This is a genomic window from Pseudomonas sp. TMW22080 (genome assembly GCF_022496745.1).
In the GTDB taxonomy this organism is placed as follows: Bacteria; Pseudomonadota; Gammaproteobacteria; order Pseudomonadales; family Pseudomonadaceae; genus Aquipseudomonas; species Aquipseudomonas bubulae.
On sequence record NZ_SCFF01000006.1, the window covers coordinates 226,277 to 335,092 of the forward strand.

127 protein-coding genes, 2 tRNA genes and 4 pseudogenes (2 of these 133 only partly in view) are annotated in these 108,816 nt (G+C 56.0%); 82 read left to right on the plus strand and 51 right to left on the minus strand.

What is annotated here, in order from left to right; genetic code table 11:
- The 3 genes from EQV96_RS20700 to EQV96_RS20710 all read left to right on the plus strand — a co-directional run.
- Positions 1-221, plus strand: partial view of a hypothetical protein gene (locus EQV96_RS20700; protein ID WP_095019517.1) — the 3' portion only. It extends 127 nt beyond the left edge of the window; the window shows 221 of its 348 coding nt (coding positions 128-348); its start codon lies beyond the left edge, outside the window; it ends in the stop codon at positions 219-221.
- Positions 222-941: 720 nt separating this feature from the next.
- Positions 942-2,543, plus strand: coding sequence for an ABC transporter substrate-binding protein (locus EQV96_RS20705; RefSeq protein WP_138738228.1), 1,602 nt, complete (start codon positions 942-944; stop codon positions 2,541-2,543).
- A 277-nt stretch (positions 2,544-2,820) separates the two neighbouring features.
- Positions 2,821-3,180 (plus strand): hypothetical protein, encoded by a 360-nt coding sequence (locus EQV96_RS20710; protein WP_095019516.1) that lies wholly within the window; start codon positions 2,821-2,823, stop codon positions 3,178-3,180.
- Positions 3,181-3,332: 152 nt separating this feature from the next.
- Here EQV96_RS20710 and EQV96_RS20715 read toward each other — a convergent pair whose 3' ends face one another.
- Positions 3,333-3,725, minus strand: a complete 393-nt coding sequence (locus EQV96_RS20715; protein WP_095025816.1) for a cupin domain-containing protein — start codon at positions 3,723-3,725, stop codon at positions 3,333-3,335.
- Positions 3,726-4,347: 622 nt separating this feature from the next.
- Between EQV96_RS20715 and EQV96_RS20720 the strand changes: the two genes are divergently transcribed.
- Positions 4,348-5,436 carry a hypothetical protein gene (locus EQV96_RS20720; RefSeq protein WP_095002014.1) on the plus strand — a complete coding sequence of 363 codons (1,089 nt, stop codon included), beginning with the start codon at positions 4,348-4,350 and terminating at the stop codon, positions 5,434-5,436.
- Positions 5,437-5,475: 39 nt separating this feature from the next.
- Here EQV96_RS20720 and EQV96_RS20725 read toward each other — a convergent pair whose 3' ends face one another.
- Entirely contained in the window at positions 5,476-6,039 is a 564-nt protein-coding gene (locus EQV96_RS20725; RefSeq protein ID WP_095024353.1) for a cysteine hydrolase family protein, read from the minus strand.
- A gap of 66 nt (positions 6,040-6,105) precedes the next feature.
- Positions 6,106-6,363 (minus strand): hypothetical protein, encoded by a 258-nt coding sequence (locus EQV96_RS20730; protein ID WP_095002012.1) that lies wholly within the window; start codon positions 6,361-6,363, stop codon positions 6,106-6,108.
- A 171-nt stretch (positions 6,364-6,534) separates the two neighbouring features.
- Between EQV96_RS20730 and EQV96_RS20735 the strand changes: the two genes are divergently transcribed.
- On the plus strand, positions 6,535-7,245 hold the full coding sequence (locus EQV96_RS20735; protein ID WP_095002098.1) for a response regulator: 711 nt from the start codon (positions 6,535-6,537) through the stop codon (positions 7,243-7,245).
- Positions 7,242-8,597: an ATP-binding protein gene (locus EQV96_RS20740; RefSeq protein ID WP_095027264.1), complete on the plus strand. Its 1,356-nt coding sequence runs from the start codon at positions 7,242-7,244 to the stop codon at positions 8,595-8,597. Before EQV96_RS20735 ends, EQV96_RS20740 begins: the two co-directional genes overlap by 4 nt.
- 55 nt (positions 8,598-8,652) lie before the next feature.
- Here the strand turns inward: EQV96_RS20740 and EQV96_RS20745 are convergent, their stop codons facing one another.
- Positions 8,653-9,990 carry an MFS transporter gene (locus tag EQV96_RS20745; RefSeq protein WP_095032575.1) on the minus strand — a complete coding sequence of 446 codons (1,338 nt, stop codon included), beginning with the start codon at positions 9,988-9,990 and terminating at the stop codon, positions 8,653-8,655.
- 125 nt (positions 9,991-10,115) lie between these two features.
- On the minus strand, positions 10,116-11,012 hold the full coding sequence (locus EQV96_RS20750) for a DMT family transporter (protein ID WP_240882315.1): 897 nt from the start codon (positions 11,010-11,012) through the stop codon (positions 10,116-10,118).
- Between the two features lie 98 nt (positions 11,013-11,110).
- Here EQV96_RS20750 and EQV96_RS20755 point away from each other — a divergent pair, with 98 nt between their 5' ends.
- Positions 11,111-12,442 carry a PLP-dependent aminotransferase family protein gene (locus EQV96_RS20755; protein WP_240882316.1) on the plus strand — a complete coding sequence of 444 codons (1,332 nt, stop codon included), beginning with the start codon at positions 11,111-11,113 and terminating at the stop codon, positions 12,440-12,442.
- A gap of 12 nt (positions 12,443-12,454) precedes the next feature.
- Here the strand turns inward: EQV96_RS20755 and EQV96_RS20760 are convergent, their stop codons facing one another.
- Complete coding sequence (locus tag EQV96_RS20760) at positions 12,455-12,892, minus strand: Lrp/AsnC family transcriptional regulator (RefSeq protein WP_095002007.1); 438 nt, start codon at positions 12,890-12,892, stop codon at positions 12,455-12,457.
- Positions 12,893-13,022: 130 nt separating this feature from the next.
- Here EQV96_RS20760 and EQV96_RS20765 point away from each other — a divergent pair, with 130 nt between their 5' ends.
- Positions 13,023-13,919: a DMT family transporter gene (locus EQV96_RS20765; RefSeq protein ID WP_095002006.1), complete on the plus strand. Its 897-nt coding sequence runs from the start codon at positions 13,023-13,025 to the stop codon at positions 13,917-13,919.
- A gap of 63 nt (positions 13,920-13,982) precedes the next feature.
- Here the strand turns inward: EQV96_RS20765 and EQV96_RS20770 are convergent, their stop codons facing one another.
- Positions 13,983-14,474, minus strand: a complete 492-nt coding sequence (locus EQV96_RS20770; RefSeq protein WP_095002005.1) for a hypothetical protein — start codon at positions 14,472-14,474, stop codon at positions 13,983-13,985.
- Between the two features lie 241 nt (positions 14,475-14,715).
- On the opposite strand from EQV96_RS20770, the gene EQV96_RS20775 reads away from it, so the two are divergent.
- The 5 genes from EQV96_RS20775 to EQV96_RS20795 are packed head-to-tail and all read left to right on the plus strand — an operon-like array spanning position 14,716 to position 19,438.
- Positions 14,716-16,296 carry an ABC transporter substrate-binding protein gene (locus EQV96_RS20775; RefSeq protein WP_240882317.1) on the plus strand — a complete coding sequence of 527 codons (1,581 nt, stop codon included), beginning with the start codon at positions 14,716-14,718 and terminating at the stop codon, positions 16,294-16,296.
- A complete protein-coding gene (locus tag EQV96_RS20780) occupies positions 16,293-17,264 on the plus strand; it encodes an ABC transporter permease (protein WP_232527677.1) in 972 nt (323 codons plus the stop codon). The genes EQV96_RS20775 and EQV96_RS20780 overlap by 4 nt, the downstream gene beginning before the upstream one ends.
- Positions 17,261-18,067, plus strand: coding sequence for an ABC transporter permease (locus EQV96_RS20785; protein ID WP_095002003.1), 807 nt, complete (start codon positions 17,261-17,263; stop codon positions 18,065-18,067). Before EQV96_RS20780 ends, EQV96_RS20785 begins: the two co-directional genes overlap by 4 nt.
- The gene (locus EQV96_RS20790; protein ID WP_095002002.1) at positions 18,067-18,858 is read left to right on the plus strand and encodes an ATP-binding cassette domain-containing protein; all 792 of its coding nucleotides are present in this window, start codon (positions 18,067-18,069) and stop codon (positions 18,856-18,858) included. Before EQV96_RS20785 ends, EQV96_RS20790 begins: the two co-directional genes overlap by 1 nt.
- Positions 18,851-19,438 (plus strand): ATP-binding cassette domain-containing protein, encoded by a 588-nt coding sequence (locus EQV96_RS20795; protein ID WP_095002001.1) that lies wholly within the window; start codon positions 18,851-18,853, stop codon positions 19,436-19,438. Before EQV96_RS20790 ends, EQV96_RS20795 begins: the two co-directional genes overlap by 8 nt.
- Positions 19,439-19,452: 14 nt before the next feature.
- Here the strand turns inward: EQV96_RS20795 and EQV96_RS20800 are convergent, their stop codons facing one another.
- The 7 genes from EQV96_RS20800 to EQV96_RS20830 form a co-directional block, all read right to left on the minus strand.
- Entirely contained in the window at positions 19,453-19,788 is a 336-nt protein-coding gene (locus EQV96_RS20800; protein WP_095002000.1) for a DUF6388 family protein, read from the minus strand.
- Positions 19,751-20,014 (minus strand): helix-turn-helix transcriptional regulator, encoded by a 264-nt coding sequence (locus EQV96_RS20805; RefSeq protein WP_095020774.1) that lies wholly within the window; start codon positions 20,012-20,014, stop codon positions 19,751-19,753. The genes EQV96_RS20800 and EQV96_RS20805 overlap by 38 nt, the downstream gene beginning before the upstream one ends.
- A gap of 142 nt (positions 20,015-20,156) precedes the next feature.
- Positions 20,157-21,542 carry a uracil-xanthine permease family protein gene (locus EQV96_RS20810; protein WP_133144986.1) on the minus strand — a complete coding sequence of 462 codons (1,386 nt, stop codon included), beginning with the start codon at positions 21,540-21,542 and terminating at the stop codon, positions 20,157-20,159.
- Positions 21,543-21,725: 183 nt separating this feature from the next.
- On the minus strand, positions 21,726-23,114 hold the full coding sequence (gene lpdA, locus EQV96_RS20815) for a dihydrolipoyl dehydrogenase (RefSeq protein ID WP_240882318.1): 1,389 nt from the start codon (positions 23,112-23,114) through the stop codon (positions 21,726-21,728).
- A gap of 2 nt (positions 23,115-23,116) precedes the next feature.
- On the minus strand, positions 23,117-24,397 hold the full coding sequence (locus EQV96_RS20820; protein WP_138738237.1) for a dihydrolipoamide acetyltransferase family protein: 1,281 nt from the start codon (positions 24,395-24,397) through the stop codon (positions 23,117-23,119).
- Positions 24,398-25,453: an alpha-ketoacid dehydrogenase subunit beta gene (locus tag EQV96_RS20825; RefSeq protein WP_240882319.1), complete on the minus strand. Its 1,056-nt coding sequence runs from the start codon at positions 25,451-25,453 to the stop codon at positions 24,398-24,400. It abuts the gene before it with no gap.
- 4 nt (positions 25,454-25,457) lie between these two features.
- The gene (locus EQV96_RS20830) at positions 25,458-26,690 is read right to left on the minus strand and encodes a 3-methyl-2-oxobutanoate dehydrogenase (2-methylpropanoyl-transferring) subunit alpha (protein ID WP_095018567.1); all 1,233 of its coding nucleotides are present in this window, start codon (positions 26,688-26,690) and stop codon (positions 25,458-25,460) included.
- Between the two features lie 205 nt (positions 26,691-26,895).
- Between EQV96_RS20830 and bkdR the strand changes: the two genes are divergently transcribed.
- Positions 26,896-27,384 carry a Bkd operon transcriptional regulator BkdR gene (gene bkdR / locus EQV96_RS20835; protein WP_016781430.1) on the plus strand — a complete coding sequence of 163 codons (489 nt, stop codon included), beginning with the start codon at positions 26,896-26,898 and terminating at the stop codon, positions 27,382-27,384.
- A gap of 1 nt (position 27,385) precedes the next feature.
- Here bkdR and EQV96_RS20840 read toward each other — a convergent pair whose 3' ends face one another.
- Positions 27,386-27,931: a histidine phosphatase family protein gene (locus EQV96_RS20840; RefSeq protein WP_240882320.1), complete on the minus strand. Its 546-nt coding sequence runs from the start codon at positions 27,929-27,931 to the stop codon at positions 27,386-27,388.
- 109 nt (positions 27,932-28,040) lie between these two features.
- Between EQV96_RS20840 and copC the strand changes: the two genes are divergently transcribed.
- On the plus strand, positions 28,041-28,415 hold the full coding sequence (gene copC, locus EQV96_RS20845) for a copper homeostasis periplasmic binding protein CopC (protein WP_095001993.1): 375 nt from the start codon (positions 28,041-28,043) through the stop codon (positions 28,413-28,415).
- Between the two features lie 4 nt (positions 28,416-28,419).
- Positions 28,420-29,268, plus strand: a complete 849-nt coding sequence (gene copD, locus EQV96_RS20850) for a copper homeostasis membrane protein CopD (RefSeq protein ID WP_095018569.1) — start codon at positions 28,420-28,422, stop codon at positions 29,266-29,268.
- A gap of 102 nt (positions 29,269-29,370) precedes the next feature.
- Here the strand turns inward: copD and lpxO are convergent, their stop codons facing one another.
- From lpxO to EQV96_RS20890, 8 genes are all read right to left on the minus strand, one after another.
- Positions 29,371-30,270, minus strand: coding sequence for a lipid A hydroxylase LpxO (gene lpxO, locus EQV96_RS20855; RefSeq protein ID WP_095001991.1), 900 nt, complete (start codon positions 30,268-30,270; stop codon positions 29,371-29,373).
- A 234-nt stretch (positions 30,271-30,504) separates the two neighbouring features.
- Positions 30,505-31,434, minus strand: coding sequence for a PfkB family carbohydrate kinase (locus EQV96_RS20860; protein ID WP_095018570.1), 930 nt, complete (start codon positions 31,432-31,434; stop codon positions 30,505-30,507).
- Positions 31,427-32,890 (minus strand): cytosine permease, encoded by a 1,464-nt coding sequence (locus EQV96_RS20865; protein WP_095001989.1) that lies wholly within the window; start codon positions 32,888-32,890, stop codon positions 31,427-31,429. Before EQV96_RS20865 ends, EQV96_RS20860 begins: the two co-directional genes overlap by 8 nt.
- Positions 32,891-32,988: 98 nt before the next feature.
- Positions 32,989-33,993, minus strand: coding sequence for an ADP-ribosylglycohydrolase family protein (locus tag EQV96_RS20870; RefSeq protein ID WP_095001988.1), 1,005 nt, complete (start codon positions 33,991-33,993; stop codon positions 32,989-32,991).
- Positions 33,990-34,703: a GntR family transcriptional regulator gene (locus tag EQV96_RS20875; protein ID WP_095018572.1), complete on the minus strand. Its 714-nt coding sequence runs from the start codon at positions 34,701-34,703 to the stop codon at positions 33,990-33,992. The genes EQV96_RS20870 and EQV96_RS20875 overlap by 4 nt, the downstream gene beginning before the upstream one ends.
- A gap of 156 nt (positions 34,704-34,859) precedes the next feature.
- A complete protein-coding gene (locus tag EQV96_RS20880) occupies positions 34,860-35,549 on the minus strand; it encodes an endonuclease I family protein (protein ID WP_095020767.1) in 690 nt (229 codons plus the stop codon).
- A 4-nt stretch (positions 35,550-35,553) separates the two neighbouring features.
- Positions 35,554-35,805 (minus strand): DUF1654 domain-containing protein, encoded by a 252-nt coding sequence (locus EQV96_RS20885; RefSeq protein ID WP_095001985.1) that lies wholly within the window; start codon positions 35,803-35,805, stop codon positions 35,554-35,556.
- Positions 35,806-35,978: 173 nt separating this feature from the next.
- Positions 35,979-37,058, minus strand: coding sequence for an asparaginase (locus EQV96_RS20890; RefSeq protein ID WP_095001984.1), 1,080 nt, complete (start codon positions 37,056-37,058; stop codon positions 35,979-35,981).
- Positions 37,059-37,496: 438 nt separating this feature from the next.
- On the opposite strand from EQV96_RS20890, the gene EQV96_RS20895 reads away from it, so the two are divergent.
- The 7 genes from EQV96_RS20895 to EQV96_RS20925 are packed head-to-tail and all read left to right on the plus strand — an operon-like array spanning position 37,497 to position 44,456.
- Positions 37,497-38,450, plus strand: a complete 954-nt coding sequence (locus EQV96_RS20895; RefSeq protein ID WP_095001983.1) for a sugar ABC transporter substrate-binding protein — start codon at positions 37,497-37,499, stop codon at positions 38,448-38,450.
- A gap of 55 nt (positions 38,451-38,505) precedes the next feature.
- Positions 38,506-40,062, plus strand: a complete 1,557-nt coding sequence (locus EQV96_RS20900) for a sugar ABC transporter ATP-binding protein (protein WP_095018574.1) — start codon at positions 38,506-38,508, stop codon at positions 40,060-40,062.
- A complete protein-coding gene (locus EQV96_RS20905) occupies positions 40,059-41,036 on the plus strand; it encodes an ABC transporter permease (protein WP_095001981.1) in 978 nt (325 codons plus the stop codon). The genes EQV96_RS20900 and EQV96_RS20905 overlap by 4 nt, the downstream gene beginning before the upstream one ends.
- Positions 41,037-41,039: 3 nt before the next feature.
- A complete protein-coding gene (locus EQV96_RS20910; RefSeq protein WP_095023609.1) occupies positions 41,040-42,074 on the plus strand; it encodes a LacI family DNA-binding transcriptional regulator in 1,035 nt (344 codons plus the stop codon).
- 10 nt (positions 42,075-42,084) lie between these two features.
- Positions 42,085-43,005, plus strand: coding sequence for a ribokinase (rbsK, locus tag EQV96_RS20915; RefSeq protein WP_095018576.1), 921 nt, complete (start codon positions 42,085-42,087; stop codon positions 43,003-43,005).
- Positions 43,002-43,406, plus strand: a complete 405-nt coding sequence (rbsD, locus tag EQV96_RS20920) for a D-ribose pyranase (RefSeq protein ID WP_095001978.1) — start codon at positions 43,002-43,004, stop codon at positions 43,404-43,406. The genes rbsK and rbsD overlap by 4 nt, the downstream gene beginning before the upstream one ends.
- 21 nt (positions 43,407-43,427) lie before the next feature.
- Entirely contained in the window at positions 43,428-44,456 is a 1,029-nt protein-coding gene (locus EQV96_RS20925; protein WP_095023610.1) for a nucleoside hydrolase, read from the plus strand.
- A 17-nt stretch (positions 44,457-44,473) separates the two neighbouring features.
- Here EQV96_RS20925 and EQV96_RS20930 read toward each other — a convergent pair whose 3' ends face one another.
- The gene (locus EQV96_RS20930; RefSeq protein ID WP_095001976.1) at positions 44,474-44,674 is read right to left on the minus strand and encodes a hypothetical protein; all 201 of its coding nucleotides are present in this window, start codon (positions 44,672-44,674) and stop codon (positions 44,474-44,476) included.
- Positions 44,675-44,832: 158 nt separating this feature from the next.
- Between EQV96_RS20930 and EQV96_RS20935 the strand changes: the two genes are divergently transcribed.
- Complete coding sequence (locus tag EQV96_RS20935) at positions 44,833-45,138, plus strand: hypothetical protein (RefSeq protein WP_095001975.1); 306 nt, start codon at positions 44,833-44,835, stop codon at positions 45,136-45,138.
- A 159-nt stretch (positions 45,139-45,297) separates the two neighbouring features.
- Entirely contained in the window at positions 45,298-45,606 is a 309-nt protein-coding gene (locus tag EQV96_RS20940; protein ID WP_095001974.1) for an I78 family peptidase inhibitor, read from the plus strand.
- 70 nt (positions 45,607-45,676) lie between these two features.
- Here EQV96_RS20940 and EQV96_RS20945 read toward each other — a convergent pair whose 3' ends face one another.
- Both EQV96_RS20945 and EQV96_RS20950 read right to left on the minus strand, forming a co-directional pair.
- The gene (locus EQV96_RS20945) at positions 45,677-45,889 is read right to left on the minus strand and encodes a cold-shock protein (RefSeq protein ID WP_003179963.1); all 213 of its coding nucleotides are present in this window, start codon (positions 45,887-45,889) and stop codon (positions 45,677-45,679) included.
- 294 nt (positions 45,890-46,183) lie between these two features.
- On the minus strand, positions 46,184-46,486 hold the full coding sequence (locus tag EQV96_RS20950) for a hypothetical protein (protein ID WP_095001973.1): 303 nt from the start codon (positions 46,484-46,486) through the stop codon (positions 46,184-46,186).
- A 362-nt stretch (positions 46,487-46,848) separates the two neighbouring features.
- On the opposite strand from EQV96_RS20950, the gene thrS reads away from it, so the two are divergent.
- The 9 genes from thrS (at position 46,849) to EQV96_RS20995 (ending at position 54,293) form a co-directional block, all read left to right on the plus strand.
- Positions 46,849-48,771: a threonine--tRNA ligase gene (gene thrS / locus EQV96_RS20955; RefSeq protein ID WP_095001972.1), complete on the plus strand. Its 1,923-nt coding sequence runs from the start codon at positions 46,849-46,851 to the stop codon at positions 48,769-48,771.
- Positions 48,771-49,322: a translation initiation factor IF-3 gene (infC, locus tag EQV96_RS20960; RefSeq protein ID WP_169916631.1), complete on the plus strand. Its 552-nt coding sequence runs from the start codon at positions 48,771-48,773 to the stop codon at positions 49,320-49,322. The genes thrS and infC overlap by 1 nt, the downstream gene beginning before the upstream one ends.
- A 60-nt stretch (positions 49,323-49,382) precedes the next feature.
- Positions 49,383-49,577, plus strand: a complete 195-nt coding sequence (gene rpmI / locus EQV96_RS20965; protein ID WP_002553160.1) for a 50S ribosomal protein L35 — start codon at positions 49,383-49,385, stop codon at positions 49,575-49,577.
- Positions 49,578-49,606: 29 nt separating this feature from the next.
- A complete protein-coding gene (rplT, locus tag EQV96_RS20970) occupies positions 49,607-49,963 on the plus strand; it encodes a 50S ribosomal protein L20 (protein WP_003442184.1) in 357 nt (118 codons plus the stop codon).
- Positions 49,964-50,072: 109 nt separating this feature from the next.
- Positions 50,073-51,089, plus strand: coding sequence for a phenylalanine--tRNA ligase subunit alpha (pheS, locus tag EQV96_RS20975; RefSeq protein WP_095001971.1), 1,017 nt, complete (start codon positions 50,073-50,075; stop codon positions 51,087-51,089).
- A 26-nt stretch (positions 51,090-51,115) separates the two neighbouring features.
- Positions 51,116-53,494: a phenylalanine--tRNA ligase subunit beta gene (gene pheT, locus EQV96_RS20980; protein WP_095001970.1), complete on the plus strand. Its 2,379-nt coding sequence runs from the start codon at positions 51,116-51,118 to the stop codon at positions 53,492-53,494.
- 3 nt (positions 53,495-53,497) lie between these two features.
- Positions 53,498-53,800 (plus strand): integration host factor subunit alpha, encoded by a 303-nt coding sequence (gene ihfA / locus EQV96_RS20985; protein ID WP_002553164.1) that lies wholly within the window; start codon positions 53,498-53,500, stop codon positions 53,798-53,800.
- Entirely contained in the window at positions 53,781-54,137 is a 357-nt protein-coding gene (locus EQV96_RS20990) for a MerR family transcriptional regulator (RefSeq protein WP_095001969.1), read from the plus strand. Before ihfA ends, EQV96_RS20990 begins: the two co-directional genes overlap by 20 nt.
- A 79-nt stretch (positions 54,138-54,216) precedes the next feature.
- A tRNA-Pro gene (locus tag EQV96_RS20995) sits at positions 54,217-54,293 on the plus strand.
- A gap of 79 nt (positions 54,294-54,372) precedes the next feature.
- Here EQV96_RS20995 and EQV96_RS21000 read toward each other — a convergent pair.
- The 6 genes from EQV96_RS21000 to EQV96_RS21025 form a co-directional block, all read right to left on the minus strand.
- The gene (locus tag EQV96_RS21000) at positions 54,373-55,536 is read right to left on the minus strand and encodes a tyrosine-type recombinase/integrase (protein WP_240882398.1); all 1,164 of its coding nucleotides are present in this window, start codon (positions 55,534-55,536) and stop codon (positions 54,373-54,375) included.
- Positions 55,422-55,826, minus strand: coding sequence for a hypothetical protein (locus EQV96_RS23305; RefSeq protein ID WP_235428604.1), 405 nt, complete (start codon positions 55,824-55,826; stop codon positions 55,422-55,424). The genes EQV96_RS21000 and EQV96_RS23305 overlap by 115 nt, the downstream gene beginning before the upstream one ends.
- 40 nt (positions 55,827-55,866) lie before the next feature.
- Positions 55,867-56,343 carry a hypothetical protein gene (locus EQV96_RS21010; protein ID WP_240882321.1) on the minus strand — a complete coding sequence of 159 codons (477 nt, stop codon included), beginning with the start codon at positions 56,341-56,343 and terminating at the stop codon, positions 55,867-55,869.
- 89 nt (positions 56,344-56,432) lie between these two features.
- The gene (locus tag EQV96_RS21015; protein ID WP_240882322.1) at positions 56,433-57,359 is read right to left on the minus strand and encodes a phosphohydrolase; all 927 of its coding nucleotides are present in this window, start codon (positions 57,357-57,359) and stop codon (positions 56,433-56,435) included.
- A gap of 74 nt (positions 57,360-57,433) precedes the next feature.
- Positions 57,434-57,940 (minus strand): hypothetical protein, encoded by a 507-nt coding sequence (locus tag EQV96_RS21020; RefSeq protein WP_240882323.1) that lies wholly within the window; start codon positions 57,938-57,940, stop codon positions 57,434-57,436.
- Between the two features lie 166 nt (positions 57,941-58,106).
- The gene (locus EQV96_RS21025) at positions 58,107-58,295 is read right to left on the minus strand and encodes a hypothetical protein (protein ID WP_240882324.1); all 189 of its coding nucleotides are present in this window, start codon (positions 58,293-58,295) and stop codon (positions 58,107-58,109) included.
- Between the two features lie 145 nt (positions 58,296-58,440).
- Between EQV96_RS21025 and EQV96_RS21030 the strand changes: the two genes are divergently transcribed.
- The gene (locus tag EQV96_RS21030) at positions 58,441-59,082 is read left to right on the plus strand and encodes a hypothetical protein (protein ID WP_240882325.1); all 642 of its coding nucleotides are present in this window, start codon (positions 58,441-58,443) and stop codon (positions 59,080-59,082) included.
- Between the two features lie 48 nt (positions 59,083-59,130).
- Here EQV96_RS21030 and EQV96_RS21035 read toward each other — a convergent pair whose 3' ends face one another.
- Positions 59,131-59,898, minus strand: coding sequence for a hypothetical protein (locus EQV96_RS21035; RefSeq protein ID WP_346769639.1), 768 nt, complete (start codon positions 59,896-59,898; stop codon positions 59,131-59,133).
- Positions 59,899-59,978: 80 nt separating this feature from the next.
- On the opposite strand from EQV96_RS21035, the gene EQV96_RS21040 reads away from it, so the two are divergent.
- On the plus strand, positions 59,979-60,641 hold the full coding sequence (locus EQV96_RS21040) for a hypothetical protein (protein WP_240882327.1): 663 nt from the start codon (positions 59,979-59,981) through the stop codon (positions 60,639-60,641).
- Positions 60,642-60,720: 79 nt separating this feature from the next.
- Here EQV96_RS21040 and EQV96_RS21045 read toward each other — a convergent pair whose 3' ends face one another.
- From EQV96_RS21045 to EQV96_RS21075, 7 genes are all read right to left on the minus strand, one after another.
- Positions 60,721-61,041 (minus strand): hypothetical protein, encoded by a 321-nt coding sequence (locus EQV96_RS21045; RefSeq protein WP_240882328.1) that lies wholly within the window; start codon positions 61,039-61,041, stop codon positions 60,721-60,723.
- A gap of 510 nt (positions 61,042-61,551) precedes the next feature.
- A complete protein-coding gene (locus EQV96_RS21050) occupies positions 61,552-61,875 on the minus strand; it encodes a hypothetical protein (RefSeq protein WP_240882329.1) in 324 nt (107 codons plus the stop codon).
- An 81-nt stretch (positions 61,876-61,956) separates the two neighbouring features.
- Entirely contained in the window at positions 61,957-62,304 is a 348-nt protein-coding gene (locus EQV96_RS21055; RefSeq protein ID WP_240882330.1) for a hypothetical protein, read from the minus strand.
- Between the two features lie 457 nt (positions 62,305-62,761).
- Positions 62,762-63,145: a LuxR C-terminal-related transcriptional regulator gene (locus EQV96_RS21060; RefSeq protein ID WP_240882331.1), complete on the minus strand. Its 384-nt coding sequence runs from the start codon at positions 63,143-63,145 to the stop codon at positions 62,762-62,764.
- A 315-nt stretch (positions 63,146-63,460) separates the two neighbouring features.
- On the minus strand, positions 63,461-64,132 hold the full coding sequence (locus EQV96_RS21065) for a BRCT domain-containing protein (protein ID WP_240882332.1): 672 nt from the start codon (positions 64,130-64,132) through the stop codon (positions 63,461-63,463).
- Positions 64,086-64,559 carry a hypothetical protein gene (locus EQV96_RS21070; protein WP_240882333.1) on the minus strand — a complete coding sequence of 158 codons (474 nt, stop codon included), beginning with the start codon at positions 64,557-64,559 and terminating at the stop codon, positions 64,086-64,088. The genes EQV96_RS21065 and EQV96_RS21070 overlap by 47 nt, the downstream gene beginning before the upstream one ends.
- Before the next feature lie 26 nt (positions 64,560-64,585).
- Complete coding sequence (locus EQV96_RS21075; protein WP_240882334.1) at positions 64,586-65,356, minus strand: S24 family peptidase; 771 nt, start codon at positions 65,354-65,356, stop codon at positions 64,586-64,588.
- Between the two features lie 83 nt (positions 65,357-65,439).
- Here EQV96_RS21075 and EQV96_RS21080 point away from each other — a divergent pair, with 83 nt between their 5' ends.
- The 33 genes from EQV96_RS21080 (at position 65,440) to EQV96_RS21240 (ending at position 92,448) form a co-directional block, all read left to right on the plus strand.
- Positions 65,440-65,685 carry a Cro/CI family transcriptional regulator gene (locus EQV96_RS21080; RefSeq protein WP_240882335.1) on the plus strand — a complete coding sequence of 82 codons (246 nt, stop codon included), beginning with the start codon at positions 65,440-65,442 and terminating at the stop codon, positions 65,683-65,685.
- A gap of 363 nt (positions 65,686-66,048) precedes the next feature.
- Entirely contained in the window at positions 66,049-66,759 is a 711-nt protein-coding gene (locus EQV96_RS21085; protein WP_240882336.1) for a helix-turn-helix domain-containing protein, read from the plus strand.
- Positions 66,752-68,122 (plus strand): replicative DNA helicase, encoded by a 1,371-nt coding sequence (gene dnaB, locus EQV96_RS21090; protein WP_240882337.1) that lies wholly within the window; start codon positions 66,752-66,754, stop codon positions 68,120-68,122. The genes EQV96_RS21085 and dnaB overlap by 8 nt, the downstream gene beginning before the upstream one ends.
- Positions 68,122-68,340 (plus strand): DUF3310 domain-containing protein, encoded by a 219-nt coding sequence (locus EQV96_RS21095; RefSeq protein WP_240882338.1) that lies wholly within the window; start codon positions 68,122-68,124, stop codon positions 68,338-68,340. The genes dnaB and EQV96_RS21095 overlap by 1 nt, the downstream gene beginning before the upstream one ends.
- A complete protein-coding gene (locus tag EQV96_RS21100; RefSeq protein ID WP_240882339.1) occupies positions 68,337-69,662 on the plus strand; it encodes a site-specific integrase in 1,326 nt (441 codons plus the stop codon). Before EQV96_RS21095 ends, EQV96_RS21100 begins: the two co-directional genes overlap by 4 nt.
- A 2-nt stretch (positions 69,663-69,664) precedes the next feature.
- A complete protein-coding gene (locus EQV96_RS21105) occupies positions 69,665-69,880 on the plus strand; it encodes a hypothetical protein (protein WP_095023624.1) in 216 nt (71 codons plus the stop codon).
- A complete protein-coding gene (locus EQV96_RS21110) occupies positions 69,880-70,443 on the plus strand; it encodes a hypothetical protein (RefSeq protein WP_240882340.1) in 564 nt (187 codons plus the stop codon). The genes EQV96_RS21105 and EQV96_RS21110 overlap by 1 nt, the downstream gene beginning before the upstream one ends.
- Before the next feature lie 152 nt (positions 70,444-70,595).
- Positions 70,596-70,925 (plus strand): phage holin, lambda family, encoded by a 330-nt coding sequence (locus EQV96_RS21115; protein WP_203009081.1) that lies wholly within the window; start codon positions 70,596-70,598, stop codon positions 70,923-70,925.
- Between the two features lie 60 nt (positions 70,926-70,985).
- Positions 70,986-71,276 carry a hypothetical protein gene (locus tag EQV96_RS21120; RefSeq protein ID WP_240882341.1) on the plus strand — a complete coding sequence of 97 codons (291 nt, stop codon included), beginning with the start codon at positions 70,986-70,988 and terminating at the stop codon, positions 71,274-71,276.
- Positions 71,273-71,461 (plus strand): hypothetical protein, encoded by a 189-nt coding sequence (locus EQV96_RS21125; RefSeq protein WP_240882342.1) that lies wholly within the window; start codon positions 71,273-71,275, stop codon positions 71,459-71,461. The genes EQV96_RS21120 and EQV96_RS21125 overlap by 4 nt, the downstream gene beginning before the upstream one ends.
- Positions 71,462-71,475: 14 nt before the next feature.
- Positions 71,476-71,859, plus strand: coding sequence for an HNH endonuclease signature motif containing protein (locus EQV96_RS21130; RefSeq protein ID WP_240882399.1), 384 nt, complete (start codon positions 71,476-71,478; stop codon positions 71,857-71,859).
- 255 nt (positions 71,860-72,114) lie between these two features.
- Entirely contained in the window at positions 72,115-72,468 is a 354-nt protein-coding gene (locus EQV96_RS21135) for a hypothetical protein (protein ID WP_240882343.1), read from the plus strand.
- Positions 72,468-74,171, plus strand: coding sequence for a terminase TerL endonuclease subunit (locus tag EQV96_RS21140; protein ID WP_240882344.1), 1,704 nt, complete (start codon positions 72,468-72,470; stop codon positions 74,169-74,171). The genes EQV96_RS21135 and EQV96_RS21140 overlap by 1 nt, the downstream gene beginning before the upstream one ends.
- Entirely contained in the window at positions 74,171-75,442 is a 1,272-nt protein-coding gene (locus EQV96_RS21145; protein ID WP_240882345.1) for a phage portal protein, read from the plus strand. Before EQV96_RS21140 ends, EQV96_RS21145 begins: the two co-directional genes overlap by 1 nt.
- Positions 75,443-75,460: 18 nt before the next feature.
- Positions 75,461-76,123 carry an HK97 family phage prohead protease gene (locus EQV96_RS21150; protein WP_240882346.1) on the plus strand — a complete coding sequence of 221 codons (663 nt, stop codon included), beginning with the start codon at positions 75,461-75,463 and terminating at the stop codon, positions 76,121-76,123.
- 3 nt (positions 76,124-76,126) lie between these two features.
- Positions 76,127-77,290 carry a phage major capsid protein gene (locus EQV96_RS21155; RefSeq protein ID WP_240882347.1) on the plus strand — a complete coding sequence of 388 codons (1,164 nt, stop codon included), beginning with the start codon at positions 76,127-76,129 and terminating at the stop codon, positions 77,288-77,290.
- Between the two features lie 35 nt (positions 77,291-77,325).
- Positions 77,326-77,517 (plus strand): hypothetical protein, encoded by a 192-nt coding sequence (locus EQV96_RS21160; protein ID WP_240882348.1) that lies wholly within the window; start codon positions 77,326-77,328, stop codon positions 77,515-77,517.
- Positions 77,514-77,846, plus strand: a complete 333-nt coding sequence (locus tag EQV96_RS21165) for a head-tail connector protein (protein WP_240882349.1) — start codon at positions 77,514-77,516, stop codon at positions 77,844-77,846. The genes EQV96_RS21160 and EQV96_RS21165 overlap by 4 nt, the downstream gene beginning before the upstream one ends.
- On the plus strand, positions 77,843-78,175 hold the full coding sequence (locus tag EQV96_RS21170) for a phage head closure protein (protein ID WP_240882350.1): 333 nt from the start codon (positions 77,843-77,845) through the stop codon (positions 78,173-78,175). The genes EQV96_RS21165 and EQV96_RS21170 overlap by 4 nt, the downstream gene beginning before the upstream one ends.
- A complete protein-coding gene (locus EQV96_RS21175; protein ID WP_240882351.1) occupies positions 78,168-78,653 on the plus strand; it encodes an HK97-gp10 family putative phage morphogenesis protein in 486 nt (161 codons plus the stop codon). Before EQV96_RS21170 ends, EQV96_RS21175 begins: the two co-directional genes overlap by 8 nt.
- Entirely contained in the window at positions 78,650-79,018 is a 369-nt protein-coding gene (locus EQV96_RS21180) for a DUF3168 domain-containing protein (RefSeq protein ID WP_240882352.1), read from the plus strand. The genes EQV96_RS21175 and EQV96_RS21180 overlap by 4 nt, the downstream gene beginning before the upstream one ends.
- Positions 79,019-79,080: 62 nt before the next feature.
- Positions 79,081-79,581 (plus strand): phage tail tube protein, encoded by a 501-nt coding sequence (locus EQV96_RS21185; RefSeq protein ID WP_240882353.1) that lies wholly within the window; start codon positions 79,081-79,083, stop codon positions 79,579-79,581.
- Positions 79,582-79,590: 9 nt separating this feature from the next.
- On the plus strand, positions 79,591-79,995 hold the full coding sequence (locus EQV96_RS21190) for a phage tail assembly chaperone family protein, TAC (protein WP_240882354.1): 405 nt from the start codon (positions 79,591-79,593) through the stop codon (positions 79,993-79,995).
- Positions 79,996-80,287: 292 nt separating this feature from the next.
- Positions 80,288-81,088 (plus strand): DUF6694 family lipoprotein, encoded by an 801-nt coding sequence (locus tag EQV96_RS21195; RefSeq protein WP_240882355.1) that lies wholly within the window; start codon positions 80,288-80,290, stop codon positions 81,086-81,088.
- A 54-nt stretch (positions 81,089-81,142) separates the two neighbouring features.
- On the plus strand, positions 81,143-83,617 hold the full coding sequence (locus EQV96_RS21200; protein ID WP_240882356.1) for a phage tail tape measure C-terminal domain-containing protein: 2,475 nt from the start codon (positions 81,143-81,145) through the stop codon (positions 83,615-83,617).
- A 10-nt stretch (positions 83,618-83,627) separates the two neighbouring features.
- On the plus strand, positions 83,628-84,107 hold the full coding sequence (locus EQV96_RS21205; RefSeq protein WP_240882357.1) for a DUF1833 family protein: 480 nt from the start codon (positions 83,628-83,630) through the stop codon (positions 84,105-84,107).
- Between the two features lie 2 nt (positions 84,108-84,109).
- Positions 84,110-84,544 (plus strand): hypothetical protein, encoded by a 435-nt coding sequence (locus tag EQV96_RS21210; protein WP_240882358.1) that lies wholly within the window; start codon positions 84,110-84,112, stop codon positions 84,542-84,544.
- On the plus strand, positions 84,483-87,539 hold the full coding sequence (locus tag EQV96_RS21215; protein WP_240882359.1) for a host specificity factor TipJ family phage tail protein: 3,057 nt from the start codon (positions 84,483-84,485) through the stop codon (positions 87,537-87,539). The genes EQV96_RS21210 and EQV96_RS21215 overlap by 62 nt, the downstream gene beginning before the upstream one ends.
- A gap of 17 nt (positions 87,540-87,556) precedes the next feature.
- Entirely contained in the window at positions 87,557-88,018 is a 462-nt protein-coding gene (locus tag EQV96_RS21220; RefSeq protein WP_240882360.1) for a hypothetical protein, read from the plus strand.
- Positions 88,019-88,136: 118 nt separating this feature from the next.
- Positions 88,137-90,521 carry a hypothetical protein gene (locus EQV96_RS21225; RefSeq protein ID WP_240882361.1) on the plus strand — a complete coding sequence of 795 codons (2,385 nt, stop codon included), beginning with the start codon at positions 88,137-88,139 and terminating at the stop codon, positions 90,519-90,521.
- Positions 90,522-90,524: 3 nt separating this feature from the next.
- Complete coding sequence (locus tag EQV96_RS21230; RefSeq protein ID WP_240882362.1) at positions 90,525-91,352, plus strand: hypothetical protein; 828 nt, start codon at positions 90,525-90,527, stop codon at positions 91,350-91,352.
- A 71-nt stretch (positions 91,353-91,423) separates the two neighbouring features.
- Complete coding sequence (locus tag EQV96_RS21235) at positions 91,424-91,957, plus strand: glycoside hydrolase family 19 protein (protein WP_240882363.1); 534 nt, start codon at positions 91,424-91,426, stop codon at positions 91,955-91,957.
- The gene (locus EQV96_RS21240) at positions 91,954-92,448 is read left to right on the plus strand and encodes a lysis protein (protein WP_240882364.1); all 495 of its coding nucleotides are present in this window, start codon (positions 91,954-91,956) and stop codon (positions 92,446-92,448) included. The genes EQV96_RS21235 and EQV96_RS21240 overlap by 4 nt, the downstream gene beginning before the upstream one ends.
- An 80-nt stretch (positions 92,449-92,528) precedes the next feature.
- On the opposite strand, the gene EQV96_RS21245 is transcribed toward EQV96_RS21240, so the two are convergent.
- The 3 genes from EQV96_RS21245 to EQV96_RS21255 form a co-directional block, all read right to left on the minus strand.
- Positions 92,529-92,675 (minus strand): hypothetical protein, encoded by a 147-nt coding sequence (locus EQV96_RS21245; protein WP_153382245.1) that lies wholly within the window; start codon positions 92,673-92,675, stop codon positions 92,529-92,531.
- Positions 92,676-93,506: 831 nt separating this feature from the next.
- Positions 93,507-93,998, minus strand: a complete 492-nt coding sequence (locus tag EQV96_RS21250; RefSeq protein WP_240882365.1) for an ImmA/IrrE family metallo-endopeptidase — start codon at positions 93,996-93,998, stop codon at positions 93,507-93,509.
- A complete protein-coding gene (locus tag EQV96_RS21255) occupies positions 93,973-94,362 on the minus strand; it encodes a helix-turn-helix transcriptional regulator (RefSeq protein WP_153382249.1) in 390 nt (129 codons plus the stop codon). Before EQV96_RS21255 ends, EQV96_RS21250 begins: the two co-directional genes overlap by 26 nt.
- A gap of 183 nt (positions 94,363-94,545) precedes the next feature.
- On the opposite strand from EQV96_RS21255, the gene EQV96_RS21260 reads away from it, so the two are divergent.
- Both EQV96_RS21260 and EQV96_RS21265 read left to right on the plus strand, forming a co-directional pair.
- Positions 94,546-94,836, plus strand: coding sequence for a hypothetical protein (locus EQV96_RS21260; protein ID WP_240882366.1), 291 nt, complete (start codon positions 94,546-94,548; stop codon positions 94,834-94,836).
- Positions 94,837-94,915: 79 nt separating this feature from the next.
- Positions 94,916-95,030: transfer RNA gene (locus EQV96_RS21265), tRNA-Pro, on the plus strand.
- 81 nt (positions 95,031-95,111) lie between these two features.
- On the opposite strand, the pseudogene EQV96_RS21270 reads toward EQV96_RS21265, so the two are convergent.
- Both EQV96_RS21270 and EQV96_RS21275 read right to left on the minus strand, forming a co-directional pair.
- Positions 95,112-96,249, minus strand: a pseudogene (locus EQV96_RS21270) (tyrosine-type recombinase/integrase).
- Positions 96,150-96,485, minus strand: coding sequence for a hypothetical protein (locus EQV96_RS21275; protein ID WP_240882400.1), 336 nt, complete (start codon positions 96,483-96,485; stop codon positions 96,150-96,152). The pseudogene EQV96_RS21270 and the gene EQV96_RS21275 overlap by 100 nt, the downstream one beginning before the upstream one ends.
- A gap of 117 nt (positions 96,486-96,602) precedes the next feature.
- On the opposite strand from EQV96_RS21275, the pseudogene EQV96_RS21280 reads away from it, so the two are divergent.
- Positions 96,603-97,765 (plus strand): annotated as a pseudogene (locus tag EQV96_RS21280) (IS3 family transposase).
- Between the two features lie 72 nt (positions 97,766-97,837).
- On the opposite strand, the gene EQV96_RS21285 reads toward EQV96_RS21280, so the two are convergent.
- From EQV96_RS21285 to EQV96_RS21300, 4 genes and pseudogenes are all read right to left on the minus strand, one after another.
- On the minus strand, positions 97,838-99,217 hold the full coding sequence (locus tag EQV96_RS21285) for a hypothetical protein (RefSeq protein ID WP_240882367.1): 1,380 nt from the start codon (positions 99,215-99,217) through the stop codon (positions 97,838-97,840).
- Positions 99,218-99,773: 556 nt separating this feature from the next.
- Positions 99,774-100,328 (minus strand): GNAT family N-acetyltransferase, encoded by a 555-nt coding sequence (locus tag EQV96_RS21290; protein ID WP_218723190.1) that lies wholly within the window; start codon positions 100,326-100,328, stop codon positions 99,774-99,776.
- Complete coding sequence (locus EQV96_RS21295) at positions 100,285-100,614, minus strand: DUF1778 domain-containing protein (protein WP_218723188.1); 330 nt, start codon at positions 100,612-100,614, stop codon at positions 100,285-100,287. The genes EQV96_RS21290 and EQV96_RS21295 overlap by 44 nt, the downstream gene beginning before the upstream one ends.
- A gap of 721 nt (positions 100,615-101,335) precedes the next feature.
- Positions 101,336-102,034: pseudogene (locus tag EQV96_RS21300) on the minus strand (tyrosine-type recombinase/integrase); the annotation flags it as partial.
- Between the two features lie 192 nt (positions 102,035-102,226).
- Between EQV96_RS21300 and ykgO the strand changes: the two are divergent.
- Positions 102,227-102,382, plus strand: a complete 156-nt coding sequence (gene ykgO / locus EQV96_RS21305; RefSeq protein ID WP_095002911.1) for a type B 50S ribosomal protein L36 — start codon at positions 102,227-102,229, stop codon at positions 102,380-102,382.
- A gap of 2 nt (positions 102,383-102,384) precedes the next feature.
- Here ykgO and EQV96_RS21310 read toward each other — a convergent pair whose 3' ends face one another.
- Both EQV96_RS21310 and EQV96_RS21315 read right to left on the minus strand, forming a co-directional pair.
- Positions 102,385-102,834 carry a hypothetical protein gene (locus EQV96_RS21310; RefSeq protein WP_169916547.1) on the minus strand — a complete coding sequence of 150 codons (450 nt, stop codon included), beginning with the start codon at positions 102,832-102,834 and terminating at the stop codon, positions 102,385-102,387.
- Complete coding sequence (locus EQV96_RS21315; RefSeq protein ID WP_240882368.1) at positions 102,831-103,025, minus strand: hypothetical protein; 195 nt, start codon at positions 103,023-103,025, stop codon at positions 102,831-102,833. Before EQV96_RS21315 ends, EQV96_RS21310 begins: the two co-directional genes overlap by 4 nt.
- 228 nt (positions 103,026-103,253) lie before the next feature.
- Between EQV96_RS21315 and EQV96_RS21320 the strand changes: the two genes are divergently transcribed.
- The 9 genes and pseudogenes from EQV96_RS21320 to EQV96_RS21360 form a co-directional block, all read left to right on the plus strand.
- Positions 103,254-103,790, plus strand: a complete 537-nt coding sequence (locus EQV96_RS21320) for a hypothetical protein (protein WP_095002910.1) — start codon at positions 103,254-103,256, stop codon at positions 103,788-103,790.
- Positions 103,791-104,235: 445 nt separating this feature from the next.
- Positions 104,236-104,385 carry a hypothetical protein gene (locus EQV96_RS21325; protein ID WP_179291759.1) on the plus strand — a complete coding sequence of 50 codons (150 nt, stop codon included), beginning with the start codon at positions 104,236-104,238 and terminating at the stop codon, positions 104,383-104,385.
- 89 nt (positions 104,386-104,474) lie between these two features.
- Entirely contained in the window at positions 104,475-104,729 is a 255-nt protein-coding gene (locus tag EQV96_RS21330; protein ID WP_095002908.1) for an antitoxin, read from the plus strand.
- Positions 104,726-105,040 carry a type II toxin-antitoxin system RelE/ParE family toxin gene (locus tag EQV96_RS21335; protein ID WP_095002907.1) on the plus strand — a complete coding sequence of 105 codons (315 nt, stop codon included), beginning with the start codon at positions 104,726-104,728 and terminating at the stop codon, positions 105,038-105,040. Before EQV96_RS21330 ends, EQV96_RS21335 begins: the two co-directional genes overlap by 4 nt.
- 169 nt (positions 105,041-105,209) lie before the next feature.
- Positions 105,210-105,416, plus strand: a complete 207-nt coding sequence (locus tag EQV96_RS21340; protein ID WP_138738271.1) for a hypothetical protein — start codon at positions 105,210-105,212, stop codon at positions 105,414-105,416.
- A 111-nt stretch (positions 105,417-105,527) separates the two neighbouring features.
- Positions 105,528-105,836: pseudogene (locus EQV96_RS21345) on the plus strand (lysis protein); the annotation flags it as partial.
- 226 nt (positions 105,837-106,062) lie between these two features.
- On the plus strand, positions 106,063-106,434 hold the full coding sequence (locus EQV96_RS21350; RefSeq protein WP_095020760.1) for a nucleotide pyrophosphohydrolase: 372 nt from the start codon (positions 106,063-106,065) through the stop codon (positions 106,432-106,434).
- A gap of 3 nt (positions 106,435-106,437) precedes the next feature.
- Entirely contained in the window at positions 106,438-107,433 is a 996-nt protein-coding gene (locus tag EQV96_RS21355) for an HNH endonuclease (RefSeq protein WP_218831411.1), read from the plus strand.
- Between the two features lie 4 nt (positions 107,434-107,437).
- Positions 107,438-108,816, plus strand: partial view of a DNA/RNA helicase domain-containing protein gene (locus EQV96_RS21360; RefSeq protein ID WP_170943750.1) — the 5' portion only. Its footprint extends 439 nt past the window's final position; only the first 1,379 of its 1,818 coding nucleotides appear in the window; it begins with the start codon at positions 107,438-107,440; the stop codon falls past the right edge of the window.

Consider the following 108,816-nt stretch of genomic DNA (forward strand, 5'->3'; position numbering starts at 1 on the left):
GTAACTACGACAGCGGCAATGGGATCAGCGTAATGTTAACTTCGACCGGAACGCGCTGGTGGGCAGTTCATGGGGAGCGCAATCTGAATGATCCCACAGGTTATGCACTGCTTAATATGCTGTCCCTGTCGAAGCTGACAGGCCAGCAAGTGTCTCTTCTGGATGAATCCGGCGGCGGATGTAATTACTTTACGGGTGTGGTCTTGACAAATATGTATTAAGTTTCGATGGGTCACTATTCAAGTGGGTGCGGCACACTTGCAGAATAAAGGTGTTTGTTGTCTGCACTTTGCCGCGCCCGCTGTTAATTGTGTCCTGTACGATTTGCGATACAGAACACTCAGCGCCATCGCTAAGCAGTGGCCTGTGCGGCGTCTGTTTAAAGTATGCAGGGGGATACAAGGGCTGGTATTGGCATGTTCAGGTCTAAGCGGTCATGAGGGTGTGCAGCCCGATGGTGGATTATTCAGAGGAATTCCTACGCTTGAAAGTGCACGACTGAAACAGTTCGAGGGGTTTATTTATTACAAGTCACCCGCCTCGCCGGCGGTGTGATTTAGGGTGTCCATAGAGCCCGACTTGACCAAGCGCATGCTCAACCAATGATCAGCCTGATCGCGCTGAAAGCCTGTGGCAAGGAAGCATCAGGCACGAAATAAAATAAGGGGCCGAAAGCCGGGTGCGCCAACTTCCCGCCCACTCAAGGCTCCTGCGCTGTACATACAGCGAAATGAGCCTGGCCGCTGTCTTTTCGGGGCTGGAGGTGTCCAGGGCGCTGAGGCGACTCTATCGCCCTTGATTTCGAAGTTCTGCAGGCGTGTATGCCGTCCGTTTTCCAATAATTCAGGTTTCCGCTATCTGATGTTCGGCAACGACGTTAATCTCGGTGGGTGCCGGTTTCGTTTAGGCGCTTATTTATGTCTGCAACTTCAAGGGTCTCCATGGATAGAATCGCCTTCAAACCGCTCCTTCTCGTCGCCGGCCTCCTGGCGTTCATGCCAATGGCCCACGCCGCCAGCACGCTGGTTTACTGCTCCGAAGCCAGCCCCGCCGGCTTTGACCCCAGCCAGTACACCAGCGGTACCGATTTTGATGCCTCCGCCGAAACCGTATTCAACCGCCTGATCCAGTTCAAACGGGGTAGTACTGAAGTCGAACCTGGCCTGGCCACCCGCTGGGATGTCTCCAATGACGGCCTGACCTACACCTTCCACCTGCGCGATGGCGTCAAGTTCCATACCACCGATTTCTTCACCCCGACCCGGAATTTCAACGCGGATGACGTGTTGTTTACTTTCGATCGCCTGCTGGATGCCCAGAGTCCGTTCCGCAAGGCTTACCCGTCCGAATCGCCCTATTTCACCGATATGGGCTTGAACACCACGATCAAGAGCGTCGACAAGCTCGACGACCGAACCGTGCGTTTCAACCTCAATAACGTTGATGCCGCCTTTGTGCAAAACCTGGCCATGAGCTTCGCCTCGGTGCAGTCCGCCGAATACGGAGCCCAACTGCTCAAGCAGGGCAAGGCTGAAGAGATCAATCAGAAACCGGTGGGCACCGGGCCGTTTGTGTTCAAGCGCTATCAGAAGGACTCGCAGATTCGTTACGTCGGCAACAAACAGTACTGGAAGCCCGAGGATGTGAAACTCGACAACCTGGTTTTTGCCATCACCCCTGACGCGGCGTCGCGCCTGCAGAAACTCAAAGCCGGGGAGTGCCAGGTCAGCGGTTACCCGCGACCGGCGGATATCGAAGTGATGAAGCAGGATCCCAACTTGCGAGTGCTGCAGCAAGCCGGGTTCAACCTGGGGTTTCTGGCTTACAACGTGACACATCCGCCGCTGGACCAACTCAAGGTGCGTCAGGCCCTGGACATGGCCATCGACAAGCCGGCAATCATCAAGGCCGTGTACCAGAGCGCAGGGCAATTGGCGCAGAACGCCTTGCCACCTGCGCAGTGGTCTTATGACCCGACAATCAAGGATGCCACCTACGACCCGGTCAAGGCCCGGCAGCTTTTAAAAGAAGCTGGGGTTGCACCAGGGACCACTATCAACCTGTGGGCGATGACCGTTCAACGCGCCTCCAACCCGAACGCGCGTATGTCGGCACAAATCATCCAGCAGGATTGGGCAAAGGTCGGCATCAAGGCCAATATCGTTAGCTACGAGTGGGGCGAGTACATCAAGCGCGCCAAGAACGGCGAGCACGACGTGATGATTTACGGCTGGACGGGCGACAACGGCGACCCGGATAACTGGCTCGGCGTGCTCTACAGCTGCGCGGCGGTCAAGGGCAGCAACTACGCCAAATGGTGCAACCCAGACTATGACAAGCTGGTGCAGCAAGCCAAACTCAGCAGCGACCGCGAACAACGCATCAAGTTGTATCAAGAGGCGCAGAAGATCCTCAAGGAGCAAGTTCCGATTACACCCATTGCGAACTCGACGGTTTTCCAGCCCCTGCGCAAGGAAGTGACTGATTTCAAAATCAGCCCCTTTGGGCTGACACCGTTCTACGGGGTGAGCCTGGATAAGTAACAGCAAGCCCCAACTGAGTGCACCAGAAGCCCGGGATGGTTTTTGGTGCGCTCGCGGCACCGAAATAACCTCGCTATAGACGTGAATAGGCCAAAGTCTTATGCAAGGTATGCACTGAAATAATGCGTTTGCTGCCGAATTTGAATATGCCGAACTTACAGGCGCTTCTTTAATAGAGGCCAAGGCGCATGTTGGTTTGCTATGCGTACAAAGTTTGCAAGGTTCTGTGGATAACCCCCGCCTTCAGGGTGACGAGCTGTCCCATCGAAACGTCATTATGGATGCGGCTGTTGTGTGTGAGCGGCTCTGGATGCAGTTTGGAACCTGGTTGAACCATGAGCGAAGCCTTTATTTATGTGCGTTGACTTTTAACCGGTTCGGGCAGTGGCAGAGTGCTCTGGATAGTGCTGGCAAGGCACTGGTCATTATCGAATCGAACGGGGTGGAGGAGGTGGACAGGGCATTCTTGCTGCTTCAAGTGTCTAAAGCTTGCCAAGGGCTGGGCAATAGGGGAAGCGCTGATGAGGCACTCCATGCTGCAGACCGGATTGCTCAGGGTTTCGATTCGCAACTGAGTCGTTGGTTTTTGGATGTGCGTTCCAAGTTAAAGGTCGCGGACTTTGTACCTGCTGATTGAAACGGATTAAACATCAGGGGGGTCATCAATGAGAGTACGGATCCATTGTAATGTCTTCAGTGACCATGCCAAAAGAAGCAGTATATCCTCCCCCTGATTTACCTCATGTTAGCCATGCAAGATGCTGCCCGGTGTGATGCGCAGTCGCTGGATCAGGGTGCAGGGACAGAAAAGCTCTTGCCTTTTTCCACTACCCAGGTGGCAAGAACGGTAGCGCCCTGTGGGCCCGCTTTGCTGATGTGGGGTTCGTGCGCCAGGTGTTGAAAACTGTCACCGGCCTTTATTCGCTTTTCAGGCTGCCCATCCATTGTAATGATGACCTCGCCTTCAAGCACATAGGCGACTTCTGGTCCTGTATGTATGTGGCGAGCCTTGACTTCGTTCGGGGCGAGTACTGCTTTTTGCAAGCCCATTTGATAGTGGGTATCAGGCATGTCGATTCGTTGCAACACGTCAGACTTTGCGGGTGTTGGCATGTCTGCGATGGCAGCTCCCGCCCAGAGGACGGCACTCAACATAAATATGGCTGGGGGCGTGCCTTTCATTATTTGATTTCCGGTTTATGACGCTTGATTGGCTGTGCGAGTCAGACGTTTTTAGGTGTTCATGTTTTAAGTTTTCTGCGTAAAAACAATAGATTTTTGGGCTCGCTAAAGTATGTAGTTTTTTTCTGTTACTTGCGTGGTTCATTTCTTTTCATATTTGTGCGAAATTTAATGTGTGTCATGTTTGTTTAGTGTGTCGTTATTATGTTGTTCGTTCATTCCATCATTTTCTTGTGGTCATTGGCTGTTCCCGGGGCTGTACGCGGGGGCGTGCAAAAATGCGCAGAGGCCAGCACAGAAATAAGCTAAGTGACTGATTTATAAAAACAAGCATGTATCTAAATGTTTCTGATGGTTTTGCGGTCAATAATGCCGCTTGCGAGATAATTGATAGGGTAAAACCTCTCCAGCATGACGTTTTAGCTGAATTTTGTTGTGTATATGGTGAAATTACCTGCGCAACACTTCCTATACTGCCCGCGGTGTCTACGTACCTGTACAGTTCAGCCAATCACGATGAGTGATCGAACTGCTATGGCGATAGCCACCCTGCGTAAATGAGGTGGTGTCCGCGTCGTCTTGTTTCCTGCACCTAATAAGTCTAAGAATGAGAAAAAGTGTAATGAATAAACAGTCGATCCAGATTGCGCTTGCGTACATGTCCGTAGTTATCGGTGGTGGCTTTGCCTCCGGGCAGGAGGTGCTGCAGTTTTTCACCGGCTATGGGCTTATCGGTATCCTGGGCACCCTGGTAAGCGGTTTGATGTTTGCCTTCCTCGGTATGCAGATCGCCCGCATGAGTTCGAAGATGCAGGCCAACTCGCACAAGGAAGTACTCTACGCTCTGTTCGGCGCACGTCTGGGCTGGGTCGTCGATGTGGTGCTGTCATTCTTCCTCTATGGGGTTGGTGTGGTGATGCTGGCCGGTAGCGGTTCGATTTTTGCCCAGCAGTACGATCTGCCCCCATTGTTTGGCGGTGTATTGATGACCGTGCTGGTGATCGCCACGCTGTGCATGAACGTCAAGCGCATCATTGATCTGATCAGCGCAGTCATGCCTTTTCTGCTGGCGATGGTGCTAATCATCACGACCTACTCGATTTTCAGCTACAACGCTCCAATCGAGACCCTGGATGCTGTGGCGCGTGAAAACAACGAGACGGTCACTGGCAACTGGTTTGTCGGCGCCTTGCTCTACGCTTCGTTCAATATCGCGGTAGGTTTCCCGATGCTGGCAGTGATCGGTGGCATGACCAAACAACCCAAGGCGGCCGCTCTCGGCGGTGTGCTCGGCGGGCTTGGTTTGGGCGCCCTGATCCTGTTGTTGAACATCGGCCTGTTTGCCAACATCAACCAGCTGCAGGGTATTGAAATGCCGTCCCTGGCACTGGCCGGACGCATCTCGCCACTACTCTCGGTGGTGATGTCCATCGCACTGGTGTGCATGGTCTACAGCACTGCGGTTGGGATGTTCTTTGCCTTCAGTGCACGCTTTGCCAAGCCGGAATCGGGCCGTTTCAAGTTGTTTAGTGCAGTGACCGTTTGTGTCGGCCTGGCTTTGAGCCTGGGTGGTTTCAGCAAGTTGGTGGGCACCGTGTATCCGCTGCTGGGCTACGTAGGCTTTGCGCTGATCCTCGCCATTTGCTTCAGCTGGCTGCGCAGTCGCTCGCTGGCCAAGGCGGAAAAAACCGCGCTGGACGCGGTCTCCTGACCCCGGCTGCCGCCGAACGCATGTTCGGCGGCTTCCTTCCTAGCCCTGCTGTTCAAGTATCTGGTTGACGTCCCGGACCCTGGCGTAATCCATTGCCATGCTGGCAAGCGACAGTGCATGTACATCCTCGGCAGGCCACAGGCGTCCATTCAGGTCTATCTGATCGAATGTATAGCAGGCATCCGATCCCACAATCACATCGAACCCCAGGCAACCTGCTGAGCGAACCGTGCTCTCTACGGAATTATTGGTGATCACGCCGACGATGACCAACTGCTCAATCCCGCGCGTGCGCAACCAGCGTTCCAGGCCTGTGTTGGTAAATGCATCGGGTACGTTCTTTTCAACCACGTGCTCACTATCGAGCGGGGCCAGCCCCTCCTGAAACTCGCAGCCAGGCTGGCCGGGCCAGAATACCGAGGCAGGCGATCGGGATATATGCCGGACATGGACTACCGGACGCTGTACATGCCGCCAGGTTTCCAGCAGGAGCTGTACGTTGAGCTCGGTGTGCGGGTTGTTTCTGCGACCAAGCCCGGGAAGGCTTATCCCTTTTTGCATATCGATGATGATCAGTGCCGCATCGGATTTGATCAGGGGCATGGCCGTTCCTCTGGCTGGGGATAGGGAGCACCATGCTAAGTCTATTGCGCCGGGGTCACCAGATGGCTACAGGTCTTTATCCTGGCTCAGGGTTTGCGGTTCGCCGTGGCTGATCATCCATTTCAGCAAAGCCCTCACCGGCACTGTATGGGTGCTCTCGACCCACTGAACACCTTCATGGCTGTAATGCTCGATATAGCGGCTGAGTACCAGCGTGTCGCGATCGCTCGACAGGCGCAGGCTTGTTTCGCGACAGTGCAGGGCGGCGTTGGCACGCTTTACCAGTCGCTGTTCCAGGATCATGGCCGGGTTTTCGCAAGGCATGGGTACACGCGTTCTTGGCAGGAAAGAGGTCTGATCCTCGCATTCGCGGTTTGCCTGGATATGTCTGCTTTTTTGCCTGGCCGCAACTTTGTTACCAAGTTGAAATATATGACGCAGCGGGACGAATAGTTTTAGATGGAAGCCTTTACATACCTTAAGTGGAATGCGCCGGTGAGCAGCCTTTTGATCGTGGACGATGACCTGGAGGTCCTCGCGCTTCTGAAGAAGTTTTTTGTACAACACGGATATTCGGTGGAGGTGGCCACCGATGGCACGTCACTGTGGGCGGCGATGGCGCTGCAACCACCGGACCTGATCATTCTCGACTTGATGCTGCCTGGCGAAAACGGCCTGATGCTGTGTCAGCGTTTGCGTCAGCAATACCCCACGCCGGTCATCATGCTGACGGCCATGGGCGAGCTGAGTGATCGGGTCGTCGGTCTTGAAATGGGCGCCGATGATTATCTGAGCAAACCTTTTGATGCCCGGGAACTGTTGGCCAGGGTGCGTGCCGTGTTGCGCCGGGCAGGGCAGGGCCAGCCCTCGGTCGGGCAGGTGCCGCGGCCACTGATGAAGTTTGCGGGCTGGCAACTGGACCTGACCCGCCGCGAACTTCGTTCCCCGGATCAGGTGATGATTCCCTTGTCTGCCGGAGAGTTCGATTTGTTGTTGGTGTTTGTCGAACATCCCCAGCGCATTCTGACTCGCGAACTGTTGCTGGATCTGGCTCGTGGCGCTGGCCATGACGCGTTCGATCGCAGCATCGACGTACAGGTCAGCCGTTTGCGGCGCAAGCTGGAGTTCGACAGCAAAGGGGTCGAGATGATTCGCACCGTGCGCAATGTCGGTTACCTGTTCACGCCCGGGGTGACCTGTCAGTGACGGGCTGGATTTCAGGCTGGCGCCTGCGCTCACGCAACACCATCGCACGCTGGATTGCCTTGACCACCATTGTCGCGATGCTTACGGCGCTGGCATTCAATGCGCTGTTTACTCAGTTGGCGGGTGTTTGGGCTTACCCGCCGCTGAGTGAAATCGGGCTGCTGGAAAAGATTTCCCTGACGACCAAGCTGATCGAAGCTTCGCCGGCGCCACAGCGCCAACGTCTGGCTGCGGCAGCCACTGACAGCGCCCTGAGCATCAGTTGGCATGCCAGCCGTGCCGGCCTGGATTTGCCGCAGGTGGCCGAAGCGGCCAGTCGCACGGCCACGCCGCTGGCGCAGCGGCTGTTCAATAGCCCAGAGCGACGCCTCGAAGCCTATCAGCCCGACGACTGGCCACAGCACAACGGGCATTACGCCCTGCTGGTGCAACTGGAGGATGGCTCATGGCTTATGTTCAGCATCGCATCGCGCAGCTGGGGCCTGGGCCAATGGCAGCGCAATCTGATTTTGATCCTGCTGGTGTTGTTGTCCACGGTGCTTGTGGCGCTGATCGCCACTCGCCATCTGGCCAGGCCTTTGCAGCAGTTCGCCGAGGGCGCCCGGCGTTTTGGTGTCGATTTTCGTGCGCCGCCCATTGAGCCGGTTGGCCCTCGGGAGATCCGACAGGCCATTCTTGCGTTCAACGCCATGCAGGCGCAGTTGCAACACTTCATAAAAGACCGTACCCAGATGCTCGCGGCCATTTCCCATGACTTGCGCACCCCGCTGACACGCATGCGACTGCGCGGTGAGTTTATTGACGACCCGGACCAACAACAGCGTCTGTTTCGCGATGTAGACGAGATGCAGGCCATGATCAACTCCAGCCTGGAGTTCTTTCGCGACGATGCCCGGCTCGAGCAGGCCACGCAATTTGACCTGGCAGGGTTGTTGCAAACCCTGATTGATGACTACCGCGACCAGTCCATTGACATTGCCTTCAACGGTCCTGAGCACCTGGTGTATTTGGGCCGGCCGCTTGGCCTGAAACGGGTGATGACCAACCTGCTGGATAACGCTATCAAGTACGCAGGCGAGCCGGCCATCGAGCTGAGTCGGGACGATGAGCAGGTCACTGTTTTCGTTCTTGACCGGGGGCCGGGCATTCCTGTCCAAAGTCATGAGCAGGTGTTTGTGCCTTTTTATCGGCTTGAAGAATCGCGCAACAAAAGCACCGGCGGGGTGGGGCTCGGACTGTCGGCAGCCAGAGCGATTGTGCTGGAACACGGCGGTTCGCTAACCCTGAGCAACCGCACGGGTGGCGGGTTGGCGGTGAGGGTTGTGTTGCCGGTGCTCAAGGGGGCTGGGTGAATGATCTTCTGCAGAGAGTGCCGGGCAGCCCCGGCACTCTCAGCCTCTTGGCCCCTCAGACCGCAGCGACGGCTTGCGCCGCATTTTCGGGTGTCGCCACATCATGCAAGGAAATCCGTGAGGTCTCAGGCAATGCCAGGCCGCCAGCCAGGGCGAGCAGTGCAACGGCCATCAGATAAAACGCGGGCGACATATTGCTACCGGTGGTGCTGATCAGCCATGTCGCCACCAGCGGTGCGGTGCCGCCAAAAAGGGTGTACGCCATGTTGTAGGTGATGGCCGAAGCGGTATAGCGAGTGCGGGTCGGAAACGTCTCCGAGAGCAAAGCTGCGGTCACCACGCCACACAACACCGCGCCAATTGCCAGCAGCATGACACCGACGATGGACGCTGCGAACCCGCCCGAGCTGGCCATCAGGAACGACGGATACACCGCGACCATCAGTAGAACGCACGCGGTCACCACGGTCGCCCGCCGCCCGACCCGGTCCGAATACAGCCCGGCCAGCGGGCAGATGGCGGCGGCGAAGAGCAGGGCGATCAGCGACACCAGCAAAGCGGTTGCCCGGCTCAAGCCGCCCGCGACCTGCAAGTAGGTCGCGAAGTAAGTGGTGAACATGTAGAAGGACAGTGCCGTCAGCGACACAAAGGCTCCCAGGCAGCAGATCGCTGCGCCATGGTTGCGCAAGGTGTCCTTGAGTGGGGAGTGGGCGACCGCATGCTCCTCCTTCACGGCCTGGAAGGCCGGGGTTTCATCCAGCTTCCAGCGCAAATAAAGCCCTACCAGGCCCAGTGGCGCAGCAATCAGGAACGGCAGGCGCCAGCCCCAACTGCCCATGCTTTCAGCGGATAACGAAGCCTCAAGGGCGTAGGCCACTACGGCCGCAGCGGCAAAAGCGGAAAATGTCGAAACCGGCACAAAGCTGCCGTACCAGGCTCTTTTATCGCTGGGGGCGTGCTCCATCAAATAGGCACAGGCCCCGGCGTATTCACCGCCTGCAGAAAAGCCCTGGGCGCAACGAATCAGGGTGAGCAGGATCGGCGCCATAACCCCGATTGCAGCATAAGTGGGCAATATACCGATCAAGGTAGTGGCCCCGGCCATCAGCAAAATGGTCATGGCAAGGGTACGCTTGCGGCCTATCCTGTCCCCCAGCATGCCGAAAAAAATCCCGCCAAGGGGGCGAAAGGCAAAGGCCACCGCAAACACAGCAAAGGTCTTGAGCAATGCGGCACTGGCATCGCCACTGGGGAAAAACTGCTGAGCGATGGTGGTGGCCAGAAAACCGTAGACGGCGAAGTCGAACCATTCGACGAAATTACCGATGGCGGCGGCGACAATCACTTTTCTCAGCGTTTCAGGGCTGACCTGCTCTATGGATACGCTTGTCATGCTGCACCTCGACCTGTCCTCAGTAAGCAATGATTATCGAGGCAGCGGCTGAAACGATTCGCTCCAAAAGTGTCATCGGCATAGTCAGTACCGACTTCTCAGAGGTCAAGCACGGGGGCTACAGGCTACCGGGCGAACTTTTTGGCCCCGGCAACGCACAGGATCACCGCCGCTGTAACACCAAACATGCCCATGCTTACAGTCTCGTGCAGCAAGGTGGCAGCCAGTGCCAGGCCAAAAAATGGTTGCAGCAGCTGCAACTGCCCAACGGCGGCAATCCCGCCCTGGGCCAGCCCCCGGTACCAGAATACAAAGCCTATCAGCATGCTGAAGATCGAGATGTAAGCCAGGCCGAGCCAGGCAGGTGCGCTAATACCTTTGAACGAAGCGGGGGCCCACAACCATGCCAGCGGAGCCATCAATGGCAGTGACAGCACCAGTGCCCATGAAATGACCTGCCAGCCGCCCAGCGTACGCGACAACCTGGCCCCTTCGGCATAGCCAAGACCACAGATCAGTACTGCCAGGAGCATCAGGATGTCACCCTCGGGCGCTGCGCTCAGGCCCTGCGCCAGGGCATAGGCCACGACGCACGCGCTGCCCAGGATCGAGAACAGCCAGAACGCCGGCCGTGGCCGTTCACCCCCGCGCACCACGGCGAAGGCTGCGGTAGACAGCGGCAGCAGGCCAAGGAAGACAATGGTGTGGGCCGATGTCACATGCTGCAAAGCCAGCGCGGTCAGCAGCGGAAACCCCACCACCACCCCGGTTGCCACCAGCAGCAGGGGCACCAGCTGGCTGCGCTGCGGCCGCCGGGCCTTGAACAACCCGAGCATGGCCAGGGCCAGTACCCCGGCAATAGTGGCACGGGCCAGGGTGAGGAACACGGGATCGAACTCCAGCACCGCCACCTTGGTTGCGGGCAATGAGGCGCTGAAAATGACCACGCCGATAAAGCCGTTGATCCAGCCGCTGAGGTTTTTTTCGGTGGTGGGGTGTTGCAGGTGGGAAGTACGTTCCATCGAGTCTCAGGCTCCAGGCTAATCGCGGGATTGCATTCAATGCATCCTAGGGCTGATGATTAATGACAATCAAAAAATTGTCATGGATACAAAGCCCGATGCCCCGTTCCCGCTACAAGTCGCTGGTTGACGGCTTTGCTGCCGATATCCGCTCAGGCCGTCTGTCGCCGGGTACGCGTTTGCCTACCCATCGCCAGCTCGCAGCCAGCGAAGGGCTGGCGCTGGTCACGGCCAGTCGCGTGTATGCCGAGCTTGAGGCCATGGGGCTGGTCAGTGGCGAAACCGGGCGTGGCACTTTTGTCCGGGAAACCTCGCTACCACCAGGCCACGGTATAGACCAGCCCGACGTGATCGCGGGGATGCTGGATCTCAATTACAACTATCCCTCCTTGCCGGGCCAGGCCGAACTGTTGCGTACTGCGCTGCGGCAGTTGGCGTTGTCTGGCGATCTGGAATCGTTGTTGCGCTACCAGCCCCATGGCGGGCGCCTGCATGAGCGCGCCTCGGTCGCGAGGCACCTGGGCAGGAGCGGGTTGAATGTGCCCGCCGAACAGGTGTTGATCGTCAACGGCGCACAACACGGGTTGAGCGTGGTGCTGATGGCACTGCTCCAGCCTGGTGACGTGATCGCGGTGGACGCCTTGACCTACCCGGGTTTCAAGGCACTGGCGCTGGCCCTGCACCTTGAATTGCTGCCCATCCCGAGCACGGAAAGCGGGCCGGATCTGGATGCCCTCGCCAGTCTGTGTCGCCGTCGCTCTGTGCGTGCTGTCTACAGCATGCCGACGTTGCACAATCCGTTGGGGTGGGTGATGAGCCTGGAGCAGCGCCAACACTTGGTCGCGATCGCCCGGGCACATGATCTGCATATCATCGAAGATGCGGCCTACGCTTTTCTGGTCGATAACCCGCCGACGTCTTTGGCTGACTTGGCGCCGGAAAGAACCGTTTACGTGTCTGGGTTTTCCAAAAGTGTCGCAGCGGGTTTACGCGTGGGCTTTATCGTCGCGCCCGCAGAAAAGGTCAGTGTCCTTGAGCGGATAATCCGAGTGACTGCCTGGAATGCTCCCGGTGTGATGACCGCTATCACCAGTGCCTGGCTCGACGATGGCACCGTGACCCGGCTCGAGTCGCAAAAGCGCAAAGACGCACAGGCAAGGCAGCTCATTGCTGATGAGCAGTTGGCGGGGTTGCACAGGATCCGCCATCCTTCGTCCTACTTTGTCTGGTTGCCTCTGTCAGAGGACGCCCGGGCGGACCAGGTTGTTGCGGCGTTGGCGCGTGAGCAGGTCTCGGTGTCGACCGCGCAGCCCTTTGCAACTTCGGCCCATGTGCCCCATGCGATAAGGCTGGCGCTGGGCTCGGTGGGCATGACGGCCCTGCGTGAGGGCCTGGCGAAAGTGAAGTGGGTGGTTCAGGCCCATGCCTAGGGGTGGCCGTACTCAGGCCATGGGCGGCAACCGGCGTTTGACCGGGCTTTTTTTGATGATCGACGTATTGGTTTCGGCGTAGGCATTGAGGCCATCAAGCAGGCTGTCCAATTGCTCGATTGAACGCACATGCAGACGGGCAATAAAACAGTCATCGCCCGTCACCTTGTCGCACTCGGTGAACTGGGGGATGTTCTGGATCTGGCGCTCCACTTCCTGCAACTGCCCCGGTAGCGGTCGAATGCGGATGATGGCCTGGAGTTGATAGCCAAAGGCTTTGGGATCGACTTCCACGGTGTAACCCTTGATCACTTCGCGCTCTTCGAGCTTGCGAATGCGCTCGGCGACGCTGGGTGACGACAGGCCGCTGAGGCTGGCCAGTGTTTTCAGGGAGCTGCGTGAGTCTTGCATCAGTGCGCTGATCAACAGCTGATCTATCTCGTCGCTCATCTTTGCTCCTTAGGCCAAATTGGCAGAATGCCTTAACACTAAAGGCAAAAATGACGAATTGCCTTTTCTGGATTATGGCGCTGCATGAATCGCGATTGCCATACTGTTTCCTACTTTGAGGGAGGCAAATATGGACAAAACCACGCAACGCGGTTCGCTGGAAATGGTCGCAGCCATGCTTATCTCCGGCACCATTGGCTGGCTTGTCCTGCTAAGCGGGCAAGCAGTGCTGGATGTGGTGTTCTGGCGCTGTGTGTTTGGCGCGGTGACGTTGCTGCTGATCTGTGCGCGGATGGGTTTTTTACGCCGCGGTCTGCTGAACCGCACTACCTTTGCGCTGGTAGTTTTGAGCGGCGTGGCCATCGTTGCCAACTGGGTGTTGTTGTTCGCGTCCTACTCCAGGGCCTCAATCGCCATTGGTACGGCGGTCTACAACGTTCAGCCATTTATCCTGCTCGGTCTGGCAGCGTTGTTCCTGGGTGAAAGAATAACCCTGCACAAACTGGCCTGGCTGGTGGTGTCGTTTGTGGGCATGTTGGCGATCGTCAGCGCCCACCACGGGCAAGGGGAGAGCGGCAGTGAGTACTTGCTGGGGATTGCCCTGGCGCTGAGTGCGGCCTTGATGTACGCCGTGGCCGTGCTGATCATCAAACGCCTGCGCGGGATCCCCCCGCACCTGATCGCGCTGATCCAGGTCAGCACCGGCGCACTGCTGCTGGCACCCCTGGCCAACGTCACTGAGCTGCCTGCTGGCGCACAGGCGTGGGGCGCCTTACTGACGCTTGGCGTAGTCCATACCGGCTTGATGTATGTACTGCTCTACGGAGCAATCCAGAAACTGCCCACGGCATTGATCGGAGCACTGAGCTTTATCTACCCCATTGCCGCGATATTTGTGGACTGGTTTGCCTTTGGCCATCGCCTGGAACCGCTGCAATGGGTGGGCGTGGCGGCGATTTTAATCGCGGCAGCCGGGATTCAGCTGGGGTGGCGGGTGGGAGGGCGGCGGGTAGTGAGTGGAGGATAATGGCTGTTTAAATGCACTTGGTCACTGTGAGCGTTCATGGCCAAGTGCATTGATGGGCCTGGCTTAAATCCCCGACCGACTCATCGGGCTGATCATGCGCACGCCCAGACTCAGTGCCTGGGTTACCAGCGCTCTCATATCGGCGGTGTTTTCGTTGTTGACGCACTGCGCCAGTTTTTCGCCCAGGGTCGGCGCAGTGTCGGTGCCTTCCGGGTAAGCGCGCAGGATCAGCAGCCCGCTGTTGGTCAGAACCACTTCGTAAAAGGCTACGCCCGACATGCCGTCGAAGTGGATGTAGCCAATATCCGCCAGCCATTTGACCGTGGCCAGGAACAGGTTCTCTTCTTTTTCCAGCGCCTCGCGGTTGCTGTCCGCCAGGCCTTTGTAGTCGATAAAGCGCTCGGCAGTCAGGGTGATGGGCAAGGGGAAGTTACGGTACAGGTGGCCCAGGATCAAACCGGCATAGCAGTCGAACAATTCGATATTGTTGGACGGCAAGGTGTTGATCGAGTGAACGTTTTTTTCTGTGAGGTGACCGGCTAATCCTTTGAACATGCGAACCTCTGTCAGCTGTGTCTGTATGGCGTGACTGAATAAGCGTACCCATTGGTATAGCACAGTCATGCCCGGGGAACCTGACCTGTGGCAATTGTTACAAGGTAAGACGTATCGCCTGGAAAACCCCTAAAAAATCAGATGCATAACTGGCTATTTAAAATCAGCCTGCTATTACTGTGGGGCGCGATAACCTGCGTACGGCCCGTTTGGGCGAGGCCATTTCATATCAGGAGGATAGATGTCAAAACCCGCATGGATGCGTAACACCCTGGTGGCTGCGGCCTTGTTGAGTGTGTTGGCAGCGCCTGTTGTCTCAGCGCAGGATCGCACCCTGCAACTGGCCATTGGTGATGAGCCGACCGAAGGCTTTGATCCAATGCTGGGCTGGAGCCACGGCAGTTATCTGCTGTTGCACAGCCCTTTGCTCAAGCAAAACGAAGATTTGTCCTGGAGCGGTTTTCTCCTCAGCGATTATCAGGCTAGCGCGGATGGCAAGACCTGGACCCTCAAGCTCAAGCCCGACCTCAAGTTCTCCGACGGCTCGCCACTGACCGCCAAGGACGTGGCTTACACCTACAACAATGCGGCGGCCAGTGGTGGCAAGGTTGACATGGGCAACTTCCTCAAGGCCGAGGCGGTTGATCCGCTCACGGTGCGTATTGAGCTCAAGGCGCCGCAAAGCACGTTCGTCAATGTGCTCGGTTCGCTGGGGATTGTCTCGGCAGACCAATACGACGCCAAAACCTACGCGCAAAAGCCGATTGGCGCCGGGCCTTATCGGTTGGTCAGCTACCAGCCGGGTCAGCAGTTGATCGTTGAGACCAACCCGTACTACGCAGGGCAGAAGAACGATTTCAACAAACTGGTGTTTGTGTTCCTGGATGAAGACAGCGCTTTCGCTGCCGCCCAAAGCAAGCAGCTGGGTATTGTGCGCATCGCCCCTGCGCTGGCCGTGACGCCTGCCGCGGGCATGAAACTGTGGGTTCGCCCCAGTGTGGAAAACCGTGGCATCGTGATGCCAACCCTCGCGTCCGGTAAAAAAGATGCCCAGGGCTACCCGATTGGCAATGATGTGACGGCTGATGTGGCCATCCGCAAAGCCATCAACTACGCCATCAATCGCCAACTGCTTGCCGATCAGATCCTCGAAGGCCACGCGATCCCGGCCTACACCGGCGTGCAGGGTTTACCGTGGGATAACCCGGATGCGCTGTTCAAGGATGGCGATACCGACAAAGCCCGGCAGATACTGGAAGACGCAGGCTGGATTGAAAACGGCCATGGCATCCGTGAAAAAAACGGCCTGCCGGCCAAAATCACCCTGTGGTACGCCAGTGGCGATGCCACTCGCCGGGATCTGGCCCAGGCCGTGCGCTCAATGCTCAAGCCCGTGGGCATCGACGTAGACCTGAAGTCCGGCAGTTGGGAAACCGTTGAGCGCAACATGCACGCCAACCCGACCCTGTTTGGCTGGGGCAGCCTCGACCCGATGGAGCTTTACCATCACTACAGCAGCAAGGCGGCAGGCGTGGAATACTACAACCCCGGTTATTACCAGAACCCGGTTGTCGATCAGCATCTGCAGCAAGCCCTCGATGCGCCGACCTGGCAGCAGGCGGTGCCGTTCTGGCAGCAAGTGGAGTGGGACGGCAAAACCGGCGTCGGCGTTAAAGGAGATGCCGCCTGGGCCTGGTTGCTCAATGTTCAGCACACTTACCTCACCGATGAGTGCATCGATCTGGGTAAGGGCGCCCCGGAAATCCACGGTTCCTGGTCGCTACTCAACAGCGTTGATCACTGGAAGTGGACCTGCCGGTGATCCGCGGCCTATCGCTGTTTGTGCTGCGTTTGCTGGGCCTGCTGCTGGTAACGGCAGCGGGCACCTTTGCCTTGCTCAGTTTTTCTCCGGTAGACCCGATCCGGGCCTATATAGGTAACGATCTGTTGCACGTACCGCCCGAGCAATATCCATTGATTGCGGCGCGCTGGGGGCTCGATCTGCCGTTATGGGAGCGCTTTTTGCGCTGGTTCGGGCAAATGCTGCAAGGCGATTTCGGCTATTCAATGCTCTATAACGCGCCGGTCTCGCAGGTGATTGGAGAGCGTTTTGCCACCTCCTTTGCACTGCTGTTTTCGGCCTGGCTGTTTTCCGGCATCGTCGGCCTGGCCATGGGGCTGACGGCCGGGCGTTATTTGAACCGTTGGCCTGACCGCCTTATTTCGACGCTGTCCTATGTGCTGGCATCCATGCCGACGTTCTGGATTGGCCTGCTGTTGCTGTCACTGTTTGCCGTTACGCTCAACTGGGCGCCGATCTGCTGCGCCTGGACCCCCGGCAGCAATGCCGAAACCGCAACCTGGGGCGACAAGTTGCGACACTTGATCCTGCCCATGCTGGCCCTGGGTGTACTGGGCGTGGGCAATATCGCCCTGCATACCCGCTCGCGGGTGGCTGAAGTGATGAACAGCGAATTTATTCGTTTCGCCCATGCCCAGGGCGACAAAGGCTGGCCGCTGATCAACTTTCATATCCTGCGCCATGCCATCACCCCGGCCTTGTGCCTGCAATTTGCCTCGGTGGGGGAGTTGATCGGCGGTTCGTTGCTGGCTGAAAAAGTGTTCGCTTATCCAGGCCTGGGGCAGGCCACGATCGATGCCGGATTACGCGGCGATATTCCATTGTTGATGGGGATCGTGATGTTCTGTGCGGTGCTGGTATTCACCGGCAACAGCATTGCCAACGCGCTGTTACTGCGCCTTAACCGCGGGGCGGCGCGCCAGGTATGACCTACAACCCCAATCGCGCCTTGCTAAGGCTCTGCCTCTCGTTGCTGATGCTGCTGGGGTTGATCGCCTACGGTATCTCAATCATCAATATTGATGTCTCCATGGATCTGCTGGCACGGCGCCTGCCACCGTCTGCCGAGTACTGGTTTGGCACTGACAGCCTGGGCCGTGATCTGTGGCTGCGGTGTTTTCAGGGGATGACCACCAGCCTGCAGATCGGCCTGACCGCAGCGTTCAGCAGCGGTTTTCTGGCGATGCTGGCCGCCAGTCTGTGTGCGCTGAACAAAACCCTGGATTACCTGATTCGCGGGCTGATCGACAGCATGCTGGCGCTGCCGCATTTGTTGCTGCTGGTATTGATTTGCTTCACCTTGGGCGGTGGCAAGCAGGGGGTCATCCTGGCCGTGGCGCTGACCCACTGGCCACGCCTGGCCCTGATCCTGCGCGGCGAGATCCTGCGTATCCGCGAGACCGATTTTGTGATGCTCTCCCATCGCCTGGGCAACAGCAGCTTCTATCGCTGGCGTCATCACTTGTTGCCGTTGCTGATGCCGCAGTGGATCGTCGGTACCCTGTTGATGTTCCCCCACGCAGTTCTGCATTCGGCGGCGTTGAGTTTCCTGGGCTTCGGCCTGGCGCCCCATGATCCGTCATTGGGCCTGTTGCTGGCCGATGCGCTAAGGTATTTGAGCAGTGGTGCCTGGTGGCTGGCGTTTTTTCCGGGTTTGATTCTGGTGGGCCTGGTACTGGTTTTTGACCAGTTTGCACGGGCATTGCAGCAGCTCTGGATAAGGATTACCTGATGCTGAAATTCGACCGGTTTGCGATCGACGTTGCGCACTATCATTGGTTGGGCCATAAAACCTGGCATCCGCTGCTGAGCAATATCTCCCTTGAAGTACGCCCCGGAGAATTGACGGCGCTGGTGGGCTCCAGCGGCGAAGGCAAAAGCCTGCTGCTGCAAAGTGCCTTGGGCTTGCTCCCTGAAAACATGCGTTGTCGCGGCGAAATAGTGCTCGACGGGCAGGTGTTGGGGGAGGCCGGCAAGGTCAATCAGCGGGGCAAAGCCCTGTGCTATGTACCCCAGGGTGTCAACGCCCTGAACCCGCTGATCAAGGTCGGGCCGCAATTGCAGCGTGCTGCGCACTTGAGCGGGGTCAGGCTGGGGCTTGGCGATGTGGCCGAGCAGCTCACGCACTACAACCTCAAGCCAGAACTGGTGGACGAATTCCCGCGCATGTTGTCAGGGGGCATGGCCAAGCGCGTTCTGGCCAGTTGCGCGGCCTTGACTCCTGCGCGTTATATCCTCGCGGACGAGATCACCTCATGGCTGGATGACGAACATGCCTGCCAACTGTTGACCCATCTCAAGGGCTTTTGCCTGCAAGGTCGGGGGATTTTGTGGGTGACCCATGATCTGGCCCTGGCGGCGCGCTTTGCCGACAGGATCGCTGTGTTGCATCAGGGCGAGCTGCACGAAACCCTGAGTGCCCTGGAACTGCGCGAAAACGGCGGCAGCCCCTGGTTGCAGTCGTTGTGGGCAGCCTTGCCGGAACAACAGTTTTTTGCCCGGCGGGTGCCGGAATATGCTTGAGGTCCAGCAATTAAGCATTGTCCAGGATGGCCGGCAGCTCTGGGACTGTGTGTCGTTTCAGGTGCGGCCGGGGGAGCGTCAGGGCATCTCGGCGCCCAGCGGTTATGGCAAAACCACCCTGGGCCGGGTGCTGGCGCAATGGCAGTCAGCAACCTCGGGCAGCATCACCGTGGATGGCAAAGCGCTTGCGAAAAAGGGCTATTGCCCGGTGCAGCTGGTGCCGCAGCATCCTGAACAGACCTTCAACCCTTATCGCACAACGGGCGAGAGCCTGCGTGATGCCTGGTCGCCAGATGCCGCCTGGCTGGCACGCCTGGCGGTGAATCCCGGGTGGTTGGCCCGTCGCCCGGACGAATTGTCTGGCGGAGAACTGGCGCGTATCGCTTTGCTCAGGGCGCTGGATCCGCGCACCCGCTACCTGATTGCCGATGAAGTGACGGCGCAACTGGATGCGCATGTACAGGCGCAGGTGTGGCAAGTCTTGCTCGAAGAGACCAGGCGTCGGGAGCTGGGGATGATTGTGTTCAGTCACAACAAGGCGTTGTTGCAGAAGGTATGTTCGAGTATCTGGCTGCCGTAGCCTCGCACGGCTCGTCAACTGCTACGGAGCGGGCCATGCAGTTCGCAGTATTCAACCCATTCCATGCCGGCCATTTGCGCCACTTCGCGATGCACTTCAAGGCGCTGGGCCTCGAATTCTTGCGGGCTGGCGCTGGTCAATTGCAGGGTCAGCTCCCAGGCGAAAAAACCCAGACGCTCAGCCTCGGCCTCAAAGGCTTCGTTCAAGCGTTCCTGGCGATATTCCTTTATCGATTGGCCGATAGCGCGGGCGGCCAATGGGTTCAATGTCTCAAGCGCCACGACCAGTTCAGGGTGGTCACTGAGAAAGCGATCAAGTGCTTTTTGATGCCGGGTGCCGGGTTCGGTCACAACTGATTTCCTCGTAAACAGGCAGGGTGTGCTTGCCAGTGATGATGAACACCACATCAATACCGAGCAGAGTAATGGCCGCCAGATAGTCGGCGCGGGGCAAGGTGATATCGCGCTCATAGTAGCTTTGTGCATGGCGCCCTACACCCCCCGCATCCGCCAGTTGTGCCTGTGTCAGTTTCAGGCGCAAACGCTCATGTTTGAGTCGCTCACCGTATGTGTTCATAAACATCGCCTATGTCAGGCATTAAGGGTTTGAAAAAATAGTAGGCCAAATGAAGAAATTGGGAAAGATGGGCGGTGAATAACGACCCGTTTTTGTAAGCACAAGCAGGAGGGCAAAAGGCACTCCTGCCTGGCCGTGTCGCTTACAACGTCGGTTTTTTCTCCGTTTCTGGCAGGAACCAGTTCAACAGCAGGGCACAGATACCGCCTGTAGCCACACCTGACTCCAGTACGTTACGCAGAGCCGCAGGCATATGCGCCAGGAACTCTGGCACTTGCGATACGCCCAGGCCCAGCGCCAGGGACACGGCAATGATCAGCAGGGCGCGGCGGTCCAGGGTAATGCTGGCCAGAATATTGATGCCCGAAGCGGCAACGGCGCCGAACATCACCATGGCCGCACCGCCCAGTACCGGCTCAGGCACTGCCTGAATCGCACCGGCAACGCTGGGGAACAGGCCCAGCAGGATCAGCATGCCGGCAATCCACACACCGATATGGCGGCTGGCGATACCGGTGAGCTGAATGACACCGTTGTTCTGGGCAAACACCGAACTCGGGAAGGTGTTGAAGATACCCGCCAGAAACGAGTTGGCGCCGTTGACCAGCACGCCGCCCTTGATGCGCTGCATCCACACCGGGCCTTCGACCGGCTGGCGCGATACTTTGCTGGTGGCTGTGACGTCACCGATGGCTTCCAGCGACGTGACCAGGTAGATCACCAGCATGGGAATAAACAGCGCCCAGGAAAACCCCAGGCCGAAATGCAAGGGCATTGGCACCTGGAACAGCTCGGCCTGGTGCATGCCGGTGAAGTCCAGGCGGCCCAGGTAGCCTGCCAGGGCATAGCCCACGGCCAGGGCGATAACAATGGCGCAACTGCGCATCCACACCAGTGGAATACGGTTAAGGATCACGATAATGGCCAGCACCACACCCGAGAGCATCAGGTTTTCGCCGTTGGCGAACGTACCGTTGCCCATGGCCGTGAAGCCGCCGCCCATGCTGATCAGGCCGACCTTGATCAGGGTCAGGCCGATCATCAGCACCACGATGCCGGTGACCAGCGGGGTGATCATGCGTTTTACAAAAGGCAGGATGCGCGAGATACCCATTTCGACAAACGAGCCGGCAATCACCACGCCAAAGATCGCCGCCATCACGCCTTCAACCGGCGTGCCTTGCTTGACCATCAGTGCGCCGCCGGCAATCAGCGGGCCGACAAAGTTGAAACTGGTGCCCTGGACGATCAGCAGCCCGGCGCCAAAGGGGCCAAAGCGTTTGCACTGAACAAAGGTAGCGATACCGGAGATCACCAGCGACATGGAGACAATCAGGTTGGTATCACGGCTGGACACACCCAGGGCCTGGCAGATCAGCAGGCCGGGGGTGACGATCGGCACAATAATGGCCAGCAGGTGCTGCAGGGCGGCCAGAAAGGCAATCCACGGCTTGGGACGGTCTTCAAGACCTAAGACCAGCTCGCTGGTTTGGGACTCGACTTCGAGCGGGGTTTTAAGAGAGGTCATGGCGAGCGCCCTGGAAAAAAGAGCGCGATTCTACTGGTGTTGAGCCATTACGCCCAGTGTTGGATTGCGCAGGGCCTGACTTGCTGTGGGAGCGGGCTTGCTCGCGATAGCAGCCACTCGGTCTATCAGATAAACCGCGTCGCCTGCATCGCGAGCAAGCCCGCTCCCACAGTAAGGGGGGGATTACAGGTGCAACGCATGCCCCAGCGCACGCAACGCGGCTTCCTGGACGGCTTCGCCCAGGGTCGGGTGCGCGTGGATGGTGCCGGCGATGTCTTCCAGGCAGGCGCCCATTTCCAATGACTGGCCAAAGGCCGTCGACAACTCCGAAACACCGACCCCCACGGCTTGCCAACCGACAATCAGGTGATTGTCACGTCGCGCCACAACCCGCACAAAGCCGGTTTTGGCTTCCAGGGTCATGGCCCGGCCGTTGGCAGAGAACGGAAAGCTGGCGCTGATGCAGTCCAGACCGGCCTCTTGCGCCTCAACCGGGGTTTTGCCCACCACGACGATTTCGGGATCGGTAAAACACACCGCGGCAATCGCCGCAGGGCTGAACTCGCGCTGTTTGCCGGCAATGATTTCGGCAACCATCTCACCCTGGGCCATGGCCCGGTGGGCCAGCATCGGCTCGCCGGTCAGGTCACCAATCGCCCAGACATTGCGCATGCTGGTGTGGCAACGGTTGTCGACGCGAATCGCCGGGCCGTTCATGGTCAGCGCCAGCGCTTCAAGGTTGAAGCCTTGTGTACGCGGCCGACGACCCACCGCCACCAGCACCTGATCGGTTTCCAGGGTCTGGCTCTGGCCCATGCGGTCACGCATCGACAGGGTTTTGCTGCTGGCCTGGAAACCTTCGACGCTGTGCTCCAGATACAGGGTAATCCCCAGTGCCTTGAGAGATTCTGCCACGGGCAAGGTCAGGTCCTTGTCGTAAGTTGGCAGGATACGGTCACGGGCTTCAACCACCGTGACTTCGGCCCCCAGCTTGCGGTAGGCGATCCCCAGTTCCAGGCCGATATAGCCAGCGCCAACCACGGTCAGGCGTCGGGGAATGGTGGTGGGCTGCAGGGCTTCGGTGGACGAAATGATCGCCCCGCCAATGGGCAGGATCGGCAGGTCGACCGTTTGCGAGCCGGTGGCCAGCAACAGATGTTCGCATTCGATGCGCTGGCCGCCGACTTCAACCGCCTTGCCGTCGAGGATTTTGGCCCAGCCGTGAATGACCTTGACGTTGTTCTTTTTCAGCAGAGCGCCGACGCCGCTGGTCAGACGATCAACAATGGTGTTTTTCCATTGCACGCTCTGGCCGATGTCCAGGGTCGGGGCCTGGGTCTTGATCCCCAGCGGTGAAGTACCGGTGCTGTAGCGCTGGGTGGCATGGAACTGTTCGGCAACGTGGATCAGGGCCTTGGACGGGATGCAGCCGACGTTCAGGCATGTACCGCCCAGCGACTGGCCTTCGATCAGGACCGTCGGAATGCCCAGCTGGCCGGCGCGGATCGCCGCCACATAGCCGCTGGGGCCGCCGCCGATAATCAGCAGCGTGGTGTGTTGGGTTGGCTGCATGTTCACTCCACAAACAGGGTGGCAGGTTGTTCGAGCAAGCCACGCATGGCCTGGATAAATTGCGCCGCGTCCATGCCGTCGACCACACGATGGTCGAAGGAGCTGGAGAGGTTCATCATTTTGCGCACCACGATCTGGCCTTTGACCACCACCGGGCGCTCGACGATGCGGTTGACGCCAATGATCGCCACTTCGGGCAGGTTGACCACCGGTGTGCTGACAATTCCGCCCAAGGCTCCCAGGCTGGTCAGGGTGATGGTCGAGCCGGTGAGTTCCTCGCGGGTAGCCTTGCCGGTGCGTACGGCGTTGGCCAGGCGGGCGATTTCATCGGCGGCGCCCCACAGGTTGAGGGTCTCGGCATGGCGCACCACAGGCACCATCAAACCACCGTCGCTTTGCGCGGCGACGCCGATATGGGCGGCGCCAAAGCGGGTGATGATTTGCGCTTCGTCGTCGTAGCGCACGTTGATCTGCGGGAAGTCCCGCAAGGCCACGACCATGGCCCGCAGTAGAAACGGCAACAGGGTCAGTTTGCCGCGGCTGTCCCCCCATTTTTGGTTGAGCTGGGCACGCAGTTCTTCCAGGGCGGTGACGTCCACTTCCTCGACATAGCTGAAGTGTGCGGCACGGCGCTTGGCGTCCTGCATGCGTTGGGCGATCTTGCGGCGCAGGCCGATCACCGGGATCTGTTGCTCGTCGTTGCGCCTGGCGTAACCGCTGGCCGGTGCCACGCTGGTTGCGGTGTCGCGGGCCAGGTACGCATCCAGGTCGTCATGCAGGACACGGCCCGCCGGGCCGCTGCCAACCACAAAGCGCAACTCGATACCGCTATCCCAGGCGCGCTTGCGCACGGCCGGGGAGGCCAGCGGGCGCTCGTTGGCTTCACGGGCCACAGGCGCCGATCGTTGTGCCGGCGCCGCCTTGATCGGTGGGGCGGCCACCACGGCCACTTCTACGCGAGCTTGAGGGGCGGCTTTTACTACGGCGACCACAGGTTCCGCTGCAGGGCCAGCTTGCGCACTTTCACGCAGGTTGCCGGCGCCTTCGACTTCGATGCGGATCAGTTCGCTGCCCACGGCCATGACTTCGCCAGGCTGGCCACCCAGGGCCAGGACCCTGCCGGCCACGGGGGAGGGGATGTCTACCGTGGCCTTGTCGGTCATCACATCGGCGACCACCTGGTCTTCGCTGACCATGTCACCGACTTTGACAAACCATTCCACCAGTTCTACTTGCGCAATGCCTTCGCCAATGTCCGGCATCTTGATAACGTGCGTACCCATTCAGACCTCCATAACCCGTTGTAGTGCAGCACCCACTCGCGCCGGGCCGGGGAAATAGGCCCACTCCTGGGCATGGGGATAGGGGGTATCCCAGCCGGTTACGCGCTCGATCGGCGCTTCCAGGTAGTGGAAGCAGTGCTCTTGAACCAGTGCGATCAGCTCGGCGCCAAACCCGCAGGTACGGGTGGCTTCGTGAACAACAACGCAACGGCGGGTCTTTTTTACAGAGGTGACAATGGCGTCCAGGTCCAGCGGCCAGAGGCTGCGCAAGTCGATGACTTCAGCGTCGATGCCGGTTTCTTCGGCGGCGGCCTGGGCCACATAAACGGTGGTGCCGTAGGTCAGGATGGTGACTTCAGTACCGGGCCGCACGATGGCGGCGCAGTCCAGCGGGACCGTGTAGTAACCGTCGGGCACGGCGCTGGCCGGGTGCTTCATCCAGGGGGTTACCGGACGGTCGTGGTGGCCGTCGAACGGGCCGTTGTACAGGCGTTTTGGCTCGAGGAAGATCACCGGGTCATCGTTCTCGATGGCGGCAATCAGCAGGCCCTTGGCGTCGTAGGGGTTGGATGGCATCACGGTGCGCAGGCCACAGACCTGGGTAAACATGGCCTCGGGGCTCTGGCTGTGGGTCTGACCACCGTAAATCCCGCCGCCGCAGGGCATGCGGATGGTCATTGGTGCGATAAACTCGCCGGCAGAGCGGTAACGCAGGCGCGCCGCTTCAGAAACAATCTGGTCGGACGCCGGGTAGAAATAGTCGGCAAACTGGATTTCGGCCACCGGGCGCAGGCCGTAGGCACCCATGCCCACGGCGGTACCGACGATGCCACTTTCCGAGATCGGTGCGTCGAACACCCGCGAACTGCCGTACTTGGCCTGCAGGCCTTCGGTGCAGCGAAACACACCGCCGAAGTAGCCCACGTCCTGGCCAAACACCACCACGTTCTCGTCGCGCTCGAGCATCACATCCATGGCCGAGCGCAGGGCCTGGATCATCGTCATGGTGCTGGTACTCACGGCGTTCTCCATCTGAATTTTATTGTTGTCGTTCATCTGGTTATAACCCCAATTCCTGGCGTTGCCGGCGCAAATGCTCGGGCATTTCCTTGTACACGTCTTCGAACATGCTCGCGGCACTGGGTATCTGCCCGCCTGCCAGGGTGCCGAAACGCTCGGCTTCCTTTTGCGCGCCAATGATTTCCGCTTCCAGCTCGGCACTGACGGCTGCGTGCTCTTCTTCCGACCAGTTGCCGGTGGCAATCAGATGCTGCTTGAGGCGAAGAATCGGATCGCCCAGCGGGAAGTGGCTCCAGTCATCGGCCGGACGATACTTGGACGGGTCGTCGGAGGTGGAGTGCGGGCCAGCACGATAAGTGACCCATTCGATCAGGGTCGGGCCCAGGTTGCGGCGCGCGCGCTCTGCGGCCCAGGCCGAAGCGGCGTAAACGGCGATAAAGTCATTGCCGTCGACCCGCAGCGAAGCAATACCGCAGCCCACGCCGCGTCCGGCAAAGGTGGTGGACTCGCCACCGGCAATGGCCTGGAAGGTCGAAATGGCCCATTGGTTGTTGACCACGTTGAGGATCACCGGGGCGCGGTAAACGTGGGCAAAGGTGAGGGCAGTGTGGAAGTCCGATTCGGCGGTGGCGCCGTCACCGATCCAGGCCGAGGCGATTTTGGTGTCGCCCTTGATGGCCGAGGCCATGCCCCAACCAACCGCCTGTACGAATTGGGTGGCGAGGTTACCGGAAATACTGAAAAAGCCGTAGTCGCGCACCGAGTACATGATCGGCAATTGCCGACCCTTAAGCGGGTCGCGTTCGTTGGACAGCAATTGGCAGATCAGGTCGACCAGCGGCACATCACGAGCCATCAGAATGCTTTGCTGGCGGTAGGTGGGGAAGCACATGTCGTCGATGTTCAAGGCCAGGGCCTGGGCGCTGCCGATGGCTTCTTCGCCCAGGCTTTGCATATAGAACGACATTTTTTTCTGGCGCTGGGCGACCACCATGCGCGTGTCGAAAATGCGCGTCTTGAGCATGGCGCGCATGCCTTCGCGCAACACTTCGCTCGATACGCCTTCGGCCCACGGGCCAAGGGCCTGGCCCTTGTCGTCGAGCACACGGATCAGGCCTTTGGCCAGGTCTGCGGTGTCGGCAGGTTCCACATCGATCGGGGGTTTGCGCACCAGACCGGCATCGGTCAGGCGCAGGTAGCTGAAGTCGGTCTTGCAGCCTGGGCGGCCGGACGGTTCGGGAACGTGCAGGCGCAGCGGTGCATATTCATTCATGGCTTTCTCTACGCTCGATCTTGTCGTGTTTATAGGCGCGGGAGCTAGGTAGTACTGTCGAAGATCTGTCTGATAAAAACCAAGATCTTGTCCTACAACAATCATATTCCTGACGCCGAAGAATATTTCTCTGTAGTTCATTGTGCTTTGCAGCGTTTAAGGATAAGAATTCTGCATAAACATAAAAAACAGGTGCTTTTGTCTCATGCGCAAGCTAGATCGAACTGATATCGGGATTCTCAATAGCCTTCAGCAGAATGCGCGCATCACCAATGCGGACCTTGCGCGTTCGGTCAACCTGTCGCCGACGCCCTGTTTCAACCGGGTCAAGGCCATGGAAGAGCGCGGCCTGATCCGCGAGCAGGTGACCCTGCTCGACGCCGATATGCTGGGGCTGCATGTCAATGTGTTTATCCATGTGAGCCTGGAAAAACAGGTCGAGGAAGCCCTGCAGCATTTTGAAGCGGCGATATCCGATCGCCATGAAGTCATGGAGTGCTACTTGATGGCCGGCGACCCGGATTACCTGATCCGGGTGCTGGTGCCCAGCATTCAGGCGCTGGAGCGTTTCATGATGGACTTTTTGACCAAGGTGCCCGGCGTGGCCAATATCCGCTCCAGCTTCGCCCTCAAACAGGTGCGCTACAAAACTGCGCTGCCATTGCCTCCTGGCGGGCTGACGCTGGAGGAGTGAATTACACCCGCAAGCGCCAGCGCTCGTTGAAGCGCAGGTCGACCACCGCCAGTGGCTCTACGTCAATCAGGTTGAAGGAGGCAGTGCTCGCTGCCAGGGCGTGCAATATGGCAGCACGGATCACAAAAGGATGAGTCACCACGGCAAAATGACCCTCTTCGCGAAACTCGTCGAGCCAGGCGCTGACCCGCAGGCACAGGGCCTGTATCGACTCACCGCCATGGGGCGCGGCATCGGGGTTGCTGATCCAGTTGGCTAGCGCCTGGGGCATGCTTTGTTGCAGGTCTGACAGGCGCTGGCCCTGCCAGTCGCCGATATCGTAGTCGCCCAGGGCCGGGACAATCTCGATTTCGCCACCCAGTGCCTGCGCGGTTTGCAGGGTGCGGGTTTCGGGCGCGCAGAGTATGCGTACCGGCTTTTTCAGCCTGGCACTCAATTCGGCGGCCAACAGCAGGCCTTTCGGGTCAGCCGTCTCATCCAGTGCAAAGCGGCCCAGACGCTGGGCTTCTGTGCGGGCATGACAAATAAAGCTGAGGCGGGTGGGCATACCGGAATCCTTGCGGGGGAGACGTTGTGTTTGTGTTGTCTGCGCTCGCCCTTCAAATCAGTTTAGGCGAGTATTATGACCGTGTAATTCACTCTCAAGGTACTGTGCAATGGCTGCTGCTTTTTTGAAGAAAGTTCTTAATACGGCTGCGTTACTGACACTGATGACCGGGGCCGGCGCTGCGTTTGCCCATGCCCATCTGGAGCAGGCGACCCCCGCCGCCGACAGCACGGTGAACAGCGTCAACGAACTGCGCCTGGTGTTCAGTGAAGGCGTGGAGCAGGCGTTTACCCAGGTTGTGATCAGCCATGACCAGGCGCCGGTGCCGGTGAGCAGCATCAAGACCGAACCCGGCAACAAGAAAACCCTGATTGTGACACCGGCACAGCCGTTGCCGGCGGGTACCTATAACGTCAAATGGAACGCCGTGTCTGTCGATACCCACAAAAGTGCCGGCGATTACAGCTTTACGGTGAGCAACTGAGTTGATGCTCAGTGCAATGGTGATCTGCCGGTTTGTGCATTTCAGTGTGGTGTTGCTGATCTTCGGAGCCTGTGCATTCAGGCCTCTGTTGCGCGGGGCATGGCCATCCTTCGACATTGATGGCCAATTGCTCAAGGTCAACCGGGTGCTGGCCTGGGTGGCGCTGGCCAGCGGCCTTGCCTGGTTACTGTTGACCACCCACTCGATGGCAGGAAGCTGGCCTGAAACCCTGGCCCCGGCGACGTTGTGGCTGGTGTTGGGCAGTACCTTTTTCGGCCAGGTGTGGGCTTTTCATCTGCTGTTTTGCGTGCTGTTGTTGCTCGCCTTGTATGCCCGTAGCGGATTTAACCTTATCTGGTTGCTGGGTTTTCTGTTGCTGGGCACGTTGGCTCCAGTGGGTCACGGCGCGATGCTGGATGGCTGGCGCGGGCAATTGCTGATGCTTAACCAGTGGGTGCATCTGGCGTGTGTGGGGGCCTGGATCGGTGGTCTGTTGGGGTTGCAGCTTATTCTTGTGCGGCCTGTCGGTCAGGACGTGGGCGCTGTGTTGCAGCGCTTCAGCAATCTGGGGTTTATGTTGGTCGCCGGGATTATTCTTACCGGGCTGATCAATACCCGCGTGCTGACCGGTGCGCTCTGGCCTTCACCTTTGTTTGAAGGCTTCGCCCTGATTCTGTTGATCAAGGTGACCCTGGTGGGGGTGATGTTGCTGCTGGCGCTGTTCAATCTGCTGATGAGTCGTGCGGGCCGCTTCACCCTGTTGCGCAGAAGCGTTGCATTGGAATGGCTGTTTGGCTTGGCGGCAGTCGCCGCCGTGTCATTGCTGGGCACCTTGCCGCCGCTGGTGGTGTAGCGGCTGACGAGGTGCGAGGCTGCATTAAGGGCCGCAGGACTCTAAAAGTGCGGGCCCGCTACGCAGCCCTTCGCAGCTTCGTGCCTCGTAGCGGCTACAAGGCTAGACCAACAAAAACACACCCAGCAACCCGCCGAACACCAACCATTTTTCTACGTAGTAACGCGTGCGATTGCGCTTTTTCAGCTCTTTGCCGCGCAGGCGAATCTTGTATAACCGGGTAAATGCGCGGTTCAGGGCGCCGGTTTTGTCACTGGCATCGTTAGGCGAACTGGCGGATGCCATCACTGTGCGGCTGAACCACTGATTGAAGGCACTGGCCCAGCGATACTGCATCGGACGCTCGACATCGCAGAACAGGATGATGCGATTTTTATCGGTAGTGTTTTCGGCGTAATGGATAAAGGTTTCGTCAAACATCACCGCCTCGCCGTCACGCCAGGCGTAGTTCTGGCCGTCAACGTTGATATAGCAGCCTGGATCATTCGGGGTGTCCAGGCCCAGGTGAAAACGCAGCGATCCGGCGTAGGGGTCGCGGTGACGCACCAGTTTGGAGCCAGGGGGCAATTCGGCAAACATGGCGGCCTTGACCGTACCGATGCTGTTGAGCAGCTCAATGGTGCGCGGGCACAGTTCGACCGCCGAAGGGTGGTTGTCGCCATACCACTTCAGGTAAAAGCGCTTCCAGCCACTTTTGAAAAACGAGTTGAAGCCGACATCGTTGGGTTGCTCGGAACGCTTGATCTCGCCCGCCTGCATCAGGTTTCGCGCTTCTTCACGGATTTCCTGCCAGTGATCCTGCAAGGGTTGCAGTTCCGGGAAATCGGCAGGTTTGAGGTAGGGCTGGCCGGGCACTTTGGAAAACAGATACAAAAAGCAGTTGATCGGAGCCAGGAAGGAGGAGTGATCGGTCAGTTGACGCCCGAGCTTATGGCGAACCTTGCCCCGCAGGTGGACATAGGCGATGGACAAGACGTAGACAGCAATAATGATGAGTTTCAAGAGTATCTTCACAATTCAGGAGAAACGCAGCCCTGCAAACACGCACAAATGGCCCGACCTCTAGAAGAGTTATCGGGCGCTGGAGTTGCATTCCGTGAGCCTGGTTAGGGTTAAAACAGTATTTTGAATATTTTCTAACGTTTCATCATGTTTTTGCAGATGTTTTTTACAGTCTTTAGTCCTGTTGTGGGCAGGCCTATAGTCGTATTTGCATGTAGGGGAATTCTTTTTCGATCAATGAAAACCATTTTCGCCCAATAAACGATCAATTTCGCCAGCGCCCGGCGCTGTGGCAGGCCCCCGACGGGTCACGGCGATTGCCGCTGCTGCATTGGCCCGTTGCGCCGCTTGCGGTGCGGGATGCCCGGCCGCCAATGCGGCAATCAGCACGCCTGTATGAGCATCCCCGGCACCATTGCTGTCGATGCACTGCACCTTGAACCCGGCGATGTGTTGCTGACCGTGGCGGTCACTGATCCAGCAGCCTTGCGGGCCGTCGCGCACAACCGCAAGGCAGTGTGTGGGCAGGCGTGCGCTCAGGGCAGGCAGGGCGTCGGTCAGTGTGGGGGCATGGGTAAAACTCAGCGCTTCGGCAGTGTTGCCGGTCCACAGGTTCAGGCGCGGGAGCAGGGCGTCGAGCAGTTGCGGGTCAATATCGGTCAGTAACGGGCCGGGATCGAAGGTCACCTGGACACTCTGCGCCAGGCCCTGTATCCACTGCAAAAGCGGCCTCGCCTTGCCGACATGGAGCAGGCTGTAACCGCTGACATAGAGATGGTCGTCGGGCTGCACGCTGACGTGCGCGAGGTCGTGGGCAGACAACCCGCCTTCGGCACCAATGCAGGAAATAAAAGTACGCTCGGCGCTGGCTTCGGTGAGTGCGACGCACAGCCCGGTGTCTTTATGCGGGTCTACTGGCAGGGTCATGTGTATGCCCTCGGCGTGCATGGCCTGGCGAGCCATGTCACCGAACTGTCCCTGACCATGACGCCCCAGGTACACACTCTGCAGGCCGTTGCGCTGGGCAGCGGCCATTACGTTGAACCCGCCACCGGCGTGAAAGCTGGCGCTGTGGGCCAGCGCGTCGCCGCCGGAGGCGGGCAGTGTGTCCAGGCTCATGGCCAGATCGATGATCACCTGGCCTGTGTGCAGCAATCTAGGCATGGGCGCTGTCCTGTGCTGGCAGGCGGCGGTCTCTGGCGCCGCCCAGCAGCGCATACAGGCCGCCAGCCACGATGAAAGTCACGACCCAGCCGAGGCCATTGTGGCCCAGCCAGGAATCGGCGAGCGGGCCGGTAAACCAGTCGGCATCGTTGCTGCCAACCCGGGTAAAGCATAACCCCAGCAGCAGGGCCACGGCCCAGGCACTCAAGGCCCGCCATTCGATGCCGCCGCTGTACCAGTAGGCGCTGCTGGGGCTGACGTTGAGCAAGTCGTTGGCGCTGTAGCAGTGACGGTGCAGCAGGTCGACGACAAAAATCGCTACCCAGGCGGTAATCGGAATGGCAGTGAGTGAAATAAAGGTGATGAAAGGGCCGTAAAAGCTGTCGGCAAACAGCATGAAGTAAATCGAACCACAGAAAATCGCCACGATATCCACGACGACGGCCTGCACCCGCTTGATTCTTACACCCAGGGTCAGGGTGGTGAGGCCGGCCGAATAGACGGACAGATGATTGGACAGCAACAGGCCGCCAAAGGCGCTGACCAGGTAGGGAACCGCCATCCAGGAGGGCAGCAGGCTGCGGATTGCTGCAATGGGGTCGGTTGCGGATGCCAGTGCGTGGTTGCCGACCGTCAGCAACCCCCCCAGAGTGATCAGCAGAACCAGTGGAATCCCTGCGCCCCAGGCTGCGCTGGCCACCAGTTGCGCGGCGCTGACGCTGGATTTTTGGTAGCGCGACATGTCAGCCCCGGCGTTGGCCCAACCGATACCGGTGCCCGCGGCCATGATGCCAATCCCGATAATCACGGCGCTGACGGGTGCCGGGCTGGCGCTGAAGACGCCTGGCCAGTCGATGGTGGCGCACAGAAAACCGCCGACCAGCAGGTTGAGCGCGCCGAACACATAAGTTGCCCACTTCTGGATCAGCAGCAGCGTGGCGTGGCCCAGGCCTGAAACCGCAAGGGTCAGCAGGGTGAAGAGGGCGATAAACACCAGGGTGAGCACCGGTGCGCTTTTGGCTTCGGTGGGGGTATTGAACAGGATTGAAGACAAGGCCAGCAGCACAAATGCCGCGGTGGTGGTGTTTACGGTTTCCCAGCCGACACGGGAAATCAGTGAAACCAGCGTAGGACCTATATTGCCCCGTACGCCGAATATAGCTCGCGATAGGGTCAGGCTTGGTGCTCGGCCCCGTCGACCGGCGATGGAGATGACGCCGACCAGGGCGAACGAGCCGCCAGCCCCGATCAAGGCGACGATGACCACCTGCCAGATGGCCAGTTGATGGAAGGCCACCAGCGTGGCGCCCAGTGGCAGGCCGAGGATGCTGATATTGGCAGCAAACCATACCCAGAACAGCTGCCCGGGGTTGCCGTTGCACTCGTTTTCGGGAACCGGCTCGATGCCGCGTGTTTCCAGTTGCCCGGCACTGTGCCCGGGGTCAGGGGAAGTCATGGCGTATGGCTCCTGATGCGCTTGTTATCGTTGTCGCAGGCTGTGTGTGGCGCTGACTTTGTGCCAGGCCCGTCGTGTTGCTGTCCATGGCAGGTTTTTTACGCAAGGCGCAGGGCTAACAGATCGCGTGCCAGAGGCTGCAGATGCAGGTCGTTGACCCTTGTGATCTGTTCGATCAGTGTCGCGGGCCACTGTTGCATTCCTCCACAGGCACCAAGCATGGCGCCGAGGATGGCGGCAATGGTGTCGGTGTCGCCACCGATGCTGGCGGCCATGCACAGGGCATCGAAACGGTTCAGCCCTGCGCTGGCCACGCGTTGGGCAAGGGCAAAGGCGACTACTACGGACTCCTGGGAGGCGACCGAAGTGCCAATCACGTCATAGAGCAGGTCGCCAAAATTGTCGGGGTTGCACTCGCTGCTGGCCTGCCTGGCCCAGCGAATACGCGGGCCGATGCGGCCCCCGGCAACCCAGTGACCCTGGTGTTCGGCGATAAAGGCCATTTCAGTGCCAGCATTGAGGGCGTGCTCAAGTTTTTTACCGTTTATGCCACTGGAGATGACGGCGGCCACTGCGGCTGCGCTGGCAATCCCCAGGCTGGTGTTGTGCGTCACCTGGCACGCCTGAACCACACAATGGATGAAGCGTTCCGGCTGGTTGATATCGCTGGCGATACCTACCGGAGCAATGCGCATGGCCGCGCCGTTGGTGGTGCCGTAGCGGCCCGATTCGGTGGGGCTGTGGCCAGCGAGGATCATCTCGATTGCGCGCTTGGTTGATGGCCCCAGAAGGTCCTGGGAACCCTTGGCCCGCATGCCGGACTCCCAACTGATCAGGCGCCGGGCAAGCTGGTGGGGGTCAATATTGCCTTTGCCTTCAACCAGCAGTTGGCCGACCAGTATTGCCTGCTCGGTATCGTCGGTGATTGAGCCCGCGGGCATATTTGGCGCAATGGGTTGATCGGCCGGGGCATTTTCAAGGGTTGTAATGCGCCCGAAGCGGGCCTGGATCTGTCCGCGACTGAACGATTGGGTCGGCATGCCCAGCGCATCACCCAGGGCCAGGCCGTACAGTGCGCCAAGGGCGAGATCCGGCTGCGTCATGTTGGCGTGCCAAATGAGTGGTACATGCGAAAGTGCACAGGATCCAGCCAGCTCTCGACCATTTCCATAAAGCGTCCTTGGCGGTCGTAGGTGGTGCGCAGGGCTTTGAGAAAAACCGTGCCGGCGGGGCGGCCGAGCAATAGTGCGTCTTCTTCATCGAGCGGCTCGGCGCCAATCCATTGGTCGCCACGATCACCGACAAAGCCATAGGCCGCCAGCGTAATGGTGAGCGAGTCGTCAATCAGCCCTATACGTGGCAGACCTTCCAGGCCACCTGTTGCGGGCACGAACGAGCGTTCCAGAGAAATCGCAGTGCCATCATCGCGGCGACGGCGGCGCTCAAGGATCACGAACTGGCTCAAGCCGAAGCGATGCAGGAGGTCCGCACGCTCTATGGCCTCGAGTCGCAGTAGCTCGGTGTGGATACGGGCGCCGGTGTTGGCCAGGGCCTGTGTCCAGCCGTTGTTTTGGTCGAGCGTAATACCGTCGTAGGTGACGATGGCGCCGCCCTCGGTGCGTTTGGCAATGTATTTTCGCTTTTCCAGTTCGGCCAGTGCTGCTCGCAACGTACTGTGGCTGACACGCAGTTCTTGAGCCAATTGGTCTGCTTCCGGCAGCAGGTGACCGTCTGCCAGAAGCCCGCTTTCGATACGGTGGACGAGTTCGTCTACCACCCGTTGTTTTTTATTGAATCGAACCTGTTTGATCATGCCGAAAGTAATAGCTCAGCATTGTCGGTTCGGCAATATTCGCCCTCTGAATCCAGTCGGACAATGATTGGCCGAAAGCGAACGTCGAAGGGCAGGGACAGCACCTTGAACCGCAGTTTTAACCAGGGCTCAAGGCGGGTGCAGGCAGGGGGGATTTTAACTGCAGGCTTTGAGGTTGACCGGGCCGACGAATTCGTTGCCACGGCCCATCACGCAGGCCACCGCCTGATTGCGCTGGCGCTCCCAGGCTTGAACCGGGTAGGTTTTGTTCCAGGCTTCGTAAAGCTGGCGGTCCTGCCTGGACAGACGCAAGTTGTATTGCTTGCTCATGTAAAAGTAGGTGCGCGCGATCATCCCGCGAATGGAGGGGCGGGGCATGACCTTTTTGGATTTGAAATCGACTTGTGTCAGGCACGAACCATATTGGCCTTTTTGCTCGGGCAACCAGCCAAAACTGAAATTGCTGCGGTCCCCGTTGACCTCGCCGATGCTGGGTACCAGGTTGTGCAAGTCGGCTTCAGCAACTTTGAACACCGGGTCATTGCGGGTGCAGTTTTTTCGCCCGCCACTTTGCCAGCATTGGCGCTGATGGCCGATCTGCCAGGCGGGAACGATATGTTCCCACTCGATGCGTGCGGCACGGTTGGCATTTTTGCGCGGGATATAACCGCAGGCTTTCAGATCGACGCGGTTGCCGGTGTATTTGCAACCGCAGTAGAACTCGGTGGACTGCGGCGCGTAGAGCTTCCAGGCAACCTTCTTGGCTTCGCTGAAGGTGTTCGGGGCCGCGGCCTGTGCGCTTGCAACGGTGAAAAGACCGAGCAGTACCAGTAAACAAACCCTCATTGACTCAGTCTTCCTCAAGCACGGTCCAGAAAACATTCACGCCGCCATCATCGCGATGGGCGACAGTGACGTTATCGTTTTCAGAAATTTCTTCCAGCAGGCGTTCCCAGAACTCAGGGTTATCGCCTTCGAGTCGCTCAAGCACCGCCATTTTGTCTTTTTGAGCTTTTGGCGAGCTGATGATTTTTTGTATACGTGTGCCGAAAATTTCATAGGGGCTTGGCGGAGTCGGCTCTTTTGCTGCTTTTTTAGCCATGATGCAATCCTTGGTGTGCTGTATGCGCATACAGTATTTAACTGCGCCACATTTGGCAACTGTTTGGTGCAACTGCCGGTTGTGCCGCAGCTTTTGTCCGACCAATAAAAAGGCCGCCTCCCATAGGGGAGGCGGCCTTGCTTATTCAGCGCGCCAAGGCGTCAAGCAAGCACTCAGTATTCCCAGAAGATGCGCTGCAGCTCTTTGCTGTCCTGGGTCTTGGTCAGGGCGACCATGGCCAGGATGCGGGCTTTCTGCGGGTTCAGGTCATGGGCAACAACCCAGTCGTTTTTGTCGTCAGGCTGTTCTGCGTTACGCAGTACGAAACCGCCGCTGTTTACGTGGGAAGAACGAATGATTTGTACGCCATCCTTACGCAGGGCTTGCAAGGTCGGCACCACGCTGGAGGACACTGAACCGTTGCCGGTACCCGCGTGGATGATGGCTTTGGCACCGGATTGGGCCAGCGCTTTATAGGCGGTGTCGTCCACATTGCCGTAGGAGTAGGCGATGCCAACGTTTGGCAGGCTCTTGATGTTCTTGATGTCGAACTCGGAGTCCATGGTGTGGCGCTTGGCTGGCAAGCGGAACCAGTAGGACTTGCCTTCAACGACCATGCCCAGCGGACCCCACGGGCTTTTGAAGGCTTCGGTCTTGATGTTGATCATTTTGCTGACATCACGGCCCGACTGGATTTCGTCGTTCATGGTGACCAGCACGCCTTTGCCGCGCGCATCTTTGCTGCCGGCAACGGCAACGGCGTTGTACAGGTTCAGCATGCCGTCAGCCGACATGGCGGTGCCCGGACGCATGGAGCCGACCACCACGATGGGCTTGTCGGTTTTTTCGACCAGGTTCAGGAAATAGGCGGTTTCTTCGAGGGTGTCGGTACCGTGGGTGATAACGATGCCATCAACGTCGTTGCTGTCAGCCAGTTCGGCGACCCGGCGGCCCAATTGCAGCAGGTTTTCGTTGGTGATGCTCTCGGATGCAATTTGCATCACTTGCTCGCCACGCACATTGGCCAGTTGGCTTAGCTCAGGGACGCCGGCGATCAATTTGTCGATACCGACTTTAGCGGCCGTGTAAGTGGCGCTGTTGGCAGCGCTGGCACCTGCACCGGCGATAGTGCCGCCAGTGGCGAGGATGATGACGTTGGGCTTGGTGACAGCCTCTTGCGCTTGAGCGGTCGGCAGTGCCAGCAGCAGGGCCAGTGCGCCCGGAACAAAAGTTTTCAAAACAGCATTTTTCATTGTTTTTTCTCTTATTAGTGAGTATGCCGATGACTGCACACTTTGCTCGGCATGTGCCATTTATTGACCATGCATAGAGACTGGAAAGCACTATTTGTGCCACTAAGCGAAGTTTCTCGGGGAGCACACAACGTATTGATTTATGGGTCTTTATTTCCACGATCCGCTTTCTGGAAAAGAAACCGGACGGTTTTCCGAACAGAAGCGTTTTTTTTGTTCGGAGAGTCGAATATCGATGTGTCTGATCGCGTTTTTTTTCACATTGACAAATAACAGGTGGCTTTCCATAGTGAGGGTCTAGCAAACGTTTGCGCCGTTTTCTTGAGTCTGTATTTCTGGCAGTCAGGCATGACCTGATGCCAGTCACCCAGCTTTTGGCGCTCAGGCGTGTGCGAGCAGGACGTTGCTCACAATAATCATAAGATCGGAGTTGCCCCCATGAAGCTGCCATTTGCTGGACGCCTTCTTGCTGTCGCCATGCTGGCTGCGGCATCCCTTACCCTCCCTGTCGCCAATGCCGATACGCCACAAAAACCCAAAGTCGGCCTGGTCATGAAGTCCTTGGCAAACGAGTTCTTTGTCACCATGCAAAAGGGTGGCGAGGATTATCAAAAGGCCAATGCCGCCAGTTTCGACCTGATTTCCAACGGGATCAAAAATGAAACGGACACTGCGGGCCAGATCGACATCATCAATCAGATGATCATCGCCAAGGTCGATGCGCTGGTGATTGCGCCCGCAGACTCCAAGGCGCTGGTGTCTGCCATCAAAAAGGCCAGTGACCGTGGCATTGTGGTGGTCAATATCGACAACCAGCTCGACCCCCAGGTGCTGAAAAGCAAAGGGCTCGAAGTACCCTTTGTGGGGCCCAACAACAGGCAGGGGGCTCGTGAGGTCGGCGAGTACCTGGCCACCAGGCTCAAGGCCGGTGATGAGGTCGGGATCATCGAGGGTGTATCGACCACGACCAATGCGCAAATGCGCACAGCGGGTTTCACGGATGCGATGAACGCTGCCGGGATGAAGATTGTGCCGGTGCAGTCGGGCAATTGGGAAATCGACGGTGGCAACAAGGTTGCGGCGGGCATGCTCAGCGAGTATCCAAACCTCAAGGCCATCCTGGCGGGCAATGACAGCATGGCGCTGGGCGCGGTGTCGGCTATCCGGGCTGCAGGCAAGGTCGGCAAGGTGCAAGTGGTCGGCTATGACAACATCGATGCGATAAAACCCATGCTCAAGGATGGCCGTGTGCTGGCAACGGCCGATCAGGCTGCCGCCAAACAGGCGGTTTATGGCATCGAAACGGCGCTCAAGCTGGTCAAAAAAGAACCGGTTGAAAACCTCAAGGACGGTGTCATCGATACCCCTGTCGAACTGGTCATCAACAAGTAATCCCACTCGCTGTCGCAGGCACTTGCCCGGTCGGGCAGGTGCCCGGAGAAATGTCATGTCTGCTCCTGATGCCAGCGTGGTCCTCACGGTCAGCGGGATTGGTAAAACCTACACTCAGCAGCCGGTACTGGCTGCTATCGAGCTGTCGTTGCATCGCGGCGAAGTTCTGGCCCTGACGGGTGAGAATGGCGCTGGCAAAAGCACACTATCGAAGATCATGGGTGGCCTGGAGGTGCCGACTCTCGGGCACATGCAATTCAATGGCCAGGCCTATGCCCCGGGCAGTCGTGCGCAGGCCGAGCAATTGGGTGTGCGCATGGTCATGCAGGAACTGAACCTGCTGCCCACGCTGACGGTGGCGGAAAACCTGTTTCTGGACAAATTGCCCGGCCACCTGGGCTGGATCAGCCGCAAGCAGTTGCGCAAAGCGGCCATTGAGGCCATGAGCCAGGTGGGTCTGGAGGCGATTGACCCGGACACCCTGGTCGGGGAGCTGGGTATTGGCCATCAGCAGATGGTCGAGATTGCGCGCAACCTGATCGGCGATTGCCATGTGCTCATCCTCGATGAGCCCACGGCCATGCTCACCGCCCGTGAAGTTGAAATGCTTTTTGTGCAAATCGAACGGCTGCAGGCCCGTGGCGTGGCGATTGTGTATATCTCCCATCGACTTGAAGAGCTGGCACAGGTGGCGCAGCGGATTGCCGTACTGCGCGACGGTTGCCTGGTGTGCGTCGAGCCCATTGCCGATTACAACAGCGAACAACTGGTCAACTTGATGGTGGGCCGCGAGTTGGGTGATCAGCTGGATTTGGGCGAACGTAGCTTGGGTGAAACGGCGCTTGAAGTCTGTGGTATCAGCCGCTCGGACAAGGTACGAGATGTATCGTTTAAAGTCAGAAAAGGCGAGATTTTCGGGATTTCCGGACTGATCGGGGCAGGGCGCACCGAACTGCTGCGACTGATCTATGGTGCCGATGTGGCCGACAGTGGCACGGTTGCAGTGGGTACTCCTGTGCAGGTAGTGACCATCCATTCGCCGGCAGATGCTGTCCGGCAGGGCATCGCACTGATTACCGAGGACCGCAAGGGTGAAGGCTTGCTGCTGACCCAGTCGATCAGTGCCAACATCGGCCTGGGCAATATGGATCGGATTTCAAGCAGTGGCTTGGTCAACCGGGAGCAGGAGGCCGCATTGGCGCGGCGTCAGATAGACGCCATGGGCATCCGCAGCAGCGGCCCGGAACAAGTGGTGTCGCAACTGTCCGGTGGCAACCAGCAGAAGGTCGTCATTGGCCGCTGGCTGGAGCGCGACTGTTCGGTTCTGCTGTTCGATGAGCCTACGCGCGGTATCGATATTGGCGCCAAGTTCGATATTTACCGGCTGCTGGGCGAGCTGACGCGCAAGGGCAAGGCGCTGGTGGTGGTGTCGAGCGATCTTCGCGAGTTGATGCTGATTTGTGACCGCATTGGCGTGCTGTCTGCGGGCCGGCTGATCGATACCTTTGAACGTGACAGCTGGAGTCAGGAACAGTTACTGGCGGCAGCTTTTGCCGGTTATCAAAAACGAGATGCGTTGCTTGCTGAAGCCACGCCAAAGGAAGCCTCATGAACCCTACCCGCGTGCCGCATAAAAGTGCACATAACTACTACGGAATGGGCACCTACCTCGGGTTGGCGGGCGCCCTGCTGGCCATGATCATTCTGTTTTCCAGCCTGAGTGAACATTTTTTCTCCTATGACACGCTCAGTACGCTGGCCAACCAGATCCCCGACTTGATGGTGTTGTCGGTCGGCATGACCTTTGTGCTGATCATCGGCGGCATCGACCTGTCGGTCGGCTCGGTGTTGGCCCTGGCAGCGTCGGCGGTCAGCGTTGCGATTCTGGGCTGGGGCTGGAGTGTATTGCCTGCCGCTTTGCTGGGCATGGGCTGTGCGGCCCTGGCGGGGACCCTTACGGGGTCGATCACGGTGGCCTGGAAAATCCCGTCTTTTATTGTCTCGCTGGGGGTGCTGGAAATGGCCCGGGGCGGGGCCTACCAGCTTACAGGATCGCGCACGGCGTATATCGGCGACGCGTTCGCCTGGCTTGCCAATCCGGTTGCCTTTGGCATCTCGCCCGCGTTCATTATTGCGTTGCTGATTATTGTCATCGCCCAGGCGGTGCTGACGCGCACGGTGTTTGGGCGCTATCTGATTGGCATTGGCACCAACGAAGAAGCCGTTCGCCTGGCCGGTATCAATCCAAAGCCCTACAAGATTTTGGTCTTTAGCCTGATGGGGTTGTTGGCAGGAGTGGCGGCGCTGTTTCAGATATCCCGCCTCGAGGCGGCAGACCCCAATGCCGGTTCGGGCCTTGAACTGCAGGTGATTGCGGCCGTGGTGATCGGTGGCACGAGCTTGATGGGCGGGCGCGGTTCGGTGATCAGTACGTTTTTTGGTGTGCTGATTATTTCAGTATTGGCCGCAGGGCTGGCTCAAATCGGCGCGACGGAACCCACCAAGCGTATTATTACCGGTGCTGTCATTGTGATAGCAGTGGTATTGGACACTTACCGCAGTCAACGCGCACAGCGACGGAATTGAGCAATGGCAACGATTAAAGATGTCGCGGCAATGGCAGGCATTTCGTACACGACGGTTTCTCATGTTTTGAATAAAACCCGCCCTGTCAGTGAACCTGTGCGCTTGAAGGTTGAGCAAGCCATTGCACACCTGGAGTATGTACCCAGCGCGGTAGCACGCTCGCTCAAGGCCAAGACCACAGCGACCATCGGCCTGCTGGTGGCCAATAGCCTGAACCCGTACTTTGCCGAGTTGGCGCGAGGTATCGAGGATTACTGTGAGCGCAACAATTACTGCGTGATCCTGTGCAACTGTGATGATGACCCGGTCAAGCAGCGCAATTACCTGCGGGTGCTGCTGGAAAAGCGTGTGGACGGGCTGGTGGTCGCTTCGTCCACAGGCGACCTGGGGATGGCCAGCGGGTTGGTCGGCGTACGCACGCCGATGGTGATTGTCGATCGCAGCTTTGAGGGGGTTGAGGCTGACCTGGTGTGCATCGACCACGAACTGGGGGCTTATCTGGCTACGCGGCACTTGCTCGATCTGGGGCATCGTGCCATTGCCTGCATTGGCGGGCCCGCCGCCACCCGTGTCGCGCAGTTGCGTATGGCCGGGTATCGGCGTGCGCTGCTGGAGGCGGGTATAACGCCTCAGGGGCAGTGGATGGTCGAGAGTGACTTCAGCAGTGTCGGGGGCTACAACGCGGCGGTCAGCTTGCTGCAGCACAACCCGCCCTCGGCCATTTTTGCCTGCAACGACATGATGGGCATCGGCGTATTGCGAGCGGCGGCCGAGCGCAATATTCGGGTACCCCAGCAGTTGTCGGTGATTGGTTTTGATGATGTACAGATGAGCCGTTATGTCTATCCGTCGCTGACAACTGTCGGGCAGTCGATCCTGCAATTGGGCGAGATCGCTGCCCAGTTATTGTTGCGCCGCATTGCCGTACCCGGGCGGGCGGTGGAGCAGCGGATCGTCAAACCCGACATTGTGCTGCGCGAGTCCACCCGGGCTTATGCGCAAGCACCGTTGAAATCCCCCCCTACAATCACTGGATGAGTGTCGATACATGCAAGCGAATGTTGTGGTTGCAGGCAGTCTGAATATGGATCTGGTCACGCGTACCGAGAGATTGCCGCGCCCGGGGGAAACGGTGTTCGGGCAATCCTTTACCACCGTGCACGGTGGCAAGGGCGCGAACCAGGCGGTAGCAGCGTCGCGCCTGGGTGCCCGGGTGGCAATGCTCGGCTGTGTCGGCGGTGACGCCTATGGCGTGCAGTTGCGCGACGGCTTGCTGGCTGACCGGGTTGATTGTGTGGCAGTGCGCACCGTGCCTGACTGTGCCAGCGGCGTGGCCCTTATCACGGTGGATGCCTGCAGCCAGAACACCATTGTGGTGGTGCCGGGTGCCAATGGCTGCCTGGCCGCGGAAGATATCCGCGCCTTTGATCACGTCTTGCAAGGTGCGCAAGTGCTTGTTTGCCAGCTTGAAGTGCCGATGGAAACAGTCGGATGCGTGCTGGCGCGTGGACGTGAACTGGGCAAAGTGGTGATCCTCAATCCCGCCCCGGTCAGTGCTCCGTTGCCGGGGCACTGGTATGGCGCCATCGACTACCTGATCCCGAATGAGAGCGAGGCCTGGGCGCTTAGCGGTGTGCCGGTTGATTCCCTTGAGTCGGCCGGGCGGGCTGCCCGGCGGTTGGTCGAGCTGGGCGCGGGCAAGGTGATTGTCACCCTGGGCGCGCTGGGGGCCTTGTTTGTCAGTGCCCACCGAGTGATGCACTTTACTGCGCCCAAGGTCGAGGCGGTGGATGCCACGGCGGCGGGCGATACCTTTGTCGGCGGCTTCTCTGCCGCGCTGGCGGCGGGTATGGAAGAGGACGACGCGATACGCTTTGCGCAGGTCGCCGCCGCGTTATCGGTCACTCGGGCGGGGGCTCAGCCTTCGATTCCATTGTTGCGTGATGTTCAGGGCTTTAAAGCACCATGAAAAAAACACCGCTGCTGAATATCGCCTTGTCGCGGCTGGTTGCCTCGCTGGGGCATGGCGACATCGTGGTGATTGCCGATGCCGGTTTGCCGGTGCCCAAGGGCATCGAACTGATTGATCTGGCCCTGACTCAAGGCGTGCCTGATGTTGCCAGCACGTTGCGCGCCCTGCTCAGTGAGATGCAGGTGCAAAGCCATGTGCTCGCCACTGAGTTGTTGCAGGCGCCATGCCCGGCGCTGTCATGTATCGACGAATATGCAGGCAAGGGGGAGTTGGGCTCAAGGAGCCTGCTCACCCATAATGCTTTCAAGGAACTATGCCTGCAGGCAAAGGTGATTGTTCGTACTGGAGAGTGTCGCCCGTACTGCAATATTGCCTTGGTCTCTGGCGTGACTTTTTAGACAAATAACCAGGGAGTTGTGATGCCACGTTTTACCCGGATTTTTCAGCCATTGATCAGGAGTGTCTTGTTCGTGTCCGCCATCACGATGTCGAGTGTTCAAGCCGCAGACAAGATCGATTTGATCATCGACACGGACCCCGGCGCCGATGATGTGGTCGCTCTGCTGCTGGCACTGGCTTCACCGGAGCAGTTACAGGTGCGGGCCATTACCACCGTGGCGGGCAACGTACGGCTCGACAAGACCTCGCGCAATGCCCGGCTGGCCCGGGAGTGGGCAGGGCGCGAAGACGTGCCGGTGTATGCCGGGGCGCCTAAACCCCTGGTGCGTACGCCGATTTACGCCGAGAACATTCACGGCCAGGAAGGCGTCACCGGTGTGCCTGTGCATGAGCCGGCCAAAGGTCTCGAAAAGGCCAATGCGGTCAATTACCTGGTTGATACCTTGCGTGCAGCCAAGCCAGGCAGCGTGACCATTGCCATGCTCGGCCCGCAGACAAACCTGGCCCTGGCCTTGATCCAGGCCCCGGAAATCACGCAGGGAATCAAGGAAGTCGTGGTCATGGGCGGCGCCCATTTCAATGGCGGTAATATCACCCCGGTTGCCGAGTTCAACCTTTATGCCGATCCGCATGCGGCAGACGTGGTGTTGAAGAGCGGGGTGAAACTGACCTATGTACCGCTGGATGTGACACACAAGATCCTTACCAGCGAGGCGCGACTGAAGCAGATCGCTGCACTGGGCAATACGGCCGGCAAACTGGTGGGCGATATTCTCAATGAATATGTGAAAGGCGACATGGTGCACTACGGACTGCCTGGCGGGCCTGTTCACGATGCCAGTGTCATTGCCTACCTGCTCAATCCTGCGCTGTTCTCCGGGCGTGAAGTCAACCTGGTCGTGGATACTCGCGAGGGGCCGACCTTTGGCCAGACTATCCCGGACTGGTACAACACCTTGAACCAGCCCAAAAACGCCTTTTGGGTCGAGAGCGGTGACGCGCAGGGCTTTTTTGACTTGCTTACCGCGCGTCTGGGCCGGCTCAAGTGAAGTGAGGTTGCGCGCCGTCAGGTCAGCCTGACGGGCTCGGCCGGTTTGTACTTTTCGAACACCTGACTGACGAACGCTCGGGCAGCTTCCGTGCCGAGCTCTTTAACCAAAAGGTCGATGCCGATAATGGCCAGCTCTTCAGGGCTGCCAGGGCTGTATGAGCACTGTCCTTGATGCCACTTGGCCTTGATATCTGCATCGATGCTGACTGTTGTCATGGGGTGCTCATGGGAAGGGGGCGTGAAAAGGCGATTTTAGCAAAAAGTCGTCATTTCGCTATGAATAGACCAAAGTAAATATTGGTTTTTGCACCCTCAACAGCCCATGACCCCCGCACTGCGTGCCACACTTGCACTTTTTGGGAGCGGTGCAGGCCATGCAAATTGATCTAAACAACCCTGAGGGCTTTACTCTTGGCGCTGTGCGTCAGTTGCTGGCCTCGGCCAGTGATGATGCCCATACACAGTTGCGCGTGACCAAGACGGGTATCGCTTATATATCTTCGGGTGTGGTGGGCGGTGTCGATATCGACGGTCTGCTTTTCAGGCTGGAGACCTGGGCGGCAGGTTCTGGCTATGTCGGAAAAGTTGCAGCAAGCGATGAGGTCTGGGTCATGCAGATATTCAATGCCCTCAAGGACAACTGGCCTAATCCGCCGTTCGATTACATTGATGTGTACTGACACCTGAACATATTTGGCAATGATTAGGGGTGCACGGTAAAAGTCGGCTCGGGCACACTTGCCGGTGCTGGCAAATCAGAAGGCGCTGAGAGGCGTCATGCAACCTATGTGCGAAAAAGCTGTCGCAAGGGTTCAGACTATTTATCTTAAGGAGGCTTCATGTCTTGGAAGCTAGTGTCATTGGGTTCGTTGTTGGCGGTCTTGGCACTGTCCGGATGCAGCACCGCAAGTTCGGTCAAGGAGCCTGTCGCCGAGGCGGGGCATAGCCGTTGCGATGCTAAATCAGCAGCATTTGCAGTCGGTCAAAAGGCTTCGGCGCAGCTTCTGGAGCAGGCCCGTATCAAGGCTGGTGCGCAGAACGCGCGTATTTTGATGCCGCATGACGTGATGACGCTTGAGTACCGCTCGGACCGTCTCAATCTCAATGCGGACGACGCTGGCATCATTACCCGGGTTAACTGCGGCTAACCTGGCCTGACATTGCGTCAGGCATAAAAAACCCCGTCACATGGACGGGGTTTTTTTGTTCGCGGGAGATTTACTCCGGACGAACCTGTGCAGCTTGCATACCCTTTTGGCCTTTCTCAGCCACGAAGGAAACGGTCTGGCCTTCTTTCAGGCTTTTGAAACCGTCGCTTTCGATAGCTTTGAAGTGTACGAACAGGTCGTCACCGCCACCTTGAGGAGTGATGAAGCCGAAGCCTTTTTCATCGTTGAACCATTTTACGGTGCCGGTTTGGCGATTAGACATGGTGTATCTCCAAGAAACTTATATTTTCAGTAGTACTGTGCTGCTCAGGCCAACTGGGCACACCGAGGTATCATAGTCGAAATGTGCGCTTTGGGAGCCCCCCTGAACTACAGATTGCTGCAATGTTAACCCTCGTCTGCTCTTTGAAATGCTCAAGACCCCCGGTTTACGGGGGGTTGAGGGCTAAAGGCTGTTAGAAAAAAAGCAGTCGAGAATCAATATTTTTTACGTGCAAGAGCGTTTTTGACTGTTTTTGCTCTCCTCACGGCTCAATTCGAGCCGTGAGGAGGGTGGTTATTTCTTGGCCCGGCAAGCCTGGATGGCGTCCAGAGCCCGGGTGCGAAGCTCTGCGCTAGGCTGGGTTGTCTTGCTCATCAGCTGTGTGATTTCGGCGCTTGTAAACTTCTCGGACAGCTTGTCCGCACCGCATGCGCAATGCTGTTGGGCCGTTTTTGCGTCAACACTTTGGCTGGCTGCCGCTACGCAGTCCTTCATGTAGTCTTTTTTGGCGCCTGCAGGCCAGTTATCGGCCTGGGCGCTCAGGGGTAGCAGCAGCGCCAGGGGGGCTGCGAAGGCGAGTAAGCGGATCGTGCGCATAAGATGCTCCTTGTAGGCATTAAAACCGAGTGTGTATCACTGAGTATGTGAAAGGTAAGTGGAGCTCAAGTTCACCCTTTTGTAAAAAACCCCGTTTTCTCGCGGATGCGGGGAGGGGTGCGCAACAGGCGTATCCATCTGTGCTAGCATGCCGCCCTGGCTATTTCCTGCATTCGCGTGTTCCTTGAACCGCCATGCAGTGCCATTAACCTTTTTGATTTGAACTCCAGTCACTCTGGTTCGGTTTTAGGTTCGCCGCAAGGCTCCTGCCACTGTGAGGCAGGCATACCACCGAATCGCGTACTGGCTCATCCCAACCCACGTGACCTTTGGTAGGGGTCACCACTAGGAGAGGAGGCGCCATGCCAACTATTACTCTTCCCGACGGCAGTCAACGCTCTTTCGATCATCCAGTTTCTGTAGCCGAGGTTGCCGCTTCAATTGGCGCCGGCCTGGCTAAAGCCACCGTGGCCGGCAAGGTCAACGGCAAGCTGGTGGATGCCTGTGATCTGATTGAAAACGATGCCACCTTGCAAATCATCACGCCCAAGGATGAAGAGGGGCTGGAGATCATTCGTCACTCTTGCGCCCACTTGGTCGGTCATGCGGTGAAGCAGCTGTTCCCGACGGCCAAAATGGTCATCGGGCCGGTCATCGACGAAGGCTTTTACTACGATATCGCCTATGAGCGTCCGTTCACCCCGGATGACATGGCTGCTATCGAACAGCGCATGCAGCAACTGATCGAAAAAGACTACGACGTCATCAAGAAAGTGACGCCGCGTGCCGAAGTGATCGAACTGTTTGCTGCCCGTGGTGAAGACTACAAGCTGCGCCTGATCGAAGACATGCCGGACGAGCAGGCCATGGGTTTGTACTTCCATGAAGAATACGTCGACATGTGCCGCGGTCCTCACGTGCCGAACACGCGTTTCCTCAAATCGTTCAAGCTGACCAAGCTGTCGGGCGCCTACTGGCGTGGCGATGCCAAGAACGAGCAGTTGCAGCGTATCTACGGCACGGCCTGGGCTGACAAAAAGCAGCTGGCGGCCTACGTCCTGCGTATCGAAGAAGCCGAAAAGCGCGATCACCGTAAAATCGGCAAGCGCCTTGGCTTGTTCCACACCCAGGAAGAAGCCCCGGGCATGGTGTTCTGGCACCCGAATGGCTGGACCCTGTACCAGGTACTTGAGCAGTACATGCGCAAAGTACAGCGCGACAATGGCTACCTGGAGATCAAGACTCCTCAGGTCGTTGATCGCAGCCTCTGGGAAAAATCCGGGCACTGGGCCAACTACGCCGAGAACATGTTCACTACCCAGTCGGAAAGCCGCGACTACGCGATCAAGCCGATGAACTGCCCTTGCCATGTGCAAGTGTTCAACCAGGGCCTGAAAAGCTACCGCGAGCTGCCGCTGCGTCTGGCCGAATTCGGTGCCTGTCACCGTAACGAGCCGTCGGGCGCCCTGCACGGCATCATGCGTGTGCGTGGCTTTACCCAGGACGATGCCCACATCTTCTGTACTGAAGAGCAGATGCAGGCCGAGTCGGCAGCTTTTATCAAGCTGACGCTGGATGTCTACGCTGACTTCGGTTTCAAGGACATTGAGCTCAAGCTGTCGACGCGTCCTGAAAAGCGTGTGGGTTCGGATGAACTGTGGGATCGCGCCGAAAGCGCATTGGCTTCAGCCCTTGATAGCGCTGGCCTGGCGTACGATTTGCAACCGGGCGAAGGTGCCTTCTACGGTCCCAAGATTGAATTTTCTCTGAAAGATTGTCTGGGTCGTGTCTGGCAATGTGGTACCCTGCAGCTCGATTTCAACCTGCCGATCCGTCTTGGCGCAGAATATGTGTCCGAAGACAACAGCCGTAAGCACCCGGTTATGCTGCACCGCGCGATCCTTGGATCGTTCGAACGTTTTGTCGGTATCCTGATCGAACATTACGAAGGCGCATTCCCTGCTTGGCTGGCTCCAACCCAGGCAGTGATCATGAATATCACTGACAAACAGGCAGATTTTGCTGCTGAAGTTGAAAAAACTCTCAATCAGAGCGGATTTCGTGCCAAGTCTGACTTGAGAAATGAAAAGATCGGCTTTAAAATCCGCGAGCATACTTTGCTCAAGGTTCCTTATCTCTTGGTTATCGGAGATCGGGAAGTCGAGATGCAGACTGTCGCTGTGCGTACACGTGAAGGTGCTGACCTGGGCTCGATGCCCGTCGCGCAATTCGCTGAATTCCTCGCACAAGCGGTTTCCCGGCGTGGTCGCCATGATTCGGAGTAATTATTATTAAGCGTGAAATGAGACAAGATAAACGAGCTGCACCGAAAGCCCCGATCAACGAGAATATCTCGGCACGCGAGGTTCGGTTAATTGGGGCTGAAGGCGAGCAGCTTGGGATTGTGTCAATTGAAGACGCGCTTCTTAAAGCTGAAGAGGCCAAACTGGACTTGGTGGAAATTTCCGCTGATGCAGTACCCCCAGTTTGCAAGCTGATGGACTACGGCAAATCTATCTTCGAAAAGAAGAAACAGGTTGCTGCTGCAAAGAAAAACCAGAAACAGATTCAGGTTAAAGAAATCAAGTTTCGTCCAGGGACGGAGGAAGGGGATTACCAGGTAAAACTGCGCAACCTGGTACGTTTCCTGAGTGATGGGGACAGGGCCAAGGTATCGTTACGATTCCGCGGCCGTGAGATGGCCCACCAGGAGCTGGGTATGGAACTGTTGAAGCGGGTTGAAGCTGACCTTGCGGAATACGGTACCGTCGAACAGCATCCTAAGATGGAAGGACGCCAGCTGATCATGGTCATCGCCCCGAAAAAGAAGAAGTAATCAATTGGGCACGGCAGGCCTTCTGATTATGTTTATCAACTGAATGCGGAGTATCCGAACATGCCAAAGATGAAGACTAAAAGTGGTGCTGCTAAGCGGTTTCTGAAAACTGCTAACGGTATCAAGCACAAGCACGCTTTCAAGAGCCACATCCTGACCAAAATGTCGACCAAGCGTAAGCGTCAACTGCGCGGTAGCAGCTTGCTGCATCCGTCTGACGTGGCAAAAGTCGAGCGCATGCTGCGCCTTCGTTAATTTTTGGTTAAGACTAGAGGAAGTAACTCATGGCTCGTGTAAAGCGTGGCGTTGTCGCCCGTAAACGTCACAAAAAAATTCTGAAACTGGCTAAAGGCTACTACGGCGCACGCTCACGCGTATTCCGTGTTGCCAAGCAAGCGGTAATCAAGGCAGGCCAATACGCCTACCGTGACCGTCGTCAGAAAAAACGTCAGTTCCGCGCTCTGTGGATCGCTCGTATCAACGCTGGTGCTCGTATCAACGGTCTGTCTTACAGCCGTTTCATCGCCGGCCTGAAAAAAGCTTCCATCGAGATCGACCGTAAGGTTCTGTCTGATCTGGCAGTGAACGAAAAAGCGGCGTTTGCTGCGATTGTCGAGAAAGCTAAAGCCACTCTGGCTTAAGTACCCCCGACAGTCACTTGGGCTTGCCTGTGTAAGCCCGGGTGCTAAACGTCATAAATAGGGGAAGAGCCTTCAAGCTCTTCCCCTATTTTGTATCTGGAGTCTGTACATGGAAAACCTGGATGCGCTGGTCTCTCAAGCACTAGAGGCTGTGCAAAGCGCTGAAGATATCAATGCCCTGGAGCAAATCCGGGTTCAATACCTTGGCAAAAAGGGTGAATTGACTCAGGTGATGAAGACCCTGGGCAATTTGCCAGCAGAAGAGCGTCCGCAAGTCGGTGCCCTCATCAACGTTGCCAAGGAGCGTGTCACAGAGGTTCTCAATGCGCGCAAGGCGTTGTTTGAAGAGGCCGAACTGGCCGCCAAACTGTCTGCCGAGTCCATTGACGTGACCCTGCCTGGCCGTGGCCAGACCTCTGGCGGTCTGCATCCGGTGACCCGGACTCTGGAACGTATCGAACAGTTCTTTACCCATATTGGCTACGGCATCGCCGAAGGCCCTGAGGTTGAAGACGACTATCACAACTTCGAAGCGCTCAACATCCCAGGCCATCACCCGGCCCGGTCGATGCATGACACCTTCTATTTCAATGCCAACATGTTGTTGCGCACCCATACCTCGCCGGTACAGGTCCGCACCATGGAATCCAAGCAGCCGCCGATCCGCATTGTCTGCCCGGGCCGTGTGTACCGTAGCGACTCGGATATCACCCATTCGCCGATGTTTCACCAGGTCGAAGGCCTGCTGATCGATCGCGATATCAACTTCGCTGACCTGAAAGGGACCATCGAAGAGTTCCTGCGGGTGTTCTTCGAAAAAGAACTGGCCGTGCGTTTCCGTCCGTCCTACTTCCCGTTCACCGAGCCTTCCGCTGAAGTGGATATGGAATGCGTGATGTGCAGCGGTAAAGGCTGTCGTGTCTGCAAGCAGACTGGCTGGCTGGAAGTCATGGGCTGCGGCATGGTTCATCCGAACGTGCTGCGCATGTCCGGGATCGACCCGGAAGAGTTCTCGGGCTTTGCCTTCGGCATGGGCGTTGAGCGTCTGGCCATGCTGCGTTACGGCGTGAACGACTTGCGTCTGTTCTTCGACAACGACTTGCGGTTCCTCGCGCAATTTCGCTAGTCGTAACGAATTCTTAGGAGAGCAGGATGAAATTCAGTGAACAATGGCTGCGTGGTTGGGTAAACCCGCAGGTAGGTCGCGACGAGCTGGTTGCTCGTCTGTCGATGGCCGGTCTTGAGGTCGACAGCGTTACGCCGGCCGCCGGTGTATTCAGTGGCGTGGTTGTGGGCGAGGTGCTGAGCACCGAGCAACACCCTGATGCTGACAAGCTTCGTGTTTGCCAGGTCAGCAATGGTGCCGAGACTTTTCAGGTAGTGTGTGGTGCGCCCAACGTGCGCCCTGGCTTGAAAATCCCGTTCGCCATGATCGGTGCCGAACTGCCGGGTGACTTCAAAATCAAAAAGGCCAAGCTGCGTGGCGTTGAGTCCAACGGCATGCTGTGCTCGCAAGCAGAACTGCAAGTGGGCGAGGGCAATGACGGCCTGATGGAGTTGCCGGCCGATGCACCGGTGGGCGAGGACATCCGCGTCTATCTGGGTCTTGAAGACGCCAGCATTGAAGTCGACCTTACGCCGAACCGTGGCGACTGCCTGTCGCTGGCAGGTCTGGCGCGTGAAGTGGGCGCTCTGTATAACGCCCAGGTGACTCGCCCGGTGGTTGCGCCAGTTGCTGCGGTACACGAGGAAGTGCGTCCGGTTGAAGTGCTGGCACCTGCTGCTTGCCCGCGCTACCTGGGCCGTGTGATCCGCAATGTCGACCTGTCCCGGCCAACGCCGCTGTGGATGGTTGAGCGCCTGCGTCGCGCTGACGTGCGCAGCATCGATGCCGCTGTCGACATTACCAACTATGTCATGCTGGAACTGGGTCAGCCGTTGCACGCGTTCGACCTTGCCGAGATCAATGGCGGCATTCGTGTACGCATGGCTGAAGAAGGCGAGAAGCTGGTACTGCTCGACGGCCAGGAAGTCACCTTGCGCAGCGACACGCTGGTGATTGCAGACCATACCCGCGCTTTGGCCATTGCCGGCGTAATGGGTGGCGAGCACAGCGGTGTGACCGACAAGACCCGCGACATATTCCTTGAAAGCGCTTTCTTTGATCAGATCGCCGTTGCTGGCAAGGCCCGCTCCTACGGCCTGCACACCGACGCTTCGCACCGCTACGAGCGTGGCGTGGACTGGAAACTGGCCCGTGAAGCCATGGAGCGCGCCACTGGTCTGCTGCTGGAAATCACTGGCGGCGAAGCTGGCCCGATCGTTGAAACCGTCAGCGAGCAGTATCTGCCGTCGATTGCACCGATCACCTTGCGTGCAGCGCGTATCAGCCAGATGCTCGGCATGGAAATGGACGCGGCGGAAGTTGAGCGTCTGCTCAGCGCCCTGGGCCTGACCATCACCGCTGAAGGGGCAGGGCAATGGCGCGTAGAAGTGCCAAGCCATCGCTTCGATATCAGCCTGGAAGTTGACCTGATCGAAGAACTGGCGCGCCTGTACGGCTACAACCGCCTGCCGGTCCGTTACCCGCAGGCCCGTCTGGCACCGCAAGCCAAAGCAGAGGCGCGTAGCGACCTGCCAGAGTTGCGTCGTTTGCTGGTTGCTCGTGGTTATCAGGAAGCAATCACCTACAGCTTTATCGACCCGAAACAGTTCGAACTGTTTAGCCCGGGTGTTGAACCGCTGTTGCTGGCCAATCCGATTTCCAACGACATGGCTGCCATGCGTGCCTCGTTGTGGCCCGGCCTGGTCAAGTCGTTGCAGCACAACCTGAACCGTCAGCAAGATCGCGTTCGCCTGTTTGAAAGCGGCCTGCGTTTTGTTGGCCAGCTTGAGGGTCTGAAACAAGAGCCGATGCTGGCGGGTGTTGTTTGCGGCAGTCGTCTGCCTGAAGGCTGGGCTCAAGGTCGTGATGTTGTCGACTTCTTCGACGTCAAGGCTGATGTAGAAGCGGTGCTGGGTTTTGCCGGTGCCCTGGACGCGTTTACCTTCGTGCCGGGCAAACATCCTGCTCTGCATCCGGGCCAGACTGCACGTATCGAGCGTGACGGTCGCGAAGTTGGCTATGTCGGTGCCATCCACCCTGAGCTTTCAAAAAACCTTGGTCTTGACCGTCCAGTGTTTGTTTTTGAACTGGTTCTGGCAGAAGTGGCGGCAGGTAAAATGCCGAAATTCCATGAGTTATCGCGCTTTCCTGAAGTGCGTCGTGACCTGGCGTTGTTGGCCGATCGTGACGTTGCAGCCAGTGCTGTGCTGGATGTAATTCGTGAAAATGCAGGCGAATGGCTGACAGACCTAAGGTTATTTGATGTTTACCAGGGTAAAGGCATTGATCCGCATAGAAAAAGCCTTGCAGTTGGCTTGACCTGGCAGCATCCATCGCGCACTCTTAATGACGATGAGGTGAACGCCGCAACGCAAAATATCCTCACCTCGCTTGAACAAAGGTTGAACGCCACGCTAAGGAAGTGACGTATGGGGGCTCTGACAAAAGCTGAGATGGCGGAACGTCTTTACGAAGAGTTGGGCCTGAATAAACGCGAGGCCAAAGAATTGGTCGAGCTGTTTTTTGAAGAAATCAGGCACGCTCTTGAAGACAACGAGCAGGTCAAACTGTCAGGTTTTGGCAATTTTGATCTGCGTGACAAGCGACAGCGGCCTGGCCGCAATCCGAAAACGGGAGAAGAAATCCCGATCACGGCTCGCCGTGTAGTCACTTTTCGTCCAGGGCAGAAGTTGAAGGCCCGAGTAGAGGCTTATGCTGGAACCAAGTCATAACGACGAGCTCCCGCCGATCCCTGGCAAACGCTACTTCGCCATAGGCGAAGTCAGCGAGCTGTGCGGTGTAAAGCCGCATGTGCTGCGCTACTGGGAGCAAGAATTCCCTCAGCTCAACCCCGTAAAACGTCGCGGAAACCGCCGGTATTATCAGCGCCAGGATGTGCTGATGATCCGGCAGATTCGTGCGCTGCTTTATGACCAGGGTTTCACCATTGGAGGTGCGCGCTTGCGGCTTTCCGGTGATGAAGCCAAAGATGACACCACGCAATACAAGCAGCTGATCCGCCAGACGATCTCCGAATTGGAGGATGTCTTGCTGGTACTGAAGAAATAACCTAGGCATTTAAAATACTTTCGTATTTCAAAAGCTTAAGGTATATTTCTCAACGTTCTAGCAAGTTGTAACGCCTAGTCGGGGCGTAGCGCAGTCCGGTAGCGCACTAGCATGGGGTGCTAGGGGTCGAGTGTTCGAATCACTCCGTCCCGACCATATTATTCAATGACTTAGGCCAATGTCCCCCACATTGGCCTTTTTCATTTTCGGGAGATTTTCGGGGCTTTTCCGCTTTTCATCCCTGCCTCCTCTTCAAGATTGTCAGAACCGGACCTCGTGAGTCGGTTGCTGATACCATATTTGCAGCCTCAATCAGTTGCCCCAGCTCGGCGCCGGAGTAGTGACTGGTAATGCTGCCGTTCTTGTGTCCAAGCAATGCCTTTCGGTCTTCCTCGGTTACACCTGCTGCTCGCAGTCGTCGACCAAACGTGTGCTTCAAATCGTGAATCCGGATAGACAAGTAGCCAGGGTGAGCGGGGCGAAGGTTTTTCTCCTGCCAGAGTTTCGCCGCTCTCACTCGCGCTTTCTTCCAGGCCGAGTCATTCATGCGATGCATTGCGGTACTGTTGTAAGGAAATACCCATTCCTTGCTGATACCGCGCTGCTTATCAATGATCGACTTGGCCACGTTGTTGAGCACCACTAAGCGCTCATCGCCGTTCTTCACGCCCGAGCGTTCATTTCGCCCGCCAAAATCGGCGGGTATCAGAAATACACTGGCGCCCAGTTCCGGTACCGCAATCTCCCAATCCCACTTCAGCTTGCAGACCTCTTGCTCGCGACAACCTGTGTTCACCTTGAACAAGGCCATCGCCTGCAAGTGGGCAGGCAACTCTCCAAAAAGAATCGACTGCTCTTCCCATGACATGGGGTAGGGCTTACGGCTCGACTTCTTCTCTTCCAGCTTTGTGAGCATTGGCACGCTATCAAGCCACGGCCTCATCTCGTCATCTCGCCACTTGCGCGCACAAAGCGTTAAAACCCTTACCACGCGCTCTATTGATATGTTGACCGTTCTGTTTGCAACCCCTTTTTTCACTGTTCCGTTGTCCAGCTTTTTCGTTGCAAGCCGATCCTTGATGAAGGGTGCAAGCGCCTGATCATCAATGTGTGTGAGCGGTACTTCTCCAATGAACTCGATCAGTTGCGACAGGTGATGCGCTGACAACTTGATAGAGGGCTGATCTTGAAACTCTGTGAGAAAGCGTGCCGCTGCATGGGAAAAGGTTCTGACTTGTCTAACGCCATATACTTTTTCCTGTCGCAGCTGCTCTAGCCTGAGGATCAGGTACTGCTCGGCTTCTTCCCTGTCACCAGTTTCAGTGCTTTCGCGAAATCGCTGGCCCCGGAAGACCTTATCGATTTGCCAGATGCCGCCTTTTTTGTAGATGCCGGTGATTGTTTTTCGCGCCATGGATCTAATCCTTGTAGGCGCTCGCTGCGAGGCCGATTGTTGTCCTGATTGGCTGCTTTTTCAATCGACTTGCGCTCAACGTAAGCATCAGCCCATGCATCGAGCTCAATTCGATCAAAGCCAACGCCTTGTTTTCCGATCGGGAATTCGCGCACATGCGGACGAACTGTTTTGTTGAACTCATCCCGGCACATGCCGAGATAGCCTGGCGCATCCATAGCGCGGAGGAACCTTGGAGGGGTGGGCGCGACCTGCGCTGCGCTTCGATTTGACATAGCTGTCTCCATGCCGCCGCGCTTGGCGGCAGAAGGTGGGTTAGATAGAGGATTTGGATGCCTTGGCGTGACCTACGCACACCTTTATGGGCTCTCCCTGATCATCCAGATGTGCATGGCACATAAAGCCTTTCTGGTCGTGAGCCATAAACTCTGCATCGCATGTGGTAATTGGAGACTGGTTAGCAATCGACCCCAATCGGTATGCGCATCCGTGGCACGCGCCTACCGGATCGCATTTGCTCGCGATCAACACGCCTTGGCAGGCGCCGGTGATTGTTGGCAGGTTCACACTGGTGAATTTGTCCGGGTGGACGCCGCATTCTTCGATCAGTACCTGGTCGCTCATTTCTGCGCAGTTTTCGGCAACCGAGTTGGCCATGCCTATGAATTGAGCGAACAGCTCTGCGAGGCTTTGCGATCCGTTTCTCTCAAGGTAGTAAGTCAGGCGCTCTCGACGCATCGGAAGATCAAGTAGGGCAATGTTCGCTAAGTAGGAGGCATCGCTAGGGGTCATGCTGTATTCGCAATTTGCGGGCATAGCGATTCCTCGCCCGCCGATCACCGGCAGGCTTATAGAATTTTGTAAGGGAAACCTAAAAGCGACTAAATGGTTAGCTCATGACCGAATGGGACGCGAAACCCTGAAGCGTTGCGGTGGCCACCGCCTCCGTACTGGCTGGCTATTTCAGAAACGTCCATACCTTCATCAGTGCTGCGCAGGCTGAACACTCGCCCGGTGGGCGTATCCCAATAGCAGGCTGCGAATGGCTCGCCCTGCGCCATCAAGTGACCGGCATCACTGGTCAATGTGTAGGGCAGGGATGCTGCCGGCACGTTAATGCCTCCGATCACCAATCGCCGCTTCGTCACGCCCACCAGCTCTGCTACATCCTTGTGATGCTTGCGCTCAATTGCGGCCCCATCGGATACCAGGGTGAGTACATCAGCGGCCATAAGTTGGTCCCATACTTCAAAGTCGTAGGGGTAGCTGAACAGGTTGGCTTGGATCTCCCGCGTTCCTTCAAGCTTGAACAGCCAAAGGTCGCGATCCTCGATGTGCCGCAGTAACTGAGGGGGCTCTTGGCCTGGGAAGTAGTGGTCCCACGCGAGCATTGCTCCGCTTCGGTTCATATCGAAACAGCAGGCGATCGATGGGCCGTTTTGTGAGTTGGCCATGGCGTGCGCTGTTTTCCAGCCGAGCAGTGGGGTCCCGTCATCGCGACGTGTATCTTCTTCAATGCCTGCGTGGAATGGCTCAAAGCGCCCCAAGTCTTCGGCCGCACTTTTGTGATGGTCGAGCACGATTATGCTTTTCGCTCTCCACGCGAGCTCCGCCAGTACGTCGTACTTGTAGCTGAAGTCTACGAGTACAACGTCTTTGCCAGCTACATCCGGTGGCTCTTGGCCGTAGACACCAGGTACAAACTCGACATTGGCCCCAAGGGCTTTGCGAACTACCCATGCTGCACCGAAGCCATCGGCGCAGTTGCCGTGGTAGATACACATGGTTTTCGATTTATTTTCAGGCATGACTTCGTCCTTGCCGCTAAAACGGCTCACTTGGAGTTTGGTGGGATGCAGAGGTGAAGAGTACGGGCGTACTTCTATGCAGCTGGGGTTACCGCTTTCATTTCGGCTGTCGCGTTATTGCGCCAGTTGGTCGGGTCTTTCAGGTAATGCCCGAACATCCAGTGAATGACTGCCGCTTGTTCGTGCTCGGCCTTCTCGGGGATTTTGTGGCCTAGGCGGCGCAGGCCTTGTGCGTAGTGAATGCACTGGAAGCACATCAGACCAAAGATCCAGCGCAACTCGGCGGTTAGCTCAGGTGGTGACGAGAGGGCATCGATACGCTGATCCGCCGCGGTCAGCCGTTCCTGCAGCTCATTTGCTCGGCGCCAAAGATCGAAGTCAGGCACCGGCTTACCGGCCATGCGGTGCTCAAGCATCGCCCAGACTAGGTGGTATTCAGGCCAATCACGCTCAACAACTACGCTTTCAATCGTCTGAATTCCTTCGCCGTGAAGGTATGCGCGCAGGTGTTTTTCCTGCATATGTGTAAGCTTTTTGAGCTTGACCACTATGTAGCTATCTTCTCGCCGGAATTCACTCATTACTGCTTCTCCCGTGCGCGCCGCCCAACCGCTTCGGCCTGGCGCAACTTGCTGCATTTGGTGTGGTTGCCGTGGGCGCGCGACCTGTTGCATTTGTCGCAGATCGTTTGTAGGTCGAGCTGCCCCATGGGTGCGCCGCGTATCTGAACTGTTCGGCGGAGGGCGGTCATGGGGTCACCTCGATGCTGACATCGTCATGAATCCACTCGATATCGAGCAGGTCATCGTCGTCAATCTGCGCTTCCCGTAGGTCGTTACTGGCTAACAGCTCATCGACGTCATAGTCTTCAGCGTCTTTAATCACCTTGCGAAAGTTCACGACCGCCTTGCCGGTGAGCACAACTGTCCTTTTCATTTGGCAATACCTGTCCTTGCCGCTATAGCGGCTGACTATGAAGGGGGAGGGGTTAAGTTGAGGTGCTCTGTTGCACTCTATAAATCAAAAAGTGGCATTATTTTAGCGTGGTATAATTAATTAGCACTCTACGAGGTCAGTGACAATGAAGCGATATCTTTACGGAAAGAAACAATATCTCTCTGCTGTTGTTGGTGAGATGGGGCAGATCAGATTTAGCGATATTATTCACTACGGAAGGAACTCGAATGAAAATATGCGCGATGATGAAACGAGGAAGGTATTTCATCTAGATAGAAAGTCGTACCGATTTATCCATGATGGGATCAGGGTTGATCCAGCCTCACTTGCGTCTGATCCTGTGCTTACAGCGTTGACTCCGCGCGCCTTCTGCCTATGCTTGAGTCGTAAAAGAGACGATGCCGATCTCTACAAACGTTTTGACGCAGATATCTGTATTGAGCTTGATGTCGAAAAGCTTTCTGCCAAATTTACTGAAGAGTTTAAGGCATGGCCCGGGGCAAGTGTTTTATCTGGAGATGTTAATTATTATCCTGCAATTATGAAGGAGGGTGATCCTGATATTTCGAGATTGCTCTTTCAAAAGCCTGACAGGTTCTTGATAGAGGATGAGTATCGAATCGCAATTCTAATACCCCCAGGAGATAGCTTTAATATTGGCAATGGTAAGTCAGTAAGGGTTTATTCAGATATTAAGTCTGAGGGCCAGCATCTATATAGCAGGAGAGCAGTATATGGTTGCATTGGTGAGGTTTTTTACAATTAACTTAGATCCCAATCGCCCTCGTTACCAGATCATGGGCATTCACAACTGTCATGCGGCCGCCTGCTTGGTCTGGCGGAAGACGGGAATGGCGCTGGCCTGCTCACGCACTGCCCTCATACCCGCTTCGTCGTAACCCCAGATATTGCTGTTATCGAACCGTTCAGGTCCCAGATAACCAGGGTGCAGCGGCTCACCTGTGCAGATGTAGTCCCGGAACGCCTTGACCATATCCTTCAGCGTGCCGCCGTGACTGAACCCGCGCCACCGACCACTCCACACCGTTTCATGCGTGAAGACGCGCTTCCCGCTGTAGTCGTCGATGAACCAGACCTTGCCGCGGGCGTCGACCTCCATACTGGCGTAACGATTCACCTTCTGGTTGTAGAAGAACCCGCGGCCATGGTCGGCGATGATGTGAATGACCTGGTTGACTTGTTCGCAGCGCTTACGCTTCATCCACATGCTGTTTACCGAATAGCGGCAACCGCGATACTCAGGTTTCGGCTCGTAATCAGCGGGGCGGATCACGCAGGCCAGTAACTGCGCCCAGGTGCCGGCGTTGTTCGGGAGGCAAATCCCCAACTCCTTGGTATCGTACTCAACCTCACAGGAAAGCCGGTCCACCAGATCCGCAGGCACTGCAATGTTCGAGCAGCCGCTGTTGTAGTAGCCAAGACGCCTCAGCACGCGGGCTTCGTCATAAGCACCGGCGCTGGACAACTTCCAGCAGTAACCACTGTCATCCGCCCGCCAAAGCGTGATCGCTTTATGGCGGCGATGGGTGTGCTTCAGGCTCAGCACTATAAACGTGGGCACCTGTTTGTTTTCTGTGGGCATGGGTGTACCTCTTTGGCACGAGCTGTGAGAATATTTGTTATTTATGCGGAGTACTGCTTGTGGGGACGCTCAATGGGAAACAGGAAGGAGCGACTGGAAAAAATACAGAGTCTAAATTTGTAAATGTATTGGGTGGTGCAGCAGCTATTGCATGCTTATTGGTTTGTCTTTTTTATGTTGTTAATTTTTCAGGTGGTATCTCAAGTTCAACAACTAGGTGGTCTGAGTTTGGTGGCTATTTAAGTGGTGTTCTGTTGCCTGTGATTTCATTTTTAACTTTGGCTGCTATATTGAGAACGATTTACCTACAGAGGGAAATGATAAAGCTTCAAGACGAAACATTTAAGGCTCAAGCTACACAGTCAAATGCCCTGGCTGATGATTACAGACAGGCGAGACTTGATGCCAGGAAAACGATGTTGCTTAATAATCTTGATCGAACTATTAACACCTGTATTAGAGATATTGAGCGGCTAGAATTCGCCAGAAATGAGGCCGCTAAGTCAATTATTTTATTGAATGCAGGTGGGGGGCTGGCAAGTGACGAGCTACTCATGAATCTCGAGCAGTTAAAAGCTGACGTAAAGTTTATAGAGGGGAAGAAAAATAAACTTGAATCGTTATCGTACTTGATTGCAGTTATGGAACAGTCGAGCATTGAAGAGTTACAAGAGAACTTTAACTCGGGAATGATCAATATTTATGGTGAGCCTATGAGATAACTAGGGCTTAGATGAATACAAGTAAGCTGCCAAGTCCTCCTACCTCGGCGGCCACTCCGAAAACCCAACCTTTGGCGCCTTAGTCTTCAGGTTGATGATCGGCTTGTTCTTGGCAACCACCAGCTCGGCTTTGGCCTTGATGCGCATGTCGCGGCACCTCAGGGTCCTTACGGGCCAGCTCAATGAACTGCTCGGCGAACTGCGGGGCATCTACTAGCGGAGAAAGCTGGCGACCCGTACACCCCCATAATCTGCTCGGTTTTCTTCTCGACGAGTTCCAGCCATTTCGCAAGGGGAATAGGCCCCGCGCCTTTACGTTCTTACGGGTGCATTTGGTGCGCTTCTTGGCCTCGGCCAGCGCAACGTCACGGGTCATTCCAAACACTGCAAATGTGCTCATGGCATCACTCCAGTCAGGCGCCGCCCTCCGTGACCTGTGGTGGCGTTTTGGTCTGGGTTGGGGTATTACGGGTGACCGGCATGGAGCCGGATCAAGGAGAGAGCTTTGGCGAATCGACCTTCCGATGCTGAAATCCACGCTATGCGGCTTCGCAAGTTAAACCAGGATCTGGTTGATGCAGAGCGCCTAGAGATATCTCATCGCTTTATGCACATGTCAGCGCTTGCTCCAACGAGCCGTCGTGATCATATCGACAGGCATGGGCAACTATTTACGGGAAAGGAAATGCTTGAATGGTGGGGGCTGAACAATAACAGCGTGGGCTGCCGATGTGCTGCGGTCATGGTGCTTACAGATGAGTCCGGTAATCCACTGAGCTCTAGCTTGATTGCAAGGGCAAAGTCAATGCTTGAGAAATACCAAGCCGGTACCAGGTAGCAGCTTGTGACGCTCAAAATTTCAAGCTGCTCGCCGCCGCCTTCCGTGACCGGATGCAGTGAGTAGGGTGGGTTATGCAGGCTCGATAATCTCGTCGCCTGGATCTTTCTGTATGGCGAGCAGGCTTTTGTTGCGGAATTCCCGCGCCACGTTTTCCGATATCTCGAATTCGTGGCGCGGCGGTTCAAGTAGCGCTTTGGACTTCGAACCCAGTTCATGAAGCCGATGAATCATCAGCGTCATCGCCTCGCCCTGCTCAGTAATGCCTGACCACTCCATTAGATCGGCCAGGGCTTGGCGGGTGCCGGGGCGAACTCTGAGCCTCAACTCTTCCTCGGCAACCGCTACTCGCTTCCTGGCAGTTTTCGCCGACCTTTCCTGTACTGATTTGGCCATGGCCTACCTCTTCTATTCCGCTGGACGGCAGCTGGTGTTGGATTTGGCGAAGGCGCCGCTGCAATGAAGTGTTGACCCTTCTCACAGATGACTACCGAAGAAGGCGAACACGGTCAGCGTGATGCCAAAGCGCAAAGTCCAGCTGCTCAAGAATTTTCCGAACTGCTTAACATTGAACTGCGCTTCTTTTGCCTCCAGCTCACGAGCATGAGCAGTGGCATTGTTGTGACCGAAGCGCTCGGCTACGACCACGCCAGTAGCGCGATTGATCAGCGAAAAGGTGTTGTTGCCGCTCGGCCGCACGATGATCAGCGGAGCCAGCGGTGGCGGTTGTACGCCGGGCTTTTGGTAGAACTCGGCCGTAGCTTGGCGGGCACGTGCGCGCAACCCTTCGAGGGCAGTGACGCGTTGGGCGAAAGATGGGTGCATGGTCGATCCTCGACGTGGGTTGCGGGTATTCGTCAGCCCTCTGGACTTGCGACAAGGGAGGGCTGACGAATAACTGCAGGCATGAAAAAGCCCAGTCGAAACCGGGCTGTGTTGCACTCTTAAAACGCCACCGTATGTAAGAGCAAGGCTGTGCGGGCGTGCCCATCACGATTCACTTGTGCATGGCTGAATCCTCTTTTTTGTTTGTCAGCAGGTAAGGGGTGATGCAGGTGTCCAGCGTCTGCTGGGTTGGCGTCCGCATCGGGGTGTGATTTGTCGTCCGGTCTGGGCTGCCCGACTTACTGGCTTGCGCCTCCCATATTCCTCCGCTCCGGCTTCCCATTTCTGGGCCCACCCATTGCGGGGCAAACACATCACACTCCGATACAGCCTGCGCTTCGGCACGCAGGTGACCGGGCAGTTAGCGACAGGCTGTCGTGGCGCTGGTTGATTCTGATTAGCCGACCAGATCAAAAGAGTCAGCCCGGCGCGTCATTCTCAGTTCGCCGCCTCGTCGCTCACTGGGGCGGCGATCACGTCGAGCCATCCCGCTGTCATCAAGACCTTGCATCGTCATCACTGCGATGAGCAGCAAGCACAGCGGGGTGATGATCTGTCGCCGCATAGCTTCGGCGACCATCGCGCCTTGGCGGTGAACGCCTAGCTTGTACATGGCGCAGGCCAGTCGCTTAACCACGGTGCCCGGCGCAATGTCGAACGCCCTGGCTATCTCTTTGGCGGTCAGTCCCTGGGCAACTGACAGCACGAATTGCAGTTCCCGTGGCGCAAGGCCTCGGCCGAGGTGGCCCTTCCATGCACCGTCTACGATTGTCGATTCCATGATGTTTACTCGGTTGTTTTCCCGATGCACCCGGTTGCCCAGGTGCAGCAGTGAAAGTGTCCGTTTCTAAAGAGCTCTCATTGCTGAGCCAGTCGGTCCCCGTGAGGGGGCTGGGGTCAGGATTCCCCCTGGCCGTGGTAGCCGGTGAGTCTCCGGCTTGTTGCCGGTGTGATTCGGCGATGAAGCAAACAATACCAATGGCAATATTATTTGTAAATGCCAATGGTAATAATATTTTCAATAGGTATGAAAAAACCCGCACTTGGCGGGTTTCTATATGGGGCAGATGAGAGCTTTCAGGTGTGACGCATGGCGTTAGCTGTTTGCAGGCTGTCCGAAAAGGGCTTCTTGCCAAGCATGCTCGCCAATTATGGCTACTGGACTCCCGGACTCGCGCAGCTCAACGGCTCTCATGATCTTTAAGCCATAGCTGCTATGGCGCCACTGATCGTTCCCAACACTCCCCACCACCAGGTAGTGAGTTTTTTTATTGATCCCGCCACCAATCAACCCTCCACGCTCCTCAATAAGCGCCTGGCAGTCCTTGCGCGGCCCATAGGCCATAACACCCGTGAAGACGAACAAGCGTTCTTGCCAGACTATTTCTGGAATGGGCATGTTGAAGGGGAGGTCGTTCGGAGCAGTAAAGCTGTTCTCGCTGGCTTTGCTCACGGCTTTACCTTGGCAAAGGCTAAGGCCTGAGAAATTTTGCAGCATTGCCAAAAGCTCTCTCGACTCCTCGGCATCCAAGACCCCATCGGAAAGCATATTTGATAGGCGGCGATAGAGGATGTTGACGACAGGGTCTTCTAAGTGCAGAAGATTTTTGGCAATCCACTCTTCAAGAAAAATGGCCTCTTTCAAGGTTACGACACCGTCCGAAACAATTCCGGCTGCCAGGCCTACAAGGGCATCAGCAGAGCGTCTATCAATACGGTCCTCATGGAAAAAGCGACTGTTCTGAAACTCCTGATGTAGGTCCACCATTTAAAGCTCCTTCTTCAATGTTACTAGTTTCGGACTCATTCAGGATTTTGCGAATGTCCGGAGTGAAGGTCACTATCATCTGCGTTTTAGCACATTTGATAGTTACTTCTGAATCCAAGGAAATGCTCAGATCTTCCCCGCGTAGCCCCTGCCATTGGGCCAGATAGCGCAAGGAGCCGAACTTCTCGCGCTTAACTAGAGTTCGATCGCTTCCACCTTTCCAGTTCAAGGGAGGGAGCTCTCCGGCCCGTGTTCGCGAGGCCAAGTCGGGGTTATGGATAGCAAGCTTTCGACCAATCTCCCAGTTCTTTATCAGTCCAGAGTCTGGGCCTTGCCAAGTATCGTGCCAGCTGAGGCGCGACCTTGCCGGCTCAGCATGGGATCGCTGAATTACTCGGCTTGTCTCAATTGATTCGATCAGGGTCATCCAAGGGTCCATCCTGCAGATTTTTGTTACAGCTTCTTCACATCCCAAGCCAAAAGGACGCGGGCGTGGACGTGCATGCGCTCCAGTTGCTCGCCATGCAGGTCAATAGGTCGATAGATTGGGTTGTCAGAAATCATCGACAAGGACTTGCCGGTGATTCGTTGCAAACGCTTGATAAACAGATCGCCGTCGAGCGTGAAAACATAAATGGCATCTGTTTTTATTTCAGTAATCCCGCGATCAATCAGAAGGGACGCACCATCACTGAAGGTGCCTTCCATGCTGTCGCCATCGCCAGTAATGATCGCCAGATTTTCGAGCTTTGAATAATGGACTCCTCGGCGGGCGAGCCAGTCCAAATGCACGGTAATGTCACGGATCACATCAATGTGCCCGTCTGGCGCTGCTATGCCTCGGCCCATGGAAGCGGACACATCCAGACGAGGGATTGTCACGTATCCCTCACTGTCAGGCTTTCTGGCGAAGTCGACAGTTATTACGTTGTCTTCTTTGGCAGCCTGCGGGCCGATAGCTTGGGCGATCTTGATCATTTCTTCGGCAAGACGCTCGCTGAATGCGGAAACATCGACGCCGAGAATTTTCGCAAAGCTTGCAGCCACTGTGGCGTTGAGGGGGTTAATACCGTTTAGGTAATGGCTTACGGAGCTCTGGTTAATTTCCAAAGCATGAGCAAGCTTCTCCTGGGTTAAACCAAGCTCATTTTTCTTCGCGTTAAAGATGGCCTTGAGTCGCTGGCACTCTTCTTTCTTTTCGGGGGGTAGCGGCTTTTTGCTCATGGCCGAATCCTATGCCCATCGGTAATAAAGCATCAAATGCCATTGGCATTTACATTTAAAAATGCCATAGGTAATATCTCTCCATGAAAACCATGGAGAGAACTCCTGTGAAGAGAACCCACATCACCCATTTTGCTCAGGAGTTTGGGCAATGTGAGGCGGCAGCCTTACTCAAAATGACTCAAGGCGCGCTCAGCAAAGCTATACGTCGTGGTCGGGACGTATACGTCACCGAGCACGCGGATGGCTCATACACGGCGGAGGAAGTGCGTTCATTCCCTTCGCAGAATCCTGCAAAAAACAATCCACTTGAAGCTGTTGCCGTCTGAGCAATCAAGAGGACCGGCTTTGCGTGTCTGGCAATTATCCATCCTCCAGAGCCCACCAAACAGCACCTCGGATTAGCTGTTAATCCATCCAGTTGATAAATCGCAGGCAAAAAAAAGCCCGCCGGACAGGGCGAGCTTTTTCACAGCTTTACAACAAACTTCGGGAGCCATTATGAGCGCCACAGAATCTTCACGCAATACCTCTGAAAGCACATTCCAGCCCCGCATAAATCACCAGCGCGCGGCCATGAGTGCTGCACGCTTGGTTCGTTTTCAGTACTCCCGAGAATCGAAAACCCAGCTCAGTCGAGAGTGCCTTGAACATCTGAAAGCATCCCTTGCACCTGGGCAGGAGACTTCTGCATGAGCACGATCATCATGAGCGCTTGCTGGCCATTGCAGGACATGAGCGGCCCTCAAAAGGCTGTTCTGATCTCGCTTGCTGACAATGCCAACGACGAGGGATTTTGCTGGCCTTCGGTCGCTCGTATTTCAGAGCGAACTTGCCTGGCCGAAAGAACAGTTCAAGCTGCGATCAAATGGCTAACTCTTGCTGGCATCTTGTCTGTTCGTGAGCGTATGGGCCGCTCGACTATGTACACCTTGACCCCCGCGTCATATGCACCCCCGCAGAAGCTGCGCCCCGCAGCAGATGCACCACCACCCCCGCAGCTCACGACACAAACCCCCGCAGCAGCCGCACCCAGAACCGTAATAGAACCATCAAGTGAACCGTCACCTCTTGGCGAAGGTGAGAATCCGCCGAAAGTCTCGAAGCCGAAGTGCGACCCTCAAGCCATCGTCGACCTGTTCAACAAGACCCTTCCTGGGTTGCCACAGGTAGCAATGCTCACCAAGGATCGGAAAACCAAGATCGGTGCCCGTTGGAGCGAAAGCGATGTTCATCAGGATCTGGACTTCTGGGCTGATTTCTTCGCATTGGTTTGCGAAAGTGAATTCCTGATGGGGAAAGGGGAGGCTCGTAACGGCGCAAAGCCATTCCGCGCCACGTTTGACTGGCTGATCGCCCCGAGCAACTTCGTGAAGGTTGTGGAGGGTAATTACAATGCGTGATCCCTACAGCGTTGAGGCCGAACACGGCGTGCTGGGTGCGATGTTCCTGCGCCCTGAGCTGATCGACATCCTGAGTGCAGACTTGGCTGTCGATGATTTTTACTACCAAGACAACGCAGCCCTGTATCGCGGCATTCTGGCCTTGCACGCCGAAGGCAAGCCGGCTGATGCCGTAACGGTGGGCGTTTACCTCGGTGAGCTTCCCAGCACCAAGAACGCCACCTGGTATGCTGCTGAAATCACCCGAAACACGCCCAGCGCCGCCAATGCTGCGTCATACGCCATCACCGTGCGTGAGCGCAGCCTAGACCGGGCCATGATCGCGCTTAGCGATCGCATCAACGAGATTGCCCACAGCGACCAGCCAACCGTGGACAAGGTCGCGGCGGTGCAGGCTGAGGCCCAGACCATCGACAGCCAGTCCGCCACATCCGAAGTGGTGATGGCCGAAGACATTCTGGATGACTACATCGAGGTCTTGCAGGCCCGGGCAGATCGTGGGGAGGGCATCGACGGCCTGTCTACCGGCATTCCTGATCTGGACGCCAAGCTTCAAGGGCTCAAGTCTGAGCAGTTGATCATCATCGCTGGGCGCCCGGCGATGGGTAAAACCACCCTGGCCATGAACATCGCCTCCCATGTCGCTATCCGCGAGAGCAAGAGCGCGATGGTGTTCAGTCTGGAAATGAACAAAACCGGCCTGATGGATCGCTTTATGGCGTCCGAAGGGCGTATCCCACTGCAATTGATCAAGAACGGTACGGCCCCTCAGTCTCACGGCTCCGAATTGATGAGCGCTGCTGGCAAGCTCAAACACTCCAAATTATCCATTTCTGATCGGGCCTCGATGACGATCAATCGGATTCGTTCGGCTGCCCGGCGCCATAAGCGACGCCACGGTCTGGATTTGATCGTGATCGATTACCTGCAACTGATGGACTCTGATTCGCGCACCTTCAGCCGGGAGCAAGAAGTCAGTCACATGACCCGCAGCGCCAAGCTGATGGCTCGTGAGCTGGGTATCCCGGTGATCCTGCTCAGCCAGCTTTCGCGCAAATGCGAAGAGCGCCCGAACAAGCGCCCATTGTGCTCGGATCTTCGGGAGTCAGGTGCAATCGAGCAAGACGCCGACATCATCCTATTCGTGTACCGCGACGAGGTTTACCACGAACACAGCGAAGCCAAAGGTATCGCAGAAATCATCATCGGCAAGGGTCGGGACATTGAGACCGGCACCGTTCGTACGGCCTTTCTGGGCCAGTACAGCCGATTCGAACAACTGGCGGCGGGCTGGGTCGCGCCACCGAAAGCCGAGAAGGTCACCAGCTTGGCCAGCCATTATCGACAAAAGGAAAAATTCTGATGAGCGCACTCGAAAGGCAGGTGTCCGGCGAGCACTACAAGTCTCTGAAAATTCAACCCATCGAGTTCATTCACGCCAATGGCATCCCGTTTGCTGAGGGTAGTGTCATCAAGTACGTGACGCGGTGGCGTGACAAGGGTGGCATTGCCGATCTGGAGAAGGCGAAGCACTTTCTGGAAATCTTGATCGAGCTTGAACGCAAAGTGGTGATCGAATGAGCCAATCAACCACCGAAAAGCGCGCGCCGAACACCCACATCAAAACCCTGACCGTGAAGCTGTCCGACGCGGAGATTGGCCGCAATGCCAAGCTTGAGCATGTGCGCGACCTGCGGGATGCTGGTCACCCGGCGCTGCACTTTCGCTTCTACAAGAACCGCACCCGTGGCTCCTGGTACTTGGTCAACAAGCGCCGCTGGCATCGCATAGGTGCGTTTCCTGCATTGAGCGCCAAGCAGGTACTGGCCGCGCTGCCTGCCGTGCGACTGCGAGTGTCGGCTGATAAGGGCTCAACCATTTCACAATGGACCAGCACAGGCGAGCTGCTTAGCTGGTACGCCGATCGCATGGCTCGCGACCGCAGCCTGTCGGCCAAGCGCAAGAACACCGGCGCCTCGGCCATGAAGTGCCACCTGCTGCCGCGCCTGGGTGACTTGCCGCTGGTTGAGGTCAACAAGGCAGCGCTCGATACCCTGTTCATGTGGCCCCTTCAGGAAGTCCTTTCAATCGATTACGTGCGTCTGGCGTTCCAGCTGCTGGCCCTTGCATTTCGTCAGGCGTTGAAGTTGGGCCTGATCACGTCCAATCCAATGGCTGGCATTAAGTTCAGTGACTTCTCCAAGGCCAAGGTCGGGATCAAGCCGTCGCGCCTGCGCGGTGTGCAGTTGCAAGACCTGCTGAGCGAACTTGGGCAGGCCATGGTGAACGATCCTGCTGACGCCATGCTGGCCCTGATGATGCTGTGCCACGGCACGCGAATAGGGGAGACCCGGCAAGCGCGCTGGCCGCATATCAGCCTGGCCGAACGCGAGTGGTTCATTCCAGCCGAGCACACCAAGACCGGCGTGGAGCATCACCTGCCACTGACTGACCAGGTACGTGGCCTGTTGATCCAGTACCGCGAAACCCAAACCACCCGAGGCTATGACGGCCAGTACCTGTTCCCGGCGCGCAATGGCAAAGCGCTGAGCGAAGGGCAGGCCAGTGCCGTGTTCACCCGGTTGGGCAAGGGCGACTGGACCAGCCATGACCTGCGCAAAGTGGCCCGTACCGGTTGGGCAGACCTCGGCATCGACCATCTGATCGGTGAGCTGCTGATCAACCACGCGATGGGCCACAACGTGAAGGTGTACATCCAGTCGGACGTGATGAGCCGCAAGCGTGATGCGCTGGAGAAGTGGCACGGCCATCTAGACCAGAAGGGTTTCGACCTGATCCACGGGCAGACAGGCGTTAGATTCGGAGAATCCGGTAATAGGCTGGAAGCCGCTAACGGCAAGGCTTGCAGCGCTATTCAGAAAACAACCATGGGCGAGGATTAAAAATGGCCACCGCAGCTGCTGAGTTGACTGATCAAGAAGCCAAGGTTGCTCAGATGCTGGGGGATGCTTGGAATGAATACTTGAAGCTGCCCATCGAACACCCGATGGAACAGAAAGAGTTCTGCAGCGCTATTCATGCCTGCCAGAACATGGTGTTGGCCAGATGTGGTGTGCGGGCTTTGAAGTCCACCCAGTCAGTAGCGTTGGAGATCAAGTGATGGGTATGTACAAAGACGTAATGGGCACCCTGGTGCGTGTGCTTGCGGCAGACAACATCGATAACTCCACCAAGCAGAGCTGGCAGAAACTGATCGATGCCGAGTTGCGCTCGGGTGGGCAGGGCGCCGGCATCTCGGTGCGAGACAAGTTCGACTATGACTGCTGTCTGTATGCGCTGCTGCACCGTGAGCTGGCCCCGGCCCAGTGGAACGTGCTGGTGGCGAAGTACTCGACGCACAAGGCCAACAAGGTTGGGGCCATCGGGCGCCTTGTCCCACGCATTGCATCTCCAGCACCACAACTGTTCATTTACAAGGCTGTGACTGTATGGGCAATTCCCAAGCTGCGAGGGGTGCAGGACAGGAAGCGATCCACGGATATGATCGTGCTGCCTGCTGAGTTCTACGACATGAACACCTGGGATCCAGAGGCATCACCTGAGCGCACACGGAATCGATGGCGCTCAGGTATTCATCAGCGGCTTGAGTCCCTTGAGGAGGCGGCAGTGATACACGCCACAGAGATCTTCGACCGAGAAGAAATCTTTCTTGATGCTGCTTGACTGGCTGGCCGACTGGCCGTAAATTAGCCCCATCATGTCGATCTTGCGTGTGGTGATCCTCAATAGCCCGCTGCGACATAGACCAAACATTCAGAGCCCCGCCATCGTGCGGGGCTTTTTCGTTTCTAGCTCCCAGCTCGGGAGGACATCGGATGCCTCATATGCCTGATAAGCCGGACACCTGGGTGATCGCGCTCGCGTGGCTGAGTCAGCACTCCCCGACGATCTATGCAGCCACGCTGTCCTTTGTGATGGCTGCGCTACGGATCATCTACGGTGGCGGAACTCGGCGTCAGGCGATGCTCGAAGCAACTATCTGCATGTTACTCACCACGAGCTTGATTGCGGTGCTGGAGTACTTCGGCTTGCCATCAAGCCTGGCTACACCGGCAGGCATTTGGATTGGCTTCTTGGGTGTGAAGAAGATCGCTGACCTGGCTGATCGCTTCGCTGACTTCAAGCTGCCAAAGCGGTCCGAGTGATGGCCTGCAACGGATGCGCCGCCCGGCGCGAACAGCTCAACAAGTGGAAGGCCATTGCATATGAACGAGCAAAAGAACTCTTTAAGCGTGGTGACGATCCTGCCGTCGCCGAGCCAGATCCCGGGCAGCATCCAGATGGCTCAGGGCACGAAGGTGATGCTGAGTGATGGTAGTGAGCTGGCCCGAGTGCATTCGGTTGAACTGAAGGCCGAAGCAGGTGGTGCGTGGAAGGCAATCATCACCGTGCTGCCTGAGATCATCCAGCCAGTGAATGCCGAGGCTGAGATTGTGGTGGTAGATATCACTGACATGAAGGCGCAGTCGCGTACTTACGCAAGGGTAGAGGAATGAGCGAGCAGCAGAGCTCCTTGGCTGACCTGCTAAGCCAGGTGCTGGCCGAACAGATCAAGCAGACAGCAATCCTCGAACGGATGGCGGACCAACAGACCCAGCTGTTTGAAGCATTGGGTGAGGATGAGCCAGAAGACCCAGACGCTGCGCCTCGCACGTACATGGATGGAAGCAGGGTGACCTGATGGCACTCAAGCCCATGAAGCCTTGTGCTGCTCCTGCGTGTGGTGCCTTGGTACGTGGTGTGAGGTACTGCCCTAAGCATGATCACCTGATCAAGGTAGTCACTCGACAACACGACGAGAGGCGCGAGAGCAGCACTCAGCGCGGTTACAGCTATAAGTGGCAGCAAGCTCGCAAAGGGTTCCTCGCCAAGCATCCACTATGTGCGGAGTGTGAGCGCCAAGGCCGGATCACTGCAGCTACTGACCTCGACCACATCATCCCGCACAAGGGTGACAAGGACGCTTTCTGGACGCGTTCTAACTGGCAGGCTCTGTGTCACCCGTGCCATAGCCGCAAGACGGCCACAGAGGATGGCGGATGGGGCAATACCATCAAAAAAGACGCTGGAATCGCTTAAAAATGGATCTAAATGAGAATAAATATCAGCATATTTTGATATTTTCGTTGAAATTCATTCAAATGCGAATAAATACCATTTAAAAATAACAAATTCCTCTTGAAAAATCTCAAATGATAGAAATTCTCATTCATTTGGGAGGGGGAGGGTCGAAAGTCTGGAGACAATTTCTTCTAGACCGCGCCCAAAAGTCTTTTTACGTTTCTCCAAAATACAGGTTTCAGAAAAATGGCCCGACCGAGGACGCCGACCAACGTGCTCGACGCTCGTGGGTCGTTCAAAAAACACCCAGAACGCAAGCGCCAAGATGCCGAAGCATCAGGGCCGCTCGCCGCTGCGCCGGATCACATCAATGGCGCAGTGCTTCATGCCTGGAATGAGATTGTCGACAGTGCGCCGCTTGACGTACTGACCAACTCAGACCGCATCAGTCTCGAGATTGCTGCCAACCTTTTGGCTCAGTTTCGCAATGACCCTATTGAATTCACTGCCGCCAAACTGGTTCGCCTTGAGGCGCTGCTCGGTAAGTTCGGCATGACGCCGGCTGATCGGGCGAAGGTCGGGGGTAAGAAAGAGGCGCCGAAGGGAAATCCTTTTGCTGATCTGTAATGGCCGCGCCCAAATATCCACTGGTAAAAGCTGCTGAGACATACGCTCGACGCGTTGCGGCAGGGAAGATCCCGTGCTGCAAATGGATCAAGCTTGCTTGCAAGCGTCACCTTGATGATCTGAAAGCCTCCAAAGCTGCTGATTACCCGTACAAGTTTGATCCCGCGAAGGCGGAGAAGATCGCCAAGTTCCTTCAACTGCTGCCGCACACCAAGGGTAAGTGGGCCAGCAAGCGAGAGCTGATCAAGCTGGAAGGCTGGCAACTGTTTTCGGTGTGCATTCCGTTCGGCTGGTTGCGCAAGAAGGACAACACCCGACGCTTTCGAACCATCGTGATCTTCGTGCCGCGTAAGAACGGTAAGTCGATCATCGGCGGTGGTGTGGGTGCCTACATGTTTGTTGCTGACGGTGAGTTTGGTGCCGAGGTCTACAGCGGAGCGACCACCGAGAAGCAAGCGTGGGAAGTGTTCCGTCCGGCCAAGCTGATGATCGAGCGCACCCCAGAGCTACGCGATCACTACGGCGTCGAGGTGAATGCCTCGAACATGTGCCGCCTTGAAGATGGCAGTCGTTTCGAGCCGGTGATTGGCAAGCCTGGTGATGGCTCAAGTCCATCCTGCGCCATCGTCGATGAGTATCACGAGCACCAAGATTCAACCCTGTTCGACACCATGGAAACCGGTATGGGGGCGCGGGAGCAGCCGGTGATTTTGGTCATCACCACGGCGGGCTCAAGCATCGGCGGGCCATGTCACCAGTTAGTCCGTGATGCCGAGCGGATGCTTGAGGGTGTGATTGATCGGCCTGACCTCTGGGCGATGCTTTATACGATTGATCCAGGAGATGACTGGACTTCGGAAGAGGCGCTGATCAAGGCTAATCCGAACCACGGCATATCCATCAACGGTGACTTCTTGCTGGCACGTCAGCGCGATGCCATGCAGTCAGCCAGCAAGCAGGCAACGTTTCGTACGAAGCACCTCAACGAATGGGTCGGCGCCAAGAACGCGTGGCTGAACATGCTGCGCTGGAAGGAGGCTCCACCCCGCAAGAGCTTGCAGGAGCTCGAAGGTCGCCGCTGCATTATCGGCCTCGACTTGGCCAGCAAGATCGATATCGCGGGTAACATCCTGTTGTTTCCGCCTGTCGATGGTGATCCGTTCTGGCATGTACATGGGCGCTACTACTTGCCCGAAGCGCGAGTGATCGAGGAGCTGGATGGCAACACCAGCCGGTACCGAGAGTTCGATGCGCTCGGTTTGCTAACCCTGACTGACGGAGAGGTGATCGACTTCGAAGTGATCAAGGATGACCTGCGTGAATTCGCCGGACGCTTTGACATCGAGGCCGTTGCCTATGACCCATGGCAGGCTACCCAGCTTGCACAGGAAATGGTGGCAGAGGGTTTGCCGATGGTGGAGATCCGTCAGACCGTGCAGAACATCAGCGAGCCCATGAAAGAGCTGGAGGCGCTGACCTTGCGCCGCCTGCTGGCTCACGGTGATTGCCCAATCCTGACTTGGATGGCGAGCAACGTCTTAGCCAAGCTGGACGTGAAAGACAACATCTACCCGAACAAAGAGCGCCCCGAGAACAAGATCGACGGGATTGTGGCGCTGATCATGTCGCTCAGCCGGGCCATCGCGAATGCGGAGGCTCAAGGTTCTGTCGACGACTTCCTCTCTAGACCGATGAGTATGTAATGGCAGATACCGACTACAGCATTGACCTGCGCACCCGGAGCCCGTTCTGGGCGCGCATGGCGAGCTTCTTTGTCGGAGGCCGCCTTGTAACACCGGAAAAAGGTTCGCAAACGGGGCCTGTTTCAGCCTCTGGTGCGGTGGGAGACTCAACCATCAATGATGAGCGGTCGCTCCAGATATCCACAGTTTTTGCTTGTGTTCGGCTGATATCGAGCGTGACAGCTTGCTTGCCTCTGGACGTATTCGAAACGAAGGGCGATGACCGGTCCAAGGTTGGACTAGATAATCCATTGGCTCGTCTGCTTCGCTACAGTCCGAACCAGTTCATGACGGCCTTTGATTTCCGTGTCGCCATGACTATGCAGCTTTGCTACTACGGTAACGCTTATGCGCTGATCGAGCGAAACAGTGTTGGCGACATCGTCAGCCTTGTTCCATTACTGTCGGTGAATATGGATGTTCGGCTTGAAGGGAAGCGGGTTGTCTACCGGTACCGTCGCGATAGCGAGTATGCCGACTTCAAGCAGACGGAAATTTTTCACCTTAAGGGCTTTGGTTTTAATGGGCTTGTGGGGCTGTCGCCAATTGCCTTCGGCGCCAAGACGGCCGGTGTAGCAGTCGCAATGGAGGATCAGCAACGTGATTTCTATGCCAACGGCGCCAAGTCCCCCCAAATATTGATGACCGGAGATGGAAAGGTTCTGAATAAAGAGCAGCGTGCCCAGCTAGAGGAAAACTTTAAGGAGATCTCTGGTGGCGCGGTGCGCAAGCGTCTGTGGATCTTGGAAGGTGGTTTCACCACCCAGGCCATTGGCGTTAGCCCGCAGGACGCCGAGACCATGGCGGCCCGAAAGTTTCAGGTCAGTGAGCTGGCTAGATTTTTCGGAGTGCCGCCACACTTGGTTGGCGACGTTGAGAAGTCCACCAGTTGGGGCTCCGGCATCGAGCAGCAGAACCTCGGGTTCTTGCAGTACACCCTCGACCCATACCTTGAAATCTGGGAAACCAGCATTTTGCGCTGGCTCGTCAAGCCATCAGATGTTGGCCGCATTCATGCCGAGCACAACAGGGCTGGGCTGCTGAGCGGTGACTCGACAGCGCGAGCTAACTATATGAAGACGCAGGTTGATACGGGTCTTCTGACTATCAATGAAGGGCGCCGTATTGATAACCGGCCACCACTCCCCGGCGGTGATGTCGCAACCCGGCAGTCTCAGAACGTGCCGCTTACCCAACTTGGCCAACCGAACCCCGCACCTAGCGGGGTTTAGTTTTTCTGGAGCTACCCAATGTCAAACATTCAAAAGACCTTGGCCTTCGCCGAGGCTGAAATCAAATTCGACTCCGGTGGAAAGATTGGGGTTTTTGAGGGATATGCCAGCGTTTTTGATGTGGTCGATTCGGATGGCGACATCATTCTACCAGGGGCCTTCAAGAAAGCCTTGAGCACGCAGAGCCGGCAGGTCGGCATGTTCTTCAACCATCAGACCTTCGGTTTGCCGGTGGGGAAGTGGCAGTCGCTTGAAGAGGACAGCAAAGGCTTGATCGTTCGGGGCGAGCTGACCCCCGGTCTTTCTGTTTCGAACGATCTTCGCGCCGCGATGGAGCACAAGACTGTCGAGGGCATGTCTGTCGGTTTCACCGTTATGAAAGACGATTTCGACATGATCGCCACCGGGCGTGCATTCAAAAATGTCGCCGCCCTCCGTGAGATCAGCATCTGCACCTTCCCTGCCAACGAGCACGCGACCATTGAGTCCATGAAGAGCATGGAGTCGATCACCACTATTCGCGACGTAGAGCACTGGCTGAGGGATTCAGCTGGCCTTACGAAATCGCAAGCGCTGGGCATTATCGCCCGGATCAAGTCCGCAGTTCGGAGTGACTCCGAAGGTGGCGAAATCACCGCGATCCTTGATCGCCTCAAGTCCTTCCCATCTGTAGGAAAATAAACCATGTCCGAATTGGCCCTGATCCAAAAGGCTATTGAAGAATCGCAAAAGAACATGACTGAACTGTTCGATGCGCAGAAAAAAGAAATCACCGAGACTGGTGCGGTTAGCAAAAAACTGCAGTCCGATCTCCAGACCGTCCAGGAAGAACTGACCAAGTCCGGTACTCGCTTGTTCGATCTGGAACAAAAGCTTGCAGCTGGCAATCTGGACAACCCTGAAACGAAGAAGTCCTTCGCAGAGCAAACGGCGATCGATCTTCAAAAGTCCTGGGACGGAAAGTCCTCGGGCAAGGTTGATGTGAAGAGCTTTAATAAACAACTCGGCAGCACCGCGGGCTCCGCCGGCGCCTTGATCGAGCCCCAACGTAACGCCGGAATTCTGATGCCTGGCCTGCGCCGACTAACCATCCGCGATCTGCTTGCCCAAGGGCGTATCTCGTCCAACTCCCTGGAGTACGTTCGCGAGAACGTTTTCACCAACAGCGCTGCTCCAGTTGCCGAAGGTACTCTGAAACCTGAGTCGAACCTGACTTTCACCAAAGAGACGGCGAACGTCAAAACCATCGCTCACTGGATCCAAGCGTCCCGCCAAGTGATGGATGACGCTCCAATGCTGGAGTCGTACGTTAACAACCGCTTGCTCTTCGGCTTGTCTCTGGTTGAAGAAGGCCAGCTTCTCAATGGCGACGGCACGGGTGACAACCTGGTGGGCTTGAACGAGGTCGGCACTGCTTACGACGCCGCGCTGAACGTCACCGGTGACACTCGCGCTGACAAGATCGCACACGCAATTTTCCAGACCAGCGAGTCCGAATTTGAAGCCTCCGGCATCATCCTGAATCCGCGCGACTGGCACGCAATTGCCCTGCTGAAAGACGCTGATGGCCGCTACATCTTCGGCGGGCCTGCGGCATTCGCGGCCAAAGTCATGTGGGGCTTGCCGGTGGTGGCCACCAAAGCCCAAGCGCTGGGCACGTTCACCGTTGGCGGCTTCGACCTGGCTTCCCAGGTGTGGGACCGAATGGATGCGACTGTTGAGGTCAGCCGAGAAGACCGCGACAACTTCGTCAAGAACATGGTAACCATCCTGTGTGAAGAGCGCCTGGCTCTGGCTCACTACCGTCCGACCGCCATCATCACCGGTCCTTTCGCAACCGCACCATAACCGAGGCCGGGGCAGGCAACTGCCCCGATTGCGTCATGATCAAGATTCGTGCGTTGCGCCAGTTTTCGCATTACCACGCCGGCAACTTCATTCAGTTCGAGGTTCGTGAAGTAAAAGATGAATATGCCGAAGCATTGATCGGGATGGAGTTGGCTGAAGAGGTTGAGGATGAGCAGTCTGATGCTAAAGCCCTGACGACCGCTAAGGCATCCAAGGCAAAAAAATGACCATCCCTGTCACCGATCTTCTGACGCTTGAGTTGATGCGCAAGCATTTGCGTGTCGACGATGACGGTGATGACGACTTGATCGAACTCTATGCCGAGTCGGCTCTAGCCTGGGCGTTATGGTATTGCGACAACCCAGAGCTGAAGGTCGTGTCCGACTTCCCTGCATCCTTCAAGGCGGCATTGCTTCTACTGCTCGGGCACTCCTACAACAGCCGTGAGGCGGTAGTGGTAGGGACCATTGCTGCTGAGCTACCACTGGCTGTCGACTCACTGCTCTGGTCATCGCGTAACTTTCGTGGCCCGCCAGATCCTGAGGAGGCCGCATGAAAGCTGGCGATCTACGTCACCGAATTACCATTCAGCACCCCGATTACACGCAAGACCCCGTTACTGGCGAAATGACCCCGTCTTGGGTTGAGCTCGCCAAGACTTGGGCGAGCGTTGAGCCCCTGTCCACGCGGGAGTTCATTGCTGCTGCCGCGAACCAATCGAAGGTGTCGGCACGAATCGTCATCCGGTATCGGGCTGGTATCGATGCAACGATGCGCATCCTTCATCGCGACAAGGTCTACAACATCGAGGGCGTCCTGGCCGACAAGGTCAGTGGTCTGGAGTATCTGACGCTGCCCTGCAGCGAAGGGGTTAACAGTGGCTGATATTGAATTCAGCTTGACCGGCCTGGACTCTCTCCTTGGGAAGCTTGAAGCAGTCGCGTACGACGTGAAGCGTAAAGGTGGTCGTTCGGCTTTGCGCAAGGCTGCGCAGGTCGTGGCCAACAAGGCAAAGGAGGGCGCTGAAAGGCTCGATGACTCTGCCACTGGCCGCTCGATCTCCAGCAACATTGCTCTTCGCTGGAACGGGAAACTGTTCAAGCAAAACGGGAGTCTTGGGTTTCGTATTGGGGTTTTGCACGGCGCCGTTCTGGCCAAAAAGGGAGAAGCCCCCGATCTGTCAGCCAATGGCCCAACACCACACTGGCGTTTGCTGGAGTTCGGTACGGAAAAGATGGCTGCCAGTCCATTCATGCGGAAGGCTCTGGCCGACAACATTGGCGAAGTCACAAACACATTCGTGGCTGAGTATGAAAAGGCCATCGACCGGGCAATCAAGCGTGCAGCGAGGGCGGCACAATGAAATACCCGCCCATTTTTCAGGTTGCTGCTGCCGACCTAGCAGTGACTGCGCTGCTGGGAGTCAGGCCGGTGAGGTTGTATTTGTTCGGGCTTGCCCCGCCAAAGCCTGCTGGCACGTACTGCGTGTGGCAGGTCATCAGCGGGTCACCTGAGAACTTCTTGGCCGGGCGTCCTGACGCCGAGGCATACAGCTTGCAGCTCGACATCTATGCAGCCTCGGCAGATGAAGCTCGCGCAGCAGGTCATGCAATCGAATATGCGGTTGAGCTATCGGCCACGATCACCAGTTACAACGGGGAAAGCCGGGATGTCGAAACCGGACTGTATCGCTACAGCTTCGATGTGGACTGGATCGTCCAGCGCTGAATCACACCAAAACCAAGCCCGCCATGTGCGGGTTTTTTTGTACCCGACATTTGGAGATCGATATGTCGATTCTTGCTCAAGGCACGCAGGTGTATGTACTCGTACCCTCCGTTGCCGATCCTTCAACTCTCGAAGTGCTTGAGATTGAGTGCGCGACCGCTTTCAGTCCGGGCGGTAACCCAGCTGATCAGATTGAAGTTACCTGTCTAAGCGACAAGGTCCGGCGTTATATGCGTGGGTTGCGTACTCCTGGCCAAGCGTCTTTGACTCTCAACGCCGATCCGCGCAACGCGTCCCACGTTCGTCTGTATCAGCTCTCGGAAGACGACAGCATCGAGAACGTATCTTGGGCGGTGGGCTGGTCGGATGGCACGAATATTCCGCCAACCTTGAATGTGGCCGGCGATGACTTCGAGCTGCCTGCAACGCGAACCTGGTTCATTTACGACGGCTATGTCGCGGACTTCCCATTCGACTTCGCCGCCAACACTGTCGTCACCACTGCAGCCACCATCCAGCGTTCGGGCGGTTCTGCCTGGATTCGCAAGACCACCACTCCTTAAGGTACGACCATGAAGCTGACTATCAACGGCTTGAAAGAAATGGGCGCCTTCACAGGGCGTCCGGTTGAGCGAGAAATCAAGTGGCTCCAAAGCGGCAAAGAGTTGGTAGCTACTGTTTTCGTTCGCCCTCTGGGTTATCGCACGGCAGTCAATGACGTGCTCTCTGCTACTGGCAAGCTGGAAAGCTATGCCGGGCGTATTGCGGCGAGCATTTGTGATGAGGTTGGCCAGCCAGTATTTACCGTAGACGACATCACTGGTGACGCCGATCCAGAGCGCGGTGCCTTGGATGGCAATCTTACCGTGGCGTTGATGGTGGTTATCGCCGAGGTGAATAGCATGGGAAAGACGATGAGCTCACCGACACCGACGAGCTCTGGCACGAACTTGCCATCACTCTTGGAGCCACAATAGCGGAGGCCAAGGAAAGACTGAGCCTTATCGAGTTCCGGCAGTGGGTGAAGTACCGCAACCTTCGAGGCTCTCTGAATGTCGGAATGAGGGTTGAGAGAGGGGCAGCGCTTCTCGCCACGCTGTATGCGAACGCTCACACCAAGGATGGCGGTTACAAGATTTATGACTTCATGCCGCACGATGCTGAGAGGGCGGTAACCCTGGAGCAGGCGATGGAGTCGTGGGCGTGATCCACTACTCATAACTATTTTGTTTGGTATGCTCTCCGGAAATTAACGTGAGGGAATACAGCATGCGAAAGTTTGTTTTTTTGTTCGCCGGATCTTTGCTTCTTGCAGGGTGCGGCGACCCAAAATTAGATGGTAGCTCGGAAGAAGCGATGAAAAAGTCTGTTCAGAAAATTTCTGAGAGTCTTTCAAGCGAAAAGAAAGCCCAGTTTGAATCTGGCTTAGAGCTTGTTATTATTAGCAACGTTGATTTTAAGTCGGTATTGAATGGCGATAAGTCAGCTGCTGATCTTACCGGAGCCATGCTATCTGATCTGAATGGGAAAACCGCCGAGCAAGTGATAGCCACTGCTGACCTTATAAGGATAGAGCGCGAGCGAAAGGAGCGCGAGCAAGCTGTTTTGGAAATTGAAGAGTTAAAGAAAAAGGAAATATCTTCAGAAAAAGCAAAGCAGGAATTGCAGAATTTTAGCGTATCTAAATCGCGATTTTATCTGGAAGAGGAAGAGTATTCTTTTCGTCCAAAACCAGTTATCGCAATCACGGTAAAAAATGGAACCCAAAGCGCGGTTTCACGAGCTTATTTCAAGGGTACGGTTTCTTCTCCTGGTCGCTCTATCCCTTGGATAGTTGAAGACTTCAACTATGAAATAAGAGGCGGATTAGAGCCGGGAGAACAGCAGTCATGGAACTTGCTGCCAAATCAATTTGGAGAATGGGGAAAAGTAAATCCTCCAAAAGATGCTGTTTTTACAGTGGAGGTTGTACGTCTTGATGGTGCTGATAAGAATGCTCTGTTCGACTCTGATGGACTTAGTGTTTCGGAGAAGGCACGACTTGAGCATCTGACGAAAAAATACCAGTAAGTTTTATTAGTCAAAACCCGCACTGGCGGGTTTTTTTACGCCCGGAGAAAATGAATGGCCTCGAAATCACTGGGCATGCTTACCCTTGACCTCGTTGCCAAAATTGGCTCGTTCACCGGCCCCTTAGACAGAGCAAGCCAGGAAGCGAAAAAGCGAAACGCTGAGATCGCCAAGTCGTTTAGTAGCTTGGCAAAAGGCGTAGGCGTCGCTATTGGTAGCATCCCGGCAGTCCTGACGGCCATGGTGGTGTCGTCGTCTAATGCCGCTAAGGAAATTTCTAATCAGGCTGCTCTGGCGGGCCTGGGAACCACCGAGTTTCAGAAGTATGCCGCTGGTGCGCGAACAGTTGGTGTCGAGCAGGACAAGCTGACAGATATCTTGAAAGACACCAACGACAAGCTTGGTGATTTTGCGAACACAGGTGGCGGTGCGCTTCTAGACTTTTTCACCAACATTGCCCCGAAGGTCGGCCTCACTGCGGACAGCTTTAAAAAGTTAAACAGCAAAGAAGCTCTGGCGCTTTATGTAACGAGCCTAGAAAAGGCGAACGTTAGCCAGCAAGAAATGACGTTCTACATGGAAGCGATCGCAAGCGACTCCACTGCACTTGTCCCGCTTCTGCGTAACGGCGGGAAGGCTTTTGATGAGCTGGGGCAGGCGGCGATGGATGCCGGTGTCGTCATGGATGAGACGACTATCGCTGCGGCAAAGCAGTTCGGGATAGAGCTTTCTGGGCTTGGGCAATATATATCTTCGGCTCAGACTATCCTTGCCGCCGAATTCCTTCCTGTATTGGCTCAATTCACCAAGGATATGAATACCTCCGCGAAGGAGGCTGGTGGACTCAAGGGGGTTGTTGGCGATCTAGGCGACAAGATTGTCGAGGTGTCTGCTTTTGTTGCTAACGCTGGCGATGGCGTAATACGCGCCTTCAAGATCGTCGCCGAAACGTTAGTTGGAATGTTTTCTACTGCGGCCGGCCGCACTCTGAATTTAGCCTCGCAGGTTAATGGAGCCTTGGGTGCACTATCTTTCGGTGAGGCCTCAAAAGAGTTTAAGGCGACATCAGCGCAGCTTGCGGCGGATGCGAAAATCCAATTTGGAGTTGCTGCTTTAGCGGCCGCGGCCATCAGCGAGAACCTTGAGACGCCTCTAGTAGGTAACCAGTTCAAGGAGTACGTGGCTAACGCCAAGAAAGCTGCTGCGGAGATTGCCAGAACCACTCAGGGAACGACCCCGGGTACTGGCAGCGGGGTTGATCCTACTGCTATCGCAGCGGCAGCGGCAGCTACAAAGAAGGCTACATCTGAAGCCGCGGCCGCCGCGAAGAAGATCCAGGCCGCGTTCGAATCCACTGAGACGGATTACCAGCGTCAGATTGCGCTAATCAACACAACCAGCGATGCGCGAAAAGACGCATCGGAAGTGGCCAAGCTTCAATTCGAGTTCGAGTCTGGAAAGCTTGCGGGCCTAAGTGATCAGCAAAAGGAGCGGCTGAAGGGGTTGGCTGAGGAGCTTGATGCGCGCAAGGAGCTCAAGCAGGCCGCAGAGGATGACAAAGCTGTTTCTGCATTCCAAGGAAGTGTAGATAAGCAACTGACTATCGATCAGCGTGCCTTAGATACGCCGTTTCTAAATGCTTATGATACCGACACAGTAAGAGAGCGAGCATTGGAAATGCTCGGTATTGAGCAGGACTATCAGGATCAAATGGCCGACCTCCTGAAGCAGAGAGATGCCGATGACATAACCCAAGAGGTATACGACAAAGAAACTGATGCGCTCGAGGAGGCACTAGAGAAGCGCAAAAAGATGCAAGAAAAGTATTACGAAAATCTTGACCAGCTTCAGCAAAATGGCACCGCTGGGTTTATCAGCGGCTTTGCCACTCAGGTTGAAGCCAGCATGGACCTTTATGGAAATATGAAGGCCGTAGGTGCTGATACGTTTTCCAGCCTTACCAGCGCCATGACCGAGTGGGCCGAGACAGGAAAGCTCGATGCTCAAGGGTTAGCTGCGAGCTTCATTCAGTCTGTCGGTCATGCGCTGCTCTCCTACGCTGCCGCCCAGGTGGCTATGGCAGGGCTGAGTGCGTTTGCTTCTATGATTGGTATTCCTTTTGTCGGGCCAGTTGTTGCGCCAGGCGCCGCTATTGCAGCTACAGCTGCAGCTGGCGTGATGATGACGGCAGTAGGTTCTGCGCTAGATGGTCAGGCTCACGATGGTATTGATTACGTTCCAGCGGATGGTACCTGGAACCTGAAGAAAGGCGAGAGGGTGACCACGGCTGAAACCAGCGCCAAGCTCGATCGAACTCTTGATCAGGTTTCACGTGGCGGATCACCTGCCGATAAAGGCCTGACCGTAAATCTCATCGAAAACCCAAGCAAAGCCGGTCAGGTTGAGCGCGGGAGAAATGCCGATGGGTCGGAGTCTCTAAACCTTTTCGCTGCGCAGATCCGTGCGGGCGGTAACGAAGCGTCAGATACGTTCGAGTCTGTTTACGGGCTCAAGCGAAGCCCTGGCTAAAAGGTGATCCATGACCCCAATCGAACAGTGCTACGCCTCTGGCGGAGACATGATCATAAAGACCGTCGAAGTCCGGGCAGAAGGAGAGAGCGCCACACTGCTGTTTTCTCAGGGCTTCGATGACTGGACGTGCGTTACCGAGGACGGCAGGGAGCTGACCTTCCCGGGTGTGGCGATGGGGGATGCGCTGCCCAAGAGTGACGGCAGCGGATACCAAAGCTTGAACATCGAAATTGATAACACGCTAGGCAACGTGCAGAAGGTCGTCGAGGGGTACCGGCTTGCTGGGAAGCGGATTTACATCACTCACCGCGAATACCTGCTGAGCGATCTGAGCTATCCAACATCGATTTACCACCTCACGGTGCTGGATCGTGAGTACGCCGACAACACCGCCAAGTTTTCCTGCGGGTTCTTTGACCTGCTGAACATTGGGTTCCCGCGAGACAAGCTCACCACATTGGTCGCACCTGGCCTGAAGTACATCTAACCATGCTCAAACACTACTTATCCGCCCCTTACCGAGATGGCGGCCGGGGACCTATTGCCTTCGATTGTTGGGGGCTGTGTATCGCGGTTCGCCATCAGCTGCTGGGCCTGCCTCTACTGCCCAGCCTGGGCGCTGTAGGCAAGGACCGGCTACGCGAGAACACCCACGCTTACCACGACCTGAAGCAGGGCATGGAAACGTGCCCTCCAGAGGTCGGCGCTATTGCGGCGGTGCTCCGTGGCGCGCTGTGCCTGCATGTCGGCGTGGTGGTCGAGGCTGATGGCAGGCTTAAGGTGCTGGACACCAACCCAGGCGGTGTACGACTGCGCACCGTCCGTGAGTTTGAAACTGACTTTCCAAGGGTGGTCTTCTACCGTGATCGAATTTTTCCCGAACAAGATGGCCGGCTCGGCGCCGATGGTCACGTACACGACTGATCGACGCATGACTCTGGAGCAGTGGCTGATTGAGCAGTCGCCCAGCTACCAGCGGATGGAATCGCCTCCGATCAGCATTGTGCTGAATGACGAACTGATTGAAGCGAAACGCTGGCACAAGGTGGTTTTCAAGCCGTCTGATCATGTCGAGATCTATCGCGAGCCAAAGGGCACTGACCCCTTCAGCATCACCTACGCCCTGTTCGCAGGCGCGAAAGCGGTGATGAAGATGATGGTGCCGAAGATGCCCGGCATGCCTTCGAACTCCACTGTGCAGGGCAACCCCCTGACCGAGGCCAGCGCCAAGGGCAACAAGGTCAAGCTGGGCGACACCATTCGCCAGATCGCTGGCCACCAAAAGGTATACCCGTCCTACCTGGCTGAACCACGCACCTGGTTTGTTTCTCCACGGGAGCAGTGGATCGAGATGCTGCTGTACGTCTCGGCGGGCGATCTGGATATTCCTATCAGCAAGATCAAGGTGGGTGAAACTCCACTGATTTCGCTGGGTGCCGATGCCCGTGTGACTATCTATCCGCCTGGTGCGGATGTGTCGGGTGATACCGCATCGATGCTCTGGTACAACGTGGCCGAGGTGGGAGCGAGTTCGAGCGGATCGGCAGGTCTACAGCTGACGGTTTCGAACAGCATCACGCCATCGGCGCGGGCTTCGGCCTACCAGTTCAATGGAGAAACCATCTCGATCCCTGCGGGAGCGGGTGCGTTCCCTGCCGACTGGGTCAGCGGCTTAGTGATTCGTGCGCTGGCTTACTACGAATACACGGTCATAGATGGTGGGACGGGGCGTGACATCGTCCAAGGCCCTCTGGGGATGCTCAATCCTGAAGTCGGCATGGCGATCGAGGTTGTGGGGGCCAACGGCGGGTTGTACATCGTCAACAGCTACACGCCTTATGCGCCTGCAATACCGCCCGGCGCAGGTACTGCTTCAACGCTGCGGGGCTCCAGTGCTCCGTCGCGCTACGACTTTGATGTGACACCGTTGTCGTTCACCGTCACCCGAGGCGGGACGGCATACCCGGTCACCCTGAACACTGCGACAACCGACCTTGCCGGTCTGGTGTCGGCGTTCAACGCTGCCAAGGGGGCTGCGCCATTCATTGCCAGCGCCTCGCTGGGCCGACTGCTGATCACGGAAACGTCCGCTTTTACCGGTCTGCCGCTGACATCGACGGACGCGACTCTTTTCGGCAGCAGTCCAATCAGCAGCACCGGCACTGCGCCAACCAGCGGGTCGCCTGAGCAGCCCGCAGAGATGACCTTGAACTATGACGGCGGAGCGCCTGCGAATGGCCTTGCGCTGGGCACTGGCTTGGCCTGCATTGGTCCTAGAGGGTTGCGGTATCGCATCACAGCCTCCGGTAGTTCCATTATTGAAGTCGAGCGTCTGACCTCCGCAGGTGCCGTTGATGAGGATTGGCCTGGGTTCAGCTATCTGGAAAGCGTTAACAGCGTGATCAACCTCGACCCTTCCAGCCTGCAGGGTGGGTACCGCGGTCCCTTCGTCTGCAGCCCGGTCGGGGAGAAGGTCACCGCTATCGAGTACTCCGTCTTTGCAGCCAACGGCCTGATTGGTCTTGGAAAGAAAGGGGACATGTACGCTATTTCATCAGGCCATCAGTTCGAGTACCGGGATGCGGATGTGGCCGGTGCCTGGACGGTATTGCCGAAATGGGTGAGCGGTGCTTCACGTGACGCCCAGGGCTTTACCTTCCGACATGAGCTGCCTTATCCAATGCGCCCCGAGTGTCGCCTCAAGCGCCTACCCAAGATCGGCGGCGCGAATGCTGACGAGGTCAACGACGACATGATGTGGTACAGCCTGCGCGGGCTGCGTCAGATTCGCCCAACCAGCTATCCGGGCATGACTGTCATCTCGGCCAAAATCCGTGGTGCTGACCGGCTCTCAGCGCAATCAGAGAGCCAGGTGAATCTGGAGGCCACTCGAATCCTGCCACTGCGTAGCGACGGCGCCTGGCAAGCACCTGCACCTACACGCGACATCGTGCCGTGGGTGCTGAATGTACTCAAATCGCTGGGCTACACCGACGCCGATATCGACCTTGAAGAGTTTGACCAGTTGCACGCGTCCTGTGTTGCCGATGGCCAGCTCTACGACGAGACGATTGATGCCTCAAGTATTGCCAAGGAAGCGCTGAACAATGCGCTCGCCTGCGGCTGGGCTGAGCTGACCATCGCTAATGGGCTCATCAGGCCAGTCCGTGATGAGCCAAGAGCCGTATTTGAGCGCGAGTACGGCCCCAAGACCCAAACCTACTCGCCGCAGAACATGACCACCGCCTTGAAAATCAGCGGTCCACTCCCTTCGATCAATGACTATGACGCTGTAGACGTTGAGTTTTACTCGAGTAAAAGCTGGGCATGGGAAACCGTTGAATGCCGATGGCCTGGCGATCTTGGGCTGAAGGTCGAGAAGGTAAAACTGCCCGGTGTGACTGATCGAGACCGCGCCTATCGGTGGGGTATGCGCCGCAGGGGGCACCAACTGTTCCGATCGGATACTTACACCTGGGCGACTACGCTGGCTGGGCGCAACTCGGGCTACTTGAGCTTTTGCGCGGTGGCCAGTGATACGCCGGGGCTTTGTCAGAGCGCGCTGTTATTTGGCGTTCAGCCTGTCATTGGCGGGCTGATTCTGGAGTCGTCAGAACCATTGGATTGGACTGCAGGCGGCGCCCACAAGATCGGAATCAGCCGTTTGGACGGCACGTTGTCCGGACCTTATCCGGCTACTCAAATCGATGAGTTCCACGTCAGGGTAGATGATCTGGACTTCGTGCCCAGCAACGATCCAGCCTTGAATTCGCCACGCCTGCTCTTCGGACCTACTGACAAATGGGCTTACCCGGTACTGGTGACCTCTGCCGATCCTTCCGGCGGCAACGTTTCAATGAAGGGAATGCCCTATGACGCCCGTGTTTACACCTACGACCACGCCACGGCGCCTGACTGATAAAGGATCTGCTAACCATGCTTGCATACCCTGAAGGTCTGCCTACGCCGCAGCGGGAGGGATACGGCTTTGATCCTGTCAGCCCGATGACCAGCACAAAATTGGTGAGCGGGCGCTCGGAGCGTCGTCGGGCCTTTGTCAGCACTCCAACTGTGGCGACTGTCACCTGGCTGTTGACGCCGCCGGAAGCCCGCTTGTTCGAGGGGTGGTTTGAATACGTTCTGCTGTCTGGATCATTGCCGTTCGAATGCCCACTCCTGACGCCGATGGGGATGGAGCCGTACCGGGCCAACTTCGTCGACATCTACAGCGGCCCGGTCTTGGTGGGTGTGGACCTCTGGCGGTTCAGTGCTCAGCTCAGTCTGTTCAAGCGTCCATTGGTTGACAAGGATTTGGTGGTGGAAATACCGGACTACATCATTGATGCGGACATCTTCGACCGAGCCATGAATCAGAAGTGGCCTGAACAGACCGTATAGCGGCGCAGCTCAAAACCCTCACGCATATCCGCCGGCAACTCGCCGGAACAATCAACACTCACGACCTAAACACTGCCTCGATTGCAGTGCCGAAGGCGTGTCTGCGAGAAGCATTAACATGGCCAACAACACCGGCAACCCGATTGGATCAACCGCTGCAAAAGACTTGAGTGATAACGCCGAGAACCTCGACAAGTTTGCCAATGGCACAGACTACGAATACGCCGACCGACTGGGGCGGTCGCGCAAAAGCCTGAAATGGATCGAGGACGCTGCGCTGGCTATTCCAGCAATCGATGCGGCTGTGCGCTCTGAGCAACAAGCCGAGCGAGCAATTTCCGCGAAGTCGGATGCCGAGGCTGCGAGGGATGCGGCGCAGCTATCAGGGGGTGTTTATCCTGATGTAGCTGCTGGGCTGGCAAGCACGCCGGCTGGAAAGTTTTTCAGTGTGCCCAGCCCTGAATCCAGTGAGTACTTGATCCTTTACCAGAACGCTGCCGGCTCCCCGGTAGAGATAAAGCGCTACCCCAGCGCTGAAGTACTTATTGGTACGAAAGAGCTGATTGCCGAGCTGAGTGCCAATGCAGGCCCATATCGAAATAATGAAGCCAGCATGGATGATATAGAGCCGCTGTTCGCGTTCACTCAGAAAGACCAGCACGGTGATTCGTACAATCTTTTAGCGTTTATGCCTGACTCAAGCATTCAAAGCGCTCCGCTTAAGAGATTCGTCAGTGCAGAAATTGGCGGCATGTCCATGCAGGATGTAGAGCTTGGCGGGTGGGGCGGGTATGTGTTCGCTCAGCGCGATGCCAATGGTGTTCTCTATGCTGTGTCCGGAGTCAAAGATGACGGCACGCAGTACCTTCCCGGTTTTGATTCCGGGGCCGCAAAAGGTGATTTGATTCATATCCTGAAACTTGGGCAGTCTAACGACTCGGCCGATGACGCCAAGCCACCTTTATCAATCTCCCCTACAGGCTGGGGGGCTTTGATGTTTTCGCGCGGGATCGGTACGTGGAGCAGCGCCGATAATCCGAACACACCTGAAAGTCGCACAGGTTTCTCTCTGGTGCCCATGGTTGCAAATGGCGTAGAGACTCGCGCAAATAGTATGGCGGACGCTTATAAGGCTCGCTTGATTGGAGGTTCCCGCTTCTCAGTATCCAAAGACTCTGCAGAACCTGACGTGCTTATTACCTCTACCAGTCTCGGCGGGCGTAAGTTGACTGAGTTGGGTCCTGAGGATGATGGTGCAAGCGGTAGGATTGGAGCACGGACCCCTGGCGGGCACTGGCCAACGATGCTGGATGATGTGGCTCGTGGTGTTGCATCTGCAGCCGCCGCGGGACGTGTCTATCGCTTGCCAGCCTGGACCTATGACCAGGGCGAAAGCGAAGGCGATATGACGATGTATTACGGCGGGGAAACGCTGCTGCCTACAGCTTTGATTGCAAGTTACTCCACCAAGGCTTTGGCCATGGCGGTGCAATTTGACGCTCAGGCTCGTGCCTTGACCGGCCAGCGTCGACCAATCCCGCTGTTTGTTACTCCAGCCACATACAACCAATACACGCCAACAGCATGGCTTGACGTGGCGGATGCTTCACCGCTGGTGTTTATGGTGGGCCCGCGTTACCAGATGCCATCGGCGAAGAACGCCAGTAACGGCCTAGCCGGTGCATCGCAGAACTGGGGCAACGAAATTCACTACGCTCCAGATGGACAGCGCTGGATTGGTGAAATGTGCGCCAAGGTAATGCATCGGGTTGTAAATGAGGGTGAGAACTGGCAGCCACTTAGGGTGCTCTCTGCTTCAAAAGTGGACGCTACTCATATTGACCTGACCTTTCACGTTCCTCGGCCACCGCTAATTATTGATACCGAGTTGATGCCCAAAGCAAAAGGCTTTGGGGTCACGATCTACGGCGGAACAATCGACGCAGTGGTGGGGCCGCGCATATCGGCTACAGCTGCCGAGCTGCTGCCGGATGGTCGCACTGTGCGTATGACGTTCCCGTCAATTCCTACAGGTGCGCTGTTGTCGCTGGGCCAGTCAACTTGTGATTTAGCCCCCGTGGTTGTGGCCAGTGTTGGGGTGGGCGCACCTACTGCAGCAGGCTTTGCAACCTACACCGTGCAAGTCAGCGGAGATGTGCGGACCACCCTCAAGGCTTTGACCGATGAAGGCGCGTTCTGGATCACAGCATTGCTGCCCAACGGTACTCCGACTGCGCTGGGCGTTGCTCGTGGCGTGACCTTCGATGGCACCTACACCGTGATTACAGGCGAGACGCGGGAGCTGAGGACGGGCGGGACGTATGGCCCGTTCGCTAGTGGCGATGTGTTGACCCTGCGCCGCATGAACCCTTACACCAACTTTCGCGACAGCGACAACCTGTTGTCACTGAACACCTTTGCCACTGGACCCCGTGCAGGGAAGCCTTATCCATTGCACAACTGGGCTTGCCAGTATGAAGCCATGAAGATTAAAGGAGCTTAAGCCATGACCGTACTAATTGAATTGCCGGGCGTACTTGCCTCAACTGTTGGGCTGGAGCGTATCACCACAACGTTGCGTGGCTTCCCTGATGCAGGGCTTGCTGATCTGTTCATGTTTGAAGAGACGGCAGGTACCGCCACTGCTAACGCCATGCTCAACCGACCTAGTGGCCTGATTGAAAAAATCAACGCAGGTAAGTTTGTCGATTCCTATGCATGGCTAGGCGGGAAAGGTGGCTTGCAGGTACAAGGCACCCAAATCGTGTCCATGCCTGACTTCGGCCCAGCCGATCCGTGGTCACTTGTGTACCTGGGCGCTGTAACTGGCAGCATCTCCGGAGCGACCGAAGCCATCACTTGCATGATTGCGTTTCGGGATCGTTCGTTTGCTGCTATTCGAGGCCCGCTGTTACTGGCACGAGCATTCCAATCTGCCGGGGCTGGCCGCCATCAGACTCGCGCTTGGCAGGGAGCGGCAGACGGTGCGGCTGTGGATTTAGTGCCAGGCGCAACCGGAACAGTCAATCAGCACCGCGTGGCAGTGCTCAGTTACGATGGCGCCGCCGTAGTAACGGCATCTTTGTATGACAAGAGCGGGGCTTTGATGGCATCTGCTTCAGTTTCAGCCGCAGATGCAGGAATGACTACTAGTGGCGGTCAAGTAGTTACATCGGTTAAGCCAGCCATTGGTATTTCCAATACTACATACGATGGTGGAATCCAGCAGATCGAGGCATTTGCTCGATACAGCCGCGTTCTGAACTCGGAAGATATCACTCGAATTTGTGCAAACGGTGCGGTCTTAGGAGCAAGTCGCGGACGTCCTTGGTAGCTGTCTGCAAAGCTTTACTGTGTACCAACAATGAATCCCGTCGAGCGCGGGTATTTTGCCCGGAGATAGTCATGCCCATCAGCACGCAGCAGTTGCTGCAGATCCTCCCGAACGCCGGCCAATCAGCCGGCGTTTTTGTGTCTGCTCTTAACACCGCCATGAACCACTATCAGATCGTAGGCTTGAAGCGCGTGGCAGCCTTCATAGCCCAGGTAGGGCATGAGTCCGGTCAGCTCAAGTATGTCAGAGAGATCTGGGGCCCAACAAAAGCTCAGGCCAAATACGAGGGCAGGGCAGACCTGGGTAATACCGTGGCGGGTGACGGCTCCAAGTATCGCGGCCGTGGTCTGATCCAGATAACGGGTCGCGCCAACTACAAAGCGTGCGGTGAAGCGCTGAGCCTCGACTTTATCAATCACCCTGAGCTGCTGGAGAAGCCACAGCACGCATGTATGTCAGCTGCATGGTTCTGGGCGAGCAGGGGCCTGAGTACTCTGGCTGATGCGGGCAAATTCGACACGATCACCAGTCGCATCAACGGTGGCCAGAACGGCGCGGCGGATCGTCAGGCGCTGTATGCCAAGGCGCTGAAGGTGCTGGTGTGAGTTCGGCTCGCTGGATCGGTGTTGCGCTGCTGGTGGCTATTGCTTGTTTTGCCACATGGAAAGTTGGCGCTTGGCGCTACGGAGAGGAGTTGGCCAGCCTGACTGCCGTACATCAGGCCGATCTGACTGCCATTTCCAACGCTGCAACCGCTCAGGTAAGTCAAGCGCTGGAGAAGCAGCAGACCGCAGAGCAGGACCGTGCTGATATCGATACCAGAACAACCAAGGAGAAAGCTCATGCGCTTGCTGAAAACGAAAAGCTGCGTGCTGATGTTGCCGCTGGTGATCGTAGGCTGCGCTTCGCAGGGCGTTGTAGTTCCAGTAGCGGCAATTTGCCCGATACCACTAGCTCCGCCCGCCTGGATGATGGCTCAACCGTCGAAATCGCTGGAGCTGCTGGACGAGCTGTTTTCGATATCAGGGCAGGGATCATCAAAGACCGGACAGCCTTGAAGGGGCTGCAGGAGTATGTGTTGAGGGTGTGTCAGTAGGGGCTGTGTTCGGTCGGCAGGACGCCGGGATGATTGTTTAGGTCTGGGCGGCCACGTCCGGTTACGCAGCCTCCCTAGCCTTACAGTATCGCCAAGACGACAGTAGCCCCAAGAGCCAGTGCAACAGCGGACACCGGATCAATGCCCATCAAGCCGAAGCCGATGGCCATGCTACCGAACGCACGAATGCGTTTGTGCAAAACTGCTGAACCAGCTTGTTTAGACATACCCATAGGTATTTCCTCCCTCGCTGTTTTCCCAGTCTCATCTAGTGGCCGGCGGGGAAATTCAGACTGTTGCTGTCTTAAGTGTTCTCTGGACACAAGGGACAGCAGCCCAACCAGTTCGAAGGCACCGCCAGTAAATGCTGATGATGTCAAAGTGCCGCTGATACTCTCAGAACTTTCGATTTGGAGCAAATAGTTCTTAGCTGAGCGGCGTTTTCTGTCGGCAATCAGTGTCTAGAACTACCTGAAGCAACTTGCCGACAAGACGAATCTCAGTACCCACCTTGCTGATCCAGGCAATACAATCAACGACCTTGTCTATCGCTCGCGGAGCTACGATCAGGGGCTGATGGATACGCGGGAGAACTGGCGTCAGCGCTTACACCAAGTCGTTGGGCCGGTTTCGTTTGCGGGCGATCCTACGAGGCGGTAGCTGCGCAACCTAGAAGGGGCAATGAGGTATGTGTGTTGCGACTGATAGCGAAAAACCCCGACCATTTCTGATCGGGGTTAAAATCTACATCAGCCTTTAATGTAAATTTTGAAGGGTTTGCCCACCGCGCGCTGAATGTGACCGCTTTTCAGGCGGCGGCTCCAGCGTAGGATGAACGTGCCACGTTCGTCGGTATAGGTCATGACCTATCTCCTTGATTAGGTTGCCACTACTCACTAGGTGTGGACAGATCCGAAGAACGGGACTAGAATACGCGCCAGTTAAGAACACAAGTTTTCTAGCAGTCTCTGCGGTTGCGGAAAGCGAGTGGGAAACTTTCCTAGTAGATTTGCGGTCTACTACCTACTTCTGACAAACCACATTTGCGGTGTGGTTTGTCAGAAGTGTTTAAACTCAAGCTGTCTTCCTTGTTTAGGTAGTCCAAGCTGGTTGATGATTGAGTCTGCAAAAGTGTCTGCTTGCCATTCAGAATCTTCGATTTCGACTGCGTTTTTGTCAGAAAAATGCAATAACGGTCGATGACATAGAAAAATATGGCCCAGCTCGTGCAGGAAAATTCGTAACGCTTCAGGCTCTGATCGATTAAGGTTGTTGTACAGCCAGTTTGGCATGTATATGAACCCGCTCGAAGGGTCTACAGTTGCTCTGGCTGCGTCAATCCATTCGTCATCATCTACTGGGTCAACATGTATCCCGTTTTCTTCTAGGTTGTTTATGAACAAGCCTATTTTTGAAGGCGAGAATGACGATTTGTTTGCTTTCAATATTTTGCAAATGCGGCCTGCAATATAATCGATATCCATCTTTTCGATTGCGGGCACTCGGTGCCCGCGCAGTCGAAACTCAGTCTGATTTGCGTCCGTCGTCATCTGTAGTCTCCCCATGGATTTCACTTAATAGCCGTCCCAGCTTTGCAAGCTGTTCTTGGTTTAAGTCAGAGTTTGCAAAGCCTGCGATCAGCATTCTGTGATGCGGAGGCAATCCTTCTAGCGAGACACTTTCGTTATCTTCGCATGCGCTTGCTTTAAGCTTTGCGCGATTAACGCTTAAGCCAGACTTCTCGAAAAACCCAGAAATCTTGTCTACCCAATCCATGGGGATTTTGCTTCGACCAGTTTCCATCGCACTCAAGAAAGCTGGTGACGTATCTAGGGCGGCTGCCATAGAGCTGAGTGTAACCCCCAGGGACCGCCGGAACTCTCTCACTGTGACGCCGAATTTTGAAAGCGACATTGTCCTCTCCCTTCCCGCTTGTTGAAACCTAGGGCCATTAAAACAGAGCCTTCTACCATCGTCAACCATTCAAGTAGAATACTTTAAAAGTTGAATGGTAGAAATGCACCTCGCAGGACTGTCTGTCTTGCTCTCGAGAGATATCTCCGCTAAAAGCACTGTTCATTAATACAGTGCTTGAAAATGAAGAACTATGTAGAAAACCCGCTTGCTGAATGGCGAGCAGCGAGCAAGCAACACTTCGACCTGGTTACCGATCCTGAGGCTCATTGGCGAAAGCTTGTGGATCTGGCAATGCTCGCTCATGAGCGCCGTCAGGTGCGCAGTGATGAGCTATCGGAAATGCTAGAGCTTGCTGACGCAGCCAGGCTTTGGGGATTAGTTGAGTGGGAGGAGGCTGACGGCGTCGGACTATTCCTGGATCATTCTATTGATCCCGACGATGTTTCTTTTTTCGCAAAAAGGGGTAGGTGAACTTTGGCAGGACGCCGGGGCAGGGGAGAATTATGCGTCGGGGGAAATTCGGGGAATGGCTCATCATGGTAGAGCATCGTGGGGCGTCGTTGCAGCGAGCGCTAGATGCAAAGCCCTGATTTAATTGGGCTTTTAGGAGCTATGCAAGCATGGGGTGCTAGGGGTCGAGTGTTCGAATCACTCCGTCCCGACCATATTATTCAATGACTTAGCCACCTTATGGGTGGCTTTTTCATTTCTACCCTAGTGACTTTTCGAGTGACCTTGGGTTTCTGCTATCCCTGCCTCCTCTTCAGGATCGTCAGCGCTGGTGCGCGTGAGTCGGTTACTGATACCTTGTTTGCAGCCTCAATCAGTTGGTCCAGCTCTGCCGCTGAGTAGTGACTGGTGATGCTCGAGCAAAGCTTTGCGATCCTCCTCAGTCACGCCTGCTGCACGCAGCCTTCTGCCAAAGGTGTGCTTCAGGTCGTGAATGCGGATCCGGGCGAAACCATCATGTGCCGGCCGCAAATACTTCTCCTGCCATTTCTTCGCCGCCCTGACCCTGGCCTTCTTCCAGGCTGAGTCGTTCATGCGGTGAACCATTGTTTCGTTCCCGTCGCCGTCTGGTTTGCCGAAAGGGAAGACGTACAGCTTGTGCTGGCCTCTCTGCTTCTCAATGACCGACTTGGCCACCGTGTTGAGAATCACCAGGCGCTCGTCCCGGTTCTTCACGCCAGACCTTGCGCTTCGCCCGCCGAACCCGGCCGGAATCAAAAACACCGTGGTATCCAGCTCCGGTACTGCGATTTCCCAATCCCATTGAAGCTTGCAAACCTCTTGCTCCCGACACCCTGTATTGACCTTGAACATAGCCATGGTCTGCAGGTGCGGCGGCAGCTCAGCGAACAAGATCGACTGCTCTTCCCAAGAAAGCGGGTAGGGCTTGCGGCAGTTCGTCTTCTCATCCAGGAGCGAGATCATCGGCACAACATCAAGCCATGGTCTGCGCTCATCATCACGCCATTTGCGCGCGCACAGATTGAGAACCCTGATTGCCAGTTGAAGGGCAATATTGACCGTGCGATTCGTTACAGGCTTGCCCTCGGCAGGGTGCAGCTTGGAATGAATGTACGGTGCCAGGGAGTCGTCATCGATGTGCGTGATCGGCATGTCCCCTATGAACGAATCCAACTGAGCCATGTACGTTGCCGAAATATGGATCGAGGCCTGATCCTTAACTTCAAGCAGGAAGCGAGTTGCCGCTTCCCGCCAGGTTCTCACCTTCCTGATCCCGTACACCTTCTCCTTTCGGCGCTGTTCCAAGAGATAGATCAGGTACTGCTCAGCTTCGGCGCGGTCACGAGTGCCAGTGCTCTCTTGAATTCGTTCACCTCGGTACTTCTTGTCGATCTTCCAGATGCCGCTCGGCATTTGCTGGAGCCCGGTGATTGCTTTTTGTGCCATTGCGTATCTCCTTTGGATCCGCCCTGGCGCTCGCTGCGGGGCCGATTGTTGTCCTGATTTGCTGCTTTTTCAATCGCCATGGCCTGAATGTAGGCGTCGGCCCACGCGTCAAGTTCCAATCGGTCGAAGCCGACACCCTGTTTTCCGATCGGGAATTCCCGAACGTGAGGTCGGACTGTTTTGTTGAATTCGTCCCGGCACATGCCGAGATAGCCGTATGCCTCTCCGGCGCGAATAAAGCGCGGGAGGATGGGTGTGTAGTGGTCTAATGAAACCGGACACCCATTTAGGCGAGAATGCTCGCCATATCGAGGTGTCAGATGACCAAACAACGTCGTGTTTTTTCCGCTGAATTCAAACGCGAGGCTGCCGACCTCGTACTCAAGCAAAACTACAGTTTCATTGAAGCCAGTCGTTCACTCGGCATTGGCGAGTCGGCCCTGCGCCGTTGGGTTAGTCAGCTTCTGCAGGAGCGCACTGGCGTCACCCCGCAGAGCAAGGCGCTGACCCAAGAGCAGCAAAAGATCTAGGAACTGGAAGCCCGAATCGCCCGTCTCGAACGAGAGAAATCGATATTAAAAAAGGCTACCGCGCTCTTGATGTCGGAAGATCTCGAGCGTTCGCACTGATCCATCAGCTAAGCGCCCATGAACCTGTTGACTGCTTGTGCGAGGTGTTCGAAATCACCCGCTCGACTTACTACGCCCATCGCCTCAGGCGGCGATCTGCGGGCGTCGAGAGAATTCGTTTACGCAGTCGAGTCAACGAACTGTTCACCCAGAGCCGAAGCGCTGCTGGCAGCCGCAGTATCGTGTCGATGATGCAGGAAGATGGCGAGTCGATCGGGTGTTTCAAGGTGCGCAGCTTGATGCGGGAACTGGGGTTGATAAGCATGCAGCCGGGCTCGCATGCCTACAAAAAAGCAACGGTCGAGCGGCCTGACATTCCAAATACACTGAATCGTGAGTTCGATGTTCCCGAGCCAGACAAGGTTTGGTGCGGCGACATCACCTACATCTGGGCGCAAGGGAAATGGCACTACCTGGCCGTGGTTATGGATCTCTACGCTCGCCGGATAGTGGGCTGGGCGTTGTCAGGAAACCCGGATGCTGACTTGGGTCACCAAAGCGCTGGATATGGCCTATGAGCAACGCGGGAAGCCTCAAGGGCTGCTATTTCATTCGGATCAGGGGTCGCAATATGGAAGTCACCACTTCCGACAGCGTCTGTGGCGGTACCGTATCAGCCAGAGCATGAGTCGCCGGGGCAATTGCTACGACAACTCGCGGATGGAGCGTGTATTTCGCAGCTTGAAAACCGAGTGGATACCTTCAGTGGGTTATATGTCGGTTCAGCAGGCGCACGGGACATCAGCCATTATTTGATGCATCGTTACAACTGGATACGGCCTCATACATTCAATGGCGGGCTCGCGCCCGCTCAAGCCGAGAAAAAACTTAACGTCGTGTCCGGGATTAGTTGACCACTACAGAAACTGATCACGAGGGTCGGGAAAGTATTAAGCACAGTTATGAGGTTAATAAAATTTTCAAACTCATACTCTGGATTCAATTGCTTTAATGTTCTTGAATACTTCGTTGTCAACCGTTGCGTGCTCGGGTATGGAATAGTTTATGATTTGACCTTTGTAGTCTATATGGGCTGAGAGCATGGCGTAGAACATGTAAAGGCATGTGTGTGTACAGTTTACTAGTTCTTGAGGTGTTAGATTTTTATCTAATAGTGAGCCATGTGCAGCGGGGTGGCGGATTTTTACCCACTGATCGGTTACCTTTTTGTCAAAAAGTTTATAGAGTGTGTTTTTGGGGCTTGAAGCTGCTGCGCCTTTTAGAGACGCAAGTAGCTTGTCTCTTACATTGGTTTCAATTAGACCGTCACTTTCCGCGTTGTTAATAATAGGGATCGCAGCAAGACATTTTTCTACAAAGATAGGGTCTGACTTTCCAAGTTTTTTGAAATAGTGAGACGCCATTCCCTCGACTGCTACGCTAAATCCAAGCGCGGAAGCTTCTATGCCAGATCTATAGGCTGTAAACATGTCCATGAAATATTGAAGGAAGTGTGGTGTCTCCTCATTGATAAGTTTGGGCAAAAGTTTCGCGATGAATTCTGATGAGGTTGATAGGCCCCAAGGGCGGTTGCAGTTAGGTAAGGTGCAGTAGAGAGAGCTGAAGGGGGATGTATTGAGTTCTGCATTTAAGGTTACAACTGATTCAGTTGGGGTGGCAGCTCGCTTATGTATAAGCTTGAGTTGTTTTCCTGTTGAAATTTGAAGGGCGTTCAAAAAAGCTCTATCGAAGTGGTTGGGAAAGGGGGTTTCTGATATTAGCTGGATATTTAGTGTGTTCTTTAGAGTGGTTAATACGCATTTTGTAGTATCTATTTCAAATTCGCTTTTGTTTCGAGTACGTCCTGAGCTGTCCTCTGTAAAAGAGTTGCAAGGAAATCGAAAGTCTTGGTGAAGGCATGTCATGTCAAAAATATAATGGGTGCGATTACATTTGGCGGCTAGTGTGATGCACCCAGTTAGTCCACTCAGGATCATGCCGTGAGTGTTGTAATTCACATTGCCGCTCAGCCATATATTTTCAGCTGTCCAGATTTCTCCGTTATATGCTACAGCCTCCATTTTGAAGTATTCGGAGGAGTGTATAATTTGGCCAGGAATATATGACTCTGCAATATCGCCAGAAAATCTTATTGGTTGTGTTCTCAGGTGTGCTGGAACATTGGAGTAGAGTTTTATCGTGAAATCTTCAGAGTCTCCTTTTGAAATAGATCCCGGTCCGCTGTATTGAATTATGGGTTCCTTGTCAGTTTGCTGTGTTAGTAGAATTGATGTGCAGTCAAATGAAAATGTATTATCTGAGAGTGACTCTATAATGACATCTGTTATTGGGTGTGTTCTTTTCAATTTTTATTCTCATATTGAGAGTTTATGAATGTGGGTGTTTGTCGAGATTCGTTGTGTCTTTCCTTTCAGCCCAGTTCGTTTACTAAGTTCTTTCTAAAATATCTGTCAGTGTGTATTCGCTTGAAACTATACCCGCTCTCCATGAGGTGGCTTGAGCATATCAGTTAAATTGCTCCTTGGAGGGAAGTGGGCAGCTGTAGGTTGACTCATTCATGAGCTGCACTAGCGGTCAAAGGTATGATCTCTTATTAGCTTCAATGGTACAGACATAGTACAGGAGGATTCTTAGTATTGGTTAGAGGCTTTGTTTGCTAAGAGGTTGTGTTCAGTAATTCCCATCCATCATTTTATGTCCAGCCTAATGGAATCACATTCGGCTTAGTTCTATTTCGTGAAGTTCAGCTTGAGCGGGGAGTGGCGCGCTGTCCCCTAGTTTGACTCTCGATAATCTGATCGGTTTTTGCTTTGTAAGGTTGGGGAGGATGGGGGCGCATAAAAAAATGGCTAGCAGGTTTACTGCTAGCCATTATGGTGAGCTGGGCATGGCCTCGTCTCATTACTCGGGATTGTCTGCCTCCAAAAGGGCGGCGATGACGTCCTCAATTGGGATATACATCGGAGTACTACCGGCGGGGCCTGGCCCTTCAAGAGCCGTGAACCCAAACATCTCAGAGTAGAACGTTTCCTTGCCAGGGGCTGCATCAAGGTAAACGCCCTTCAACGGGATCGTTTTGTGAACGGTCACTGCTTTGGTGAACGCTTCCAGCATCAGGTCTGTACCAAGCCCGAGACCTTGATGGCGCTCATCAACAGCGATCATGATGACCTTCGCCACAGGAAGCTGTGGAGGCTGGTTTCCTTTAAGGAGCGTCTTCACCCGGGTCTTATCTAAGATACCGAAGCCCACCGTCATGAAGCCGATGAGTTCTTGCGTTTCATCAAACATGCCGGTGGCGTGAAGGTTCTCAGACTGAATCGCGCGTTTGAGATTGCCCGAGTTTACATACTTGTCGAGTATGGCATCCCCACAGCTAAATTTCTTCGGAAGTTTTACATCCTCCAACGCATCATTCAGATTCACCTGGGCGTATGTTAGGTCTGGATCGCTCATTTCTACTCCTTAATAGTTTTACTAGATTTTTATTGGCCTTCGGGGCTTCGGAGCTTGCTCGGCTTAATTCGTGCGCTCGAGCGAAGGCTTTCTCCGAAAGTTCAATCCGTTGATATGTATCCATAACTGCCTCAGCTTTTTCGAAAGCCGATGCCAATATGAAAGAGGTCATATCCAAACCGGAAATGGTTGCTGCTTTACGAATAAATTCTTTTGCAAATTCTGTAGTTTTAAGATCAAGTCTTGCAGTTTTTGCACCCTGTAGTGTCTCTGCTACAAAAGACATAGTGCTTTCCTCTGTGTGTATCGATATATAAAGTGATGCGCTTCCTTCTTCTGGTTTACGTCCAGCTCTCTACGAGCTGAGCTCCTTCTCGAGTACTTTCCATTACGACTCCTTCGTGGTTTATGGCATCTGTGGTTGATTAATACTTCGTAATCGGCTTTGATTCATGCGTCATTCGCATACGTACACAAGCCGTACGAGACACATGGTAGCGCTGGGCTGGAGGGCTGTCAACATATACGTGTATTGTACGTACCAAGATGCTGGTGCCTAGCCAGAAGGTAGTGAGGGGGTTAGAGATAAAGCTCATGCTCAGAGAAGCCCTTAACCTCACCGTCCCTTAGGACTAGACGGGCCGGGCTGCGGAGGAGAACTAAACCCAATCCATCAACGGGGGCTATGCTGAAGCGGCTGGATAGGGTTTTACGTCGGTAGGCTTGGGATAGTGTTCGGTCGGCAGGAAGTCGGTGTGGGCCAGGAAAGCCGAGTGACTTTTCGAGTGACTTCGTCACTCACGGCTCAGCACTGTTGGGCGTCGTTGCAGCGAGCGCCAAGTGCGAAGTCTTGAATTTAGAGGCCTGTAGAGATACAAGCTTGAATGGGGTGCTAGGGGTTGAGTGTTCGAATCACTCCGTCCCGACCATATTTTTCAATGACTTAGCCCAATCTGTGAAGGTTGGGCTTTTTCATGTGCGTGACTTTTGCGTGACTTCTCCACATTTCACGCCTGCCTTCTCTTCAGAGTCGTCAGCACCGTCCCACGCGAGTCAGTGGCTGACACCTTATTTGCAGCTTCTATCAGCTGCCCCAGCTCGGCGCCGAAGTAGTGACTGGTGATGCTTCCGTTCTTATGCCCAAGCAATGCTTTGCGATCCTCCTCAGTCACGCCTGCTGCACGCAGCCTTCTGCCAAAGGTGTGCTTCAGGTCGTGAATGCGGATCCGGGCGAAACCATCATGTGCCGGCCGCAAATACTTCTCCTGCCATTTCTTCGCCGCCCTGACCCTGGCCTTCTTCCAGGCTGAGTCATTCATCCGGTGCAGCGCAGTACCGTTGTAAGGAAACACCCATTCCTTGCTGATACCACGCTGCTTCTCAATGATCGATATGGCCACGGTGTTGAGCACCACCAGACGCTCATCACCATTCTTCACTCCCGACCGCTCATGCCGGCCGCCAAAATCGGCCGGTATCAGAAACACACTGGTGCCCAGTTCCGCTCCCGCAATCTCCCAATCCCACTTCAATGTGCAAACCTCCTGCTCGCGACAGCCCGTGTTCACCTTGAACAAGGCCATCGTCTGCAAGTGGGCGGGCAACTCGCCAAAAAGAATCGACTGCTCTTCCCAGGACATGGGGTAGGGCTTACGGCTCGATTTCTTCTCTTCCAGCTTTGTCAGCATGGGTACGCTGTCCAGCCAAAGCAGCTTTTGTGCACCGGGTATCGGTCTTATCGACTTGATCCCAGATCCGCATATTCATGGACACGACAAAATCCTTGCCGCGATCTACGCAGCATCAAGAAGGGGTAGGGGAAATATGAGTTGCTAAACATTCTCATTCGTATTCAAGATATGTTATTACGTTTCAACTCACCGCAAGGAGCCTCACCGATGAAAGTGCTGTCCTCACTCAAAGAAGCGAAAAATCGTCACCGTGACTGCCAGATAGTTAAGCGCCGTGGCCGTATTTATGTGATCTGCAAAACCAATCCGAAATTCAAGGCTCGGCAGGGCGGAGCGAAGAACAAGAACAAAGGCAAGGGCTGACCTTACGCAGCGTCGGCTTTGCGTTGATCCGCCCGGTCGGCGGCAAGGTCTGTCGCCAGTTCCTCGGCGCGGGCCTGGCCGTACTCATTGGCTCGGGGACGAATCAGTGACTCGGCAAGATCGTGCAAGGCAGTTGGGTGATGCTTGGCCTTTGGCGTGCCCAGAGCCGAGCAGGCCAAGTCGTAAGCCTTGCCATGAACGCGGCTCCCGCCGGCAATGATTTCGCAAATCATCTGCTCGATCGGGTATTCGCGATTGTCGGTCAGCAGCGGGGGCGATGTGTTCTTGTGCCCCAGGTGTTCGGCCAGCGCTTCGTACAGCGACTGTGGTGTAACCAAGGCAACCGGTTTGCCGAAGGATCGCGGCGCGGTGACGGTGTCGCCGCAGATCAGGCTGTTGATGGCATCGTAAAGCCAGTCCGGGCCTTCGACGGTATCCAGAAAGTCAGTCATGGCAGCGACTCCTGTTCGAGTTTACGGGCGAAAGCACAGGCATCGTTATGCTCGCGGCGAAAGCCTTTCACCTTGCCGGTACCGGTATCGACGATGTGGAAGAACTCGCCACTCACTGGCACTACCCGGTAGCGCGGGGCGCTCTTCGGTGTGCTGGAGCCGGCAAGCCCGAGGCTAAGCGCGACGAACATATTGCGGCTCTGGTTTATTGCGAGCGCTACATCACAGTAAGCGCGTTGACTTGGGGTCATGGTCGCCTGCAGAGCTGTGGATTATTCATCTTCACTTCTTTCGCTGACATTCATGGGGATGAAATGAGTTTTTGAAGTTGGCTAGGATTGAGTATTTATGCGCTGAAATTTAATGAACCCTTTGAAGGGGAGCGCTTCTAAAGTCATTCAGTCCATCGGAGGCGTGCTGTGACTAAGATCATCACTGAGGAAATCCGGCTTCATCAGGAGTCGCCCTCAGACGTTTTTCTATTTGGCACTCCTAAAGATCGTCTAGATTTCTATCGGAGAGAAATTCACTATGAAACAAGTTTGCTCTCGAATAGAACGAACGCATATTTAACGGCCCAATCGTTCTTGGTTATTGCGTTTGCCTCTTCAATGGCGAACCTCAATCCCAGATGGGGCGAGCTTTTTACCTTGGTTGTACCAACCTTGATGGCCATCCTAGGAATATTTAGCTCATTGCATGCCTGGCCTGGGTTTAGGGCCTCGTATGTCATCATTGATCATTGGCATTTCAAACAAAGTCACTTATTGCGAAGTGACCCGGTTATGGGGGAGGCCTATGATGACTCACCCTTATTTAACGAAAAAGAATCGAGTCAGCAGGGGTATCGCAAATCGCTAATGTTCTCTATGAGGACACCATGGCTATTTGTAATTTTTTGGGCGCTGCTTGCAGGTTTTTGTATTTATGTTCAGCTCACTAATTCTAGCCCGTGAGCCTGGTAAACCTTTTCTATGATGGCTGACATTTCACCGAGACTTTCCACAGCTCTCATTCCCCCCAACCTGCTCAGCGAGCGGCCTGTAGTGATGCTTTCCGTTCAGGCTGCGCTATGCCTGAATGCGCAGGTAAATCTCCTCCCGGTGACCCACCGCGTGTGGCCAATCAGAAGATTAACTTTATGACGCGGGAGCTATACGACAAGGCAGCAGCGCTTAAAAGCGCAGCGTTTGCAGATGTTGTGGGTTCCGTGGCGAGCAGAGCGATTATTGATCAAGGGACGAATGCCAGCGGCAGCTTTATAAAGTTTGCAGATGGCATGTTGATCACATGGGGTATACGCATCATCAGTCATGGCGCAGGGGGTGATCTTCGCGCAGGGCGCGGTTGGCGCCTTTGATTGCTGTCGAAGTCCAGTGGATCGAGCAGGAGCGTAAGTTCGTGGCTGAGCAGTTGGAGGCCATCGAGGATGGCGAGCAGGTAGCGGGCACAGAGCGCCTGTGGTGTGACTACCGTAATCAGGTTCGAGCCTGGAAACTGGATGCAAAGGGCTATCCCGATTCAAACATGCGGCCATTACGCCCAAGCTAGCCTGGGAGAAGTCCCGGTCGTCCAGTCGATGGCCCACATTCCCACATTTGTGCGAAGATCAGGGCGTAGATCACGTATGGAGTTGCCACATGAGCCGCCTGACCATCGACATATCCGAGCAGCAGCATCAGAGCCTGAAAGCGTTGGCCGCCTTGCAGGGCAAGACGATCAAGCAATATGCCATCGAGCGCCTGTTTCCGGGCAATGTCGACAATGATCCGGCATGGCAAGAGCTCAGAGGCGTACTGACCGCCCGCATCAATGATGGCCTGGCGGGCAAGGTTTCAGACAGGAGCATTGGTGACATCCTCGACGAAGAACTGTCCGGGGAAAATCGGGTTTGAGCGGTGCCTACGTTCTTACGCTTGAGGATGAAGCCGACTTGCGCGGGATCATCCGCTACACGCGCCAACAGTGGAGTGACCAGCAGGTGCGTGTGTATATCGGCAGACTGGAACGCGGGATCGCGCGCCTTGCGGCCCGTCAAGGCGCGTACAGGGACATGAGCGACCTCTACCCGACGTTGTTGATGGCTCACTGCGAACACCATTACGCATTTGCCCTGCCGCGCGAAGTTGCACCTGCTTTGATCGTGGCGATATTGCATGAACGCATGGACCTGATGACGCGACTGGCAGAACGGCTGAACAAGTGATGTCTTGCTGAAATGAAACTGCAGTACCGAACCCGCCAAGTGCGGGATTTTTTTGTCTCGAGATAGGCATGCCTTCCAGCGAAGCAAGACTTCAGCCCATGTCGTTGGAAATGATGGCATAAAGCCTGCTACAGTCGGCGCCGAAATTATCCAGGTAAGGAAGTACCAAGTGAAGGGCATCCAGTTTTTGGCTGTAGTCGGCGCGGCATTGTTGATGAATGGCTGCGTGGTGCAGAGCACCTATAGCAAGACTATTTCAGTGACGAAAGATGCCAACGGCAAGATCATTCAAACGGTTGAAAGCGAAACTGTGGTTCAGCCAGCCAATGGCTATCCAATGCGCCTGGAGAAAATCAAAGGTATCCAGCCACAGTAAATACCTGCACCGATTCAAAGAAACCCGCCGAGTGCGGGTTTTTTATTATCTAAAGAAACTCATGCCCATCACAGCGCGGCAACTGCTGCTGATCCTCCCGAAACCGAACGCACCGATCTGGCCAATGCCAACTCCGCGCAAATTCTGGCAGAGCAGGGCAAGCGCCTCGCCCTGGAGCAATGGCTGGCAGCCAGTGACCAATCCCATTACCGAGCCCTGACCGATGAGAAAACCAAACAGGCACGCCTGCGTGATCGCCTTTCCACTGCCGGCGGCGGCGTGGTTTATGGCGCCCATAGAGCCCAATTTGGCCCAGCGCATGCTCAACGAATTATCGGAATCACCAGCGACGACGATCAAGGACTGATCGCGCTGCAGGCCTGTCAGGCCTACGCACAAGAAGTATCAGTTGCTCGTTAGAGCGGTATGCATCCTGCCAAGGCACCTTTCTTCATCGTTTTGAGCATTCCAAAACCGTGGGAGCAGCGGGCGGTGGACGGACTGATGGCTACGAGATATCGTTTGGCCATCCGTTGAGCTGGCACTTAATGAATTAAGTGACCGCTCTATCTCGCCCAATACCGCTGTCAGCAAACGTTCAGTTGCCCATGAACAACGCTGCAGGTTTGACCTACAGGATTCGCACATGAGTAACCCCATCACCTCGAGCGACCAGCTTGCTGCGCTGCGTCTTGAGATTGACCGTTTTTCTGAAGTCAGGGATTGGGGCCAATTTCATACCCCAAAAAATCTAAGCATGGCCTTGAGTGTGGAAGCGTCAGAGCTGATGGAACTCTTTCAGTGGCAAGTCGGCAATGAGGACTTTGCCCTGTTGGCAGATAGCAAGAAAGAAGCTGTCGCTCACGAAGTTGCCGACGTATTTATCTATTTGATGCGTTTTTGCTCCGTCACGGGTATTGACCCGCTCAAAGCGGCCGAGGAGAAGCTCAAGCTTAACGATGCCAAATACCCCGCGGGCGTAGTCAAGGGCAAGTCTGACAAGTACTCGGAGTACTGACGGATGCGCCAGATATTTATCTTCACCGCCGGCGACAAAAAAGCCCGTGTCCACCTGGATGACTCGATTCTAAAACCGGTTTCATTCGAGTGGATGCAGGAGGCTTTAGGGCAGGAGCAAACGCAATATTACCAATCACTGATACCTGATCAGCAGGGTTTCCATGCCTGGGGTGCAGTGCCCGGTCCTGTTAACCAGCGCACATGGACGGCCATGCAGGTGGGAGATTTGGTCCTCACGGTATACGCCAACCAGTACCACTTCTTGAGCACAGTCATTGGCAAGCTCCACAACCAGGCCCTGGCCAGTCGAATTTGGGGCAAGGACGAAGAGGGCAATACGTGGGAGTACATGTACCTGCTCAGCCAGCCGCAAAGCATTGCCACCGACGTACTGAGTCCTCCTGCAGTTGATTATCTGAACAAAGGCTATCGGGGTTTCACCCGTATCTCGGATGACAAGGTTCGAACCATCGTCAAGGATTTTGGCAGCCTGGATAGCTTCGTGGAGCAGGTTTTCCAGGCCCATATTCCAGAGGGGCATATTGAACGTGAGATTGAGCAGGCTGAAAAAGATGCCGATGCGTCAGTCGCTTTTGCACCCAAAGATATGGTCGATGGACGCAAAAAAGTCCTTCAGGAAGTTGTGCGTCGTCAAGGCCAGCCCAAGTTCCGCAAAGCGTTGCTTGCCGCTTATGGCAAAAAATGTGCGGTGACTGGCTGTGACGTAGAGAGCGTGCTGGAGGCTGCTCATATCGCTCCCTATCTAGGGAAGGAGTCCAATGCAGTGCAGAACGGGCTTTTGCTGCGTGCTGATATTCACACGCTGTTTGATTTGGGCGAATTGAAGATTACGGAACAAGGGCAAGTTCAGCTTCACGAGACGCTTTACGGCACCGTTTACGAGCAATACCAGGGCCAACAGATCAAGTTGCCAGCCAATCAAGCTTTCGCGCCAAGCGTGGATGCACTGGCACTTAAATACGAACGGGTACTATAAGCATATGGCGGCTCTTGAACAGTTCACCTTTAAGGATTTTTACGCGGCTGCGAAACGAGACAACTTTGCCAGTGCACTGGAGGCGCGTTTCCCCAGCGTATTTGGCAAAGGCGGAGTCTCTGCCTCGGAAAAGGGCTCGTGGGCAAAGTCTCTGCCCAAGCTGGCGGCTTTGCTTGAAATGTTGCCTATTGATGGGCACATTCTGATCGAATATCCCATGCCGCTGGGGACGCGGCGGGCAGATTGTCTGCTGATCGGAAGTGACGTTTCAGGTAGAACCCATATTGTTGTGGTTGAGCTCAAGCAGTGGTCCCAAGGCAAGGTTCGTATTAACGACCGCTTTGATATGGGCTGGTTAACTGTGGAGGCAAAGGAGCCGTACAGCACTGACCACCCTTGCGAGCAAGCGCACGTTTATCGCACGGCACTCGAGCATCTACTGGATTTTGGGGAGCAAAAGCCCGAGATCCATGCTCTGGCGTATCTGCACGAATACGAAGAAACCAGCAGTGAATTGCTCCGCCGGCCTCAGTTTGCGGAGCACCTGCAACACACGCACTTGTTGACCCGAAGTCACGGGCGTGAAGCAGCAGAGCAGATACTCGGCAAGCTCCAGTCGGCAAGTCCGCTGCTGGAGTGTCTGGTGTCGCCAACGCTTAAGTATTCAGGGGCCTTTATTGCCAACTTCAGCAATAAGCTCAATTGCAGTGCCTTGTTTGAGCCTTCAGCTGAGCAAGTTAAGACGTTCAGGGCGATTGCGGCCACCCTGGATCAGGTCGACCGTCCGACCTGTGTGATCGTCAGGGGCATAGTCGGGACAGGCAAAACCGTGCTGGCCATGATGTTGATCAGGCACCTGATGGAGCGTGGCAAACAGCCGATGTATACCGTCCTGTCGGCTGCCATCAAAGCCTGTATACAGGAGCTGGATTTCTTCTCCAGTGGCTGTGCCAACACCCAATATCTGATAGTCGATGAAGCTCACCGCCTTGGAACAACAGGGTTGTCTCAACTGGTCAACGATAAACGACTTACTGTTTTCTTCATTGATGACAATCAATGGCTTCAACCGCAGGAGAATTGTCGTAGCCACGATATCAAGCAGGTTGCAGAAGATGCCGGTCAGTTTGTGCTTGAGCTTTCTCTGGCCAAGCAACTGCGATGCCAGGATGCAAACGCATATATTGCTTGGGTCGATGCTTTCATAAACCAAAGCGAAATTACCAAGCTCAAGGCTCCGGAAAGCTATGAAGTCAAAGTAGTCGACTCACCGCAAGTCATGACTGAGCTTTTGAAAGCACGAGCCTTGGGTAATGCGACATGCCGAATTGTCGCGGGCTACTGTTGGTACTGGGCAACCAGATACTCACCGGGCAGAGGGCA

Bases quoted from the DNA above. Each gene is read 5' to 3' on its own strand.
- EQV96_RS20705 (WP_138738228.1), top strand. From the start codon at position 942: ATGGATAGAATCGCCTTCAAACCGCTCCTTCTCGTCGCCGGCCTCCTG.
- EQV96_RS20710 (WP_095019516.1), top strand. From the start codon at position 2,821: ATGGATGCGGCTGTTGTGTGTGAGCGGCTCTGGATGCAGTTTGGAACC.
- EQV96_RS20715 (WP_095025816.1), bottom strand. From the start codon at position 3,725: ATGAAAGGCACGCCCCCAGCCATATTTATGTTGAGTGCCGTCCTCTGG.
- EQV96_RS20720 (WP_095002014.1), top strand. From the start codon at position 4,348: ATGAATAAACAGTCGATCCAGATTGCGCTTGCGTACATGTCCGTAGTT.
- EQV96_RS20725 (WP_095024353.1), bottom strand. From the start codon at position 6,039: ATGCCCCTGATCAAATCCGATGCGGCACTGATCATCATCGATATGCAA.
- EQV96_RS20730 (WP_095002012.1), bottom strand. From the start codon at position 6,363: ATGCCTTGCGAAAACCCGGCCATGATCCTGGAACAGCGACTGGTAAAG.
- EQV96_RS20745 (WP_095032575.1), bottom strand. From the start codon at position 9,990: ATGACAAGCGTATCCATAGAGCAGGTCAGCCCTGAAACGCTGAGAAAA.
- EQV96_RS20750 (WP_240882315.1), bottom strand. From the start codon at position 11,012: ATGGAACGTACTTCCCACCTGCAACACCCCACCACCGAAAAAAACCTC.
- EQV96_RS20755 (WP_240882316.1), top strand. From the start codon at position 11,111: ATGCCCCGTTCCCGCTACAAGTCGCTGGTTGACGGCTTTGCTGCCGAT.
- EQV96_RS20760 (WP_095002007.1), bottom strand. From the start codon at position 12,892: ATGAGCGACGAGATAGATCAGCTGTTGATCAGCGCACTGATGCAAGAC.
- EQV96_RS20765 (WP_095002006.1), top strand. From the start codon at position 13,023: ATGGACAAAACCACGCAACGCGGTTCGCTGGAAATGGTCGCAGCCATG.
- EQV96_RS20770 (WP_095002005.1), bottom strand. From the start codon at position 14,474: ATGTTCAAAGGATTAGCCGGTCACCTCACAGAAAAAAACGTTCACTCG.
- EQV96_RS20775 (WP_240882317.1), top strand. From the start codon at position 14,716: ATGTCAAAACCCGCATGGATGCGTAACACCCTGGTGGCTGCGGCCTTG.
- EQV96_RS20785 (WP_095002003.1), top strand. From the start codon at position 17,261: ATGACCTACAACCCCAATCGCGCCTTGCTAAGGCTCTGCCTCTCGTTG.
- EQV96_RS20790 (WP_095002002.1), top strand. From the start codon at position 18,067: ATGCTGAAATTCGACCGGTTTGCGATCGACGTTGCGCACTATCATTGG.
- EQV96_RS20795 (WP_095002001.1), top strand. From the start codon at position 18,851: ATGCTTGAGGTCCAGCAATTAAGCATTGTCCAGGATGGCCGGCAGCTC.
- EQV96_RS20805 (WP_095020774.1), bottom strand. From the start codon at position 20,014: ATGAACACATACGGTGAGCGACTCAAACATGAGCGTTTGCGCCTGAAA.
- EQV96_RS20810 (WP_133144986.1), bottom strand. From the start codon at position 21,542: ATGACCTCTCTTAAAACCCCGCTCGAAGTCGAGTCCCAAACCAGCGAG.
- lpdA (WP_240882318.1), bottom strand. From the start codon at position 23,114: ATGCAGCCAACCCAACACACCACGCTGCTGATTATCGGCGGCGGCCCC.
- EQV96_RS20820 (WP_138738237.1), bottom strand. From the start codon at position 24,397: ATGGGTACGCACGTTATCAAGATGCCGGACATTGGCGAAGGCATTGCG.
- EQV96_RS20825 (WP_240882319.1), bottom strand. From the start codon at position 25,453: ATGAACGACAACAATAAAATTCAGATGGAGAACGCCGTGAGTACCAGC.
- EQV96_RS20830 (WP_095018567.1), bottom strand. From the start codon at position 26,690: ATGAATGAATATGCACCGCTGCGCCTGCACGTTCCCGAACCGTCCGGC.
- bkdR (WP_016781430.1), top strand. From the start codon at position 26,896: ATGCGCAAGCTAGATCGAACTGATATCGGGATTCTCAATAGCCTTCAG.
- EQV96_RS20840 (WP_240882320.1), bottom strand. From the start codon at position 27,931: ATGCCCACCCGCCTCAGCTTTATTTGTCATGCCCGCACAGAAGCCCAG.
- copC (WP_095001993.1), top strand. From the start codon at position 28,041: ATGGCTGCTGCTTTTTTGAAGAAAGTTCTTAATACGGCTGCGTTACTG.
- copD (WP_095018569.1), top strand. From the start codon at position 28,420: ATGCTCAGTGCAATGGTGATCTGCCGGTTTGTGCATTTCAGTGTGGTG.
- EQV96_RS20860 (WP_095018570.1), bottom strand. From the start codon at position 31,434: ATGCCTAGATTGCTGCACACAGGCCAGGTGATCATCGATCTGGCCATG.
- EQV96_RS20865 (WP_095001989.1), bottom strand. From the start codon at position 32,890: ATGACTTCCCCTGACCCCGGGCACAGTGCCGGGCAACTGGAAACACGC.
- EQV96_RS20870 (WP_095001988.1), bottom strand. From the start codon at position 33,993: ATGACGCAGCCGGATCTCGCCCTTGGCGCACTGTACGGCCTGGCCCTG.
- EQV96_RS20875 (WP_095018572.1), bottom strand. From the start codon at position 34,703: ATGATCAAACAGGTTCGATTCAATAAAAAACAACGGGTGGTAGACGAA.
- EQV96_RS20880 (WP_095020767.1), bottom strand. From the start codon at position 35,549: ATGAGGGTTTGTTTACTGGTACTGCTCGGTCTTTTCACCGTTGCAAGC.
- EQV96_RS20885 (WP_095001985.1), bottom strand. From the start codon at position 35,805: ATGGCTAAAAAAGCAGCAAAAGAGCCGACTCCGCCAAGCCCCTATGAA.
- EQV96_RS20890 (WP_095001984.1), bottom strand. From the start codon at position 37,058: ATGAAAAATGCTGTTTTGAAAACTTTTGTTCCGGGCGCACTGGCCCTG.
- EQV96_RS20895 (WP_095001983.1), top strand. From the start codon at position 37,497: ATGAAGCTGCCATTTGCTGGACGCCTTCTTGCTGTCGCCATGCTGGCT.
- EQV96_RS20900 (WP_095018574.1), top strand. From the start codon at position 38,506: ATGTCTGCTCCTGATGCCAGCGTGGTCCTCACGGTCAGCGGGATTGGT.
- EQV96_RS20905 (WP_095001981.1), top strand. From the start codon at position 40,059: ATGAACCCTACCCGCGTGCCGCATAAAAGTGCACATAACTACTACGGA.
- EQV96_RS20910 (WP_095023609.1), top strand. From the start codon at position 41,040: ATGGCAACGATTAAAGATGTCGCGGCAATGGCAGGCATTTCGTACACG.
- rbsK (WP_095018576.1), top strand. From the start codon at position 42,085: ATGCAAGCGAATGTTGTGGTTGCAGGCAGTCTGAATATGGATCTGGTC.
- rbsD (WP_095001978.1), top strand. From the start codon at position 43,002: ATGAAAAAAACACCGCTGCTGAATATCGCCTTGTCGCGGCTGGTTGCC.
- EQV96_RS20925 (WP_095023610.1), top strand. From the start codon at position 43,428: ATGCCACGTTTTACCCGGATTTTTCAGCCATTGATCAGGAGTGTCTTG.
- EQV96_RS20930 (WP_095001976.1), bottom strand. From the start codon at position 44,674: ATGACAACAGTCAGCATCGATGCAGATATCAAGGCCAAGTGGCATCAA.
- EQV96_RS20935 (WP_095001975.1), top strand. From the start codon at position 44,833: ATGCAAATTGATCTAAACAACCCTGAGGGCTTTACTCTTGGCGCTGTG.
- EQV96_RS20940 (WP_095001974.1), top strand. From the start codon at position 45,298: ATGTCTTGGAAGCTAGTGTCATTGGGTTCGTTGTTGGCGGTCTTGGCA.
- EQV96_RS20945 (WP_003179963.1), bottom strand. From the start codon at position 45,889: ATGTCTAATCGCCAAACCGGCACCGTAAAATGGTTCAACGATGAAAAA.
- EQV96_RS20950 (WP_095001973.1), bottom strand. From the start codon at position 46,486: ATGCGCACGATCCGCTTACTCGCCTTCGCAGCCCCCCTGGCGCTGCTG.
- thrS (WP_095001972.1), top strand. From the start codon at position 46,849: ATGCCAACTATTACTCTTCCCGACGGCAGTCAACGCTCTTTCGATCAT.
- rpmI (WP_002553160.1), top strand. From the start codon at position 49,383: ATGCCAAAGATGAAGACTAAAAGTGGTGCTGCTAAGCGGTTTCTGAAA.
- rplT (WP_003442184.1), top strand. From the start codon at position 49,607: ATGGCTCGTGTAAAGCGTGGCGTTGTCGCCCGTAAACGTCACAAAAAA.
- pheS (WP_095001971.1), top strand. From the start codon at position 50,073: ATGGAAAACCTGGATGCGCTGGTCTCTCAAGCACTAGAGGCTGTGCAA.
- pheT (WP_095001970.1), top strand. From the start codon at position 51,116: ATGAAATTCAGTGAACAATGGCTGCGTGGTTGGGTAAACCCGCAGGTA.
- ihfA (WP_002553164.1), top strand. From the start codon at position 53,498: ATGGGGGCTCTGACAAAAGCTGAGATGGCGGAACGTCTTTACGAAGAG.
- EQV96_RS20990 (WP_095001969.1), top strand. From the start codon at position 53,781: ATGCTGGAACCAAGTCATAACGACGAGCTCCCGCCGATCCCTGGCAAA.
- EQV96_RS23305 (WP_235428604.1), bottom strand. From the start codon at position 55,826: ATGTCAAATCGAAGCGCAGCGCAGGTCGCGCCCACCCCTCCAAGGTTC.
- EQV96_RS21010 (WP_240882321.1), bottom strand. From the start codon at position 56,343: ATGACCCCTAGCGATGCCTCCTACTTAGCGAACATTGCCCTACTTGAT.
- EQV96_RS21015 (WP_240882322.1), bottom strand. From the start codon at position 57,359: ATGCCTGAAAATAAATCGAAAACCATGTGTATCTACCACGGCAACTGC.
- EQV96_RS21020 (WP_240882323.1), bottom strand. From the start codon at position 57,940: ATGAGTGAATTCCGGCGAGAAGATAGCTACATAGTGGTCAAGCTCAAA.
- EQV96_RS21025 (WP_240882324.1), bottom strand. From the start codon at position 58,295: ATGAAAAGGACAGTTGTGCTCACCGGCAAGGCGGTCGTGAACTTTCGC.
- EQV96_RS21030 (WP_240882325.1), top strand. From the start codon at position 58,441: ATGAAGCGATATCTTTACGGAAAGAAACAATATCTCTCTGCTGTTGTT.
- EQV96_RS21045 (WP_240882328.1), bottom strand. From the start codon at position 61,041: ATGAGCACATTTGCAGTGTTTGGAATGACCCGTGACGTTGCGCTGGCC.
- EQV96_RS21050 (WP_240882329.1), bottom strand. From the start codon at position 61,875: ATGGCCAAATCAGTACAGGAAAGGTCGGCGAAAACTGCCAGGAAGCGA.
- EQV96_RS21055 (WP_240882330.1), bottom strand. From the start codon at position 62,304: ATGCACCCATCTTTCGCCCAACGCGTCACTGCCCTCGAAGGGTTGCGC.
- EQV96_RS21060 (WP_240882331.1), bottom strand. From the start codon at position 63,145: ATGGAATCGACAATCGTAGACGGTGCATGGAAGGGCCACCTCGGCCGA.
- EQV96_RS21065 (WP_240882332.1), bottom strand. From the start codon at position 64,132: ATGGTGGACCTACATCAGGAGTTTCAGAACAGTCGCTTTTTCCATGAG.
- EQV96_RS21070 (WP_240882333.1), bottom strand. From the start codon at position 64,559: ATGACCCTGATCGAATCAATTGAGACAAGCCGAGTAATTCAGCGATCC.
- EQV96_RS21075 (WP_240882334.1), bottom strand. From the start codon at position 65,356: ATGAGCAAAAAGCCGCTACCCCCCGAAAAGAAAGAAGAGTGCCAGCGA.
- EQV96_RS21080 (WP_240882335.1), top strand. From the start codon at position 65,440: ATGAAAACCATGGAGAGAACTCCTGTGAAGAGAACCCACATCACCCAT.
- EQV96_RS21085 (WP_240882336.1), top strand. From the start codon at position 66,049: ATGAGCACGATCATCATGAGCGCTTGCTGGCCATTGCAGGACATGAGC.
- dnaB (WP_240882337.1), top strand. From the start codon at position 66,752: ATGCGTGATCCCTACAGCGTTGAGGCCGAACACGGCGTGCTGGGTGCG.
- EQV96_RS21095 (WP_240882338.1), top strand. From the start codon at position 68,122: ATGAGCGCACTCGAAAGGCAGGTGTCCGGCGAGCACTACAAGTCTCTG.
- EQV96_RS21100 (WP_240882339.1), top strand. From the start codon at position 68,337: ATGAGCCAATCAACCACCGAAAAGCGCGCGCCGAACACCCACATCAAA.
- EQV96_RS21105 (WP_095023624.1), top strand. From the start codon at position 69,665: ATGGCCACCGCAGCTGCTGAGTTGACTGATCAAGAAGCCAAGGTTGCT.
- EQV96_RS21110 (WP_240882340.1), top strand. From the start codon at position 69,880: ATGGGTATGTACAAAGACGTAATGGGCACCCTGGTGCGTGTGCTTGCG.
- EQV96_RS21115 (WP_203009081.1), top strand. From the start codon at position 70,596: ATGCCTCATATGCCTGATAAGCCGGACACCTGGGTGATCGCGCTCGCG.
- EQV96_RS21120 (WP_240882341.1), top strand. From the start codon at position 70,986: ATGAACGAGCAAAAGAACTCTTTAAGCGTGGTGACGATCCTGCCGTCG.
- EQV96_RS21125 (WP_240882342.1), top strand. From the start codon at position 71,273: ATGAGCGAGCAGCAGAGCTCCTTGGCTGACCTGCTAAGCCAGGTGCTG.
- EQV96_RS21130 (WP_240882399.1), top strand. From the start codon at position 71,476: ATGAAGCCTTGTGCTGCTCCTGCGTGTGGTGCCTTGGTACGTGGTGTG.
- EQV96_RS21140 (WP_240882344.1), top strand. From the start codon at position 72,468: ATGGCCGCGCCCAAATATCCACTGGTAAAAGCTGCTGAGACATACGCT.
- EQV96_RS21145 (WP_240882345.1), top strand. From the start codon at position 74,171: ATGGCAGATACCGACTACAGCATTGACCTGCGCACCCGGAGCCCGTTC.
- EQV96_RS21150 (WP_240882346.1), top strand. From the start codon at position 75,461: ATGTCAAACATTCAAAAGACCTTGGCCTTCGCCGAGGCTGAAATCAAA.
- EQV96_RS21155 (WP_240882347.1), top strand. From the start codon at position 76,127: ATGTCCGAATTGGCCCTGATCCAAAAGGCTATTGAAGAATCGCAAAAG.
- EQV96_RS21160 (WP_240882348.1), top strand. From the start codon at position 77,326: ATGATCAAGATTCGTGCGTTGCGCCAGTTTTCGCATTACCACGCCGGC.
- EQV96_RS21165 (WP_240882349.1), top strand. From the start codon at position 77,514: ATGACCATCCCTGTCACCGATCTTCTGACGCTTGAGTTGATGCGCAAG.
- EQV96_RS21170 (WP_240882350.1), top strand. From the start codon at position 77,843: ATGAAAGCTGGCGATCTACGTCACCGAATTACCATTCAGCACCCCGAT.
- EQV96_RS21180 (WP_240882352.1), top strand. From the start codon at position 78,650: ATGAAATACCCGCCCATTTTTCAGGTTGCTGCTGCCGACCTAGCAGTG.
- EQV96_RS21185 (WP_240882353.1), top strand. From the start codon at position 79,081: ATGTCGATTCTTGCTCAAGGCACGCAGGTGTATGTACTCGTACCCTCC.
- EQV96_RS21190 (WP_240882354.1), top strand. From the start codon at position 79,591: ATGAAGCTGACTATCAACGGCTTGAAAGAAATGGGCGCCTTCACAGGG.
- EQV96_RS21195 (WP_240882355.1), top strand. From the start codon at position 80,288: ATGCGAAAGTTTGTTTTTTTGTTCGCCGGATCTTTGCTTCTTGCAGGG.
- EQV96_RS21200 (WP_240882356.1), top strand. From the start codon at position 81,143: ATGGCCTCGAAATCACTGGGCATGCTTACCCTTGACCTCGTTGCCAAA.
- EQV96_RS21205 (WP_240882357.1), top strand. From the start codon at position 83,628: ATGACCCCAATCGAACAGTGCTACGCCTCTGGCGGAGACATGATCATA.
- EQV96_RS21210 (WP_240882358.1), top strand. From the start codon at position 84,110: ATGCTCAAACACTACTTATCCGCCCCTTACCGAGATGGCGGCCGGGGA.
- EQV96_RS21220 (WP_240882360.1), top strand. From the start codon at position 87,557: ATGCTTGCATACCCTGAAGGTCTGCCTACGCCGCAGCGGGAGGGATAC.
- EQV96_RS21225 (WP_240882361.1), top strand. From the start codon at position 88,137: ATGGCCAACAACACCGGCAACCCGATTGGATCAACCGCTGCAAAAGAC.
- EQV96_RS21230 (WP_240882362.1), top strand. From the start codon at position 90,525: ATGACCGTACTAATTGAATTGCCGGGCGTACTTGCCTCAACTGTTGGG.
- EQV96_RS21235 (WP_240882363.1), top strand. From the start codon at position 91,424: ATGCCCATCAGCACGCAGCAGTTGCTGCAGATCCTCCCGAACGCCGGC.
- EQV96_RS21245 (WP_153382245.1), bottom strand. From the start codon at position 92,675: ATGTCTAAACAAGCTGGTTCAGCAGTTTTGCACAAACGCATTCGTGCG.
- EQV96_RS21250 (WP_240882365.1), bottom strand. From the start codon at position 93,998: ATGACGACGGACGCAAATCAGACTGAGTTTCGACTGCGCGGGCACCGA.
- EQV96_RS21255 (WP_153382249.1), bottom strand. From the start codon at position 94,362: ATGTCGCTTTCAAAATTCGGCGTCACAGTGAGAGAGTTCCGGCGGTCC.
- EQV96_RS21260 (WP_240882366.1), top strand. From the start codon at position 94,546: ATGAAGAACTATGTAGAAAACCCGCTTGCTGAATGGCGAGCAGCGAGC.
- EQV96_RS21275 (WP_240882400.1), bottom strand. From the start codon at position 96,485: ATGTGCCGGGACGAATTCAACAAAACAGTCCGACCTCACGTTCGGGAA.
- EQV96_RS21290 (WP_218723190.1), bottom strand. From the start codon at position 100,328: ATGAGCGATCCAGACCTAACATACGCCCAGGTGAATCTGAATGATGCG.
- EQV96_RS21295 (WP_218723188.1), bottom strand. From the start codon at position 100,614: ATGTCTTTTGTAGCAGAGACACTACAGGGTGCAAAAACTGCAAGACTT.
- ykgO (WP_095002911.1), top strand. From the start codon at position 102,227: ATGAAAGTGCTGTCCTCACTCAAAGAAGCGAAAAATCGTCACCGTGAC.
- EQV96_RS21310 (WP_169916547.1), bottom strand. From the start codon at position 102,834: ATGACTGACTTTCTGGATACCGTCGAAGGCCCGGACTGGCTTTACGAT.
- EQV96_RS21315 (WP_240882368.1), bottom strand. From the start codon at position 103,025: ATGTTCGTCGCGCTTAGCCTCGGGCTTGCCGGCTCCAGCACACCGAAG.
- EQV96_RS21330 (WP_095002908.1), top strand. From the start codon at position 104,475: ATGAGCCGCCTGACCATCGACATATCCGAGCAGCAGCATCAGAGCCTG.
- EQV96_RS21350 (WP_095020760.1), top strand. From the start codon at position 106,063: ATGAGTAACCCCATCACCTCGAGCGACCAGCTTGCTGCGCTGCGTCTT.
- EQV96_RS21355 (WP_218831411.1), top strand. From the start codon at position 106,438: ATGCGCCAGATATTTATCTTCACCGCCGGCGACAAAAAAGCCCGTGTC.